At 54.1% G+C, this 115,343-nt stretch carries 91 protein-coding genes (1 of these 91 running past the window's edge); 27 read left to right on the top strand and 64 right to left on the bottom strand.

Annotated features, from left to right (window positions below):
- Positions 1-173: 173 nt before the first annotated feature.
- Positions 174-1,619, top strand: coding sequence for a pyruvate kinase (gene pyk / locus Pla22_RS09655; RefSeq protein ID WP_146514424.1), 1,446 nt, complete (start codon positions 174-176; stop codon positions 1,617-1,619).
- Positions 1,620-1,690: 71 nt separating this feature from the next.
- A complete protein-coding gene (locus Pla22_RS09660) occupies positions 1,691-2,476 on the top strand; it encodes a DUF1444 family protein (RefSeq protein WP_146514425.1) in 786 nt (261 codons plus the stop codon).
- A gap of 190 nt (positions 2,477-2,666) precedes the next feature.
- Here Pla22_RS09660 and mtnA read toward each other — a convergent pair whose 3' ends face one another.
- The 4 genes from mtnA to Pla22_RS09680 form a co-directional block, all read right to left on the bottom strand.
- Positions 2,667-3,728: an S-methyl-5-thioribose-1-phosphate isomerase gene (gene mtnA / locus Pla22_RS09665; RefSeq protein ID WP_146514426.1), complete on the bottom strand. Its 1,062-nt coding sequence runs from the start codon at positions 3,726-3,728 to the stop codon at positions 2,667-2,669.
- Between the two features lie 12 nt (positions 3,729-3,740).
- Positions 3,741-4,637 (bottom strand): dihydrodipicolinate synthase family protein, encoded by an 897-nt coding sequence (locus tag Pla22_RS09670; protein ID WP_146514427.1) that lies wholly within the window; start codon positions 4,635-4,637, stop codon positions 3,741-3,743.
- Between the two features lie 214 nt (positions 4,638-4,851).
- On the bottom strand, positions 4,852-5,871 hold the full coding sequence (locus Pla22_RS09675; RefSeq protein ID WP_146514428.1) for a glutamine synthetase beta-grasp domain-containing protein: 1,020 nt from the start codon (positions 5,869-5,871) through the stop codon (positions 4,852-4,854).
- A gap of 351 nt (positions 5,872-6,222) precedes the next feature.
- Positions 6,223-6,723: a DoxX family protein gene (locus Pla22_RS09680; protein ID WP_207310326.1), complete on the bottom strand. Its 501-nt coding sequence runs from the start codon at positions 6,721-6,723 to the stop codon at positions 6,223-6,225.
- 97 nt (positions 6,724-6,820) lie between these two features.
- On the opposite strand from Pla22_RS09680, the gene Pla22_RS09685 reads away from it, so the two are divergent.
- Positions 6,821-7,540, top strand: a complete 720-nt coding sequence (locus tag Pla22_RS09685; protein WP_146514429.1) for a family 16 glycoside hydrolase — start codon at positions 6,821-6,823, stop codon at positions 7,538-7,540.
- A 186-nt stretch (positions 7,541-7,726) separates the two neighbouring features.
- On the opposite strand, the gene Pla22_RS09690 is transcribed toward Pla22_RS09685, so the two are convergent.
- A complete protein-coding gene (locus tag Pla22_RS09690; protein WP_146514430.1) occupies positions 7,727-8,104 on the bottom strand; it encodes a hypothetical protein in 378 nt (125 codons plus the stop codon).
- Between the two features lie 114 nt (positions 8,105-8,218).
- Entirely contained in the window at positions 8,219-8,767 is a 549-nt protein-coding gene (locus tag Pla22_RS09695) for a hypothetical protein (RefSeq protein WP_242631904.1), read from the bottom strand.
- A 517-nt stretch (positions 8,768-9,284) separates the two neighbouring features.
- Here Pla22_RS09695 and Pla22_RS09700 point away from each other — a divergent pair.
- Positions 9,285-11,726 carry a DNA gyrase/topoisomerase IV subunit A gene (locus Pla22_RS09700; RefSeq protein ID WP_146514431.1) on the top strand — a complete coding sequence of 814 codons (2,442 nt, stop codon included), beginning with the start codon at positions 9,285-9,287 and terminating at the stop codon, positions 11,724-11,726.
- Positions 11,727-11,733: 7 nt separating this feature from the next.
- Here Pla22_RS09700 and Pla22_RS09705 read toward each other — a convergent pair whose 3' ends face one another.
- From Pla22_RS09705 to Pla22_RS09730, 6 genes are all read right to left on the bottom strand, one after another.
- On the bottom strand, positions 11,734-12,582 hold the full coding sequence (locus Pla22_RS09705) for a tetratricopeptide repeat protein (RefSeq protein WP_146514432.1): 849 nt from the start codon (positions 12,580-12,582) through the stop codon (positions 11,734-11,736).
- 52 nt (positions 12,583-12,634) lie between these two features.
- Entirely contained in the window at positions 12,635-13,993 is a 1,359-nt protein-coding gene (locus Pla22_RS09710; RefSeq protein ID WP_146514433.1) for a serine/threonine protein kinase, read from the bottom strand.
- Positions 13,990-14,604, bottom strand: a complete 615-nt coding sequence (locus Pla22_RS09715; RefSeq protein ID WP_207310327.1) for an RNA polymerase sigma factor — start codon at positions 14,602-14,604, stop codon at positions 13,990-13,992. Before Pla22_RS09715 ends, Pla22_RS09710 begins: the two co-directional genes overlap by 4 nt.
- Before the next feature lie 78 nt (positions 14,605-14,682).
- A complete protein-coding gene (locus Pla22_RS09720) occupies positions 14,683-16,812 on the bottom strand; it encodes a cytochrome c3 family protein (RefSeq protein WP_146514434.1) in 2,130 nt (709 codons plus the stop codon).
- Between the two features lie 5 nt (positions 16,813-16,817).
- Positions 16,818-17,639, bottom strand: a complete 822-nt coding sequence (locus tag Pla22_RS09725; protein ID WP_146514435.1) for a hypothetical protein — start codon at positions 17,637-17,639, stop codon at positions 16,818-16,820.
- Positions 17,636-19,447, bottom strand: coding sequence for a cyclic nucleotide-binding domain-containing protein (locus Pla22_RS09730; protein ID WP_242631905.1), 1,812 nt, complete (start codon positions 19,445-19,447; stop codon positions 17,636-17,638). Before Pla22_RS09730 ends, Pla22_RS09725 begins: the two co-directional genes overlap by 4 nt.
- 395 nt (positions 19,448-19,842) lie before the next feature.
- Here Pla22_RS09730 and Pla22_RS09735 point away from each other — a divergent pair, with 395 nt between their 5' ends.
- Positions 19,843-20,673 carry a hypothetical protein gene (locus tag Pla22_RS09735; RefSeq protein ID WP_146514437.1) on the top strand — a complete coding sequence of 277 codons (831 nt, stop codon included), beginning with the start codon at positions 19,843-19,845 and terminating at the stop codon, positions 20,671-20,673.
- Here the strand turns inward: Pla22_RS09735 and Pla22_RS09740 are convergent.
- Genes Pla22_RS09740 through Pla22_RS09750 form a run of 3 tightly spaced genes read right to left on the bottom strand, consistent with a single transcriptional unit; the run spans position 20,645 to position 23,411 of the window.
- The gene (locus Pla22_RS09740) at positions 20,645-20,866 is read right to left on the bottom strand and encodes a hypothetical protein (RefSeq protein WP_146514438.1); all 222 of its coding nucleotides are present in this window, start codon (positions 20,864-20,866) and stop codon (positions 20,645-20,647) included. The two genes, Pla22_RS09735 and Pla22_RS09740, sit on opposite strands and share 29 nt — an antisense overlap.
- Position 20,867: 1 nt before the next feature.
- A complete protein-coding gene (gene feoB, locus Pla22_RS09745) occupies positions 20,868-23,117 on the bottom strand; it encodes a ferrous iron transport protein B (RefSeq protein WP_146514439.1) in 2,250 nt (749 codons plus the stop codon).
- Between the two features lie 33 nt (positions 23,118-23,150).
- Positions 23,151-23,411: a FeoA family protein gene (locus tag Pla22_RS09750; RefSeq protein WP_146514440.1), complete on the bottom strand. Its 261-nt coding sequence runs from the start codon at positions 23,409-23,411 to the stop codon at positions 23,151-23,153.
- 555 nt (positions 23,412-23,966) lie between these two features.
- Between Pla22_RS09750 and Pla22_RS09755 the strand changes: the two genes are divergently transcribed.
- Positions 23,967-24,959 carry an NAD-dependent epimerase/dehydratase family protein gene (locus tag Pla22_RS09755; protein ID WP_146514441.1) on the top strand — a complete coding sequence of 331 codons (993 nt, stop codon included), beginning with the start codon at positions 23,967-23,969 and terminating at the stop codon, positions 24,957-24,959.
- 30 nt (positions 24,960-24,989) lie between these two features.
- Positions 24,990-25,571, top strand: coding sequence for an NUDIX hydrolase (locus tag Pla22_RS09760; RefSeq protein ID WP_146514442.1), 582 nt, complete (start codon positions 24,990-24,992; stop codon positions 25,569-25,571).
- 47 nt (positions 25,572-25,618) lie between these two features.
- Here Pla22_RS09760 and Pla22_RS09765 read toward each other — a convergent pair whose 3' ends face one another.
- On the bottom strand, positions 25,619-26,968 hold the full coding sequence (locus Pla22_RS09765) for a dihydroorotase (RefSeq protein WP_146514443.1): 1,350 nt from the start codon (positions 26,966-26,968) through the stop codon (positions 25,619-25,621).
- Positions 26,969-27,013: 45 nt separating this feature from the next.
- Complete coding sequence (locus tag Pla22_RS09770; RefSeq protein ID WP_146514444.1) at positions 27,014-30,805, bottom strand: hypothetical protein; 3,792 nt, start codon at positions 30,803-30,805, stop codon at positions 27,014-27,016.
- Positions 30,806-31,280: 475 nt separating this feature from the next.
- Here Pla22_RS09770 and Pla22_RS09775 point away from each other — a divergent pair, with 475 nt between their 5' ends.
- Positions 31,281-32,423 (top strand): helix-turn-helix domain-containing protein, encoded by a 1,143-nt coding sequence (locus tag Pla22_RS09775; RefSeq protein ID WP_146514445.1) that lies wholly within the window; start codon positions 31,281-31,283, stop codon positions 32,421-32,423.
- A 60-nt stretch (positions 32,424-32,483) separates the two neighbouring features.
- Here Pla22_RS09775 and Pla22_RS09780 read toward each other — a convergent pair whose 3' ends face one another.
- Positions 32,484-33,425 carry a hypothetical protein gene (locus tag Pla22_RS09780; protein WP_146514446.1) on the bottom strand — a complete coding sequence of 314 codons (942 nt, stop codon included), beginning with the start codon at positions 33,423-33,425 and terminating at the stop codon, positions 32,484-32,486.
- Positions 33,426-33,660: 235 nt separating this feature from the next.
- Here Pla22_RS09780 and Pla22_RS09785 point away from each other — a divergent pair, with 235 nt between their 5' ends.
- A complete protein-coding gene (locus Pla22_RS09785) occupies positions 33,661-37,389 on the top strand; it encodes a secretin N-terminal domain-containing protein (RefSeq protein ID WP_242631906.1) in 3,729 nt (1,242 codons plus the stop codon).
- 20 nt (positions 37,390-37,409) lie between these two features.
- Entirely contained in the window at positions 37,410-38,276 is an 867-nt protein-coding gene (locus Pla22_RS09790; protein WP_146514447.1) for a hypothetical protein, read from the top strand.
- 17 nt (positions 38,277-38,293) lie between these two features.
- Here the strand turns inward: Pla22_RS09790 and Pla22_RS09795 are convergent, their stop codons facing one another.
- Both Pla22_RS09795 and Pla22_RS09800 read right to left on the bottom strand, forming a co-directional pair.
- Positions 38,294-39,652: an outer membrane protein assembly factor BamB family protein gene (locus tag Pla22_RS09795; RefSeq protein ID WP_146514448.1), complete on the bottom strand. Its 1,359-nt coding sequence runs from the start codon at positions 39,650-39,652 to the stop codon at positions 38,294-38,296.
- Between the two features lie 2 nt (positions 39,653-39,654).
- Positions 39,655-41,001, bottom strand: coding sequence for a 3-keto-disaccharide hydrolase (locus tag Pla22_RS09800; protein ID WP_146514449.1), 1,347 nt, complete (start codon positions 40,999-41,001; stop codon positions 39,655-39,657).
- A 316-nt stretch (positions 41,002-41,317) separates the two neighbouring features.
- Here Pla22_RS09800 and Pla22_RS09805 point away from each other — a divergent pair, with 316 nt between their 5' ends.
- Positions 41,318-41,698: an RNA recognition motif domain-containing protein gene (locus Pla22_RS09805; RefSeq protein WP_242631907.1), complete on the top strand. Its 381-nt coding sequence runs from the start codon at positions 41,318-41,320 to the stop codon at positions 41,696-41,698.
- 364 nt (positions 41,699-42,062) lie between these two features.
- Here the strand turns inward: Pla22_RS09805 and Pla22_RS09810 are convergent, their stop codons facing one another.
- The gene (locus Pla22_RS09810; protein WP_242631908.1) at positions 42,063-43,412 is read right to left on the bottom strand and encodes a PQQ-binding-like beta-propeller repeat protein; all 1,350 of its coding nucleotides are present in this window, start codon (positions 43,410-43,412) and stop codon (positions 42,063-42,065) included.
- Positions 43,413-43,605: 193 nt separating this feature from the next.
- On the opposite strand from Pla22_RS09810, the gene Pla22_RS09815 reads away from it, so the two are divergent.
- Complete coding sequence (locus Pla22_RS09815) at positions 43,606-44,124, top strand: SixA phosphatase family protein (protein WP_146514451.1); 519 nt, start codon at positions 43,606-43,608, stop codon at positions 44,122-44,124.
- Positions 44,121-45,308, top strand: coding sequence for a metallophosphoesterase (locus tag Pla22_RS09820; RefSeq protein WP_146514452.1), 1,188 nt, complete (start codon positions 44,121-44,123; stop codon positions 45,306-45,308). The genes Pla22_RS09815 and Pla22_RS09820 overlap by 4 nt, the downstream gene beginning before the upstream one ends.
- A 48-nt stretch (positions 45,309-45,356) precedes the next feature.
- On the opposite strand, the gene Pla22_RS09825 is transcribed toward Pla22_RS09820, so the two are convergent.
- The 4 genes from Pla22_RS09825 to Pla22_RS09840 form a co-directional block, all read right to left on the bottom strand.
- Complete coding sequence (locus tag Pla22_RS09825; protein ID WP_146514453.1) at positions 45,357-46,991, bottom strand: serine/threonine-protein kinase; 1,635 nt, start codon at positions 46,989-46,991, stop codon at positions 45,357-45,359.
- The gene (locus tag Pla22_RS09830; protein ID WP_146514454.1) at positions 46,984-47,634 is read right to left on the bottom strand and encodes a sigma-70 family RNA polymerase sigma factor; all 651 of its coding nucleotides are present in this window, start codon (positions 47,632-47,634) and stop codon (positions 46,984-46,986) included. Before Pla22_RS09830 ends, Pla22_RS09825 begins: the two co-directional genes overlap by 8 nt.
- An 82-nt stretch (positions 47,635-47,716) precedes the next feature.
- Positions 47,717-48,454: a 3-keto-disaccharide hydrolase gene (locus Pla22_RS09835; protein ID WP_242631909.1), complete on the bottom strand. Its 738-nt coding sequence runs from the start codon at positions 48,452-48,454 to the stop codon at positions 47,717-47,719.
- Positions 48,454-50,466 (bottom strand): prolyl oligopeptidase family serine peptidase, encoded by a 2,013-nt coding sequence (locus tag Pla22_RS09840; RefSeq protein WP_165440585.1) that lies wholly within the window; start codon positions 50,464-50,466, stop codon positions 48,454-48,456. Before Pla22_RS09840 ends, Pla22_RS09835 begins: the two co-directional genes overlap by 1 nt.
- 245 nt (positions 50,467-50,711) lie before the next feature.
- On the opposite strand from Pla22_RS09840, the gene Pla22_RS09845 reads away from it, so the two are divergent.
- Positions 50,712-52,274, top strand: coding sequence for a cryptochrome/photolyase family protein (locus Pla22_RS09845; protein WP_146514456.1), 1,563 nt, complete (start codon positions 50,712-50,714; stop codon positions 52,272-52,274).
- On the opposite strand, the gene Pla22_RS09850 is transcribed toward Pla22_RS09845, so the two are convergent.
- The 4 genes from Pla22_RS09850 to Pla22_RS09865 all read right to left on the bottom strand — a co-directional run bounded on the left by Pla22_RS09850 (position 52,271) and on the right by Pla22_RS09865 (position 56,970).
- Positions 52,271-52,663, bottom strand: a complete 393-nt coding sequence (locus Pla22_RS09850; protein WP_146514457.1) for an SseB family protein — start codon at positions 52,661-52,663, stop codon at positions 52,271-52,273. The genes Pla22_RS09845 and Pla22_RS09850 overlap by 4 nt on opposite strands.
- Positions 52,664-52,847: 184 nt before the next feature.
- Complete coding sequence (locus tag Pla22_RS09855; protein ID WP_146514458.1) at positions 52,848-55,160, bottom strand: glutamine amidotransferase; 2,313 nt, start codon at positions 55,158-55,160, stop codon at positions 52,848-52,850.
- 139 nt (positions 55,161-55,299) lie between these two features.
- A complete protein-coding gene (locus Pla22_RS09860) occupies positions 55,300-56,094 on the bottom strand; it encodes an Fpg/Nei family DNA glycosylase (protein WP_146514459.1) in 795 nt (264 codons plus the stop codon).
- A gap of 102 nt (positions 56,095-56,196) precedes the next feature.
- Entirely contained in the window at positions 56,197-56,970 is a 774-nt protein-coding gene (locus Pla22_RS09865; protein ID WP_146514460.1) for a tetratricopeptide repeat protein, read from the bottom strand.
- A 131-nt stretch (positions 56,971-57,101) separates the two neighbouring features.
- Between Pla22_RS09865 and rnhA the strand changes: the two genes are divergently transcribed.
- Together rnhA and Pla22_RS09875 are read left to right on the top strand one after the other, a co-directional pair.
- Complete coding sequence (gene rnhA, locus Pla22_RS09870; RefSeq protein ID WP_146514461.1) at positions 57,102-57,560, top strand: ribonuclease HI; 459 nt, start codon at positions 57,102-57,104, stop codon at positions 57,558-57,560.
- Positions 57,561-57,697: 137 nt separating this feature from the next.
- Complete coding sequence (locus tag Pla22_RS09875; RefSeq protein WP_146514462.1) at positions 57,698-60,220, top strand: DNA gyrase subunit B; 2,523 nt, start codon at positions 57,698-57,700, stop codon at positions 60,218-60,220.
- Between the two features lie 124 nt (positions 60,221-60,344).
- Here the strand turns inward: Pla22_RS09875 and proB are convergent, their stop codons facing one another.
- On the bottom strand, positions 60,345-61,514 hold the full coding sequence (proB, locus tag Pla22_RS09880; RefSeq protein ID WP_146514463.1) for a glutamate 5-kinase: 1,170 nt from the start codon (positions 61,512-61,514) through the stop codon (positions 60,345-60,347).
- A 166-nt stretch (positions 61,515-61,680) separates the two neighbouring features.
- Here proB and Pla22_RS09885 point away from each other — a divergent pair, with 166 nt between their 5' ends.
- Both Pla22_RS09885 and Pla22_RS09890 read left to right on the top strand, forming a co-directional pair.
- A complete protein-coding gene (locus Pla22_RS09885) occupies positions 61,681-63,291 on the top strand; it encodes an amidophosphoribosyltransferase (RefSeq protein WP_146514464.1) in 1,611 nt (536 codons plus the stop codon).
- Between the two features lie 106 nt (positions 63,292-63,397).
- Complete coding sequence (locus Pla22_RS09890) at positions 63,398-65,398, top strand: DUF1573 domain-containing protein (RefSeq protein WP_146514465.1); 2,001 nt, start codon at positions 63,398-63,400, stop codon at positions 65,396-65,398.
- A 113-nt stretch (positions 65,399-65,511) separates the two neighbouring features.
- Here Pla22_RS09890 and Pla22_RS09895 read toward each other — a convergent pair whose 3' ends face one another.
- Positions 65,512-67,233 carry a DUF1598 domain-containing protein gene (locus tag Pla22_RS09895; protein WP_146514466.1) on the bottom strand — a complete coding sequence of 574 codons (1,722 nt, stop codon included), beginning with the start codon at positions 67,231-67,233 and terminating at the stop codon, positions 65,512-65,514.
- Between the two features lie 277 nt (positions 67,234-67,510).
- Positions 67,511-68,272, bottom strand: coding sequence for an arginyltransferase (locus Pla22_RS09900; protein WP_146514467.1), 762 nt, complete (start codon positions 68,270-68,272; stop codon positions 67,511-67,513).
- 321 nt (positions 68,273-68,593) lie between these two features.
- Between Pla22_RS09900 and Pla22_RS09905 the strand changes: the two genes are divergently transcribed.
- Complete coding sequence (locus Pla22_RS09905; protein WP_146514468.1) at positions 68,594-69,499, top strand: lipase family protein; 906 nt, start codon at positions 68,594-68,596, stop codon at positions 69,497-69,499.
- 463 nt (positions 69,500-69,962) lie between these two features.
- Entirely contained in the window at positions 69,963-72,128 is a 2,166-nt protein-coding gene (ftsH, locus tag Pla22_RS09910) for an ATP-dependent zinc metalloprotease FtsH (RefSeq protein WP_146514469.1), read from the top strand.
- A gap of 223 nt (positions 72,129-72,351) precedes the next feature.
- Here ftsH and Pla22_RS09915 read toward each other — a convergent pair whose 3' ends face one another.
- On the bottom strand, positions 72,352-73,461 hold the full coding sequence (locus Pla22_RS09915; protein ID WP_146514470.1) for a GTP-binding protein: 1,110 nt from the start codon (positions 73,459-73,461) through the stop codon (positions 72,352-72,354).
- A gap of 486 nt (positions 73,462-73,947) precedes the next feature.
- Between Pla22_RS09915 and rpoB the strand changes: the two genes are divergently transcribed.
- From rpoB to Pla22_RS09930, 3 genes are all read left to right on the top strand, one after another.
- Positions 73,948-77,673 carry a DNA-directed RNA polymerase subunit beta gene (gene rpoB, locus Pla22_RS09920; RefSeq protein ID WP_146514471.1) on the top strand — a complete coding sequence of 1,242 codons (3,726 nt, stop codon included), beginning with the start codon at positions 73,948-73,950 and terminating at the stop codon, positions 77,671-77,673.
- A gap of 160 nt (positions 77,674-77,833) precedes the next feature.
- Positions 77,834-82,237 carry a DNA-directed RNA polymerase subunit beta' gene (gene rpoC / locus Pla22_RS09925; protein ID WP_146514472.1) on the top strand — a complete coding sequence of 1,468 codons (4,404 nt, stop codon included), beginning with the start codon at positions 77,834-77,836 and terminating at the stop codon, positions 82,235-82,237.
- A gap of 210 nt (positions 82,238-82,447) precedes the next feature.
- Positions 82,448-83,287: a purine-nucleoside phosphorylase gene (locus Pla22_RS09930; RefSeq protein WP_146514473.1), complete on the top strand. Its 840-nt coding sequence runs from the start codon at positions 82,448-82,450 to the stop codon at positions 83,285-83,287.
- 69 nt (positions 83,288-83,356) lie between these two features.
- Here the strand turns inward: Pla22_RS09930 and Pla22_RS09935 are convergent, their stop codons facing one another.
- The 28 genes from Pla22_RS09935 to rpsJ form a co-directional block, all read right to left on the bottom strand.
- Positions 83,357-84,646, bottom strand: a complete 1,290-nt coding sequence (locus Pla22_RS09935) for a hemolysin family protein (protein WP_242631910.1) — start codon at positions 84,644-84,646, stop codon at positions 83,357-83,359.
- The gene (gene ybeY, locus Pla22_RS09940; RefSeq protein ID WP_242631911.1) at positions 84,643-85,188 is read right to left on the bottom strand and encodes an rRNA maturation RNase YbeY; all 546 of its coding nucleotides are present in this window, start codon (positions 85,186-85,188) and stop codon (positions 84,643-84,645) included. Before ybeY ends, Pla22_RS09935 begins: the two co-directional genes overlap by 4 nt.
- Before the next feature lie 29 nt (positions 85,189-85,217).
- Complete coding sequence (locus Pla22_RS09945) at positions 85,218-87,578, bottom strand: HD family phosphohydrolase (protein WP_146514474.1); 2,361 nt, start codon at positions 87,576-87,578, stop codon at positions 85,218-85,220.
- Between the two features lie 70 nt (positions 87,579-87,648).
- Positions 87,649-88,698 carry a PhoH family protein gene (locus tag Pla22_RS09950; protein WP_146514475.1) on the bottom strand — a complete coding sequence of 350 codons (1,050 nt, stop codon included), beginning with the start codon at positions 88,696-88,698 and terminating at the stop codon, positions 87,649-87,651.
- 199 nt (positions 88,699-88,897) lie between these two features.
- Positions 88,898-89,899 (bottom strand): phosphatidate cytidylyltransferase, encoded by a 1,002-nt coding sequence (locus tag Pla22_RS09955; RefSeq protein ID WP_261343136.1) that lies wholly within the window; start codon positions 89,897-89,899, stop codon positions 88,898-88,900.
- 112 nt (positions 89,900-90,011) lie between these two features.
- The gene (locus Pla22_RS09960; RefSeq protein ID WP_165440586.1) at positions 90,012-94,589 is read right to left on the bottom strand and encodes an outer membrane protein assembly factor BamB family protein; all 4,578 of its coding nucleotides are present in this window, start codon (positions 94,587-94,589) and stop codon (positions 90,012-90,014) included.
- Between the two features lie 141 nt (positions 94,590-94,730).
- A complete protein-coding gene (locus tag Pla22_RS09965; RefSeq protein ID WP_146514478.1) occupies positions 94,731-95,297 on the bottom strand; it encodes an adenylate kinase in 567 nt (188 codons plus the stop codon).
- Positions 95,298-95,525: 228 nt separating this feature from the next.
- Positions 95,526-96,920 (bottom strand): preprotein translocase subunit SecY, encoded by a 1,395-nt coding sequence (secY, locus tag Pla22_RS09970; protein ID WP_146514479.1) that lies wholly within the window; start codon positions 96,918-96,920, stop codon positions 95,526-95,528.
- A 236-nt stretch (positions 96,921-97,156) separates the two neighbouring features.
- Entirely contained in the window at positions 97,157-97,648 is a 492-nt protein-coding gene (gene rplO / locus Pla22_RS09975) for a 50S ribosomal protein L15 (protein ID WP_146514480.1), read from the bottom strand.
- A 146-nt stretch (positions 97,649-97,794) separates the two neighbouring features.
- Complete coding sequence (rpsE, locus tag Pla22_RS09980) at positions 97,795-98,286, bottom strand: 30S ribosomal protein S5 (RefSeq protein ID WP_146514481.1); 492 nt, start codon at positions 98,284-98,286, stop codon at positions 97,795-97,797.
- A gap of 111 nt (positions 98,287-98,397) precedes the next feature.
- Positions 98,398-98,766, bottom strand: a complete 369-nt coding sequence (gene rplR, locus Pla22_RS09985) for a 50S ribosomal protein L18 (protein WP_146514482.1) — start codon at positions 98,764-98,766, stop codon at positions 98,398-98,400.
- 81 nt (positions 98,767-98,847) lie between these two features.
- Positions 98,848-99,393 carry a 50S ribosomal protein L6 gene (gene rplF / locus Pla22_RS09990; RefSeq protein ID WP_146514483.1) on the bottom strand — a complete coding sequence of 182 codons (546 nt, stop codon included), beginning with the start codon at positions 99,391-99,393 and terminating at the stop codon, positions 98,848-98,850.
- An 85-nt stretch (positions 99,394-99,478) separates the two neighbouring features.
- Positions 99,479-99,877, bottom strand: a complete 399-nt coding sequence (gene rpsH / locus Pla22_RS09995; RefSeq protein ID WP_146514484.1) for a 30S ribosomal protein S8 — start codon at positions 99,875-99,877, stop codon at positions 99,479-99,481.
- 70 nt (positions 99,878-99,947) lie between these two features.
- Positions 99,948-100,133 carry a type Z 30S ribosomal protein S14 gene (locus tag Pla22_RS10000; RefSeq protein WP_146514485.1) on the bottom strand — a complete coding sequence of 62 codons (186 nt, stop codon included), beginning with the start codon at positions 100,131-100,133 and terminating at the stop codon, positions 99,948-99,950.
- A gap of 61 nt (positions 100,134-100,194) precedes the next feature.
- Entirely contained in the window at positions 100,195-100,767 is a 573-nt protein-coding gene (gene rplE, locus Pla22_RS10005; protein WP_146514486.1) for a 50S ribosomal protein L5, read from the bottom strand.
- A 98-nt stretch (positions 100,768-100,865) separates the two neighbouring features.
- Positions 100,866-101,213, bottom strand: a complete 348-nt coding sequence (rplX, locus tag Pla22_RS10010; RefSeq protein WP_146514487.1) for a 50S ribosomal protein L24 — start codon at positions 101,211-101,213, stop codon at positions 100,866-100,868.
- Positions 101,214-101,275: 62 nt separating this feature from the next.
- Positions 101,276-101,644 carry a 50S ribosomal protein L14 gene (gene rplN / locus Pla22_RS10015; protein ID WP_146514488.1) on the bottom strand — a complete coding sequence of 123 codons (369 nt, stop codon included), beginning with the start codon at positions 101,642-101,644 and terminating at the stop codon, positions 101,276-101,278.
- 93 nt (positions 101,645-101,737) lie between these two features.
- On the bottom strand, positions 101,738-102,076 hold the full coding sequence (gene rpsQ, locus Pla22_RS10020) for a 30S ribosomal protein S17 (protein WP_146514489.1): 339 nt from the start codon (positions 102,074-102,076) through the stop codon (positions 101,738-101,740).
- A gap of 79 nt (positions 102,077-102,155) precedes the next feature.
- Positions 102,156-102,359 (bottom strand): 50S ribosomal protein L29, encoded by a 204-nt coding sequence (rpmC, locus tag Pla22_RS10025; RefSeq protein ID WP_146514490.1) that lies wholly within the window; start codon positions 102,357-102,359, stop codon positions 102,156-102,158.
- A gap of 98 nt (positions 102,360-102,457) precedes the next feature.
- Positions 102,458-102,874 (bottom strand): 50S ribosomal protein L16, encoded by a 417-nt coding sequence (rplP, locus tag Pla22_RS10030; RefSeq protein WP_146514491.1) that lies wholly within the window; start codon positions 102,872-102,874, stop codon positions 102,458-102,460.
- Complete coding sequence (rpsC, locus tag Pla22_RS10035) at positions 102,813-103,523, bottom strand: 30S ribosomal protein S3 (protein ID WP_146514492.1); 711 nt, start codon at positions 103,521-103,523, stop codon at positions 102,813-102,815. Before rpsC ends, rplP begins: the two co-directional genes overlap by 62 nt.
- Positions 103,524-103,617: 94 nt before the next feature.
- Positions 103,618-103,977: a 50S ribosomal protein L22 gene (gene rplV, locus Pla22_RS10040; protein WP_146514493.1), complete on the bottom strand. Its 360-nt coding sequence runs from the start codon at positions 103,975-103,977 to the stop codon at positions 103,618-103,620.
- A 2-nt stretch (positions 103,978-103,979) separates the two neighbouring features.
- Positions 103,980-104,252: a 30S ribosomal protein S19 gene (gene rpsS / locus Pla22_RS10045; RefSeq protein ID WP_146514494.1), complete on the bottom strand. Its 273-nt coding sequence runs from the start codon at positions 104,250-104,252 to the stop codon at positions 103,980-103,982.
- A 116-nt stretch (positions 104,253-104,368) separates the two neighbouring features.
- Entirely contained in the window at positions 104,369-105,226 is an 858-nt protein-coding gene (gene rplB, locus Pla22_RS10050; RefSeq protein WP_146514495.1) for a 50S ribosomal protein L2, read from the bottom strand.
- A gap of 64 nt (positions 105,227-105,290) precedes the next feature.
- A complete protein-coding gene (gene rplW / locus Pla22_RS10055) occupies positions 105,291-105,614 on the bottom strand; it encodes a 50S ribosomal protein L23 (protein WP_146514496.1) in 324 nt (107 codons plus the stop codon).
- A 68-nt stretch (positions 105,615-105,682) separates the two neighbouring features.
- Positions 105,683-106,324 (bottom strand): 50S ribosomal protein L4, encoded by a 642-nt coding sequence (gene rplD / locus Pla22_RS10060; RefSeq protein ID WP_146514497.1) that lies wholly within the window; start codon positions 106,322-106,324, stop codon positions 105,683-105,685.
- A 4-nt stretch (positions 106,325-106,328) separates the two neighbouring features.
- Complete coding sequence (gene rplC / locus Pla22_RS10065) at positions 106,329-106,982, bottom strand: 50S ribosomal protein L3 (protein WP_242632040.1); 654 nt, start codon at positions 106,980-106,982, stop codon at positions 106,329-106,331.
- Positions 106,983-107,333: 351 nt separating this feature from the next.
- On the bottom strand, positions 107,334-107,660 hold the full coding sequence (gene rpsJ / locus Pla22_RS10070) for a 30S ribosomal protein S10 (RefSeq protein WP_146514499.1): 327 nt from the start codon (positions 107,658-107,660) through the stop codon (positions 107,334-107,336).
- 320 nt (positions 107,661-107,980) lie between these two features.
- On the opposite strand from rpsJ, the gene Pla22_RS10075 reads away from it, so the two are divergent.
- The 4 genes from Pla22_RS10075 to Pla22_RS10090 all read left to right on the top strand — a co-directional run bounded on the left by Pla22_RS10075 (position 107,981) and on the right by Pla22_RS10090 (position 110,773).
- Positions 107,981-108,565 carry a DUF2752 domain-containing protein gene (locus Pla22_RS10075; protein WP_146514500.1) on the top strand — a complete coding sequence of 195 codons (585 nt, stop codon included), beginning with the start codon at positions 107,981-107,983 and terminating at the stop codon, positions 108,563-108,565.
- 107 nt (positions 108,566-108,672) lie between these two features.
- Positions 108,673-109,350, top strand: a complete 678-nt coding sequence (locus tag Pla22_RS10080) for a hypothetical protein (protein ID WP_146514501.1) — start codon at positions 108,673-108,675, stop codon at positions 109,348-109,350.
- Positions 109,351-109,384: 34 nt separating this feature from the next.
- Complete coding sequence (locus Pla22_RS10085) at positions 109,385-109,681, top strand: hypothetical protein (RefSeq protein ID WP_146514502.1); 297 nt, start codon at positions 109,385-109,387, stop codon at positions 109,679-109,681.
- Between the two features lie 420 nt (positions 109,682-110,101).
- Positions 110,102-110,773: a DUF1583 domain-containing protein gene (locus Pla22_RS10090; RefSeq protein ID WP_146514503.1), complete on the top strand. Its 672-nt coding sequence runs from the start codon at positions 110,102-110,104 to the stop codon at positions 110,771-110,773.
- Positions 110,774-111,068: 295 nt separating this feature from the next.
- On the opposite strand, the gene Pla22_RS10095 is transcribed toward Pla22_RS10090, so the two are convergent.
- The 3 genes in view from Pla22_RS10095 to Pla22_RS10105 are tightly spaced (at most 27 nt apart) and all read right to left on the bottom strand, a layout consistent with a single transcriptional unit that may run on beyond the window.
- Positions 111,069-113,357 carry an outer membrane protein assembly factor BamB family protein gene (locus tag Pla22_RS10095; RefSeq protein ID WP_146514504.1) on the bottom strand — a complete coding sequence of 763 codons (2,289 nt, stop codon included), beginning with the start codon at positions 113,355-113,357 and terminating at the stop codon, positions 111,069-111,071.
- A 27-nt stretch (positions 113,358-113,384) separates the two neighbouring features.
- Positions 113,385-114,461 (bottom strand): ABC transporter ATP-binding protein, encoded by a 1,077-nt coding sequence (locus tag Pla22_RS10100; protein ID WP_242631913.1) that lies wholly within the window; start codon positions 114,459-114,461, stop codon positions 113,385-113,387.
- Positions 114,458-115,343 carry the end of a hypothetical protein gene (locus tag Pla22_RS10105; protein ID WP_165440587.1) on the bottom strand. Its footprint extends 1,394 nt past the window's final position, so only the last 886 of its 2,280 coding nucleotides appear in the window; its start codon lies beyond the right edge, outside the window — the gene reads right to left on this strand; it ends in the stop codon at positions 114,458-114,460. Before Pla22_RS10105 ends, Pla22_RS10100 begins: the two co-directional genes overlap by 4 nt.

The following is a 115,343-nucleotide window of genomic DNA, read 5'->3' on the forward strand; positions in this document are numbered from 1 at the left end:
GGCTTCTGAACGGGGATTTTCAACCTCGCAGCCATTGGATTTGATTTGCAGCAGTCGCGTGGCCCAATTGTCGCTACGCTATCGGCGTTTGAACAACAAAATGACGCTTTGGCGAGCGTGGTTGTTTGGGTCTTACTACGTCGAGTCACCTGTTAGTTTTGGTCTTTCCTTTCATGCCCAACTTATCTGCTCACTATCGACACACCAAAATCATCGCAACACTCGGACCGGCTACGTCCTCGGATGAAAAGCTCATCGAGCTTATTCAAGCGGGCGTGGACGTGGTGCGACTCAACATGGCTCACGGTTCACCCGAGTGGGTAATCGAAATCGTTGCAACGATTCGGCGCATCTCGAACCAAATTAATCGCCAAGTTGCGGTGATGATGGATGTGAAGGGGCCGGAAATTCGAACCGGACTCGTCGAGCACCCGATTGAACTTAAGAAGGGTGATCAGTTGATGTTGGTCACCAAGAATGCGCAGTCGATGGAAGGTAGCTCTATCCCCGTCGTTGACGTCAACTACGAAGGGTTTCCGGACGCCGTGGAAATTGGCGCCACGGTTCTTGTCGATAGCGGTTTGATGCGATGGAAAGTCGTGAGCAAAACAGACAGTTCTGTAACTTGCGAAGTCAGGACTAACGGAACGCTCTCGTCGCGTCGACACATCAACTTGCCCGGTGTTCATGTTGACTTGCCAGCACTGACCGAAAAGGATCAAGTCGATTTGCGAGCGGGAGTCGAAGCGGGCATCGACTTCGTGGCATTGTCATTCGTCCGTCGCGCCGAGGACATTCATCAACTTCGCCGATTTTTAGCTGCTGAAGATTCTGATGCAAGGATCATTGCGAAAATCGAAGAGCAAGCGGGCGTTCGCAATATGGCAGAAATCATCAAAGCGTCTGACGCAGTGATGGTCGCTCGCGGTGACTTGGGCATCGAGATTGACCTGCCCAAATTGCCGCTCGTTCAAACCCAGCTAGTGAAAGCGTGCCAGGCTGAAGGAAAGCCTGTGATCATCGCAACGCATTTGTTGGAGTCGATGATCGAGTCGCCGATTCCGACTCGCGCCGAAATTTCAGACGTCTGCAATGCCGTTCGCGAGCAAGCCGACGCAGTCATGTTATCGGGCGAAACAACGACGGGCGACTATCCCATCGAATCGGTCGACACACTGGTAAGCATCATTCAAGAGATTGAACCTAGTGTTAGTGCTGAGCTTAACGACGATATTGAGTTGCACGAACCCAAATCAAAAATGCTGCGTGCGGCGGCAATGTTGGCCCAAGACTTGGCATCGGAAGACGGAAAGCAATCTGGGATCGTTGTGTTTACACGTAGCGGATTTCTGGCCTATGTCCTCGGGGCGCTTCGTCCGCGTGGAGTCCCCATTTTTGCGTTCACCGATGTCGAATCCACGTTCCGTCAAACTCTCTTGCCATGGGGTGTGGAGCCATTCTTGATCAACTTTTCGGATGACCCCGAGAAAACGATCGCGGATGCGATGAACACGCTCAGGCAAAAAGGGTGGGTCAGTTCTGGCACGTGGCTGGTGGTGATTACCAACGCGTTAGCTCATCAAGAAGTAATCGACACGATGCAACTTCGTCGCGTTTGAGTTTCTTCCCTCGTTCATGCTTGATTCGGTACAATTGCAACATATTGCACGCCATTGCCGAAAGTATGAACATGGACATTGATGCCTTCACTCGCCGCGTCTTGGATTCGCTTAAGAAATCATTCCCGGACCGTCTCTTTACTCTCGGTGAAGAACTGGGGTTGATCCATAGTGGCGAGATGCAATTTGGGATGGCGAACTTGTACGCGCAGTACCAGCAGTCGCCGATCGCGGATGATGAATTTGATGGCATGATCAAGGCGAAGTTCGCGGCCATCTTTCAAATGGTCGAATCGAACTTGAATCCCATTCCTGATGCTTGGGGAGACGCTCGCGATCGCCTGAGATTGCAATTAGTCAGTACCCGCGTGTCGACTTTGGGGCATGCTGTCACGTTTCCCTTTGCCGATGATGTGACGTCAAGCGTTGTGATCGATTCGCCTGATGGGTACGCCTATGTGCGGCCTGAAGATGCAGAGCGTTGGCAACAGACAAGTGTTGACTTGATCGAGGTTGCGAAGGCCAATCTTGTGAAAGCGTCGGAGCAATTGGAAGTCTCTTTGGTTCCCGGTGGAGTCAAGTTGCTGGTCATCCAAACCGGCGACGGTTATGACGCAGCCAGGATTCTGTTGCCAGAAGTGCGGAAAATCTTGCTCGATGAACTCGATGATGAGGATGTAGGCACCGTTTACGCGGGTGTCCCCAATCGAGACTTTTTGATCGCTTGGTCAATGGACACTCCCGACGAAATTCACCAACAACTATGCAGCACTGTCGCAGCGGATGCCAATCGGCAATCGCACCCTTTGTCTAAGCACGTCTTTCGTTTGTCGGAAGAAGTGATCGTGCCAGTATGATTGATCGTGCAGTGTGATTGATCAACTCGCAGCACCCGGGTCACGGCGTTCGTTGTTCGTTGTTCGTTGTTCGTTGTTCGTTGTTCGCGAATTGATACCTCAATCACATGCGGTGTTTCTGAAGTCGGAACGCAGCTTTGTGAATTTGGCTCAGGAAAGATATTCGCGAGCGGTTGTGTCGTAAGCGACCTTAACCAACGTAACTTGTTGGCTGGGAAGGACCGCCAATCATCGCGTGAACGCTTGCCGAGTTGGGATTTTCGATGATGCCTTTTTCGGTGACGATTGCGGCAATCAGTTCTGCAGGAGTGACGTCAAACGCTGGGTTCAATACATCCGCTGCCTCGGGCACGATGGTGACGCCATGAGGACATGAGACTTCTTCGCGAGGTCGCTGTTCTATCGGAATCAAGTCACCGCTAGCGAGTTTCAAATCGAACGTGCTGGACGGTGCGACCACATAGAACGGCACATCGTGATATTTCGCCAACACGGCCAGCGGATAAGTGCCGATCTTGTTGGCCGCGTCTCCGTTTGCGGCCACTCGATCCGCTCCGACAATGACCGCGCCAATTTTGCCGGATCGCAGCAGGCTTCCTGCCATTGAATCGGTCAACACCGTGACGGGAACGCCCGCTTGGGCCAGTTCCCATGCAGTCAGACGAGCTCCTTGAAGCAGCGGCCGTGTTTCATCGGCGAAGACTTCTATTGAATGGCCCTGTTCATGTAGGTGGTAAATCGGCGCTAGTGCCGTACCCCACATCGAAGTCGCCAAGCCGCCCGCATTGCAATGCGTAAGCACAGCATGGCAATCGTTCAATAGCGTTGCCCCGTGCCGACCCATCGCCTTGCACATTTGTCGATCTTCATCATGAATCGCGATCGCTTCGTTGAGCAAAGCCGTTGGCAATTGCGTGTCGTCCTTGGTGGCTTCGATGACATCCTTCATCCGATCGAGCGCCCAAAAGAGATTAACGGCCGTGGGGCGGCTGGTGGCTAGGTGGTCAGCCGCTTGCAAGTAAGCTTGGCGTGACGGACTGCTATTCGCGTTTCGAGCTAAGCAGACGCCGTAGGCTGCCGCGATGCCGATGGCGGGAGCACCGCGTACGACGAGGCGGTAGATTGCATCGTGAGCCTGGTCCACCGTTTCGCAAACCAGCGTGGTGAGTTCACCCGGTAGCTTGGTTTGGTCGATCAGCGAAAGCTTTCCGTCTTGGAAGGCCAACGTTTCGGGCGTGTGGTTGGATTTCATGGCGGCAATGTCCTAGTTTTCGATGGATGCGATAATCGCAGCCACGATGGTCCGCTCTGGTTCGAGGAAATGATTGAAGGGTTCAGCGAGAACGTCGCTGCAAATTCCGCGAATCGACAGGGCACTCTTGGTGGCTTTGATATGTCGACTAGCGTACTTGCCCACGTCATAGATCAACTGCAAACGCTCGACTTGTAATTGCAATTCATCGCGACGTGCTTCATCGTTTTCAATCGCCGCTTGATACAACTTGGTGAACAGCGAAGGGAAGATATTCGCGCCACCATTGACGCCGCCATCGCCGCCCACGGCAATCGCCCGAGTGAGCAAGTGCTCGGGACCGATGAAGATCGACCAATCGGGGCGTTTGGTCTTGAGCGTAATCAGTTGCTCGAAGTAGTCGAAATCACCACTGCTGTCCTTGACGCCAATGATGCGGTCATTGTCCGCCAACTGGTTCAATGTTTCGAGTTCGAACCGGACTTTGGTAAGGCTGGGGATGTTGTAGACCATCATTGGCAGTGGCATCGACTCGCAAACATGATCGACGTATCGCCGCAGTTCGGTTTGCCCCGCGGGAAAATAATAGGGCGTGGTCAGTACTGTTGCGTCGGCCCCTGCGTCCGCGGCGGCGCGAGAGAGGTGCATCGTTTCGACGTAGGAAGGGTCTGTGACGCCAACCAATACACAAACGCGACCTCCGACTTGCCGACATACGAGCTCAATGAATTCTCGTCGTAGTCGATGGCTCAAGCTGGGGGCTTCACCGGTAGTCCCCAGAATGAAAATGCCATGGACACCGCCGGCAATCACATGTTCGATCAACCGCTCGGTGCCGGCAACATCAATGATGTCGTCTTCGAGCAATGGGGTGACCAGCGGTGGAATGATTCCGTGAAGTTTTTGCATGCGGCAAGCGTAACGGGTGGGATAGCAGGCACGCTAGTCGCCCGGCGTCGCACCGTGGTTCTGAGATTCGGCTTAGTTTAGGCTTGCCCAGTTTAGGCTTGGGCGGCTGACCCAACATGTCGGTGCCGACCTGCGGCCATAAAAAAACTTGGCTAATGCTCGTTAGAGCACCAGCCAAGTTTCAATAGTTTATCTAAATATCAGTCGACCAGCGTTAGGCAGGGACGGCTGCACTCTTGACGGTCTTGATGATCTCGGCGGCCACCTTGTAAGGGTCCGCGTTGGATGCAGGACGACGATCTTCGAGCCAACCCTTCCAGCCGTGCTCGACGGTGAAGATTGGAATACGAATCGAAGCACCGCGGTCGGAAACACCGTAGCTGAATTCGTCGATCGATTGGGTTTCGTGCTTACCGGTCAAGCGTTGCTCGTTGTCAGCACCATACACGTCGATGTGTTCCTTGATACGGGGTTGGAAGGCTTGGCAAATCGCGTCGTAAACTTCCTTCGATCCACAGGTTCGCAGAGTCGTGTTGGAGAAGTTGGCGTGCATGCCGCTGCCGTTCCAGTCGCCTTTAACGGGCTTACAGTGATAGTCGATCTTCAGACCGTACTTTTCACCAATTCGCTCGAGCAAGTACCGGGCGACCCAAATTTGGTCACCAGCTTCTTTAGCGCCCTTCGCAAAAATCTGGAATTCCCATTGGCCCATCATCACTTCGGCGTTGATGCCTTCGACATTCAGGCCACACTCAAGGCAAAGGTCGAAGTGTTCTTCGACCATGTCGCGGGCAACAGCATTGGCGGCGCCAACACTGCAGTAGTAGGGTCCCTGAGGTGCGGGATAACCGCTAATTGGGAAGCCAACTGGCTTTCCGGTTTCGATATCTTGAAGCACGTACTCTTGTTCAAAGCCGAACCAGAAATCGTTGTCATCGTCTTCGATCGTAGAACGACCGTTGCTCTCGTGAGGCGTTTTGTCGGCATTTAATACCTCGCACATCACCAGGAAACCGGTACCCAGACGAGCTGGGTCGGGGCAGCAGTAGACAGGCTTGAGCAACAGGTCGCTGCTTCCACCAGCGGCTTGTTCGGTGGATGAACCGTCGAAGCACCACATGTCAGCGTCTTCAACTTTGCCGCTGAAATCGTCAACAACTTTGGTCTTGCTACGTAGACTCTGAGTGGGCTTGTAGCCGTCGAGCCAGATGTATTCCAACTTGCATTTGGTCATGGAATTGATTCCCCCTTAAGAAATCAGAAAAAAGTGACCTGGCGCGCTTCGCAACCAACAGGGATGCAAGCGATCCGCCTCATAAAATTTCGCGCGTCCTACACAACACAATGGTTCTACCTACCACTCGGTTCTGAACTGAGAGGTTACAAACGCTGTTGAAACGCCCGCCACTTTCATCCCAGAAGACTTGACGTTACTTCCTGTTCCGCCAATACCCTTAAAATAGCCGAAAATCGAGCGGAAGGAAGTCGTAACCCCGGCACTTGGTCGTTCCTAACGGACAAACTAAGTTTGTGGCCTGGGAAATCCCAACCGATTCCTTTAGGGGAGTCGATGTCGGCACTAGTTTTATTCCAGTAGGCCGTGACCACGTTTCAAGGCAAACCGACCTGGTCCAAGCAGCGCGATTGCCACCGCTCCGAACAAGTACAACCCGGCTAATTCTACAGCCCAACCCCCGTGATCGCCCAGCGAAAACAGGTCACCGGCGTGAGCCAAATAGATCGCGACGACCATGTTGAAGGCGAATATCAAGGCCGAAATACGTGTGAACACTCCCAGGGCCATCAGGATCGGGACGACGATCTCGCCCACGTACACGCCGTAAGCTATGAATGTTGGAAGCCCTTTGCCTTCGAGCATTCCCTCGATTCCGCCAACGCCAGACTTCAGTTTCGCTAGGCCATGCAAAAGCATTAACCCGCCGATCGTCACGCGGAGCACTAATTTGCCCAGGTCATCCGTGACCGATGTGGGTTCGTGGCGATTCTCGTCTGATTTCTTGCTGCTAAACATGCCTGACATGGTGGCGATCTCGAATCGTAGGACGTTAAGGATGGAAGCGGACATTCGCGGCCGACGCAACATTCTACCGCTTGAGTGAGCGTACAATATGGCCATTCTCTTTCCGCATCCGCCAAACGAACTCTCCCTCAGAAAACCAATGATGAACCGCACTTCGATTTTCTTACTCTGCACCGCGATCCTTTGTCCTGCGTCTTCATTGGTGTGGGCGGATGCCCAGGGAACGGTTCTGCTGCAGGACGATTTCAACCGCGAAGAAAGCAATCCTGAGAAAGAAGACGTTGGCGGTGGTTGGACCACCAATAGCAAAGCCCGGGCGAAGGGGAACAAGCAAGTCGACTTGGTGGACGGTGCGGTCCACATCACCATGCACGAGGACGCCGATCATGGCGTTTCATTGGTGCACGACGTAGCGTTCCAAGATGCAACCATCACCTGTCGGTTCAAAATCGGAAAGAAGAACGACGTTGGTTTCAACATCGCCGATATGAAAGAAAAGTCCGTCCACGCAGGGCACATTTGCATGGCGCGAATCAAGCCAGGGATGTTGCAAATCAGCGACTTGAAAACGGGCAACATGAACCAAGAAATCTATGAAGCTCGCAAGGCCGGAACAATCACCGCCGAGCAAAAGCAAATGGCCAAGTCAAAAAACAAGAACTTCAAAATCAAGTTGGCGACGGATCAATGGCATGACTTGAGCATCGCGATCTTAGGCGACACGATGACGGTCAAAATTGATGGCGAAGAAGTTGGTGAGTTTTCCTCACCCGGCATCGCTCACCCCACAAAGAGCCGCTTAAGGATTGCCGTCAACAGCGATGCCTGGGTCGACGACCTCAAGATCGTCAGCGGCATTTAACCCCAGTAACGGGCACGTAGAATTAGTACGGGCACCTAGAAACAGTGCGCACTTAGAAACAGTGCGGGCACCTAGAAACGGCGTCGCCTAGAGAAAAGGTTTTCTCGCCGGTTGATCTCCGGTCCTATAACCAGCGGATCACACCGGCTAGTCAAGTTGCCAGGCCAGATTTCCTAGCCACGTTGACTACCAAGGGCCACGAACGTAGTTGTAACCGAATTGGTCGGTGTGGCTGGGCCAAGGCGGTGTTGGTCGATAGGCACCGGTGGGGCCAACGCCTGGCGAGTTTGCACTGCGTCCGAATTGGTGATGCACAGGGTACATCAGGTTCTGACTGACGCCCCAAGACAACGTTTGACGCATGTGAGCGGTTGGTGGAACCACGATCGCAAGCGGTTGTGCGTACTGTTGGTGGTAGTAGCCACTGTGCCAGGGTCGGTCCATCGAAAAGTTATGTGCCCACACCTGCGTCATGGCGTAAGGGTCGCCCGCATCGGTGCGTTCGTTTGCGATCAACGTCGAAGCTACGACGACACTAAACAGAATTAAGGTGCGGGCTAACATGGTTAAGGTCCAATATCAAAAGTTGAACAAGTGGCAACGGTTCGGCGTTTCGGTTAAGTCGGTAATCGAGTGGTTCGACCGCGACGACTAAGCTGACCACCAAGGAAGTTGGGACTATCGAGGAAGTCGCAAGTAGTTCCAGTACAGGTTACTTGCTGCTTGTCGAACTGGTGGGCTGTAATAAATGGCCCGGGTGCGGTTCATGCCACGTCCGTTGTCGTAGTAGCGATGGTAGCGGTTCTTGTGCCAGTACAGCATTTCTTCGGGGTTGAAAGGCTGGTAGGTCGAAAAAGTGTGTCCGACGTTTGGCGGTACCGGCAATGGCGAAACGTACATCTGGGCATTCGACGTGTTGACGTTGCCCTGGGTGTAGTAATTGTAGAACAGGTCGGGTTGGCCATAGGAGCGACCGATCATCGAACCTGTTCCGCCACAGTCGCCGCTAGCGCAGCCGGAGCTTCCGCTAATTTCTACGCCGGCGGACTCGGCAGACATGTCGCCCACGTAAGAGCTTCCGGTGTCGAGAACGGAATCACTGATGACCTGTTCGCCAACAATGAATCCTTGATCGAGGACATCTTGACCCTCGGCGGTCGCGGCTGCTGCAGCCATCAGTAGGCCGGCGGCGATGAAAAAGGGTCGATAGAAGCTGCGTTTTTTCATACTCCGGTTCCTCCGTGAACCCAGCCCCTAGGGGCTTACCGTCGGGAACCACTCGCGAAATTTGCGGGTGAGCCGAGGGTGGACGCGGCCGTCTCCGGCCATGGTTGTTCGAAATACGGCACTCGCGATCATTTCCTTCGATCGCGCCCGCACCGTGGTTGCTAGTTCCTTCGGTGTGATTGGATGCCCAGGATCAATTTTGAGCAATTCGCCGCAAGTACCTCCCCGATCAGAGGTTTCGCTTTTTCGGGTTCGACCGCTATAACCCGCCTTCGAGACTGTGATGCGAACAAATTTCGCAGCTCGCATAGTCTGCCCAAACGGAATAAACTTCCGCCCATTCAGACATGCAATATTGATCCAAGATCATTGAACATGCTTTAAGACGGCTCCGGCGGCGTGATCGGCGGGAATTGGCGACCTTCCCTGGCTCGACTGGGGACCTGCAAAGGTTCGTCACTTCGACAATTTTAAGACCTGTATTCAGCTTTCCAAATTCACAAAGGACAACCAGAGCGTGGCTAAGCGGCGTAAAAGCAACAAGAAAGATAGCTCCGGAAAAAGCAGCGACTCGGATTCACTGTTTTCAGGACTCGACCCAGCCCTGATCGGCATTCCGTTGCGCCAAGCCGCTCAAGAAAAGTATCTCAACTACTCGTTGTCGGTGATCACTAGCCGAGCCCTGCCGGACGTTCGTGACGGACTCAAACCGGTGCAGCGACGGATTCTGTACACGATGAACCAGCAGGGTTTGTCGGCAACCGCGAAGCATCGAAAATGTGCCAAGGTCGTCGGCGACGTGATGGGTAATTACCACCCGCACGGCGACTCGTCGATCTACGAAGCGCTCGTACGAATGTCGCAGAACTTTTCGTTGCGCATGCCTTTGGTTGACGGCAGCGGTAACTTCGGCAGCATTGACGGCGATAACGCCGCCGCCATGCGTTACACCGAATGTCGCATGTCGCCGGTGGCGGCTGAAATCTTGGCTGACCTCGCTACTCGTACCGTTGCGTTCAAAGCCAACTATGACGGTAGTCGCGAAGAGCCCGTTGTATTGCCATCACGCGTACCCAACCTGCTGGTCAATGGCGCGACCGGCATCGCCGTCGGAATGGCAACCAACATTCCGCCACACAACCTCAAGGAAGTTTGCCTAGCACTATTGAAGTTGTTGCGAGATCCCGAGGTCAAAGACTATCAGCTTGTTGCCAACGACGCCGTGCAGGGACCCGACTTTCCGACCGGCGGTCAAATTACGAACACCAAGGAAGAACTTCGCGAGATCTACGCCACGGGCACGGGAACCATCAAGCTTCGCGGCACGCACAAGATGGTCAAAGCACCCAACGGCAATCGCGTTTTGCAAATCGTTTCGATTCCATTCGGTGTTAATAAAGCCACGATGTGCGAGCGCATTGGCGAGCTAGTTTTCGGCGGCAAGTTGCCGTTGGTCACCGAAGTGCGAGATCTTTCGACTGACGAAATTCGAGTCGACCTGCTGCTGAAAAAGGATGCTGATGAGAACAAGGTTCTCGCGTTCCTGTACAAGAACACACAGCTTCAGAATAATTTTAACGTCAACTTGACGTGTCTAGTGCCGACCGAAAATCCAGAAGTCGGCGCGCCGAATCGTTTGAGCCTAAAGGAAATTCTGTGGCACTTTTTACACTTCCGACTCGACGTCCTGACTCGTCGATTGGAAAACGAATTAGCCAGCCTTGAACGTCGGATTCACATCCTCAACGGTTTCGCACTGATCTTCGATGCGCTTGACGAAATCATTCGCATCATTCGCCGCAGCGACGGTAAACCCGACGCGGCCAAAAAGATCATGGCAAAGTTTCCCGCCGACGCGAAGGGAAACGGTCTCGACGAGGAACAAACCGACGCGATCTTGGAATTGAAACTGTATCGGCTCGCACGACTCGAAATTAACTTGATTCTTGACGAACTCAAAGCCAAAGAAAAACGAGCTCGTGATATTCGCAAACTGCTTAACGAAGACACGAAGGACACCAACGCATCAGGCCGTTGGAAAATCATTCGTGAAGAGATCGAAACGCTCGTTAACGATTATGGCAAAGACGAAGCTGGCAAGCGGCGTTCGATTATTGATACCGTTGAAGAGCAAGAGTACACCGCCGAAGACTTTATCGTGGCCGAAGATTGCCACGTGATGGTGACAAGAGACGGTTGGATCAAGCGGCAAAAACAGATCGCGGATCCATCCAAGAGTCGCCTGCGTCAGGGAGATTCGGTGCTCGCCTGCGTTGCGGGCAGCACGCGAGAAACGATCGGATTATTTTCGTCCTTGGGTGTTTGCTACACCGTTCGGATGGCCGACATTCCGGCATCGACTGGTTTCGGCGAACCCATTCAAAAGCTTTTTAAGATGAAAGACGGCGAGAAGATCATCGCCGTGATGTCATTCGATCCACGTGTGATCGGTGACGTCAAGGAAGATCCTAAGAAGCCGGATCTTTGTCCCGAGGCTCATGGGTTGGCGGCAACTTCCAACGGGTTCGCATTGCGATTTGGCTTGGAATCTTTCGTCGAAGCCTCGACACGAAGCGGTCGTCGTTACGCACGCGTTAGCGGTGATGCTCGTGTGATTGATGTCGTTTCGATTCACGGTAGCGAAACGATCCTGGCGATCTCACGTGATTGTCGGGCGATGGTGTGTTCGGCCGAAGAGATCAACTACTTGTCTGGACCTGGCAAAGGCGTGACGCTTATTCGTTTGGCCAAGGGAGACGAGTTGTTGGGATTCAAAGCCAGCACGGGCGATCGCGATTTGTTGCTGGTGAAGACAAATCGTGGCGCCGAGAAAACGATTTCGACCGTCAAGTATCGCGTCACGTCGCGCGGCGGACGTGGGAACGAGATTCAAAAGAACGGTAAGATCGCTGAAATCGTTTTGCCACCGGTCGAAGCACCATCGGAATTGCCGAGCTAAATGGCGATTACTTATTGGCTTGGGCTTTTTCGAGGTAATCCTTCATCCGCTCGTTCTCGGGATCGTGCTTAAGGTAACGCTCGGTCCACTCGATCACGGCGTCATATTTCTTTTGCCGCATCAGGGTTTCGACAAGCCCGAACCAAGACGCGGTGATCTGCAGTTGGATCGCTTTCGCTTCACCATTCACTTTGATGGTGAATTCGGTAGCTTCCGTCAGCATGGCTTCCGCCTCATCAAATCGCCCGGTCAACATCAACGCTTGTCCGAGTCCGTTGGTCACGCCGCCATGGTTGGGGTCAAGTTTCATCGCTGACTTGAAGATTTCGATGGCTTTGTCGTATTCCTGAAGGTGAATGTGTGTCCAACCGAGCCCGTTGATTGCGTGGATATACTTAGGGTCCTTCTTTAGGGCGGCTTCAAACCTAGTCAGTGCTGTGCGGTAGTCACGCTGTCCCCATGCTTTCCAGCCCTCGGTCGATAGCAGGCTAGCGGGCATTGTATTATCGGATTCCGCTACCTTGGTAAGTTCGATGACTTTGCGTTCGACAATTTCATCCGACGAATTCAACCGCTCGGCATATTGTTGCTTGACGCGAGCCAAATCTAGCTCCGCTCGTTCAATACGCTCGGCCTGCAGTTTCATTTGCAGGTCGAAGGCCTGCTTCACGAGTTTGCGGACGGAATCGACGCCTTCGAAGTCATCGGTCGACATCGTCGATAGACTCTGATCTATACGTTCGAGTTCGGATTGAACGGTTGCTTCGTCGGCTTCATCAGCCGGCATGCTGGAAAGGCCTGTTGCTGTAAGCAAGGCAAAGAAAGCGAAAGTGCGAAGGGCGATGCGTTGGGGCATGACTATTTCTCGGTGGCATGGAATGAAAGAGGCTGGGTTACGATTTCGGTAGTCAATCGTCGAAATCCACTGCGGTTTCTCGAATCAGTGATTGCAGTTCAAGCTCGAGCTTCAACAGGTCGCTGTCATCGACTTCCCAAGCAAGCGACGGTTCCGACGAATCCGTTGATTCAATCGCAGTGCTTGGAATAGATGGGGGGCTCGGCATTAGGAAGTAGGAAATCGCACTCAATGCGATCAAGCCAGCAACAGCGAACAGCCAACTCGATCGCAATCGCTTTCGCTGCGTCTTCCTGGTTTGAATAGCCGGCAGGACGGTCGTGCCGGGTTGGCGAATATGAGCCAAGCACTCCTCTAAGTGATCAGCGAGATCACTTGCTGATGCGAAGCGATGATTGGGGTCTTTCTCAAGCAGTCGATCAACGATCTGTTCCAACCATAACGGCGTCTGGTTGTTGATTTTCGATAGCTGACGGTGCTGCTGCGTTCGGACTTTGTGCAGCGTTCCGTACGATGTTTCGGCGCGGAACGGCGAATGCCCGCATTGCATCGCAAACATCACGCTGCCGAGGCTGAACAAGTCGGTTCGTGCATCAACTGATTCGCCCGCCGATTGTTCGGGTGACATGTACTGGGGTGTTCCAGCGATCACGCCGCTGGAAGTGAGGCTGGCATCGTCGGCGGCTCGGGCAAGCCCAAAGTCGGTGATCAACACTCGCGACACGCTTGAGGGCATCAAGATGTTCGCGGGTTTGATGTCGCGGTGAACCAACCCCTGGTCGTGCGCCGCCGCGAGACCCCGAGCGATTTGCAGACTGACTTCGAGTGTGTTTTCGATCGACATGGGTGATGTGCGGTCGATACGCTGCTGCAGCGATTCGCCTTTGATGTAGGGCATGACTAGAAACGGAATACCGTTCCACTCCGAAACACCGTAGATCGCGATCACGTTATCGTGAACGACTGCGGCTGCGGCTTGAGCCTCGCGAGCAAACCTTACTCGGGCCGCAGAATTGCTGCTGTAGGTCGGATTGAGAAGCTTGATGGCAACGAATCGATCCAGCGAAACATCGTGCCCCTTCAACACAACTCCCATGCCACCGCGCCCGATCACGCCCGTGATCTCGTATCCTCCGAAGCGTCCCATCATGTTGGGATCGTCCGTCGGGTCGAGAACGCTAGAGACGTCTATGGTGCAACCTGCGGTTGCCCGTTCGAGTTCATTCGAGGTAAGGAACTTCTTGGCATCGTCCCAAAGATCTGGATTTGCTGTACGCACCAACAAGGATTGGTCGCACTTGGGGCATTCGTTCAAGTGTTCTTCGAGTTCGATAAGTAACTCCGGTGAGATGTCTCCGGAAAGAAACTCATCGATCAATTGTGGACGGCAGGCTGTGTTGGCACGGTTCATGAGTTCAGCCCCATGTCGAGTTCTTGAACTTTCTGTTTCAGCCGAAGCATGACACGGCTGCGAGCGGTGTAGACACTGCCTCGAGATCGACCGAGTTGCTTGGCTACTTGGTCGACGTCGATTCCCTCGACGGTGGTTTGCCAAAATGCATTCCAGGTATCGTCGTGGAAGTCATTGCGGATTTGGTCAGCCGCGACGCGGAAGATCTCGCGGCGGTACTCAAGATCCAAAGTTTCGGTCATCGCATCCGGTGCGGGTTGTTCGTGAAGCAGTCCTATCATTTCGCTACCGCCGGCCCCTCGATCTGGAACCCCTCGGGTCATCGCGTTGATGATCGCTCTTCTCGCGATGGTTCTTAGCCATGTGCGAAACTTGGCTCGGTCGTCGTCCGGTTCAAAACGCTCGATGGCGTTGGCGATTGCCAACAAGACTTGTTGGGCCAAGTCGTCAGCGTCTGCTGGTTGCATTCCTCGCAGTTGAGCCATTCGCTCGACCACGGGCCGATACATCGCCGAAAACTCTCGCCACGCAGTAGCATCCTGCGGGTCGCGAATTTTCAGCAATAGGCTGGCGCGGGTTTCCGGATCGGGCATTGGGACAATTGTCGACAAAGAGGACGAAATCTACGTTTCGTCAATCTACACACACGCCGCGAAGGAATCTGTCAGTACCGCGCCGATTTTTTGTCGTCAGGGCGAGATGTGGTAGCGATGGCAGTCCACGCACGAATCGCTAGCGGCATTCTTATGGTGACACGCTGCGCAATCTTGCTGTTCGATCGGAACAAATTCAGCGATGGACTCGCTCGAAATCGTGCTAACATCCAACCCCGATTGCACTTGATGGCAAGCCTTGCAATCTGACAATGACGCGATGTTCAAATGCGGAGTATGCGAGAACTTTGTGAACTGACTGCGGCTACCCACCAGTGGCTCGGATTTCCAAAGTCCTGCATAGGAGGCTGCTCCCGCGTGGCACTGTAGACATGCCTTGACCGCTTTGTGCTCTAACATCTGGACGTTGAACTTGTCCAAGCCGCCAAGTTGTGCCGCGGCTTCGATGACGGCGACGAGCGAGGGATCGGCATGACCACTACCACGATATCGGATCGCCAATCGAGTGTCGTCGCGATACCAACCGCCTGATTTCAACATTCGATCGGCATCAAACCGCTTCTTCGATTTGGGCTCGGAGGTATCCTGAACGGCTAATGGATCGCCACCCAGCAGATCGTCATCACCCAGCAGATCGTCACCCAGCAGATCGTCACCCAGCAGATCGTCACCGAGCAGGGCATCGCCACCGAGTGGATCATCACCACCGAGTAAGTCGTTACCGACCAGTAAGTCGTCACCTGCGAGCAAGTCATCTTGTTCCAGTAACTCGTCGTCGCCCGGTTTCTGGAACTGGACAGCTCGAAACACGCTGGCCTGCTGGCGTCGCTGGGCGAACGCGGATCGTTCGCCGAACCATCGTTCGATGGCACCGTCAACGAGTTGTGGTGAAAACGATTGAGCTAAGTGGTTGGCCGTTTCTTGTTTGATACCCGAAGCGACTAGTCGATCTACGATTGCGGTTTGTCCGTCGAACGAAATTCGTTCCATCAGTTCGCGAAGCGAACCAGCCACAGTCGCCGCGAACTCAATGTCGCCATCATTGTTGGGGTTCAATCGGGCAAACCCATCATCGGCAAGCCTGTTGATCGCCTTGGTTGTTGCCTTGTCGTCGGCGCCCCGCAGCAACAATCGCGTTAGCGGGGATACGTTTCCGTCGAAGAAACCCGTCGCCGCTTCGGGCCAATTTGCAATCGACTTTGCTGCCGATTCGGGGATCGTTGGCAACGCGAGTAGTTCCAAACCTTCGGATACTTCCAAACGCAGCCCGTCATCATGACAGGACGCGCAGGCTGCTTCATAGCTGACCGTGCGTGCCACCTGCCCGAGCGCATCCACCGTGTGACACTTGCTGCAGTCAAAGGTCATGCCCGATGATTCACCCGCACCAGACGATGCGGGGTAGTGCTTGGTCATGTGAGTTCGGTGGTCGAAGCCGATGTTTCCTCCTCGCCCGTACGGCCAGTCACCGAACGAAGGGTGCGAGGAAGCGAAATCGCCAAATCGGTCTTGATGACAGGTTTGGCACTGGGCATCAGAAAGTCGTCTCAGGTCGTGCTCTGCCCCGTGATGTTCACGATGACATGCACTGCACTGGATGTTCTCTTGATCGACGGCTGGTGAGGGCAGAGCGTCGTGCCACGAGGTACTTCGATCGGAGGTGCCGGAAGTCGCTGATGCTAAACGAAGCTGGTCTCGCTGGTTGATAGGTAAGTTGTGAGCCTTCATTGCGGTATCGCGATCGATCGTCACATGGTGACAATCCATGCACAACTGCGATTGAGACCTTGCGTTATCGCCCATGCCGATCACATGGGAAGCCACTTGGGTGAGCGAGAAGGTTCCCGGTTCATTCACATCAACATGACAGGACGCACATCGCTGTGTCTCTAAAGTTGATTCCAGGATTTGGGCGTGAGCGGACGACAAATCACCCGGTTTGATCACGCTGGCCGGTTCCGACAACCATGCCATTGCCACGACAATCGCGACCAACAACAACGAACTTAGAAACGCGACTTGCTTCTTTCGTCCTGCCCACGTGCGGCGGGGCCGACAGGCTTCGGCCAAGGGACAACGTCCACGCTGATTGGGACCAAAGCTGCATTTCGATGTGCTGCCTTCGCCAGAGTGTCCACACATCCAACGTTCGTTGGGTCGGTCCAGCCCCGAGGGACGAGCGATATCAAGTTCGTCGCGACGCATGACGGCTAGCCCAAATACCGGAGCGAAATGATGGTGTGGGCAATCGCTGCAACGACGAGCACGATCGACAGGAAACTGTGGACGACGACCCACAATCGCAAACGCAACTGCAAGGCAAATTGGTAGTCGAGATCATCACGTCGTCGAACTAACGCGGCTAACTTGCCGGATGTGGATCGACCTTCGGTTTCCATGTAGCGGTCTAATTCGCGAAGTCCACTAAGCAATCGCCTTCGTCTGACACCCGTTGGCACCAACACATAAGTGAGCGAAGGACGCGAATTGAAAAACGGGTGCAGGTACTTCGTGTAGAAATTACCGAGCACACGAATAGCAGAGGTTTCGCCTAATTCGTCAAGCAAACCACGGGCTGTTGTGGATATCTGATCGCGATGCCAACTGACGCGATCAAAGCGATGTTGTCCTTGAACGCTCGTCAGCCGCTTTGGCAAAGTTCGCGAAGCGTAGATTCCATAGAATCCGCTGAGGGTGACAATTAGAAAAAACAGAGACAACGCACATTCAAAGAACCCGTCGCCAATCAAGTTGGGAACGTGAAGCCAGTAGATCGCGCTGCTGAAAAAACCAGTGTAGAGATGCACCTGGGTCCAAGTGCTGACGTTGCCCAGCGGCAGAATCGGCAACCGGCGTCGGACGCCAATCAATACCAGACCCAGCAAGCACACCAGCAGTGTTGCCCCGGTAAAGATCGAAGCATGTCCCAATCGTGATCGTATCACCCAGGTGATGCCGGCAAAAAGCAGCACGGCTAGCAAAGTGGTTGCGACGGCGTAATTTCGACGTTGCCGAAAGGAGAGCTTCCTCATGCGGCACCTCGTTGATCGAGCCACTCTCGCAGTGGGCTAGATTCCGTCAGGTCGATTCGTACCATCGCATCATGCGGACACGCTGCTGCACACGCGGGGCCGCTTGGCGATTCCTGGCACATATCGCATTTGGTTGCTTTGCGAATAGGTCGTCCGGTGCTAACGTCTACAAACGGCCGGCCGGTTCGGTCTTGAACTTCGACCATGTTGATGTTTTCGTAGGGGCAAGCTGACGCGCACGTACCGCAGCCCACGCAGATCGATTCATGGATTCCCACGACTCCGGTTTCCAGATTGCGAGAAATCGCGCCGGTGGGGCAACCGATCATGCAAACCGGATCTTGGCACTGCATGCAGGCCTGAGTGAACTGCAAACGCTCGTGCGAAACTCCCTGGCGGATGAAACGCGGATTTCCGTCATGAGTTGCCGCGCACGCTTTGACGCAGTCATCGCACCGGGTACAGCGGTGCAGGTCAATCACCATCGCTTGTCGACCATTATTGAGACGGTTTTGAACGATGAACTCAAGCAGTCCCGTGGGTTGAAACTGTTGTCCCGATGAACTCGGTAAGTCTTGCCAATCAGCCGAGGCTTTGTCGTCGTCGCGCTCGCGTCGCCGACGGTCTCGCGTCACACGGCGACGTTCTTGGCTAGGTGGCTGCGAAGCTTGCGTCAACCAATCCGCGACTTGTTCCGGCAGTTCGCTTCGCCGTACGTGCGGCATCACTTCGGTGGCAAACGTTTCAACTGGAATTTGCAGCGTATCGAGAAATCCAATGGCGCGAAGCGAGTTCTTTAATGTTTGCGGCGGCGTGCCTTCTGGACGAGCGACGTTGTGCGCTAGTTCTTCCAGTCCAAATACGTGTCCTTTGCCTAAGTAAGCTGTCGTTCGCTCGGAAACACCGTAAGCTTGCGACAATCGGCCGAACCCACTTCGCACAATCACAAGGTCAGTTGGCATCGCACCTTCGGTTGCAACCAAAGGTTCGGACGCGATTTGCTCTTGAACGGGAAGTTCGCGAGTCTTTTTGTAATCTGAATTCCATTCCATCCGACCGAACGAACGCATCTGAGTAGCCTGGGCGACTCGTTGCAGATTTTCTTCGGGGACGTGGCGAAGCAGTGGAAGTTCGCGAAGGTGGACAGACAGCCAATGGCTTCGGTAATGATTGTCGAGCGAGTCGGCAAACTTTCGATCGCGACGAAGGATCTTGAGTCCTTGCCAACGGATCTCGAGTAACGCTGCTTCGGATTTCGCGACCACCGTCGCCGTTCGCGGTGACCGGTACATGGCCGCGACCTCACCGAATAATTCACCCGGTCCAAGCGTTACCGTGTTTCCGCCTTTTAACACCGCAGCAAAGTCCTGCAAGAAGATCGCCGGATGGTCATCGACCTCTCGGATCGTCGCTTGCTGATTCGAATCAGAATTGCTCTCAGTAACATTCGTCGTGATTTGTGACTCGGTGCGAGCTTCCGTCAGTCCCTTGCCGGTGAAGCTGCGACCCAGGTACTGACCCAACGCGTCTATCCACGACAGTGGTTTGTTGGTGTGGCGTCCCAGGCTTTCCGGGGGTAGCGAATCTACGACCACGCTGACTTCGCCCGCTAAGACTAGAAATGCACTGTTGCCGTAATCCCCTTCGCGAACAATGATCTCGCCGGGGTCACAACGATGCAGCTTTGTGTCACAACGTAGGATGCCGTCGATGGGGGTGCTGCGTGGAAAAGCCGACTCGTCCATCGATGCGAATGGTTCGCGAGTGCGCAGCCAAGAGATATCCGCAGTGGACATTAATTCGTCCATCGGTTGACTCCACCGCTCTGGGCGGCGCACGGCAATGGGCTGCTCCGCCTTCATGATGTCCTTAGAAGTAGGCGTTTCGCAGATACAAAGTCAAGAGAGACTTTGAGTTAAGGTCGTCGGCCTTGACGTGTTAGGTCCAGATCTTCTACCAACCACAAGGTTTAAGGAAATGACTGTACTGTTGCCATGGACCAGAGAACGGATATCACTTGAGTCAGCCGCCACCTACCGAACGATCCTTAGCTCAAGCGCAACGGTGGTGCGCTCGCAGAGTCGCTAGGATTCGTGAGCGTTGGTGGGAGTTTCTGAGCTGCCATCTGCCCAGGGTTGGCTGGTGCGTTGTACTGATCGCATCCTTGAGTGCCGGGTGTGCGACGTGGAATGAATCGTCGTCTTTGATCTCGAAAAATCTAGACGCCGATGGCCAAGCCGCTCGGCTATCAACCTCAGTTGTCCATGCTTCGTCGGGTCAGGCGATTTTGGAAGCTGAGTTCATCAAAACAGATCTCGAGTCTTTGACCAGCGATCAAATGAAAGTGCTATGGAGCTGGGTGGATGAAACTTCGCTCAACCCCGGCCAGCGTCAAGGATTCATTGCCAATGGCCTTAGAGCAGGCATCGTTGTCGATGAAGCGAGATTCCGACAACAACTGAAAACCTTGGCACCGGCCAGCGATGTGGTCGACGACTTCTTATCGTCCGCCTCGGTAGCTAGCCGGGTTAATGAGGGCGTGGAACGAATCCCCATGCGAATCGGTCGCCGCTATGAATTGCCGGTGGGCAAGCCGAACGAGGGTGAACACGTAACGCTCGTGCGAATCGATTCACAAACGATTGGAAGAACGGTTCAAGATCCGCAGTACCTTTTCGCACTTGAACCAGTGGAGCTAACGCCGCAACGTCAACTGCACTTAAGACTGCGTCCCGAAGTACAGTACGGCGAAATGAAGCAAGCTTGGGTGGGAAGTGATTCAGCGATGCGGATCGATCGGCGTCGCGAAGTTTGGACCCTCAGCGAACTGGACTTGGACGTGATCGCTCAAGAAAACGATTTGCTGGTGATCACAGCGGACCGCATGCAGAGCGAAGATGGCGGACGAGCGTCGATCCAAGAATCGTCGGCACTAGCGACCAAGATGATGACCGGCAGCAGTGCTCAGCAAACCAACGAACAATTGTTCGTGCTAATTCGGGTTATCAAGATTCCGGATCAGTCCGCGAACTAGGCGACTTCATCCCCAGGGATACGACGGGTTTGGTATCGGCAGCTTGGGGATTACGGCTACACGTACCGCAACTGCTCACATGCCCGGCTCCGTCTCGCGAACCGCTGCGAACGATTCGATAGATCCGTCGGCAAAGCCAAGCGGCAGCGACCAGGACGATCAGCGTTGCGATAATGGGTTGCCAGGACAACATTTCACAATAACCGCGAAAAGGTTTGATAGGTCACCAACGCTCCAACGTAAGCCAGAACGGTCATGTAAGTGAAGCTAAGAATAGGCCAAAACCATGAATTCGTCTCACGCCGGATCACCAACAAGGTGCTAACGCATTGTGCACACAAGGCAAAGAACACCATGATCGAGAGTGCCACCGGCAAGGTGTACACGGGTGACCCGTCGGGATGCTTGGCCGCGCGCATCGCACCGATTAGGCCTTCTTCGTCTTCTTCACCGCCAAGCGAATAGATGGTTCCCAGCGTGGCAATGATCACTTCCCGAGCCGGAAAGCTAGCCACCGCACCGACTCCGATTTTCCAGTCCCAACCCAGTGGTTTGACCAGGGGTTCGATCGCATGACCCGTCATGCCCAACGCACTATTCTCAATTAAGTGAGCGCTTTCGGCCTGCAATTGAGTCTCGATTTCGTCAGCGTTTCCGATGCCCGATTCCAGTTGACTCTGCAGTTCAAACTGGCGTGTATGATCGCCTGGCCAATAACCAGCAAACCAGATCAAGATCGAAGCAGCAAAGATCAGCGTGCCGGCGCGAACAACGAAAGCAACGCTCGCCTGCCAGACTCTCGCAAAAACGACTCGAAGTGACGGCCATTTGTATTCAGGCAACTCCAGGACGAACGGCGACGCTTCACCTCTTAGCAACGTCTTCTTCAGGATCCATGCCACCGGAATGGCCACGACGATGCCGACGCAGTACATCGCCATCAAAACCAATGCGGGTAACGACACCCAGCCACCAAGCCAAGCGGTGGCTGGAACGAAGGCTCCTATCAACAGCAAGTACACCGGTAGCCGAGCACTGCAGCTCATCAACGGAGCCACCATGATTGTCGCCAGGCGATCTCGCGGACTCTCAATCACTCGAGTTGCCATCACGCCGGGAACCGCACAAGCAAACGAACTCATCAGCGGTAGGAACGATTTACCGCTTAATCCAAAGGCCGACATGATTCGGTCGACGACAAAAGCGGCCCGTGCCATGTATCCGCAGTCTTCCAAGATCGCCAAGAACAAAAACAACAGTGCGATTTGTGGCAGGAAGATCAAGACGCCGCCCACGCCCGCGATCACACCGTCGACGATCAGGCTTCGCAACATTCCAGGCGGCATCACGCTGCTGATAAGGTCCGAGGCCCAGCCCGTGGCGCCGTCGATCAAGTCCATCGGGATCGAGGCAAACGAATAGATGGACTGAAAGACCGCCAGCATGATCAACAGGAAGCCGATCAATCCCAACCATCGGTGCGTTAGCATCGCATCAATACGATCGGTCCATGATGAACCTCGCGACGACTTCAGCTCTGTCACCCCATTCAACGTGCGTGCTGCCCAGTCATAGCGGGCTTCGCATTCTCGATCGATCAGGTCAATGCCGCCGCTCTCTTTGACGGACATCTTCAAGTCCTGGCGAATGCGACTGAGTCGTTGCCCGAATTCGCTGCCCAGGCGTTTGGTGATCGCTGATTCTGCTGCTCCGCCTTGGTCAATCAACGCTCGTTGAACTAAGAAGCGACTTGGTTGATCGTCGGAGTCCGAGATGTGAGTCGCTATCGCGGCCTGCAGTTCGTCTACAGCAGTGACAAACGACGCGGGCAATGCTTGCGAGCGTTGAAGACGCTCGCCGTCCATCGCGCGTTCGCAACTAGCGGCGATTTCTCTTTTCAGTTCCAAAATTCCCGTTCGCTTAGACGCTGAAGTCGCGATCACCGGGATGCCGAGCGTCAGAGACAATTGCTCGATGTCGATTGACAACCCGCGGGAGGTTGCCGCGTCGATCATGTTCAGTGCCAGAACAACAGGCTTGCCCAGTTCGAGGATTTGGCTAACCAGGAACAAATTGCGTCGCAGCATCGTCGCGTTGACCACGCAAACGATCAGGTCGACTTCGGGCTCACCCGGAACTTCGCCGGTCAAAACTTCCACTGCGACCAACTCGTCGGGTGATCGCGGAGCCAGCGAATAAGTGCCTGGCAAATCAATCAGGTCAATCAGCAGTGATCGCCCGTCCGTTGTGGGAACATGGCAGTGACCCACCTTCTTTTCAATTGTCACACCCGGATAGTTGCCCGTGCGAACATTGAGTCCCGCCAACGCGTTGAACAGCGTGCTTTTGCCAGTGTTGGGATTTCCCACCAGCGCAACGCGGTAATGAAAGTCGTCAGCGGTAGAGTGGGTCGGCGATGAAGATTCGTACGATGCCGACGACATGAGCGAGATAGATTCTCAGAAAGGTAAGATCGCTTAACCGACCACTTCGACTTCAACGCGTCTGGCTTCGCCGTCGCGAACAGCAATGCGGGCACCCGCGACGCCGCAGTTCACTGGGCCCTTGAACGGTGCCCGACGGATGTACTGGACCAATTCGCCAGCAATGAAACCCATCTCACGAAGGCGTGACGAAATACCGTCGACCCCTTCAATGCGGATGATTCGGGCTGATTGTCCCGGAGCCAATTGGTCCAAGGTCATCAACGAAGTGGCGGGGGTCAGGGTGGCCGACATGAACGTGATCTCTTGCGTAATGCTGCGAAAGGAGTCCGATCTCAAAACCTTCGCTATTGAGAATGCTTCTCAAAAGCATCTGTAGTTTCGTCTTTCATCGACCTGGTGTCAAGGATTGCTGCAGCCAACTGGGATGCAAAATCAGCAAAAGAGCTAAGCAAGCAAAGAAAAATTCGCAAAAAAATTTAGTCTCAGCAACGCGGTTTAGAAAGCCGTAACCACCGAATCTCGACAAGGTTTGTTATTGCTATGCCGCGCAAAAAAGGTGGTGCAGTGGCAGTCCGTTCATGATCGCGAAACGTCGAGTCGCGCGACCGAGCAAACCCCCACGCGTCAGCGAACTCGGTGAGTAAACGGGTTCAGTTCGGCTTGTTGAATGAACTGACCACACAGGTAATCGGTGTTATGAACAGTCGTAATGGGGCGTTCCTAACGATTGGATGACGTTCGGATTCCCGTTGAGCTGCGTGCTGCGACTTGGCGTTGCCGATGCGGAGACTACTTTGCGGGCATCGAACTTCATTCACTCACTCTCCTTTTGAATTTTTGAGAACCATGAAACGAACGATTCTTGTTGCCGGCGGCGGAGGGTTTATTGGTGGGCACCTCGCGAAAGAACTGCTCAAAGATCCAAACAACCACGTCCGCGTTGTTGATATCAAGCCTCAGGACCAATGGTACTTCGTTCATGAAGGCGCCGAAAATCGTGTGGGTGATTTAGCGAACATGGATGTCGCCCAAGCTTCATGCGAGGGAGTTCACGATGTCTATAACCTTGCCGCTGATATGGGCGGGATGGGGTTCATCGAGAACAACAAGGCATTGTGCATGTTGACGGTCTTGATCAATACGAACCTATTGGTCGCCGCACGAGACCACGGCATCGAAAAGTACTTTTACGCTAGTTCAGCTTGCGTCTACAACGCAGACAAACAACGTGATCCCAACGTGACGGCACTCAAGGAAGAAGATGCATATCCCGCAATGCCAGAAGATGGCTACGGTTGGGAAAAGTTGTTTTCCGAGCGGATGTGCCGACACTTTCGCGAAGACTTTGGTCTTCACACTCGTGTTGCCCGATTCCACAACGTTTATGGCCCCTATGGAACCTGGGAAGGTGGCCGCGAGAAAGCACCTGCTGCGGTTTGTCGAAAGGTCATCCAAGCAAAGACATCTGGCGATCACAAGATCGAGATCTGGGGCGACGGAAAGCAAACTCGCAGCTTCATGTACATCGACGATTGCGTTTATGGCATCCTCAAGATCATGAACAGCGACATCATCGAGCCGATTAACCTTGGCTCGGACGAACTTGTCACGATCAATGGTCTCGTCGACATCGTGGAGGACATCGCCGACATCAAGCTTCAACGCGACTACAACCTTTCGGCACCGAAGGGCGTCAACGGACGCAACAGCGACAATACGATGATTCAACGTGAACTCGGCTGGGCCCCAGGTATTCGGCTGCGTGATGGCATGCAACGCACGTATGACTGGATCTACGAAGAATACACGGCAAAGTACCCTACGGCCGTTAAGGCGTAACGCTGCATGTCAGTGTGACGTTTCAATGTGATGTCGAATAAGAAACCAGGGTCGATGCTTCCTCGCGAGTTCAAGACGCTCGCGAAAGAGTCTGTCTATCGCAGCGCGCGTGTTGAACTGCAGCATCACAAGGTAGAACTGCCCGATGGCAACATCGTCGACGATTGGGCATATGTGCTCGCTTCGGACGCGGTGCTTTTGGTTTGCCAGCGCAACGACGGAAAGTTTTTAGTTCTACGCCATCACAAGTACGCGATATCGGATTGCGTTCACGGGCCCGTTGGCGGTGCTGTTGATCGAGATGAAAGTCCGATTGATGCCGCCAAACGAGAATTGTTAGAGGAAACCGGAATGCAGGCCGCGTGGTGGCGATGTCTGGGGGAAAGTGTGCTGGACCCGAATCGCTACGTTGGCCGAGTTCATTGTTACCTCGTTCGCGAGCTTACTCGAGTTCACGATCAGCCTCTTGCACCGGATTGCGAAAACCCCGATCTGGTTTGGGTGACGGAGCAAGAGCTTCGTGAAATCGCCATCAAAGAGTCCTCGGTCGCGTCATGGAAGCTCGCCTTTTTGTTGGCAATCGAAAGTCTACGCGACACAGAATCGGTTTGATGCTAGTCCTGGCGTGAACCGGCATCGGATTCAATCGCCAATCACGGTTAGGTTCCAATCCCATCCGGTGTATTCCAATAGCCACCGCGCGAGTGGTCGAATCGAAGTTTTGCGCCGCGGTGAGATTCATTGAATCCCGATTGTTTGCTCCACACGACCGAGCCGCCGACCATTGTGGTGACAGGCCACCCGGTAAGGGTTTCTCCGTGCCAAGGACTCCATTTTGTTTTCGTATGTTGTTCTTCGTCGCGAACCGTGCGAGATTCGTCGAGGTCCACCAGCACCAAGTCGGCATCGTAGCCGGCTTCGATTCGGCCCTTGCCGATGATGCCCCAGACTCGTGCCGGTGCGTCACTCATCCAAGAGGCAACTTGCTGCAAAGAACACTTGCCCGCAACGACCTGATTGAGCATCAAGGCCAACGAGTTTTCGACAGCGGGCAAACCCGATGGGCTTTGCGGATAGGGCTGTGCTTTTTCTTCGAGCGTGTGCGGTGCGTGGTCAGTCGCGATGACCTGGATCGTGCCGTCGAGTAGGCCTTGCCATAAGCCTGCATTGTCGGCTGCTGTCTTGATTGACGGGTTCATCTGAATGCGACTTCCCAGCCGGGGGTAATCGTCAACATTAAAGAAAACGTGATGCAAACAAATTTCAGCAGTCAGGTAGGGAGCCGTGTCACGCAGCAGATCAAGTTCATCAGCGGTGGATACATGCAGCACATGAAATCGGTGCTTATGTCGCGTCGCCAAGTCGATGGCTCGCTTGGTAGCAATGACCGCTGCTTTGTGATCGCGAATCCGGGAGTGGTCTGCGATGTCAGTGGTTCCGCTAAGTCGTTCCGCGTTGGCTCGCACGGTGGCTTCGTCTTCGCAGTGCGCGCATAGGGGAAGCGTGGTTTCGGCAAAGATGCGTTCGAGTGCTTCTTGGGAATCGACCAGGAGATTGCCAGTGCTGCTGCCGATGAAAATCTTGATACCGGGGACATCCGTTGCTTTACGAAGTTCTTCGACGTTGTCAGGCGTGGCACCGATGTAGAAGCCGTAGTTAACAAGCGACTTGTCAGCGGCGAGTTGCTCTTTTGCCTTCACGCCTTCCATCGTGACAGCCGGTGGTTGGGTGTTGGGCATCTCCAAGAACGACGTTGTCCCACCAGCAGCGCAGGCGTGGGAGGCTGTTGAAAGATCTTCTTTATGAGTCAGACCGGGTTCGCGAAAATGAACTTGGTCATCGATCACTCCTGGCAACAAGTGCAGTCCGCTGCCGTCAATCAACTCGTCGGCCGACGCATGTGTGTCGGCCGCCACGTCGAGGATCTTGCCATTTTCCAGGAGGACATTGGAAAGGACCGTGGAGCCGGGCAAAACGGCTGAAACGTTGCGGATAAGGGTGCGTGACATGTCGAAGCTCGCGTAAGAATATCGAAGATTAGATCTTCTAATTCTCTACTGTGCGAGCGCTCGTCGGAAGGCGTCGAAAGCATCGCGATACGCGGCTGGCGGCGGACGACGGTTTCCGGAATCTCGCAAGCCCCGCAACGCGTCGCGGTTGTCCCGGTTCTGCGTATTGGAAGTCCTCGATGGTGGTTTAAGACCAAGACTTCGCAGCGCGTCTTCAAGATCGCGTTTCGCGTCTGCATTTTGCGTGGGCGATTTCTCCAATTCGCGAATGTTCTGCCAACGATCGCGAAACCGTTGCATATCGGCTTCCGTCCAATTTAATTTGTCCAACAATTCTTGGTTGGGTTGGTCACGAGTCTGGTCAAGATAGTCAAGCACCATGTCGGTCGCCTTCTTGGCGTAGTCTTGGTTGATTTTGTCGACGGGATCCTGAATTTGTTCTCCGGCAACGTTCCCTTCGGAGCCATCGGTCGATCCGGGCGTGCCCTCCATCGAAGGGCTCATGTTCTCTGGATTCTGTTTGCCCGGTGTTGGCTCACCGTTGGGCTCAGAACCCGATTGGGATGAGCCCGCATCGCTCGACGGCGATTGCGATCCGGAGTTCGCTTCGGGCGACTCTTTGCCAGATTCGTTGCCAGATTCATTGCCAGTTCCTTCGTCATCCGAATCACCATTGGGGTCTTCGCCGGTAGCGTTTTCTTTAGCAGTGTTTTCGTCGGTAGGACTTTCGCCACCAGTGCCTTGGTTGTCACTGTCACCTGACCTTGATGCATCATCTGACATTGAGTCTGCGGCACTCTCTGCGTTCGGATCGGACCCCGTTTGAGGGCTTTGAGGGTTTTGTCCGCCGCTGCTTTGGTTATCGTCGCTTTGGTTACCGCTGCTTTGGTTACCGTCGCCTCGTTGGCCATCGCTACCAGGTTGGCTGGGGCTATCGCCTTGCCCGCCGCCTTCGGGTTTGCCATCGTCTCCATCGCGTGAAGGATTTGCCGAGTCATTTGGTTTCGGCTTTCCACCACTTGATGCGTCGGAGCTGTCCCGATCGCCGCTTTCCTGAGCACTGTTGGATTCAGAGTCGCTGGTTTCGGAGTCGCTGGTTTCGGAGTCGCTGGTTTCGGAGTCGCTGGTTTCGGAGTCGCTGGTTTCGGAGTCATGGGACTGTGGGTTAGCAGCCTCGGGGTCTCGGTTCTCGTCTGAACTTTGTTCCTGGGGCTTACCGGACTGGTCGCCCTGTCCTTTCTTTTGGTTTTCAAGAAAGTCACGGATGCGTTCAAACGCTTCGCCATCGTGTTGCGGAGGCCCTTCTTGTTCATCCGTTTGGGTATCGGTGGGGTTTCCCTCACCTTGCGGATTCGTGCCATCTTGAGATCGGTTTTGAGGATTGCCGTTTTGTTGGTTGCCAGCACCATCTGTTTGAGGGCTACCGGAGGAATCAGGGTCGCGATTTGGCGAATCGCTGGAAGGTTCGTTCGAAGATGGTTGTTCTGCGGATGATTGGCTTCCGGGATCTTCACTTCCGCTGCTTGTTCCACTCTTGGACTCCGTACCGGGTTCCATCGCTCCCTGGTCCGAGCTTTGTCGTTGATCACCATCTTGGGATCCATCAGGTTGGCGTGGTTGGGGTTCGTCGCCTTGACCAGATTGATCGTCGTTAGCTTCTTGCGCACCCTGATCTCGGCCATCGGAACCCTGTGCACCGGAACCAGGGTCTCCCGGATTTTGTGTCCCAGAGTTCTGGTTTTGCGTCCCTGAGTTCTGTGAAGTTGAATCCTGTGTCCCCGAGTTTTGGTCCTGATTCATTCCTTCGGATTCGCTGGCTTCCGATTCGCCGCCTTCTCCTGACTTTCCGCCGCCACCGGCGTCGCCTTCTCCTTCTTTTTCGCTGGTGCCGTCCCCGCCCGTTCCGCCAGATTGTTGTTGGTCGGCTGAGTCACCACTTCCACCGGACTGGCCTTGAGCACCCTGTTGATCTCCCTCTTCAGCTTTACCATTGCCGTCGGAGTTGCCGTCGGAATTGCCGTCGGGGGAGCCGCCGTCAGACGCTTCTTCGTCGGGCGCGTTGTCCCCTGCGGGATCAGCGGCCGGTTGTTGGTCCGGTTCCGACAGCCCATCTTCATTCGGTTGGCCAGGCGGTGGAACTTCAGCATCCGCGACGATGCGAAGTTCGATCGGATCGGTGGTCGCCGTATTGGCATCGCCGTTGGCGATTCGTCGATTGTCCGTTGCGATGGCGGCAATGCGTACCACATCACCCACCATTAATCCCATTTCTGCGGGTCGGAAACGGTATTCAGCGACCTGATTTCCAACCTTTCCCTTTTCGTGAGCCCAAAGCACAGGCTCGTCGATGACTTGAATACCACTTCGCATCTGCAAGCGGATTTCAGTCAAACCAAAGTCTGCATCGGAGGCATGAACCTCGATCATTTGCTGCGCACCCAAAGGAACATCTTGCGAAGAGCGAGTGGGCAACATGATCGCAATTTCGGGTGCCAAATCCGCGATGATATCGATCGGGTAGATGATCGGTTCAGGGTTGCTTGAATCGGCTGCATCCCAAACTTTAATGCGGTAACTGTCGCGCCGAACTTCGCGCGATCTTCCCAATGCAATCTTGAGCGGGAATTGAACATTCACTTGCATGCCATCCTGGCTCACTTTCAAGTCAATCGCACCGTCGGTTGCCTGGATGTTGTTTCCGATGCGTTTGGGGTTGAATTGAATCGCCCCGCGTGTGACCGGGCGATTGCATCGAGCGACGATCGTGATTTGGGTACCATCAATGGCAGAGATCGCGCCTGTGGTGCGTGAGTAGGGAGTGATGCCGGTATAGGCGGGCGGTTCGTAGCGAATCGATTCGAGCGATACCACAGGTACGTCTTCGACGCGAAGCACGAATGGTCCCGCCGTGGCATCGCCAGCGAACAGCGAGTAGGGCACGTTTCCCGCAGCGGATGTCGGCAGCGAAATCTCGGATTGGTAGTTGGAAGAGCTTGGGTCGTCACTCTTCACTAGAGGATAGGTCTTTGTGCCGCTAGCTAATTCAACACGTACCTGCATGTCGTCGCTGGCTGAGTTGCCCTGGACTTTGGCACGTACCTCGATCGTACGTCCAGCGATAGCATCGGTGTCACCGGGGGTTACATCAGAAATAGAGACACGCGTCGCTGGCGCTATCTCGGCGATCGGAGCAAGCAAACGTGTTGCCGATTGCAGCGAATCTTTTGGCGATAACGCGGCGTACAGAAGCAATCCGGCCAGCATGATTGCAGTGGCAATCCACCACCGCATCGTGCCAGTCGCTTCCAGCGGAAGTTCGTCGCGTTTTTGCAAGTAACCAGCGGTGGACGATCCGAGGGATCGAACAACGCGACCAGACAACCCGCCATCCTCCCGATGGGGACGGAGCGTCACGTAGCTGGTTAGTGCATGACGTAGCTCGGGATAGTTTCTTTCGAGCGAACGGGCGGCGTACTCCGGTTGAACCGAAGTGCCTCGCAGCGACCAAAGATAACGATACAAATAGACAGCAACGGCCAAAGAGCCAAAAGCAAACCCTAAGGTTCGAATAAGCGGGCTTGGTGAATAGATCCACTGATCGATGACGATCCACGCAAAGAGCGCAACAAGTATCCCTTGAACCAAACGCAAGCAGCGGCGAACACATTCGGCCCACCACAGGGCTCGGCACGCCTCGTCGATGCGGGTTTCGATTAATTCATCGCTAGCTGACTTGGATCGTGCATTTGGGTTCGACTCAGGACCATTTTTCTCGGCTATCGGTGCTCCCGAGCCAACGCCTTGGTTGGTCAAATGAGGAGGAGCGGTTGCCGACATAATTACGTATAGCCCATTAGAGTGACGAGACGTCGCAACCAATTAGCGAAAAACAATTCGCATCGTGAAAGCGGCGCTGCTGCAAGCACTAGTATAGCTTTGCAAAGCCCGTCGCTACGCCACGAGCTGACCCATAATTCATCGTGACAATCGATTATGCGGGCTGGGAAGCCAACGAAATCTCAAATTTTGCCCCCTATGCTCGTCTGCCAGCTAGGATAATTCTTGACAACCGTTCATCTTAGGACTGCGGTACTTTGCGGCGAATCAGGCGAGTTTCTTGGACGTTGCCGTCCTATACTGACACGCCGCCGCAAAGTGGTTATGGAAATTTTGGCGGACTTTCATGCCTGTAACCGCGTTGAATTGAGGCCTTGCTTCGATGTCCCCCGTCCCCGTGTATGGATCGAGTGGGCAAACTGTTAAATTGGCGTCGTACTGACACTCGCTTCCCACTTTTTTAGCCTGACTATCTATGAGATACGCCTTCCGACTCGCGGAATTGCTTGGCCACACCCCGGACCGCCGAAAGCGACCGGGGACGATTAAATCGATTGTCGAACACACCGGTTTGGATCGTCACCAAGTGGCTTCTTTGCTTAAGAACGAAGCGAAGTACATCCCCTTGGATGCGCTTTCGCGAATTTGTGACTATTTGATTGATCATGGGTACGCGACCGCTGACCAATTGCCCGGCGCCTTGTTTGCGGTCAACGCCGAAAACTTTTGGGAGCTTTTAGCTCGTCGTGGCGAAATCGAAATCGTTCTAGGCGTCCGCGAGAATCCGGATGCCGTTTCGCCGGACAGCGCCACCGTGGTCGCCAGTGACGCGGTGCTCTTTGGTGAATTGCTTAACGGTGTATCAACACTTGGTGGTGCTGCTAAACACAAGGGCCCGGTTGAGGGTGAAGACGGTCCCACGGCCGTTCCAATGCCCGATCGTTTGCAGCAAACCTTAGTGTGGAGCCCCGGCCAAGTATCGCTTGAAGATGCTCGTGCTCGAGCGGGCGAAGTCTTTGAAGGTTTCGTTGACGCGCAAGGTGACCGTGGACTCGTTTGCATCGGAAGTGTGAAGAGCAACCCAGTCGCTGAGTTAGTCTTCGCTGATGCGTTTGGATGCACTCCATTTGTGACCGAAGATGATGTCGACGATGTATCAGCACGATCGTGTCCGTTCTTTCTTCGATACCGGGACAGCGATCCGCAACCAGGCGGGGCGTCCGCTGGTACTCGGCTCAGCAAGAACGAAGACGCACCGGAGCCAGGTTTCTACTACGAGAAGGACGACGGCACCTGGGCTTACGCCGGTGGTAAGAAATCCGACTCGGCATTGGTGTTCTATCTCTTCCGCGAAGCACTCGGTCGACTCGACATGGTGTTGAGCGGTTTCTCGGGTCGGGCCACTCGTTTGCTCGCTAAGACGCTGGCGATTCGCGGCGAAGAATTCTGGCCGCCGGTCTACGAAGAAGATGGTCTGCAAATTGGTGCGTACTTGGTTCAGTACGAAAACACCGAAAACAAACCTAGCCGTGATGATCTGCTGTTCAATTCCGGTGGTGCCGCAGAGATCATGCCTCTTTCGCGAGAAGCGATCGCTAAACGTATCGCCCGTCGATAGTGAAGCTAGCGGCATGCGAGCGGCGAAGGCGAATTCACTTTTCGTCTCAACCGCCGCTGCTTAGTACTGCGTTCCCGGTCGACGCCAATCTAGGTTTTGACCGGTCGTGGTTGGTGCTGCGGGCGTTTGTGCCTGCTCGGCCATGCTTGCTCCGCGTGAATCAAACGAGCTGACGTTGGCTTGCGAATCAAATGGTCGTGGTCGCGATTCAAATTGCGGTGTTGTGGAAGGCATCGGAGTGAATCCCGTTTGAGCAAATTGCATCGGGGCGGATTGTCCAGCGTAGTTGTTCGCCGGTGAAGGCATCATGCTCGGACTAGCGATCGGCGACGGCGAGTATTGAACGCTACTGCCTGCGTATGAGTTGACTCCGGTGTATCCAGGCGGGTTCGGAGCGCCCGTCAAGTCGATCACCTGCATCCCGCCAGCGCGTGCATCGCGTTGGTTGGTGAATTGAGACCGGTCAGCCGGCGTTTCTTGCTGAGGGAAAGTCGTTGCGGGGCCGAAGGCCGCATTCGTTTCTGTCCAGGAAGCCGTTTGAACGCCGGACCCGATCGGTGTTGAATCGAAAGTGGGCGCACCTATTGGCGAACGATCGAACGAATCATTCGATGGCGGGGGCAGTTCGGATGGAGCCGTTGCTAAACCGTCGTACTGTGAGAATCCGTTTGGTGCGGAACCAATGTAGGGTGAACTTGTGGGCGACGAACCTAGGTAGTTGTTGGGCACGACAGCGGTTGCCGAGCCGTTGAAGGATCCGGTCGGTGGCGGCGAAACTCTTGTGCTGCCTCCGAACGGCCCAAGTACTGGTGTTTGTCCGGGGGCAACCGGCGACAAAGAACCTAGCGGCGATAATTGTCCACTGGCCGTTGGACCGGTCGTTTGGCGGCAACCGCCAACCAGGGTCAATCCCATTGCAAGGGAAAGCAGCGTGAAACAGGTGTATCGCATTTCCGATTCCATGTCATCGGTGAGAGAACGTTCGGCGGTTCCAGAGGACATCTCCAGCGCCGGTTCCACGAGCTTTAACAAAAGTCGGAATTTCGTCGAAACCCCGAATTCATACCCCCACGGCGAATTCTCTCTGAAGCGACTGTGCCGGTTTTGACGACGAAGACGGTAATCCGAGTTGGCTCACCACTTTTGCGCGCCAATTTTATGCAAACCACCAAGCTGCTACGCCTCGCTCTCTCAAACGAGTTCGAACGCTAGCTTCCAGGCAACGCCAGGTTCACTCATGGTCCATCAACGACACGTCGTATTAGGCATCCTCGTAATTAGCGTGTGGATGATTCCTGACTTGGCATCGGCTCAATCGCCCGCCAGCGCGGCGCAAATTCAAAAGATCCAAGTGCCCCCTCAGGAAGCATCGGAGATCGCTACGCGAATGGGATTGCTCTACCGAGATGTCTCAGGGGTTCAGATCTCGTCTGATTCGCGGAATGGCCAGCTCATCGTGATGGCTCCGCCGTCGCTGCACGCGAAGATCGCCGACGATGTTCGAACCTGGATGCAATCGGATGCTCGCAAGAGAGCGGCTAGCAATCAATCAGACGACTACGTGCACTTGCTTCGCAATATCACAGCGGCGCAGTTCGAAACACAATTTAAGCAAATCACCTCGGCGCCACCGGCGGTCACGCGTTCGCGGTCGGGTGAGCAAGCCGTCTTTCGATTGTCCAGCGGTATGTTGATCGGTTCCACGGTGCAGGTTGACCGACAAGTTGGAACGGTGACCGTGATTGCATCGGTCAGCAAGATGGAAGGCTGGAAAAAGCTGATTGCCATGATGGACGCCAGCGTAAGCAAACCCAATGAAACGACAAGTCTCTTGCGTTTGCACAACGCCGAACCGGCTCCGATTCAACGGGCGATTCGTTTGATCACGGAAATGAACCAGCGTAACCGACGAGCCGAATCGAACGTAAAACGTTCGCCCTTTCAAAACGCGGTGTTTCAACAGGACGCAGCCGGTGGCCAAGCCGAACCGGATAATGGCAATCGAGATGCGGGTCAGCCAGCCGACGGCGAAACACCCGAGGGTGGTGCCGGGCTAATCGGCGACACTCAAATCGAATTTGTGCCTGAATTGGGAACGATCATCATCAAAGGTGCCGAACGTGACGTGCAACGCGTCATGGAAGTCATCAAGCAGATCGAAGCACAAAGCGAGGTTACCAAGCCGGATGTCGAGGTGGTGCAGTTGCAGCACGCTGATTCCAATGCGGTCGCAACATTGCTGAGCCAACTCTATGAAGACGTTTTGGCAGCACGTCAAGGAAGTGTCAGTATCACGTCGCTTGACGAGCCGAATGCACTGCTATTGATCGGACGGACCGAAGCGATCAAGAGTTTGTTGGAACTGATCCAAAAGATTGACCAACCCATTGCTGATGAAAACCGGTTGCGAGTGTTTCGTTTGCAGCACGCATCGGCGCTTGATGCCGAGCAAACCATTCGTGACTTCTTCACCGATCGACCCGGCGAAGGAGACGATATACGACCAGGGTTGGGCACACGCGTTCGAATCTTGGCGGATTACCGCACCAATTCACTGATCATCAGTGCGAGCCCACGCGACTTGTCCGAAGTCGAGAAGCTGATCAACAACTTGGATGTTCAAGAGATTGCATCGCAAAGTCAGATCAAAGTCTTCCAACTCAACAACGCGCTTGCCGAAGACTTGGCACCCGTCATTCAAGACGCGATCAACGGTGAAGGCGAAGGCGATGATACGAATCAAACCGCACCTTCGACCACTTTGTCAATCGTTACTCTTGATCCTAATGGGTCCAATATTCTCGACTCAGGCATCCTGTCTGGGGCTGTTGTGACGGCCGATACAGGGGCGAACGCGATTGTAGTTCGAGCTCCGACGGCAAGCATGGCGTTGATTGGCGAATTGATTCGTCAACTCGACCGGGCACCGGGAATTGATTCCCTCGTCAAGGTGTTCACGATTGAAAATGGTGACGCCTTGCAATTGACCACTGCGTTACAGGATTTGTTCGGCCAGGATGCTTCTACCGCCGGAACCAGCGTTGGTGCTGGGAATCTTGCCGGGTTGCCGTCCTCGACCGCCGGAGCGGATTCATCCTTAGTCCCGCTTCGCTTTAGCACCGATCAGCGAACGAACAGCATTGTTGCGAGCGGTAGTGCCGAGGACCTTGAAGTGGTCGAAAGTATTTTGCTGCGTTTGGATAGCCAAGGGTTTGCTGAGCGAATCACAGAGGTGATTTGGCTTCGGCACCAAGCTGCCGCTGATGTTGCCGCGGCATTGCAAGCCTATGTGCAACAGCGGACTCAGACCGTCAATACGATCCAGCAGTTTCAGCAAGGGCTCGGCCCATTCGATTTGCCAGATCGCGATTTGATCGTGGTTGCCGAACCGGTAACCAACAGCGTACTGCTAAGTGTTGCACCGCGTTTGTACGAAGATGTTCGACGTTTGATCGACCGTCTCGACCGTCGTCCACCGATGGTGATGATCAAGGTCGTGCTCGCGGAAGTCGCCCTAGGTGACACGTTCGAAGTGGGTGGCGAAGTCGGCCTGCAAGATGCATTGGTTTATGACCGCGGCATTGCTGCAGATAGCTTTGGACCCGCACCCAGTGTTCCAGGATTCAATTACAACGGTTCCAGCCCTAGCTTCACAACGACCAACCCTGGCAATGGATACCGCAGCGGTAACGTGGCAGGCCGCGGTGTGAGTAACTTCGGCGTGGGAACAACCAACTCGGCTCTCGGGTACGGTGGTTTGGTGCTTAGTGCCGCTAGCGACTCGGTAAGTTTGCTGTTGCGTACGCTTCAAGAAGCCAATCGCTTGCAGGTGCTAAGCCGTCCGCATGTGATGACAGTCGACAACACCGAGGCCGCCGTGCAAGTCGGTCGCCAAGTCGCACGGATTCGCGATGTGACGCAAAATGTGCAGGGTTCACTCGTTTCGACCGAAGACATCCAAGTCGGTTTGATCCTACGGATTCGACCTCGCGTCGGTGCCGATGGACTTATCGTTATGGATGTTGATGCCGAGCGATCACAGCGAGACCAGAACAACGGAACGCCCATCCCGGCGGGCGACGGAACGGTCGTGATCGTCGATGACATTGTCACGACCAACGCGCAATCCACCGTCGCTGCATTTAGCGGCCAAACGGTTGTCTTCGGTGGACTGATTCAAAAGACGCGGTCCAACTTCAGTCGTCGCGTTCCGATCATCGCTGACATTCCCATCATCGGGAATCTGTTCAAGTACGACCAAGAAACGGAAGACCGAAGCGAATTGTTGATCTTCTTGACACCAATGCTTGTTACCGGTGAAGAAGACCTTGAATACGTCAAGCAGGTCGAATCGAGCCGTATGAGTTGGTGTTTGGCCGACGTCGTTGAAATGCACGGGGACGTTGGACTCAGCGGTGGCTACGGTCTTTGGGGACCAGCGACCGGTGGCACCATCTATCCTGACATGCAACCAACGGTCGACGACATCATCATCCACGATGACTACTCGGTTGACTCTTACTCGGTCGATCCACAAACGATGCAAAGTTACCCGCAGGGCACCTACCCCCAAGGAACATACCCTCAGGGTTCGTATCCCCAGGGAATGCCAAGCATCCCAGGCGGTTCGTACTATCCGGAAGTGGCACCTTCGATCCAGTCGCCTCCTTATCAGGCACCCACGATGGATCTGCCAGCACCTAACGCTCCCGTGGTTCCGGCATTACCGATCGAGCCTTCGGAAGTACGTGTTCCGAGTCAACAATTTTCGCCCCAGGCGAGTAACTCCGTTCAGCAGCCTTCGGCTGTGCTTGATTCGATCAAGTTGTCCGAGCCCAATCTGCAAGTCAGTTGGCAGGACATGATCGGCGCCTCGTCGGACGCGACTTCACTACCCTCGTACGCTCTTCCCGCAACATCGACAGCGACGAAGCCTAGTCGTATGCCAACCAGCACATCCAAGTAATCCTTCGAACGAGTTCAATCATGAAGATTTTCACTCTCCGAATCGCTTGTCTGACCGTGTGCGCGTTCGCCGTCACTCTGGCTGGATGCGCGACATGGTCAAAGAACGACAAGTCGAAGAAGGAAGACTCCGGTAGCTTCTTCAGCAAGATTCCATTCGTAGGGAAAGGCAAAGAAGAGCCTGAGGAATATCCCAAGCCCGTCAAACTAGTTGCGACGTGGACAGCGGACACCTTGATGCAAACCGGACGCACTCCCACGCGAGGCTTCGGCGGACGCGTGTTCTTCTACGACGAAAAGTCGCGTCCAGTGCCCGTCGATGGCACACTGGTAATTCACGGTTTCGATGACACCGCTGATACAGAGCAGCGACGGCTCAAGCGTTTTGAATTCACGCCTGAACAATTCACACGGCACTTCAGCCAAACCGACCTCGGTGCCTCGTACAGTGTATGGGTTCCTTGGGATGCTATTGGTGGCGATCAACGACGTATTTCTTTGGTTGCTTCGTTCAAAACCAAACAAGGCGAGATGGTGCAAGGCATCCCTGCGACCGTTCTATTGCCTGGTAAGAAGCAGTCGGTCGAGCAGGTCGAAATCGCAAATCACTCTCCTCAATACAAACAGTATCGCGAAGCGACCCTCAACGCCGCACCAAGAAGCGGTTTGATGACAACGACCATAGCGAGACGCGAATCGACCCTTAACCGCCAAGATTCACCCGGATTGAACATTCCGACGATGCAGTCTTCGAACAGTCAAATCGCGTCGGGCAATACGAGCGGTAAGACACCGTCGATGGATCTAGAAATTTCTCCGAGACAGAGAATTCCTGGTGCGGCGAGCCCGCAGATTCTTCCCGCCAGTGCCGTCTTGCCTAGCAAGTGATTCGCAGATCGTCCGCGTCACCAAGTCAAGCAAACGACCTTCGTATCGCCCCGCACCAACATCCGGTTGTTATCAACGATCGGTGCTGCCCAGCAGGGATACCCAATCGAAGGACGGTTGCCGGCGGGTTTCGACAGGTCCCACTGAGCGATTTCGGTGAGCTGATCGGGATTCGGATCGATCAGTTGCAGTAGGCCTCGTTCTTCCAGCAGAACGAGCTTGTCACCAACGCGCGTGACGGACGAGCGAATTCGTCGTTCGTCGGCCCATTTCACTTTGCCAGTCGACCACTCGATGCAGCGGAAATCGCTGTCCGGAGCATTTCGTCCACTGCAACCATACGCAAAGCCGTTGATCAAAATCGGAGTCGCCCAGTGGCACCGCATCGCTTGGCGTCGACGATCACGGGGCGGGTCTTGCCAGAGGACCCGTGGGGAATCAACCGTCGCGCGAAGTAGCGTGCTGCCGACTTGGTAACATTCGCTTATTAAGACTTCGTCTCCGCGAACTACCGGCATCATCGCGTTGACGCTTTCCAGCATGTCGGCACGAAATTCGAACCGCCATTGCTGAGTCCCCGAGCGAGGATCGATCAGCAACAGTCCGTTTCTCGCAAAGAGCAACACATAAGTCTGGCCGTTGATCAAGATTGGCCGCGGGTTGCTATAGCTTGCCAGGTCGTCGCCACAACGCCACGCTTCTTTCCCGGTCGCTTTGTCAAACGCTACCAATGCTGATCCCGCAGGTGAAACTCGGTCGAGCTGCATCGGCGGAATGTCGGCGTCTTCAACCGGGCTGCCGCCGACCATTACCATCACGGCATCATCAAGGATCAATGGTGATGTACCGACGCCGAAAAAGTTCTGAACCACTTTGTAATCAGACGCGGTGTCGACGGACCAAATCAGCGTGCCATCGTCAAGATTGCGACACGCCAGGATCCCGGTGACTCCCATCGTATAGACGCGTTTGGCCTCGGTATCGACACTCGGTGTGCTGCGGGGGCCCGCTTCGTAACCGAACATGTCACGGTAAACCGTCGGCATCGTTTGCGACCAGATTTCTTTCCCGTCAACGATGTCAACCATGCGCAGGCGTTCGAGGATTTGACCTGATCGCGCCGAAGTTGATTTAGGATCTTCAACGGAATCAAAGTGAAGGTACTTTCCGTCGACGATCGAGCCGAGTCCGTAACCGTCCCCGACGTCAAGTGACCAAGCAAACTCAGGTTCAGAGTCCTCGGACATCTCAGAGTTCTTCGACGCCTGTCCATCAAACGTCGAGTTCAAAAACCGAGGCCAATCGGCCCAAGCGGTCGCTGGATAGGCGACCGCAAAAAGCAGAATCGTGAAGGCGGTCCCCGTGATGCGGTTCATGCTTAGGGAAGCTCTTTGATCGAGATGTTTCGATACTCGACGGCGTCGTTGTGTCCGGCAAATCCAAAGAATCCACTGGTGCGGTTCTTGCCCGGATGTTCCTTGTTATCAAGATACTCGGTGACCTCAGCCAAATCGGCATCCAAGATCGTGTTGCCATTAAGCTCGACGCTGACTCGTGACCCGTTCACCGTCACCTCTTGGAAATTCCAGACCCCTGGTTCGCGAAGGTAACCTTGTCGAGCAGCGACCATTCCGTAGGCGCTACCATGGGCCTGTCTTGGGTCGAGACCTTCGTAGTTGGGATGCGAAGTGTCCAGTGTTTGAATTTCGCACATGGCTTGGTAAGCCGCGTCGCCACCGAGCGGCGAACGAATGGCAAGACCATTGTTGCCAGCTTCAGGAAGCCGGAATTCAACTCGGGCAACAAAATTCGCATACTCTTTTTGAGTCAGCAGGTTTCCGCCCTCGCCCTTCTTGCAACGGATAGCACCGTCTTTAACTTCATAGCTATCGGTTTCACCTTGCCAGCCGTCTAAGTCTTCACCGTTGAAGATGGAGGTGAACGAATCTTTTTCACGAGCGTCAAGAAATGTGTTGGCTTCCTCCGGTGTAAGTTCATGGACGGCCAAGTTGCTCCAGCGAATTTCGCCACCATGAGTTTGCAGGATGATTGGGCCGGTGGGAGGGAGTGGTGATTCACGATCCCAGTAATTTTCCATGATCGCGTTATCGACCACCAGTTTGCCGTTCAGATACACGGTTGTTCGTGATCCGATCTGGCGAATGAAGAAGCGGTTCTTTTCGCCAAATGGTTTGTCAGCGAGCACGAAGGGGTCTTTGCCGGGGGCACCAGCGGAATTGTTCCAGAGTCCGCCACTGCCAAGATTGCTACCAATTTCGAACTTGGCTGGGTCGGTGTAATCCCAAATTTGAACTTGAGGACATCCTTTCAAGTAGATGCCGCTGTCGGCTCGGGACACCGTTTGGTAGTCCACAATCAATTCATAGTCACCGTAGTTGGCCTCGCTCACCAAGTAGGGACCGGCACCGTCGTTGACCAGTTCATCGTCTTGCACGACCCAGTGCGTCATCGCGTCGGTCATCCACTCACTTTCCTGGTCCGCCCGCGCTTGTTCGTCCATCGCTGCAAGTTCGCTGGGGTCCATGTGTGGCCGAGCGATCCACCCGGATAGCGTTTGTCCATCAAAAATAGGCGTGAACCATTCTGGAACGGGTTCGCCGGTGACAAGGAACGTCGGGGACGGTGACTCGGCGCCGGCTGGCGCGTTGACCCAAGAAGTTACAAAGACCAGAGTCAGGGCTGCGAGACAACAAATTCGATTCATCAAGGACGTCCATAGGCGGGAAGAAGTAAGGCAGGCCAGAGGCTTCCAAATTGTAGTCAATATGAAGGAGATTGACGCTTAGAGAGACTTCATTTGAGGAAGAAACCCGGCTTGTCACGAATCTGAAAGTCGCCTGAAAAGATGTCCCGCTCGCATTCGCGGCATTGACTCCCCCACCTGACTCTGTCACGCTCATTTAAGTATTAGGGCCGTCTCGTCGCGCGCGATCACAGAGGATTGGACCGTTTTCTTTCCCTGTTCCGTGCGAAGTAAGAGACGAGTTGTCTCAAAGATGGTCGATTGTAGGGTTAGAGTTGTGACGAATATTTATGTAGGGAACCTTGCGTTCACCGCCACTGACGATGACATCCGGTCTGCGTTCGAGCAGTTCGGTCAAGTAACGTCAGTTAACATCATCATGGATCGCGAAACCGGGCGCAGCCGCGGATTCGCATTTGTCGAAATGGCAGATGGTGCAGAGGATGCGATCGAGAAGCTGAATGGCACAGACATCTCAGGTCGCAATATTACCGTTAACGAAGCACGTCCACGAGCGCCTCGCGGTGGTGGTGGCGGCGGCGGTGGTGGCCGAGGTGGCTACGGCGGTGGTGGCGGTTACGGCGGCGGCGGTGGTGGCCGCGGCGGTGATCGTGGTGACCGAGGTGGTTACGGTGGTGGTGGCGGCGGACGCTACTAAACCTGACCCTGCGAGTGAGTTTGGCCTCTAGGCTGTTCTCAATCACCTATCGTTCATCAAGGCAAGCAACGCTTCACGTTGCTTGCCTTTTTTGATGCGCTAACCACTACCGAGCACCCGCGAACGATTTACGTGAGTTGTTAATTGCGACCTCGGGTATTCCAAGCGTGGTTGAGTGCGACTGGATCAGTTGCGACGTGGTTAGCTGCGACGTGGTTAGCTGCGGCATGGTTAGCTGCGGCATGGTTAGCTAAGACGGGGTTAGCTGCGGTTGGGCTAACGGCGACTGATTCAACTCATGCAACGGACCATGTCATTGCCCGTCGCATTTTGATTTACTTCGCGTTTTGCTCTGCTTCGCGTCTTACTTCGCGATGCTGACCGCAACGATCTCTTCGTCATTTCGCATGAACGCGGTCTTGTTGGCGTAGGCCGGGTGGCACCAGACAACTTTACGACCAAAGCATTCACCGGTCGGTTCGATCGCGTGAAAACGTCCCAGGTCTTCAAAGCCTTCTTTAGTGAGCTTGGCCATAATCAGGTCACCCATCTCGCTCATTAGTAAATACCGATCGGTGTTGCCCAGGCGAGTCAAAAACGCGGTGCCATGGCGAATGAATCGTTTCTCGCCTGGTTTGGTTGCTTCGAACGTGCTCCACAATATCGTTCCGTCGGTACCGTCCACCGCGACAAGGTTTCCGTTGTTGCAATCCGTTCCATAAATCACACCATCAACAAATATAGGCGTCGAGTTCGCACTATGAACCGCATCCTTGCTTTCACCACGCCATAGTTCTTTGGCGGATTCAGAATCATCCGCAACCTCGATCATGAGCGATTCGGTTCGGATCCCACTGGCATACACTCGATTACCTTCGACCATAGGACGCGCGATCGACATCTCGTACTCGGGCGTGATCGGTACTGACCAATGCACGCTCCCGTCACTAGGTTTAAGGCTATGAACGCCTTCGGGATTGAAGACGATCAACTGGCGTTTCCCGCCGAGTTCTACCAAGGATGGTGGGCAATAGCCTGCCTTTCCATCAAGGGCCTTCCACCGCACTTCGCCGCTTTGCTTATCGAATGCAACGATCGATTGCCCTTCGCCACCGACCATGATGTAAACCAAATCACCTTCAACGAGCGGGTGCGAAGCGAAGCCCCAGATTGGAACTTCGGCTGAAAAGTCAGTCTTCAGATTTCGCTTCCAAATGAGATTTCCATCCGCCACATTCAGGCACCGGAAGTCACCTTCGCTGCCAAGTGTGTAAACTCGATCGCCATCAACCGTTGGCGTGCAGCGAGGACCCGCAGGATACGAAATGTTGTAGGGGCAGTCATATTCGTGCTTCCACAATTCCTTGCCGGTCTTCTCGTCCAACGTAATGAGTCGTTCCTTGCCATAGACGTTGGCGCGCTCGCCTGGGTTGTTGAACGATTCGCCTTTCTCTTTCAAGTAATCAAAAACGAAGACGCGACCATCGGCGACTGCCGGACCGGCGTACCCGCCCGCGATCGGAGTCCGCCATTTCACTTCCAGTCCGGATTCCGGGATCTCGGTTAACAATCCTTCGTCGCTAATCACACCGTCACGCGACGCTCCCATCCAACCCGGCCAGTCATCGGCGCTGACATCAGCTACGTCGATCATCAAACAGGCGATCATCAAATAGGCGATCATCGAATGGACGATCCATGCAAGGGAGAGCATTTTGGTGTTTGAGGCAACGCGTGATCGCCGAAAAGAAAGAATCGGAAACATTGAATACTCGGAAAAGTTGAGAAGCGAGGGGTGTCTGACCCGTTGCCAGACCTGGAAGGCTCGACCTGGCAGTATAGAATCTGTTAAGCACTTTGAGTGCCCCTTACATGTTCGTCGATATCCTCTGTCCGCCGCTTGAGCCATGTCCACACGTCAAATATTGCTGATGAGGCATGCGAAGAGCGATTGGGGCGACCGTTCGCTTTCGGACCACGAGCGGCCTTTGAACTTGCGAGGGTTGCACGACGCCCCGCGAATGGCGCACTGGCTTGCCACGAACGATTTGATTCCCGACTTGATTTTGTGTTCCACGGCCGTTCGTGCCCGCGAAACGGTGGACTTAATGATGAAGTGTTGGTCGGGCTCTACGAAGTTGGTGCATTTAAGCGATTTGTATCTGGCTGTTCCTGAAACGATCATTGAAATCATTGCCCAGAACGGTGATGGGGCGTGCCGGGTCATGGTGATGGCTCACAATCCGGGGATTTCGGCTGCCGTCGGCGCGATGACTCAGCATTTTCATCAAATGCCCACTGCTGCCGTTGCGGTGATCGACGTGCAATGCGAAGCCTGGCGTGATTTGAAGGCCGATGGAAAATCGGTGCTAATGCTCGAGATGCGACCGAAAGCTCTTCCCGCTGACGACGACGAGTCCCGATGAGCGAAAACGCATGGAGGATATTTTGGGTAGGGACATTGATCGGGCATTTTGGATTGATGCTGTCAGCCTACAACCGGATCAACGGGTTCGGGATCGCTCGACGTACGATTAAACGGATCGTCAAAGTGATGTTCCTATTTACGATTGCCCTGCCCCCTTGGGTCCTTTGGCGTTATGGCGGTGCATGCCAAGAACTTTGGTTCTCAGGAACGACGATGACTAGCCTGACCGAAGGGCTCGCTAAGTTTCCGGTTCTGTTGCAGGTCTATTTCTCTTTCTGTTTGCTGGCCTGGCCATTGCTGGGCATTCCTTGGTTGGTCTATCGACCGATCTTTGGACTCGAGTGGATCAAGGCTGATCGCGAAGTAGAAATCGTTAAAGTTCAGGAAGTCGTGACATCCAAATTGGCCCTGACTCGTCGTTGCCAGTTGGAATCAAAGCTTCCGCTGAATCAGTTGTTTGAACTTTCGATTGAGATTGTTGAGTTGCCTGTCGTCAACTTGCCAGCCGGATTGGACGGCTACAAAGTAGCGCACCTCTCGGATATTCATCTCACCGGTGACATTCACCCCGACTTTGCTCGGTACGCCGTAACTCGTGCGAGTCAGTTTGCGCCGGACTTGATGGCGATCTCGGGTGACATCATCGACAAACAGCCCTGCATCGATTGGTTGGTCGATATTTTTGGGGACGCCAAGGCTCCCGATGGTTGCTTTTATGTGTTGGGCAATCATGACACGCGGATCGTCGATTCTTGGCAGACGCGTGATGCGATGGATCGTGCCGGATGGACGGACTTAGGCAGTCGTGGGTTACGGACTCGACTGCGTGATGTCGACACGTTGATGATCGGGAACGAACATCCGTGGTTCGAACGTCCAACGATCGACCAAGACGGCGATGAGGAGTTTCGGTTCTTGATTAGCCACAGCCCCGATCAATTGTTTTGGGCTCGCAAGCACAACGTCAATTTGATGTTGGCCGGACATACTCACGGAGGCCAGGGGCGATTGCCTTTGGCGGGACCGCTGCTGAGCCCCAGTTGGTACGGCAGTCGGTTTGCGTCAGGTGACTTTTACAAAGCACCAACAACACTGCACGTGACGCGAGGGCTCGCGGGCACGCACTTGCTGCGAATTAATTGCCGACCAGAGTTATCGCTGCTCGTATTAAGGCAAGCGTAAAGCGAGTTGCTTGAGCTATCGACAGTGGTACCGGTCGCGTCTGTTTTCCTAGCGGGCTCGTTTGGATTGGCGAGCGTATTTGTAGCCAGGTTGAAAAAAGCAAATCGCTGCCACCATTCCGAAAATCAAGTGAGCGAATTGAGGCCAGATCGCCATCGCAAACGATGCAGCAAGCAGAGCGGTGGCTTGAATGTAAAAGGCACCGGTTAACATTCCAGCTTTCACGATGAACACCGTCGCGCTGATCACACCCAGCATGGGCGAAAGGCTAAGCACCTTCATGCCCAGCCACCACTCGAGAGGAAACAGCAACGCGATCGCGATCAGGCTGGCCCCCCAAACGTGCGCAATTTGCCGCTCGATGAATGTGACCGGACCCATTCGCTGCCGCAGTTTCCAAAACACCGCAGCCCATGCTCCCAACCCCAGTGTCCAAACGGCTGCGTAGATCCAACGCTGAGTCACACCGGAATATTCCATTTGCCACGTCAGTAGCGAGGCTACCAAAACCACTAACGAATGCCACATCCAAAGCAGTCCCCAGTTTTCCAGAACCGAGGCGTGGTGGGTTTCGCGAAACAAACGCGCGATCACTTGGTTGAATTGGCCGCTTCGTGCCGAAACTTTTTCATCGGCCAAGTACGCTTCTAAGTCTTTCGCTAAGGCTTCGGCGGAATCGTAACGCAAGTCCATCGGCTTTTGCAAACAACGAATCACGATCATTTCTAAGTCGCGATCGAGGCTTGGGCGAAGGGCGCGAGGCGGAGTAGGATCTTGCTCGATCACAAGCATCACCACTTCCATAGGTGAATCAGCAACGAACGGTGATCGTCCGGTAAGAGCGAAGTAAAGGACGCAACCGAGCGAGTACACATCCGATAGCGGGCCCACCAGCGCACGACGGCCACCAGCTTGTTCCGGCGACATGTAAGCCGGTGTCCCCAGCAACATCCCGCTGCGAGTAAGGTTGTCTTCGCTGCTAGCTTGTTTGGCCAGACCAAAGTCCGTAATCAAAGGAGTCCCGTCGGACGAGATCATGATGTTGCTTGGTTTTAAATCGCGATGAAGAATCCCTTCGCGATGAGCGAACGCCATTGCACGAGCGATGGCGGCAACAATTTCCGCTGCTCGGCGAGGTGGCAGGGGGCCCATGGAAACTGCGTTGGAAAGCGTTTGTCCTTCAACCAGTTGCATGCTGAAAAACGGGCGGCCATCGACATCGCCAACATCGTAGACCGGCACGATGTTGGGATGCTTCAACTTAGCGGTTGCGGATGCCTCAGCTAAGAAACGCTCGAGATCGGTTTCGCTTGCCAAGCGGCCACGCAAGATCATCTTCACTGCGACTTCGCGATTAAGGCTGATCTGGCGCGCTCGAAACACGACGCCCATCCCACCGCGACCCAGTTCCTGCGTCAATTCATAGTCACCAACCGTGGTTGGCAATTTTAGACTTCGCCATCGAGGAGAGAGGTGCGATGGATCCGCCAGCCCTTCATCCGCAGCCGCACCGGCCGTATCGGTCACCAGGACGGCGCCAAGCAATCGCCTAAGTTCGTCAGCAATGTCGGGGTTTTCGCGACACAGCAACTCGATGTCAATCAATTCGCCGCGACAAATCGCATCGGTGGCGTCCGACAGGACACTTGCAAGTCGTTGTTCGGTCAACGACTCATCAGTCATCGGAAGATTCGACTTCCTGCTCTTCAAGCAATTCTCGAAGCCGGCGAACCGCACGCAAATATCGCATGCTTGCTGCGGGCGGATTCAAGTCAAGAACCTGCGCGATTTCGATGTTCGTTAAGTGTTCGTAGTGTCGCATCAAGATGATCTCACGATCTTGGTCAGGCAGCATCTCAATGACGGCTTCGACCTTGCTTGCGATTTCCCGCTGCGTGGCGGCCGCAGCGGGCGTCAACGCAGGATCGCAAAGCTGAACGGCAAGTTCCATGGTGGATTGATCGTTGCCGGTGGGGACTGACATCGGTTGTTCGCGGTCCATGCTTCGTTTGGCACTCACACGATGTCTTCGATACGTATCGATGATTCGGTCCCAAGCGATTTGACGCAACCAAAGATGAAACGCCATCGCCGGATCGTCGAGATACTTCGTAAGCCGGTTGTTGGCCTCAAGCATGACATCCTGAACGACGTCCGAGACGTCAACGCGGCGTTGAACCTTGCGGTCAAGCCGCATTTCAACCAATCGTCGGATTGGTCCACGGTGGCGTTCAAGCAGCTTATTAACCGCGTCCTCGTCCCCCGACCGCGCAGCCGCCAGCAGCGTTTCCGTTTTATCGTCACTGGGCCATATCGACTTTGCCATGGGTTGCTCCTGTGAGCATTCTAGTGCAGCGTAAAGCCAGTGGACTTTACCGACCGTTGGACTTCACTGGATTGCGAATTCGCTACTGAATTGGCCGCAGCGAAATATCTTTGAATCGTACAGTCATTGCTGGACCACGATGGAGTTGCAACGCGATTACACCGCTTTTGGCGGCAGTATCCGTCTGTCCGTCGATTACCTCGGCGGTCAACGTTTCGTTGATGTAGTGTTGCAGGTGATTCGCCTTGGCGACAATTCGAAAGTCATTCCATTGCCCCGGGTGGATGCCGTTTCCGAGAGCCTGAGCGTCCCCCATTCGTTTGGTCAGCTTTTCGCCGTCGTCGTCAATCGTCACTCTTTCGCCCCGCTTGGCTAGGATTCCGCGGCGCCCTTCCTCGTACAAAATTCCGGCGAATGTGTTTGCGAAGTCTATATCCGCCTGATAACCCTGAACCACAAATTTGTCTTCATCGACCAGAGTGCTTCGGTACTGAACGCCCGAATTGCCCGATTCGATTTTGAATCGTAGCGTCAATTCGAAGTTTCCGAATTCCTTGCCGCTGTAAACCAAAAACGTGTTCTTCTCAATTGGATCGCTGTCATTGGTGCGTCCCACGATCTGGCCGTCCTCGACGGTCCATAGTTTTTCGTTGCCAACCCATCCATCAAGCGAATCGCCGTCAAACAGAACAACCGTTTCACCAACGCTATCGATGTCATCGGCCAAGGTGGGGACAGCGGGCAACCAAGCAAGCGAAACCATCGCGAGTAGTCGTAGGTTCATAAGCAAGCGTGTTCGATGGTTTAGTAAGTGAATCATTAGTTTTCCTCAGATGAAATGTTCCAGGTTTCGTCAAAAAGTCCTTCGGCCAGAATGTCGCCCGCAAAAATTCCGTTCTCGGTGCTGTCGGCGTCGAAAATGGCCCAATCGCCAAGCATTGCGATTTGTCTTGAATTACTAACGTTCGAAAAATCGCGAAACGTCATGCCGGAGTTCGCAACCACGTAGCGCTCAGGGTTTTCTGGATTGGGGTAACAGAATGCTGCCACACTCGTGGTCGGATCAAAACTTTGATTGCCAACGGAAAGCTTGTCTTTGGTCCAATGGATCGGCAGCTCAGATGCAACTTTCGCAAGGTATTGATTGCTGGTGAAATCACCAAAGCAAATGAGATTACAGCTTCGAATCTGTTCCTGCGTGACGTCCGTATCTTTGACCCAATGAATGTCACCTCGCATCAAAGTTTTCCAACGTTGCCCAGCGTACTTCATTTCGCGGTCTATGAAGCGTTGAGCGGTTCCGTGCGAGGCCGGTCGGCTGGGGATCACGAATAGGAAACGGCTGCAGAAGGCGTCGTCGATGGGCCCTTGCATCCCAGGTCGTTTGCGAAGCGGACCCGTGGCTAGTGGTCCCGCTTTCCATTGGCCGTCGTCAGCCAATGACAGATCGAGCGACTGCTTATCCGAGATCAGCCAAGGATCGAGGGTTTGCCCATCGATGGTCACATTCAGATTGTCGGACTGGGAAATTTTCATCGGGGCGACCAGCAGTTGTATCGCTGTCACGCCGTCGGTTTGAAGACGAACGTCACCTCTTGCGTTGACGGAACCGATGACGGTCCCCGGTTCATAGTGCTGTTTTAATCCTTCAACCGATACCCAACCCGCGTCGTTGTATCGCAAGTGATGGGTGACGAAATGAATGTCTCGCGCCGGTTCAGCCTCGTTTGCGTAGGTTTGAAGAAGGTCATTGATCTTCTTCTTCGACGGCTCGTCAATCTTGTGGGCCATCCCTTCGCCAATAATGTGTTCGAACTTGATGGACTGTTGGGACAACGATTGCGTCACTCGTTCTGCGGCTTGTCGCTGCTTATCGACTTCACCACTGTAAGCAACCACGTGGGTGTTTTGCAGATTCGATGCCCAAGGCAGCACGTCGTAGATTCGCAGAAGCTTCTTGCCAACTTCCGAAATCGGATAAGGAGTCTTTTGACCCCAGTTTTGATAGACGATCGTGTCAACGAAACCAGCACCAGGGTTCACCGCAAACCAACGCGTCGGGTCATGAGCTGCGATATGCCAAACTCCGGCGCCTCCCATGGAAAAGCCACGAAGCGCAACTCGATCATCGTCTACCGAGGCGAGCTGACGCAGGGCATCCAGCGATTCGTAAACATCGGTTTCACCGGCAAACTTAAATGCATTGCAGTGGCGACCGAAGGGATGCAACACGATGGTGTCTTCAGGTGCGTACTCGCCGATCTTGTTGCTGCGTTCATCTAGAAAAGCGATCTCTGTTTTATTGTCGCCTCGTCCATGCAGCCACACGTCGACTCGGTACGTTTTTGCCAAATCGAAATTGGCGGGGATCACAAGTCCGAAGGGCTGAACCGAATGGTCGATCTGCGACCGAAAGCCGCCAACGACTAACTGAGGCTTATCGAGCGGTTTCGATTCAAGTCCCAACCAAGTGAGCTTGTTTTTGGCGCGGGATATTGTCTTGATCCGACGTTCGGCTTCATCAAGCAATGAATTCGCCCGGGCGACATCTTTTTCATGGAAAAAGCCATTCTGTTTGATTGCTAAATCCACGGCGCGGACGAGTGCGTCCACGTGAGGTTGCCATTGATTGACGTCCACGTCGGTCTTGCGACCTGCTCGTTGATAGGAGTTGCGGATGGCAGTAATGCGAGCCTCGAGATCTCGTTTGTCGCTGGCATCAATCTCGATACCTGCCGGTGGCAGCGATTTGTAGGTCTCTGCATCCACCGGGAAGGCAGTAGCAACGATCAGGCAAAATGAAAGGAACAGTCGTGTTCGAAGTGGGGGCACCTTGGCAATCTCCTAGGGTGTTTGGGGTGGGCTGACGTCGCTAACCAGTCGCAATCACTAAGTCGCAATGGTCCGAGCCGCGATTGATCGGGCATGACGGGTAAGGTAGGAGTGGTCACTGCAGAAGCGGGCCGTGTTGATCGGTAATCAGTGATCAGTAATCAGTGATCGGGGCTGCGTCTCGGTGACTTGGTAGGTCAGTCACAAAACAGCATAACTTGGCGAGGCAGGTGGAAGGATAGTCGATGACGAGAATACGCAATTTGATCGTTGTTTTGGGGGACCAGCTCAATCACGATTCGTCGGCATTCGATGATTTCGATGCATCGTGCGACCGAGTTTGGATGGCGGAGAATCAAGAAGAGGCAACTCACGTTTGGTGCCACAAGTTTCGGTTGGTGGCTTTCTTCGCTCCGATGCGTCACTTCCGAGACGAACTGAAAGAGTCTGGCAAGGAAGTCATTTACCACGAGCTTCCCAAAGATGGCCGCAAAGCAAGGACCAGCAGTTTTGCCAGTTTGCTACGGGAAACGCTTGAATCACACCCGATCGAACGCGTCGTAATGGTCCAGCCGGGTGATTACCGCGTCGAAGAATCTATTCGGTCAGTTGTCGACGAGCAGAAGGTGAAATTCGACAAACGCGATGATCGTTCGTTCTTTTGTTCCATTGAGCAGTTTGCGGATTGGGCCGACGGGCGAAAGTCGATGGTGTTGGAGCAGTTCTATCGCACGATGCGTAAGGAACATGATGTGCTCGTCGACGCCGATGGCAAACCCGAGGGTGGTGATTGGAATTACGATTCGGAAAATCGTGGCAAGTTTGGCAAAGGTGGTCCGAAAGATGTTCCATCGTTGCCTTCATTTCGACGAGACAAGATTACCGAAGAGGTGATCGAAATGGTGAACTCGCGATTCGCCGATCACCCAGGCAAGTGTGATGGCTTTGATTTACCGGTCAACCGCGATCAGGCATTGGCCTATCTCGACGATTTCGTCTCGCATCGTTTGTCGGAGTTTGGGACGTACCAAGACGCGATGTGGTCCGAGCAGAAGTTCCTCTACCATTCGCGTCTGTCCAATGCGATCAACCTTCACTTGCTGAGTCCTCGCGAAGTCGTTGATGCGGCAATCGTCGCGTACAAAGAAGATCAGGCACCCTTGAATTCGGTCGAAGGTTTCATCCGGCAGATTCTGGGCTGGCGAGAGTACGTACGAGGAATGTATTGGACTCGCATGCCTGAATACGGCGAGAAGAACGCCTTGCAGTGCGATGAATCACAGGACGTGCCATCATTCTTCTGGGATGGTGAAACCAAAATGGCTTGCGTTGCCGATTCGATGCGGTTGTTAATTGAGACCGCTTACGCGCACCATATCCAACGTTTGATGGTGTTGGGATTGTTCGCGCAACTCTACGGCGTGCATCCGAGCAAGTTCAACGATTGGCACATGGCCATGTATGCCGACGCCATTGACTGGGTTTCGCTGCCCAACGCGCTGGGAATGAGCCAGCATGGTGACGGTGGGGTGATGGCGACGAAACCGTATTGCGCGTCGGGGAACTACATCAATCGAATGAGCAATTACTGCAAGTCGTGCCCGTATAAACCGGGGGAAGCGACGGGCGAGGACGCTTGCCCGTTCACGACTTTGTACTGGGACTTTCTCGATCGACACTACGATCGTTTTAAGAAGAACAATCGCATGGCAATGCAGCTCAAGCATGTTGAGCGGAAAGATAAAAAAGAGCTTCACCAAATTCGCGTTCGTGCAAAACAGATTCGCGAAGGTGCAATCGAGATCTAACCCTGGGCTGCAACGATCAAGGCGGCCAGTTCCGGTTCGATCATCTCTGATGATTCAAATTCTGGGTCGATCAGCATGCCGAACCCTTCCGGCAAGTATTCCAGCAGAGCTTCGCCTTCAACGACAAGCCCTTCGACTTCTTCGGTGTCTTCGAACAGGTCTTCTTGCTCGTTGACAAACTGACCAGCAAGTTCTTCGCTGGTGAAGATCACGAGTGCCTCGTGGCCGTCGATTTCGGCGGTCAGTGCTCCGCCGCCATCATCATCTTCGTCCTCATTTCCGTCGGACATGCTGATCAGAACGAATTCAGCCTTCGCCATCAGTTCACGGATCTTGGCGGGGTCTTTCTCGGCAATCGCATTTAGGAACGCGTTGGTATCGTCGGACATCAGTTCGGGTCTCTGTGGAAGTTTCAAAGAGTTGGTGAGTTTCAGCAGCGACGAACAAAAATCCGGCACTTGAGGTCTTGAATTCCCGAATCATAGCGAAAGTGGGTGCCACGCAAGAGGGAGTTGGGGAATCTCGGCTAATTCTCAGCAGCTTCCAGCGGTCTTTCCAGCCACTTCGTCGCTGCTAGGCCAAGTTCCATCGTCGTCGCAGAAACCACTCCGTGGAAAGCGCAGCGGCAAAAATGATGAACAAAGGCCACCCAGTGCGAGGGCCATCGCCGAGCCGAGCTTTGTTCACCATTGGCGTTTCGGCCTTTTTTCGGCGAGCCTGGATCGTTTCGAGCAATTCGTCGATTTCACTTGGCGAAAAGGATCGCCCACCTTGGTCGACGGTTTGATTGGCAAGTTGATTCAGAAACACCGGGTCCGCCATGGGACGCGTCAGTTCGAGACTTTGGTCGATCACCTGGAACGCCAACTCGGCCGCCTCGATGTCGTTTCTCGCTGATCGGGTCCGAACTCTCAGTTTGTAGATGCCCGGTGGCAATTCAGGAACTTCACCTGAAATCGCCATCCCTGACGATTCACCTCGAGCGATTCGTGTTGATGCGATCGGTTGAGGTTCCTGGTCCGCTTCGCTCGCGATCACTTCAGCCACGAGTTCGATGTCTTGCTGGTCGGCACCCAGCGACTCAATTGACGCATTGAATTGCGGCGCCGCATCGCCAGTGAATCGCCGCGAATCAAGCTGCAGTAAGATTTTGTCGCCACCGGATTCATCTCGCGAAAGTAACCACAACATCACTTGTCGCCAGAATCGACGATGAGCTTCTGACCGCCCGGCTCGCCACCAACGCCATGTCGAATCGAAAGCGATCGAGGCAACGCGGCCGCGGCCATACCCGCCGACAACCATCAATGGTTCTTCATTGGAAGTCTGCAGCAGCGTATCGACTCCAGCGGCAACCTTGGCGCCGATCCATCGGTTGGCACCCAGTTGCGGCGGCAGCGTTTGCCAAGTTTCCGCCGGAGTGGAGCCACCGAGATCGGTGATAGGGTGTGAACGGGCGAGCCGTATCTGGACGGCGCCTTCGATTTGCGTCTCGGGGTCAACGTCGGCCGAGAACGCTCGACGCCGTGCAGCATCCATCTCGATCGGAAGCACTGCGGCGAGCGGTGAATCGGCGTAACCGCCCACGTCGTACGTATGAAAACCACCTAGCGTTACTAAGCCCGCACCCGCTTCTACCGATTTCGCCAGCTCCGTCCATTGCTGGGTGCTGATCGCGGACGCGTCAAGGTCGCCAATGATGTAGACATCAAATCGGCCAGGTTTGAAAAAATCTTGCAGGTCTACGGGCCAAGCGGATCGAGTGTCTTCAGGAATCCAACGAGCGGTCAGGTCGAGGTCGGGAAATCGTCGCAGCGATCGTCTCAAGAAAGCATATTCCTGGCGAAGCGAACCCTCAATGTAAAGAACGCGACCACCACCTTCGCGAACATCGACGAAGGCAATTTGGCGATTGTTGGTGGTTACGTTCTCTCCGTCTTGCGGATCCGCTTGCACGATCAAGCGATAGGTCCCAGGCTCAGGGGCCATGACGGGAATGCTCATCGAAAGCAAGTCAGTGGCGCGGTCGGATCTTGCTTGTCGAGTGGCAACCTCGTCCAAGTTGCCTTGTTCATCCATCCAAGACACTCGTATCGGGACATCGATGCCCGCCAAGCCTCGTGTGCGAACTTGGAAGTCAATCTGGATTTGGTTGCCGGCGAACATCTGAAAGCTATCGTTGAGCGCGTCGATTGCCACGTCTCGCGAAGCATTCTCGCTTGCGGCTGGTCCGATCGGGATTGTCCAAAGTGGAACTCCAAGCGAATCAAGCGTTTTTGCGCCGCGTGCGGCTCCGCTACCTGAAACGGGAGCCGTTTGCGTTCCGTCGCCCATCATCACGACACCCGCGATGGGTTGGCCTTGGGCGGCCGCGATCGCGGCGACGATGGCTTGGTCCAAATCAGTTGACGAGCCATCGGCGACGAGTGATTGAAGCAACTCGGAATCGCTTCCTGCTGATGCGAACTTTGATTCGCCGCTCTCTGAACCACCGACCAATTTGGATTCACCAGCGTATGTCAGCAATCGAAGCGACAGCGATTCGTCAAGCTTTTTGATTCCAGAGGTTAATTGTTCAGCCGCCTTCGATTGAGTCTTAAAGCGAACACCGCCTTCCCCATCGGGAAGTGTCATGCTTTGAGAGACATCTAGGGCGACGATCAACGCCGCGTCGGCAGGTCGATTGTCCGTCGTAACCAAGGCCGGTCGAAAGCAGGCGACAATGAGAACTCCCGCAGCGACCAACCGCAGGGTCATCAGTGTCCGACGACGGTTTTTATCCGGCGTGGGCGGCGTGACGAGCAAGACCACGGCGACGGTCACGACCACCAATGCAATCGCAAGAGCCAAAGACCCGTAGATCGGTTCGAGGGCAAACCGCGTCAACGTGGCAACCTCGCGTGAGGATAAACAATCGCCGCTTCAATCGGTTGCATCATGCGTAGGGCCGGCGTGAGAAAGGACTCCGTAAAGACAAAGCGTATCCGAGAAAAGCTGCCTGAAACAAGCCGAGCGACATCGTTGCCTAGGATTTCTTGCGTTGGCAGCTTTGGCAAACGTACAGCTTCCTTGCGGCAACCTCGACGGTTTGGATCGCCGAGTTACATCGAGGGCATGACTTCTTGCCGTAGACTCGAAAGCGATCTTTGCCGTCGATCTTTGCTAAAGGCATGCCGGCTTCTTTGGCGGTGACGCTAATGATTTTTCCGTACTTCAAACCCGTCTTCATCATTTTTGTGAGTGATCGCCACAGCTCATCAAACGATGATTGAGAAAGATCACGGCCAACGATTTCAGGGTCGAGCCTCGTTTCAAATAACACTTCGGCGCGAAAGATGTTTCCGACGCCGGCCACTACGGATTGGTCGAGCAGCAATCCACCAATCGGTTTGTTGCTTTTGTGAAACGCTGCCCAGACATCGGACTTTTTTCCACCGGCCAGCGGATCCGGGCCGAGCTTGGCAACAATTTCGTCGCGCATGTCACCGTCGATCACCCGGCACGTGGTGGGGCCGGTCAAATCAAACGTCGTGGAATCGCCTTTGAGTCGCATTCGCACTTGGCCCACGGGCGAAGGCGGGGGTGAGGGTAATTCACGGAACTTGCCATAACGACCCAGGTGGACTTGCACGATCGCCTTGTTGTCGAAGTGGTAGAACATGTGCTTGCCCACCGCCTCGACTCGATCAAGAACTTTGCCCGATACCTTTCTAGCGTCGGCAGCAAATCGTCCCTGGGGGCTGGTGACTTGAAGCTTCTGGTCGGCAAGCATGCCCGTATGTTGCCGAGCGATGAAGTGAGTTTTATGTCCTTCGGGCATGAAGCGTCTTTGTTGCTGGGTGCCCGCAGGCAAAGTGTCATGGGTCGGTAGCGGAATGTGTGCTGCTGCGCGGACTCAGAAGTGGGGTTTCTGTTTGGCGTCTTATTGCTCGGGGACTGGTTCAGGTTCAGGTTCTGGTACAGGTTCTGGTACAGGGGCAAGCGCGGGCTGAGGCTTGTTAGCGACTGAGGATTGGCGTTTCTGGATACGTTCCTCGCGAATCAAGTTCTTCAGCGTTTCGACGCGTTGTTCGAGCTGGAATCGCAGCGATCCACCACTGGCAGCAATCGCTCGGTTGTAGTTTGCGATCGCCACTCGATAGTCACCATCGCTATCGGCACTGATGGCACGATTGAGATGGGATTGCAGTCGTCGGTCCGCAAGGCTCGCTTGGGATTGTCGCAAGTCGGCAAGCTGTTGTCGCCCAATCGCGGCAAACGCGTCCGCACGTTGTTGAAGTTGCGAAACGATCGGCGTCACGCTGGTGACGAACGGTCGGACCGTTCCGGACTGGATGCTGCCGGGGTAACCATCCATCGTGGTCACACCCGCTGATGTCGAACCGAAACTGCGAGTTGAACCTTGAGCGAAGTTAAAGTTCAGTCCACCCGAGACACCACCACCGGCAAAGCCAACTCCGCCGGATAAGCCACCGCCGCCACCCAGTGCTTCGCCAGCGAATGGAGGCAGCATCGGCCCGCCACCGGGGAAGTTGAAGAAGAAGTTGTCGCCTCTTAAGAAACCTCCTACCGAAGAGGATTCAGCGAAAGCGTCACCCGTACTTTGTTGCTGGGACTCTTGGAAGATTAATTGTGCACTAGCTGGCGAAAGAAAAGCAGCACTGAACGACAGCGTTAACAGAGTCAGGCGTAGCATGGTTGGATTCCCCCTTGGATGCTTTACATTTTAGGGGGCGTGCCTAGGTTCACGCGACTGCTAATCTCACTCACCTGCTAAACCCACTCTCCTAGCCGACGCCCCGACGGGACGTCTATTTGAAAGCGCCCATGAAAAAAGTCAGTCTGTATACCGATGGCGCTTGCAGTGGAAATCCGGGGCCGGGGGGATGGGCGTTCATCTTACGATGCGACAAAACCGGAAAAGAACTTGAGCGAAGCGACGGGGAACCCGAGTCGACAAACAACAAAATGGAGTTGATGGCGGTCATTCAGGGGCTCGAAGCGCTCAGTGAGCCCTGCAGCGTCACGCTGTATGCAGATAGTACTTACGTACTTCAGGGCATGAAGACTTGGATGGCAGGTTGGAAATCACGTGGCTGGAAACGCAAAGACGGATCCAAGCTCGTACCGGTCAAGAATGTCGAATTGTGGAAGCGATTGGACGCTTTGATGAGTCAGCACGAGATCCATTTCGAGCATGTCAAGGGTCACGATGGGCACGTTGAAAATGAACGCTGTGACGTGCTTGCGGTGGCTGCCTACCAGCGGTATCTGAAAAAGTCCTAAATCGCTGTTTTTTGCTTTGTTTTTGAGGCTGCCCCTCGTCATAGCCCAATCGCGTTAGGAAGCAAAAAACGGTACAATGGGAACCTACACGCATCGAAGCGTGAAGTTCCGTTTTCCTGGTCTTTTTGCGAATCCTAATGAGCGACGCTCCTCCTGCACCGGCTGCTGACGAAAACACCCCCACGCAAACAGGCCCCACCGCCAATTCGGAGTACACCGACAAGGATTTGCAGCGTCTGTCGGACCTCGAACACGTCCGTGCACGACCGAGTATGTACATCGGCGATACATCCTCGGGCGGCCTGCACCACCTTGTTTACGAAGTCGTCGACAACTCGATCGACGAAGCGATGGCTGACTTCGCCAAGAGCGTTTCGGTCGTCGTTCACACCGACGGTTCAGTGACCGTTGAGGACGATGGGCGGGGCATCCCCGTCACGCCTCACGAGCAACTGACCGAGGAACTTGGTCGCGAAGTCACCACCCTTGAAGGTGTGATGACGATGCTGAAGTTTGGTGGCAAGTTCAAGAAAGGTGCTTATCAAACGTCCGGCGGTCTACACGGTGTGGGTGTGACGGTCGTGAACTTCCTAAGCCAATGGGCGGAAGTGGAAGTGTCTCGGGATGGCTTCACCTGGACTCAGGAATACGAACGCGGTGTTCCTACGGGGCCTGTTCAAAAGGGCCGAGCGACGAAGAAGAAAGGTACCAAGACCACGTTCAAGGCCGATGGTCAGATCTTCGACACGCTTAAGTACAGCTACGACACGCTTTACAAACGGTTGCAGGAGCTCGCCTTCCTGAACTCTGGCGTTCACATCAAGTTCCTCGACGAGCGGAACGGTGAATCGGGCGATTTCAAATACGAACGCGGGCTTGTCGAATTCGTCGAGCACCTCAATCGCGCCTCGGATGTGCTCCACGCAGACGTCATTCAAATTGTTGGCGAAAAAGACGGCGTGCAGTACGACATCGCGATGCAGTACAGCACCGAATACACCGAGAACGTTCAGTCCTACGTGAACAACATTCACACAACCGAAGGCGGCACGCACGTGTCGGGTTTCCGTTCGGCGTTAACGCGAACGCTGAACAACTATGGCAAGAAAGAAAACCTGTTCAAGAACACGGTTCCCTCGGGAGACGATTTCCGCGAAGGCATCACCGCCGTGATTAGCGCTCGAGTGCCAGAGCCGAAGTTTGAAGGGCAAACCAAGACTAAACTTGGCAACAACGATGTCGAAGGCATCATCAACAGCGGCGTCGGTGAAACTCTTGCCAAGTTCATGGAAGAGAACCCCAAGGTCGCTCAATCTATCGTTCGCAAAGGCATGTTAGCGGCCGAGGCTCGTGAAGCAGCACGCAAAGCCAAAGACCTCATGCGGCAGCGAAAAAGCGCACTTTCGGGTGGCGGTTTGCCAGGTAAATTGCGAGATTGCATCAGCAAGAATCGCGATGAATGTGAGCTGTACTTAGTGGAAGGTGACTCGGCCGGTGGATCGGCCGAAGGTGGGCGAATGCGTGATTTCCAGGCGATTTTGCCGCTGCGTGGTAAGATCATCAACGCCTACAAATCGCGTGAAGCGAAGGTGCTTGAGAACACCGAAGTTCAATCCATGATCCAGGCCATCGGCACAGGGATCGGTATGGATCAGGATCTTAACAAGCGTCGTTACAACAAAATCGTCATCATGACTGACGCCGACGTTGACGGTTCGCACATTCGCACGTTGCTGCTTTGTTTCTTTTATCGACAAATGTACGAGCTTGTTGCACGCGGGCACGTCTACGTTGCCCAGCCACCGTTGTTTCGGGTTCAGCACGGAAAGAATCGCTATTACATCCAAAGCGATGCCGAGATGAAGTCTCAATTGCTCGATCGAGGTTTGCAGGACACTGTCTTTGAAGCCGAAGACGGGCGTCGTGTTGAAGGCGAAAAGATGCGTCAACTTTGTACGACGCTTGCGACGATGGAAGACGCCATCAACGCACTTGAGCAACGCGGCATCAGTCTACGGATTCACGCCCAGCGGTTTGATCCCGTGGCCGAGAAATTGCCGTCGCTGTTGCTGACCCATGGCAATATTGAGGAATGGTTCAACAACCAAGAAGACGTCGAAAAGTTCCTTAACGAAAAAGGCTTGGTGCTAGAGTACGACACCGAGGAAGTGGAAGAAGACGAAAGCGGTGAAATGGTTGCCAAGGCACCGGTCGAGCCGCCTGCAAACTTGGCGCACCTGACCGAATTGCATGAAGTCAAGACGATCAACAGCGGCTTGAAAGAGATGCAGACGCTTGGATTCACGATTGACGATTTGATTCCTGTCGAACGAACAGGATCCACCACGGCAAGATTCGAGTTGCTGCGGGGCGAAGACGTTCGTCGACCGCTCGAAGACCTGCGAGCTCTGTTGCCTGAAGTTCGAGCAGCGGGTGAAAAAGGTTTGCAAGTGACGCGTTTCAAAGGTCTTGGTGAAATGAACGCGGAAGAGCTTCGTGAAACGACACTCGATCCTGCTAATCGGACCTTGCTGCGGGTGAACTTGACCGATGCCGGTGCCGCGGACGAAATGTTCCGTTTGCTGATGGGCGACAAGGTCGAGCCGCGACGCGAATTCATCGAAACTCACGCACTCGATGTGCGAAACCTGGATATCTAATTCGCAGCAGTTGCCCAGTGTGACTGCCGATGCTGATTGCTCGCACGCGGGCCGTTGGCCGCGTCTTGCTTAGCACGGATTGGCTAGACGCGGCTGAGCTTCGTGTTCTAGGTCGTCACTGATTCTAGGTTGTCACTAGGTTGTCACGATGAATGACGCACTCGTACGAGCGGTGACCGAGGATCTCGCTGATCTGGTCACTGGGACGACCAAGGATCTTCTCAACTTCGCTGGAGGGATAATTGCAAAGTCCCTTAGCAATTTCCTTGCCGTGGGGGTCATGGATTGCGACCACACCGCCTCGGCTGAACGATCCACTAACGCTCGTGATACCGATCGCCAGCAGGCTGCTGCCTTTATGGAGCAGCGCCTTGACGGCTCCGGCGTCCAGGGTCAGCGTGCCGGTAGCATGGGCCGAGGAACCGATCCAACGTTTGCGGCCGCGGATTGAGTGTTCTTTTTCCGGCAAAAACAGGGTTCCGATGGGGTCGCCGGCTAGGATTTTTTGCAGCACTTGTGGGTCATTGCCCGGTGCAATGATCGCGGGGTGCCCATGGGAAACGGCCATCGATGCAGCTTGCAACTTGCTGGCCATGCCGCCTTTGCTGGTGGAACTGTTGTGAGATTGAGCCATCGCGAGAATTTTCTCGTCGATTACTTCGACTACATCCAGTTTTTTGCTTCCGGGGTCACTGGGGTGGCCATCAAACAAACCGTCGATGTCTGACAAGATGATCAGCATGGTGTCGGACAATAGACCCGCAACCTGAGCCGCCAGCCGATCGTTGTCACCGAAGGTCGTCATCAGTTCGCTAACCGCAACGCAATCATTCTCGTTGACGATGGCGATTGAGTTGAAAGCGTGGATTTGTGTCAGGGCGTTTCGTACGTGCAGATAACCACTGCGGCGTCGCAAATCTGCTGCGGTAAGCAGGACCTGAGCCGCGTGTCGCCCTCGTTGAAACAGTGATTTCTCGTAGGCCTGAATCAACTCGGTTTGGCCGACCGCGGCGACGGCCTGCAACTGAGCGATTCCCTGCGGGCGTTGATCGAGTCCCAATTTCCCCATTCCAGCGCCAACCGCACCACTAGAAACCATGATGGTTTGACGATCGGAATCGGCGATTTCACAAAGTCCGGCGGAAAGCTCGTCAATTCGCTGGCGATTGAGCTTGCCTTCAGGCGTGGTTAGAACCCGAGTGCCGACCTTGACGACGATGCATCGCGTATCGGCTAGGCATTGGGCGCGGAGTGTAGCGGGAAGATTAGGGTCAGGGGACGACGAATGGCTCATGAATGTCAGTGAACAGAAAGTGGACGGTTTCAATTCGCCGCAAGTCGCGTATTCTAGTGACCGTCGGCAGTGACATTGTCGGTAGGATTCGAGGTGCGGGGAAGCCCGCTGACTCTCGGTCAAATTTGTTTTCGGTTAATCTCCGTCCCCAGGAAAAACCTTCGCTATGAGCGAATTGCATCACGAATGTGGTGTCGCGGCTATCTACCATCTGTCCGGCCGTGGCCGTTCGCCGATGTGTACCGACGATGGCCCCCGGCAAATTTCAAGGCTATTGCCTCGAATGCTCTTAGATATACAAAACCGCGGCCAGCTCGCTGCCGGGATGACGACCTACGATCCGGATTTACCGCAACTATTGCGCACTCGCAAAGATGTGGGCTCGGTCACCGAAGTTTTTCGTCTCAACCACAAAGCCAAGGCCGAATCGCTGATGAAGTCCTTGGCCGGTCGTGCCGCGATAGGGCATGTGCGGTATGCGACCTGTGGTGCAGATGATCGCAATTATGCGCAGCCGTTCGAACGCCGGCACATTCACAAACGCAAATGGTTCAGCTTTTGTTTCAACGGACAACTGACCAACTACGAAATCTTGAAAGAGCGGTTGCTCGCCGACGGTGACCATCACCTGACGTTGGGAACGGACACCGAGATCATTCTGCATGAATTCGGTCGTCGGCTTAGCCAATCCAAAACGCGGATGGATTGGATTGATGTGCTACGTCAAAGCGCCGCCGAGTTCGATGGAGCGTATTCGATGGCGGTTCTGACCGCGGAAGGCGAAATGATCGTCGCTCGAGATCCGCTTGGCATCAAACCGATGTGCTATGTCAACGACGGTCCCTTGTTCGCGGCAGCCAGCGAAAGTGTGGCGCTGTTGAATCTTGGATTTTCTGATGACCAAATCAAATCGTTGCCTCCCGGGCATGCGATCATCATCAATCCTGAAACTGGGTTTCGGATGGAACGGTTTGCGGAAGAGCAAACGCCGAAGCATTGTTTCTTTGAGTGGATCTATTTCGCCAATGTGGCCAGCACGCTCGACGATCAAAGCGTTTACCTCAGCCGCACGCGGTTGGGTGAAGAGCTAGCTCGCGCGGAACGCGAGATGAATAAGTTTCCGCTCGATCCCAACGATACGATCATTGTGCCGGTACCCGATACTAGTAAAGCGGCCGCAGACTCGATGGCGTTCCAGCTTGCGATTCCCTGTCGTGAAGGCTTGATCCGAAACCGCTATGCCGGACGGACCTTTATCGAAGGTGGATCCAATCGTAAGGCTAAGGCCGCGACCAAGTACACGCCGCTTCGAGAAGTGCTCGAGGGCAAACGTGTGATCTTGGTGGAAGATTCGATCGTTCGCAGCACCACCATGAACGTGTTGTTGGATCGGATTCGTGAAGTCGGTGGAGCGCGAGAAATTCACGTGCGTGTGGCTTGCCCGCCGATCATCGCGCCATGTTTTTATGGCATCGACATGAGTTCGATTGATCAGTTAATAGGGCCGAAGTACTTTTCCAACCACGGCACGCTGACCGACGAATCTCAGCAGCGATTGGCTGATGATTTGGGCGCGGATTCGCTTCGATACTTGCCTGTTGAAGCAATATCTCGAGCCATTGGTTTGTCCGCAGATCACCTGTGTCAGGCCTGCGTCACAGGAAAGTATCCCACCAAGTGTGGTCAGCATCTTTATCAGATTGCGCTTGATAATCGAGGCAGCAAGATGGATAGCCGAAAGACCTACGAACAGCTCGCCGCCGCCATGGCGGAATAGCAATCAAGCTGCTGATAGTTCTTCAAGAATTTTCTAGGCGTTTGAATCGCTGACCCTTAAACTTAACGCGTGCTTACTTCGTCACGCTCAGGCTGGGGAGATTTCGATGGTATCTGCGAACCGCGTGTTTTGGTTTGAATTGTCTGTATTCGCCTGTTGGCTTCCGGCCGTGTTGGCGGACGAGCCACTTGAGAAAAAGCTCATAGCGGTTGACCCGGAAAGCGTTGGATTGTCTCAGCGCGTGACGAGTTATTGGGTCGCGAAGGTCAATCTTGGAAAGGTCAGCGCGGGTGATTTGCTGTCCTGCACGTTCAAGCTTCAAAATAAGTCTTCGCTAGATGTCGTTGTTGCCGGAACGGATCTGCAAAGTGGATGCAAGAAACTGAGCATCGCTCAAGCTGATTGGTTTTCGGGTGATGATCTCGAAGTGACCGCTCAGATCCAAGTTCCCGAGAGGAATCAGCACACTCTCTTTGTGACCTCCGCCTCCGTCGTATGCGCATCTGAGAACAAGAGTTGGCCCAAGGTCTCCACACAAGTGCAATTTGTGATGGAGATTGCAAACCTATTGAAGTTCAAGCCACCCGTGGCACTGCATTCGGCATCGCAGTCGAGTCCCGTAGAGATCGAGATGCCGCTGCTGTGTACACTCGAAAACCCTGACTTTATCGTTAAGTCAACTGAACCAGCCATCGAGTCAGCAGCAAAGGTCGCCTTCATTGACGATACATGGACGGTCGTAATCAAGCTGCCACCCGCCAAAGAAGGTGTCGAGGGCGACATCGTGGTGATCGACCAGGCTTCGAAGTTATCGGCAGAGGCCAGGGTCAGTGTCCAACGAGACGTCCGCGCAACGATCTCGCCGACGTTCATGCAGGCTTCGGAAGACGCGGATGGCAATTTCTTGATCAACGGAATCTGCCGAGTCCGAGGCGCGGGGGCTGATGCCGAAGCGAGTGCAGATGCTGGCATCGCAGTTGAAGTCCCTGTTGCGGTCCAGTTGACTTACCAAGGCAAAAGTGTTCCCACGAAAGTGACCAATTTGGGCAACGGTGTGGCGAGGGTTTCTGCACGACTGGGCCAAGGTCTAATCGTATCCACCGAGGGCGAACTGACATCGGAAAGGTTGCAAGCGAGTTGGCGAATTTTGGCTGGCAAAGAATCGTGGAACCTTACTTCTTGGTTCGTTTGTCAGCCCCGTTCGCCAAATGCAAATGGCGAGATCAGCGTTCGCGATGCAAGCAGTTTCTTTGAAGGCTGGGGAGCGAACGTTGCCGCGATCAAGAATTATGAACTAGTAGCCCGTTATACGAAACATGCGTCTTACCCCGATGGACGTGATGTCGATGTTGAGCGAACGGTCGTGTTCCGAGCCGACCTGTCATCCAAGCAGTCCGTAAGAGTCAACAAGTATTCCGAGATTGAGGTAACGGCAGATGGAAACGAGTTGCGCAAAGGGCATCTGTCCGTCGACGGAATCAACGACAGGGATTATTGGTCATACTCGCCCAACGACCATTCGGTGAATCGAATGGTCCCTAAGGCGTACATTGACAATCTTCAAAGTAGTGGCATCGAAAATCCACTGGTAGTTGGTCTCAGTAAGGTCGCGGGTTCGTACCTTAGTGCCTCGCCACGCCCGGAAGATCGCATTTCATCTTTTCTTATGCATCATCCCAAGTCGAAATTGCACTTGTCTGAAGATCATGATTTATCGGTGACGCGTTCATACAACGCTGGTGAAGTTGCTTACACGACCAAATGGATGATCGATGGTAAGCGACTTTTGCCGACCCGCTGCGTGTCCCTGTTCGAAGATCGAGGGGTGTCGGGCAAGCTGTCCGACGAGTTCTATACCTGGACTCAAACGAAAGGAATCGATGTTGTTCGATCAGCGTATGGAGATGTGTTGGGGACAATGCAGGTGGGCGACACGTACAAGAATTTCTCGGGTGTCTATGACTGGAAATTTGGTTGGCGAAAGCTCAACGTTCCCGTGGAAGAGTTGAACTTCGCGGTCGAAAACTACGACAGCCAGAAAGAGATCGAGGCGTTGATCATAGACGCGGATGCCTACCTCAAAACGATAGATGACGACGGTGAGTGACGCTGTTGCAAGCGATCGTCTTTTAATCTATCGCTGGTAACTGACTTCCAGTTGTCTCCGTTTGCGGTCTCGCGGTCTCATGGTCTCACAGTCTCTGGCATCTTAGTTCTTGGCTATCGTACGTCCCACCACCAACGGTGAATCAGTTTGGGGCGATCTTCATCGGCGCGAGTCATGCTCGATAACGACGGGTAGGCGTGGAAGGTGCGAGCGAGCGTCAATCGAGGGTTCACCGCAACGCCGCCGCTTGCCATCACGATGTGGTGTCGTTGGCTTCGATGCCGGATGTTGTGTAGCACGGCGATCGTTTCCACTTGCTGAGGAACTCGCGTGTATCGGCTCGATGAGGATGCCATGGATGCCAGAGAATCCAGCAACGCTTGTTGGTGTGGCGACTTGGCAAACTGATGGGCTAGCGCTGCGGCACTTGATGCTTGGAAGACGGATTCAAGTCCCGCATAGATCGGGTAAGTCGCGCGAATGTCGCTCCAGTTTTGGTTGAAGCGTTTGACGAACGCTTCGCTGCGAAAGTCGGTCGTCAGATTGCCTCGGGCTCCGTCCGCCACCGCCCGTTCGTTTTGTCCCGACAGCTTCACTGGCACTCCCGTCATTTCAAACACGATGCGATCGTTGTCGGTGCGGACACTGCGAGCACTGGCCGTAAACCACAGTCGCAACAGAAGGTCGTTGGGCACGCCCTGGGCGATGTACTCGTCAACAATCTCAAGATAGTTGGACGTTTCGCCCGGCATCGGATGAACTCCGAGGGCAAGTTGTTTCATGTGCCGATCGGCTTCGACCATCATCAGGGCCAACGGCGAATCCGCAGGGGTGCCAAAGACTTCGATATTTTGCATCCCGATCGCATCGATCATTGCGTCGGCGGCTTTGCCAATGGGCAGTTCTCTTGATGCAACCTTCGCCGCCGTCGCGGCAGCGGCTTTTAAGCCTTCCGTCGTGGGATCAATCGTGCAGCCAAACGGCGTTTGCTGGCGAGCAGCCAAGATCGTTGTTGCCAGGATGTCCAGTCGGATCGCGGCCAAACCCGTGTCGTGATCGCGGAACCAGCCTTGGTGGAGTTCCGTCCCTGCGGTCTTGCCCAACAACAAGATGTCGTTCTCTTGCACGACCACATATTGAATTGTTGAAAGGCCGGCCAAGTGAGAGAGTGCTTCGCCGGGAACACCGCCGTGCATGATCGCATCGGCCCAGGCATCGCGCAGTCGCCGCAATGAAACACAGCGCAGGTTCGATGCGCTCTTCCAGTCACGCGGTTCGCTTGAGATGTCCAGAGCAGATTGAAGCTGAGCTGAGCGAGGTCGTGCGAGCAGTGTCGCCAAATTGTTGATCGAGTCCGTCGCGGCTAATGTCTCGCAGGTTTGCAGCGTCCCGTTGGGGTCGACGTAAACGCCTTGCGGGTACTCTTGCATTGTTCCCTGGCCGCCCAGTGCATCCCAAGATTCGGGGTCGACTGTATTTTGGATTAAGTCAATCAGCGATTGGAAGTCAGCAAACGAGCTTCCACCGGCTGCGCCTGTTCCACGATTGGTTGCCGAGCTGCTGCTGATTGCGGGAACGCTGCGGGTAGCTTGCGAACGGGCTTCCGAAGATTCGATCTCACGTAGCGTACTGCTTGCCGAACCGGGATTAGCGAAACCGCGTTGGGCCAAGACGATGTCCGCAAGCGCCGCATCTCGGGCATCAGTGGGTAACTGCATCGCTCGATCGAAGGCGGCGCCAAACTCACCGCGTTGCAAATGCTCGGTGACCGGTTCATCAGCGATCGCCACCAGCCCGGTGCCAATGAGCAATAGCGTCGTGAGAATTCGCAGCATGTGAGCACCTAAAGAAAAGTAGAAAAGTTCGGACTGGCGTTTCTGTTGGAACGTTTGACTGGTCAATCACAAAGTCAAACGTCTTTATCGGTTATGTCGACGCGATCGGTTGCCCACTATTGGACACCACACTGCAGCACCGCAACCTACAAGACCGCACGTTGACCTCACCGCAACTACCGAGCCATCAAGCAGATCGCCATTCTAACGGAGCCAAACAGCCACAAAGCAGCGGACTGTTGCAAATTGCGGAAGGCAATCGTTCGATTTCGCCTCGCTATTCTTGTTCACGCTCGCAGCGGTCAAAGGCAATCCATTCACCATCGACAAGCCGCTCTTGCGGCATAAAGCGAGCCTTATAGTTGAGGTGTGCGTTGTTAGCGACGTACATGCCAAGGTAGACGAAGTTCTTTTGGTTGCGACGAGCCCACTCAATTTGTTTCAAGATAGCGTAGGTGCCCAAACTGTACCGGTGATAGTCAGGATTGAAATGCGTATAAACCGCCGAGATGCTCGATGCGCCGATGTCCACGATCGATACAGAAATCAGTTCGTCGGAAAGCCATAACGATAGTTCCTGCGTTTCGCAAAAACTGTCGACCAGAAACGAGCGGTATGATTCCGGCGAGACAACTTCGTCTGGGCTACCCAGTTTTCGTTCGCGACGATGTAGATTGAACAGGTCGGCTCGTTTGAAATCTACCTCAGGCATCTGCCACGTGCACTTCAGCTCGCGATCACCTCGGTTGAGCACTCGTTTCATTGAACGCGTTAAGTCGAACTTCGCCACGTTGACTCGCGTGGGATGGCACTGGGTACAGGTGGGGCATTCGGTGCGATAGGCAAAGTCACCACTGCGACGAAAGCCAAGCGATAGCATTTCATCGATCGCACCCGGTGTCACATTTCCCACTGGTAATCGCAGTGGCATTCGCGCGGTGACATCATCGAGGTACGGGCAGGGTTGGGTCTGGTCTTGGACGACCACAAGCCGGCATTGCTGATGCCGGACCACGTCGTGACTTTTCGGATGGCTCATTGATTTGCCTCCACGCACTTATGCCGCCGAGAGGTTCAGTAAGGGGCGAGTCAGACGGGCGAGTTGGTAGCAGGCGAGTGAGATTGAAAACTCACGTCTGCCAGTTCAACTCATGTCCTAGCCACCCCAGGTTTTCTTTTGCCCGGTTCAACTCGTCTAACGCTTGGCCCGCGTATCGTACCGCCCACGCGATAGCCCCACCCTTGCGATGAGCTTTGTCTTCCAGTGTATAACTAATGATAAAGAAATAACCCCGGAAATGTGGCATGCGGCCGATGATTTTCGCGGGATCCAAGGGAACCATTAGACCAACAATTGCCTGTGATTTTGCGATTTCGTGACCAGCATTCTCGCGAAGATGCCCGCTATTTAGCGACGGCCTGCGACTTGGTTTACCTCGACCCCGATGCTGCGAAAGTTGCATTTGCGGAGCAGCTCGGTTTGACGGGCGAATTGGTGAGCGTTGACAATACGCAGGCATTCGTGGGTGAAAATGACGAATCGATTGTGATCGCGTTTCGCGGGTCGCAAACACCGTCAACTTTGGATGGAGTCAAGGACTGGCTGCTGACCAACGCTCGAAACTTCCTGGTGATTCCCGAGGGGCGAATCGGAACCGATTTCGCTGCAGCGGGTGTGGGAGCTCGCTTTCACCGAGGGTTCATGCAAGCGCTCGATGAGTTGTGGATTCCGCTTTACTCACGTGTCGATGAAGCGTTCGGTCGTAAGGAGCGGCCAGTGTGGGTGACTGGTCACTCACTCGGCGGCGCCCTGGCATTGCTTTGCGCTTGGCGAATGCATCAACAGTTCATTCCGATTCATCAGGTGGTCACCTTTGGTGCCCCGATGATTGGCAATGCAGCCGCGGCGGAGGCTTTCGCGCGAGAGTTTCCTGACCGAATTTTCCGATATGTCGACGCGGGTGATTTGGTTCCTAAATTGCCAATGATGAGTCTGTTTAGCAACGACTACGGTCATGTGCAGCGTGAGGTCGTTGTGGGCAGTTCGGCTTTGGTGACTGCGGCCGGGGTGATAGCAAGCGTTGCGACCAAGGCAGCAGCAGGGTCATCGTCGTCGGCTGCCTCGTCGGTGGTCGGTTCGGGAATTGTTGCCTCCGCACAAGGGGCGATGAGTGGCGAGGTGGTTGACCAAATATGGGCAGAGCTAAGCAAGGGGTTGCCGTCTCACCTGATGCACAACTATCTGAATCGGCTCACCGGCGAGTGAACCCGGCGAGTGAACTTGTTGCTTAGACCCGGTAAGTGCAACAGGCCTGGGCAATTAGTACGGGCAATTAGTACGGGCAATTAGTACGGGCAATTAGTACGGGCAATTAGTACGGGCAATTAGTACGGCTAATTAGTACGAGGAGCCGGCGTGGGCAACCGAATCGCCAAGCGGGATAATCACCATTGCCGCTACATTCCGTTCCGACGAACTGTTCAGGCGGGTATCCGTTGCCCCCAGGGCTGGTCTCGCTAGGATTGGCAACGACACTAAGTGTCCGCTCGTTTTTTGGCTCACTCGGCCAAATGCCAGATCTCAATCGGAGACACTTTTCCTTCGGATGTGCTTTTCCGCGGAGTCTTTTCCTTGACGAGGTCAGAAAATTAGCCACAACAAGAGCGTGGCCCTAAACTGAATATCGTCCTGTTCTCCGGTCCCAGTTTCCTCAAGACCTTGATAGCGAATGTCTGACAATCCTCAGCGAAATTCCAACGATCCCCGACCTGGCGGAAACGTTTGGTTGGTTCTTGCACTGATCGTCTCGGCGGTCATCTTTAGTGCGTATCTGTACGGCAACAACACGCGGCGACTGCGCTATCCCGATTTGATGGCGCTGCTGGAAAAAGAAGCGGCAAGCAACAAGGTGGCAACCAGTGACGCCGCCGCCGCCGGCGCCGCTGCTGATGCTGAAGCCAGGTCCACGTCGAGTGATTCCCCCGACGCTTCGCAAGTGACGACTTCGGAAGCTAGTGATTCGCAAGCCAGCGATTCAGAGCCGATGATTTTGGTTCCGTCGACGAAGAATCCGAGCGTGATGATCGAGTACAGCCAACTGAGCGACATTGAAGTCTCTGACGAGTCGATCACGGGGAACATCGTTTTTCGTGCTCTGGGGAACGAAAATGGCGTCGCGGATAGCGAGCCGAAGGAAGTGCGATTTGAAACCATTCGTGACATCAATAACGATGCTGAACATGCCAAGCTGGTCGAACGGCTGACCGCCTCGGGCGTGACGTGGGACAATGCTCGTCCGAGTCGAATCTGGGAACAATGGCCCCAGCTTCTGATGATCGGCATTCTGGTGTTCTTGGGCATCATGATGCTGCGGCGAATCGGCGGCATGGGGTCACCGATGTCGTTCTCGCGTAGTCGCGGCAAGCTATACAGTCAGGACGAGCTGGCGATTTCGTTTGAAGACGCAGCCGGGATTGATGAGGCCGTCGAGGAGGTTCACGAGATTGTTGACTTCCTAAAGAACAGTGAAAAATACCAATCGCTTGGCGGGCGTATCCCCAAGGGAGTTCTGTTGGTCGGTCCTCCGGGAACTGGCAAAACCCTGCTCGCAAGAGCAATCGCGGGCGAAGCTGGCGTTCCGTTCTTTAGTCTTTCCGGTAGTGACTTTGTCGAAATGTACGTCGGCGTGGGTGCCGCTCGTGTTCGCGATATGTTCCAGCAAGCTGTGAGCCGCGCGCCCTGTATCATCTTCATCGATGAATTGGATGCACTAGGAAAGAGTCGTAGCGCATCGTCGATGGGTGGGCACGATGAACGCGAGCAAACACTGAACGCGTTGTTAGTCGAGATGGATGGTTTCGATTCTAACAGCGGCGTGATTGTGGTGGCGGCGACCAACCGGCCCGAAACGCTTGATCCGGCATTGCTTCGTCCGGGACGTTTTGACCGCCACGTATTGGTTGATCGACCCGATATCAGCGGCCGCGAAGACATATTGAAGGTTCACGTCAAGAACGTGAAGCTCGATGAAAACGTCAATTTGAAAGAGATCGCTTCGATCACTCCTGGGTTTGTGGGTGCGGACCTTGCCAACCTTGTCAACGAAGCCGCGCTGCTGGCGGCCAGAGCGGAAAAGAAGGCGGTTGGGATCGACGAGTTTAATGAAGCGGTCGAACGAGTGACGGCGGGGCTCGAAAAGAAGAGCCGCGTGATGAACGAAGAAGAAAAAATTCGCGTCGCCTATCACGAAGCAGGTCACGCATTGGTGGCTGCGGCACTTCCCAATACGGATCCCGTTCACAAGGTCAGCATCATTCCGCGAGGTTTGGCGGCGCTTGGATACACGATGCAGCGTCCCGAGTCCGAGCGATTCTTGATGACCAAGAGCGAGTTGGAAAGCAATATGAAAGTATTGTTAGCCGGAACGCTGACCGAAGAGATGACATTCCAAGACATCAGTACGGGTGCTCAGAATGACTTGGAGCGATGTACCGAGATTGCTCGTAGCATGGTGATGGATTATGGAATGAGTCGTTTGGGGCGTATCAACTTCCGACGCAGTAACCGCTCCGCCTTTTTGGCTGGCGGTGGCGGTGAAGGCTACCAGATGATGCACAGCGAAGAGATGGCGAAGCTGATCGACAAAGAGGTAGCTCGCATCGTTGAAGACGCGCTGGTGCAGACCCGTGAAATCTTAGAGCAACGTCGAAACGTTCTTGAAGCGGTGACCCAGCGATTGCTGGAGGTTGAAGTGATCGACAATGATGAACTGATGCGATTGATTCAAGTGACTTCTACCGGCCCCTGGTTGGTGCCCGGGACGGTCAATGAAACGCCGAAAGCCAAGATACGGCAGGCTGAAGACTCCGGCGATGCAAAAACAGTGTCGTCGTAGGAAGCTGTGTTTTCTTGCGTCGATCGTTACTCGAGCGTGGGTTTTGTTAGATCCAAGATTCATGTTTTCGCTGGATCTTGGATCCTGTTTTCGCTGGGTCTTGGATCCTGTTTTCGCTGGGTCTTGGATCCTGTTTTCGCTGGGTCTTGGATCCTGATTTCGCAGAATCTTGGCTCTTTGGGATCCTGGCTTTCTTGAGCCTAGATGCGGCAAGGGTGTGTCTTTAAGAGGTCGTCACACGGTGTGTTGGTGTGGGGCGGCCCGGGCGAAGTGAATGAGCGCTTAGGCTAATCGCTTGAGCGTTGTGTTTGCTGGCTATTGCCTTCAGGCTCGATGTGCAGATTGTTTCGAGTTGATCCGGATCCATTGCTACTCGCGCGTTGATAATCACTCTTACTGGGGTGGTGATGGTTCGGCCGGACGCCAGGCCGATGTCGACCGGTGAATCGTTGCTGACCACGTTGGCGACGGCTTGGGTGTCATCAGCGATGATGGATGCTTTGAGGTGTGCGATCTGGCCATCACATGATTCGCTGATCGACCGAGCGACATCGCCGACCAATTCGCCAACGAACGCATCGAGATCCAATTCGCCGGCGGGGGTCACATCGGCGGTCAGGTTTACCCACCCCAGTTCGGCTTCGCCGATCGCGTAAGTGTCGTAATCGATGTCGAGCAGTCGGCGTCCGGCGATCATGGGAGATTCGATATATCCGAGTACTTCGTCGACTCCGGTGCCAGTTTTGGGGCTGACCAGGACGACCGGCACGTCCGGAGCGACTTGCCCCAGCCGATCTCGCAGTGCGTCAGCGGCTTCGCCGGAAAGTTGATCGGCGCGACCAATCATTAAGTAGTCCGCTTCTTCGAGTTGCTTTTGGAAGATGTACTCCGCTTGGGGTGAAAACCCGCTACGGCTGCCTTCTTGCGGCGCTAGGATTTTTTGCCCGTGTGAGGGTTTCAGCAGAACACCAAAGGGAGCCAGCTCGAACTGTTCCCCCAGAAGCTGCTGCAGCGGCAGGATCACGGTAGCGACGAGATCGGTGCAGCTACCGACGGGCTCTGCAATCAGGATTTCGGGCATTTGACCGTCGCCGAGCTTGCCGCATGTTTCCACCAAATTATCGAAGCTGCAGCAAAAGCACGCTCCGGCCACTTCGCCGACCTCGAAGCCGAGTGATCGCAAATTGTGCGTGTCGACTAAGTCCGCCGCTTGGTCATTGGTGACGATTCCAACGGATTTACCCTCATCGGTGTAGCGTTTGGCAAGCTGCCCCACCAAGGTTGTTTTGCCGGCGCCGAGGAAGCCGCCAATCAGGATGAACTTCGTTTTCATGGTGAATTAGTGGGGTATTAACGTGCAGCGGTGGGGCGGGAGTCGCGATGGGACACGGATTATAGCCATGCCTGCTGGGTAAAAAGCACTGAGTTTTGTCAAGTCTTTACGGGGACAGTTGCGCGCCCAGCACAATTCGGGCCAAAAAGTGTCGGGTTGGGCTTTGCAGAAATCAGGTAGTTTGTTATTTTTCGAGGGTGATCATCGGCCAAGTGTTGCGTTCCGCGTCGTCTCCCCTGCTTAACCTACCCGCCAAGCAATCGCGTTGCTGCTGTGGGATTGGGGCTTCTGTGCAAATTTCCAGCGGTTTTTCCGCTGGCTCAAGTTCGACTTTTATCGTGCTTGCGAAACCGCGCTCAACGTCTAGCCATTGGTCGCATCCACGCGCGAACGATTGAACCAAAGTCGTGATCACACTCGACCATTCGCGATCAAAACGCATCCAGATACGCCGTTAACGGCAATCCCCAGGAGATTTCATCCACGATGGCAACCACCAGCAAGCGTCGACTGGAACCCACCGATGTTCGTCACTTTGGCACCGGATTGGGAGGCAATTTCGAGCTTCCCGACCTGACTGCCCTGCAGACCGCTTCGTATGCCGAGTTTATGCAAGAGGATGCGGATCCTCGTAAACGCAAAGACCATGGCCTGGAATCGGTGCTTCGAGAGATTTTCCCAATCAGTTCTTACGATGGGAATACGACTCTGGAATATCTTTACTACGAGCTTGGTAAACCTCGCTACACCAGTCAGGAATGTCGCCAGCTTCGTTTGACCTATGGTCGTCCCCTGCGGATCTGGTTGCGCCTCAATCGTGAAGAGCCGCTTGAGGAAGAGGTGTACCTTGGTGACCTTCCGATCATGCTGGGTGGTGGTGAATTTATCATCAACGGTGCGGAACGCGTCGTTGTTTCGCAGTTGCACCGAAGTCCCGGTGTCGACTTCGTGCTCGAGCAAGATACGACGACCGATCGTAAGTTGCCTTCGTGCCGCGTGATCCCTGAGCGAGGTTCGTGGATCGAAGTCAACGTGACGAAGAAGGATGCGCTTACCGTTCGGATTGACCAAAGTGGTAAGTTCGCGGCCACGACGCTGCTTCGTGCAATGGATCCGAAGTACTCCACCGACGCGGATATTCTCAACGCGTTCTACGAAACCAAAACGGTCAAGATTGCTGGCGCTAAGACGGCGACCAAGATCGAAGGCATGATTGCCGTCGATGACGTGATCTATCCGAAGGAATCCGAGCGTGCCGGCGAAATTATCGTCGAGGCCGGATATAAGATCACGAAGGAAGTTTCCGAGACGATCTGCACCGCTGGCGTTACCAGTATCGATGCGATGGACTCACCCAAGGTTCCTTTGATCTTCAATACGCTTGCCGATGACAATACGGCCAGCCACGAAGAGGCGCTGCTGCGAATCTACCAACGTCTGCGTCCCGGTAACCCGCCGCAGTTGGAAAAGGCTCGCGTCTTGTTCCAAGAGAAGTTCTATGATGACAATCGTTACCGCTTGGGTCGCGTTGGTCGTTTCCGTTTGAACCGAAAGCTTGACCTTGGTGTCGCTGAATCGGAAATGTGCCTTCGTCCCGACGACATGATCGCGGCGATTGATTACCTGATGAAGCTGTTTGATCCCGACAGTGATGCCGAGATCGACGACATTGACCACTTGGGTAATCGTCGGTTGCGCACGATTGACGAATTGGCCAGCGAAGAGCTCCGCAAGGGCTTCTTGAAGCTGCGTCGAACCGTCCAGGAACGCATGTCGATCAAGGATGCGACGGATATGTCGCCTCGTTCATTGATTAATCCCAAGAGTGTTTCAGCGGCGATTGATTACTTCTTCGGTCGCGGCGAACTTTCGCAAGTGGTTGACCAGACGAATCCATTGTCTCAGCTCACTCACGAACGCCGCCTTTCGGCTCTCGGTCCAGGTGGTTTGAACCGTAAGCGAGCGGGCTTTGAAGTTCGCGACGTTCACATTTCTCACTACGGCCGTATTTGTCCGATCGAAACGCCTGAAGGTACAAACATCGGTCTGATTTCGTCGCTGGCTATTTTTGCTGGCGTCGATGACTACGGATTCTTGATCACGCCTTACCGCAAAATCAAGGAAGGCAAAGTCACCGAAGAAACGGTTTGGTTGCGTGCGGACGAAGAAGGTGATGCCTACGTTGCACCGGCGGATACCGAAGTCGTCAACGGAGCGTTGGTCGCTGGGCCGAACATGATTGCTCGGTTCCATAGTGACTTCCAGATCGTTCAACCCGAAGAAGTGACCTACATGGACGTCGCTCCTGCTCAGATGGTGGGTGTGTCGGCCGGGTTGATTCCGTTCCTCGAGCACGATGACGCTAACCGTGCTTTGATGGGATCCAACATGCAGCGGCAAGCTGTTCCGTTGTTGGTTGCTGAACCACCGATCGTCGGTACGGGCATGGAACGAGAAGTCGCGCGTAACAGTGCGATGGTGGTGCGTGCTCGACGGGCCGGAAAGGTTACCTATTGCGATTCGACTCGAATCGAGGTCGGCAGCGATCATTACGACCTGAAGAAGTACCAGGGCCTCAACGAACGGACCTGTCAAAACCAGCGTCCTATCATCAATGTCGGCGACAAGGTCGAAAAGAACCAAATCATCGCCGATGGTGCCGCCACCCAGAACGGTGAGTTGGCATTGGGACGCAATGTCTTGGTCGGCTTCATGTCGTTCGATGGTTTCAACTACGAAGATGCGATCATCATCAGTGAAGAACTCGTTCGGAACGACACCTACACGTCGATTCACATCGAAGACTTCGACGTTGAAATTCGCGAAACCAAGCTCGGTCGTGAAGAGTTCACTCGGGATATTCCCAACGTTTCTGAAAAGGCCCTTCGCAATCTGGATGATGGCGGTGTGGTTCAGGTTGGTACCTATGTCAAGCCAGGCGATATTTTGGTTGGCAAGGTGTCACCTAAGAGCAAGACTGAGCTGACGCCTGAAGAAAAACTGTTGCACGCCATTTTCGGTCGTGCCGGTGAAGACGTGAAGAACGATTCGCTGGAAGTTCCTTCGGGCATCGAAGGTATCGTGATCGACACTCAAAAGTTCTCTCGCCGTATGAGTCTTTCCGAAGACGAGCGGAAGGAATTCGAGCGTGAACTGAAGGAATCCGAATCGAAGGGCAACGACGAAATTGCTCATACGTTCGGAGACCTTGTTCGCGAACTTGAAGAGGCTGCGGGCATGAAGCTGAAGGATGCGACCGGCACGCCTTTGGCGGACGGACAAGATCCAAAGTTTGTCGCTGAGCGTGCGACTTCATTCCGTATCGATCACATTCTCGACCAAGTCAAGAATGATGATAAGAAGAAAGAAGTCGAGCGAGTTTACAAGACTCAGTGGCCAAACGTGGAAGCCGCGATCGACAATCGTGACCGCAAGCTCAACTCAATGAAGCGTGGTGACGAACTTCGCAGCGGTGTGTTGCAGATGTGCAAGATCTACGTCGCAACTAAGCGAGTGATCAGCGTTGGTGACAAGATGGCTGGACGGCACGGAAACAAGGGTGTGATCGCCAAGATCTTGCCTGTCGAAGACATGCCGTTCCTTCCCGATGGAACACCGATCCAAATCATGCTGAACCCACTGGGCGTTCCTTCGCGAATGAACGTGGGGCAGATTTTGGAAACCCACCTCGGTTGGGCTGGTGCGAAGTTGGGCTTCCAAGCGATCACGCCTGTGTTCGATGGTGCTACCGAATCCGACATCAACAAGTGTCTGGCGGAAGCTGGTTTGCCTGCTCACGGTAAGATTCGTTTGACCGATGGTCGGACGGGTGAGCCTATGGAGCAGGAAACAACCGTTGGCTACATCTACATGTTGAAGCTGCACCACTTGGTTGACGACAAGGTTCATGCTCGTTCGACGGGACCATACTCGTTGATCACTCAACAACCTCTCGGTGGCAAGGCTCGCTTCGGCGGACAACGTTTCGGCGAGATGGAAGTTTGGGCACTCGAGGCTTATGGTGCCGCTTACATCCTGCAGGAATTGCTGACGGTCAAGTCCGACGATGTCGAAGGCCGAACCAAGATCTACGAATCGATGGTCAAGGGCGAGAACACGCTCGAAGCCGGTACGCCAGCTTCGTTCGATGTGCTTACCAACGAAATTCGTGGTCTGGCTCTGAACATGCAACTCGAGAAGAGACCTATTTAGGTGTTAGGGATGCAGCGATCGGCGTTTGGTTCAAACGCCCATTCGCTGCTTGGCCCCTAGCATGACTTTGTTCCCGTCTTAGACGGGACGTTTCGGTTCACTCGTACCTGTTTGAACCGTTTACCTGACTCCTAAAACCTAATACCTAAAGCCTAAATCTATGAGTACTGGCGAAACCAGCAACTACGATCGCATCAACGATTACGCTTCGGTCCGTATCTCGCTTGCCCGTCCCCAAGACATCAAGGGTTGGTCGTTTGGTGAGGTCAAAAAGCCTGAAACGATCAACTACCGAACGTATCGTCCCGAAAAGGACGGCCTCTTTTGCGAACGAATCTTCGGGCCTGAAAAGGACTGGGAATGTGCGTGTGGTAAATACCGCGGCATGAAGTACAAGGGCATGATTTGCGACCGCTGTGGAGTGAAAGTCACTCACAGTCGTGTGCGTCGTAAACGCATGGGCCACATCGAACTGGCCGCGCCCGTTGTGCACATTTGGTTCTTCAAGGCGATGCCTTCGCGTTTGGGCAACTTGCTCGACATGAAGACCAGCTCGCTCGAGAAAGTAATCTACTTCCAAGATTACGTTGTTACCGATCCCGGTACGACGGAACTCGAAACGCGTCAGCTTTTGACCGAGGAAGAGTATCGCGCCGCTCGTACTCAATACGGCCCCGGAACGTTCCAAGCTGACATGGGTGCCGAAGCAGTTCGTAACCTGCTCAACCAACTCGACTTGGTCACCTTGTCCGAGCAACTTCGGAAAGAGCTTGAGGAAACCGGATCCAAGCAAAAGAAGAAGGACTTGATCAATCGCCTGAAGATTGTCGAGTCGATTCGCGACAGTGATAACCGTCCCGAATGGATGGTTCTTGACGTGATTCCCGTTATTCCACCCGACCTGCGTCCATTGGTCTTGTTGGATAGTGGCAACTTCGCGACTTCGGATTTGAATGACCTGTATCGTCGGATCATCAACCGAAACAACCGTCTTCGAAAGCTCGTTGACCTTAACGCACCCGAAGTCATCATTCGCAACGAAAAGCGAATGTTGCAACAATCCGTTGACGCGTTGTTTGATAACAACCGTTGTAAGCGACCTGTGCTCGGTTCGTCGAACCGTCCGCTGAAGTCGTTGACCGACATGATTAAGGGTAAGCAAGGTCGTTTCCGTGAAAACCTTCTCGGCAAGCGAGTCGATTACTCTGCTCGTTCGGTCATCGTGGTCGGGCCTCGTTTGAAGCTGCACCAATGCGGTTTGCCAAAGAAGATCGCTCTAGAACTTTACCAACCTTTCATCATTCGACGGCTGAAGGAGCTCGGGCACGCTGACACGATTAAGTCGGCGAAGAAGATGCTTGAACGCAAGGATGAAGAGGTTTGGGATATTCTCGAACAGGTCATCACGAATCACCCCGTGCTGCTTAACCGTGCTCCCACTCTTCACCGCATGGGTATTCAAGCGTTCGAACCGGTTCTCGTCGAAGGTAACGCGATTCACTTGCATCCATTGGTTTGCAAAGGTTTCAACGCCGACTTCGATGGTGACCAAATGGCCGTCCACCTGCCGCTTTCGATCGAAGCTCAGGTAGAAGCTCACACTTTGATGATGTCGACCAATAACGTGTTCGCTCCGTCCAATGGTAAGCCGATCATGAGTCCGTCGCAGGACATCGTCATGGGTTGCTACTACTTGACCATCGCTTTGCCCGATCAAAAGGGCGAAGGAATGATCTTCAGTGGCTACGACGAAGTCGACTCGGCGTACTCGCAGGGCGTCTTGCACATTCACAGCAAGATCAAGATGCGATTGCCACGTCACCAAAAGCTCAAGACTTCGGACAACTCCGGTGTCTACGGTGACATCATCGACACCACGCCGGGTCGGATTCGGTTTAACGAAATGCTGCCAGTGGGCATGGATTTCTATAACTATCCGATGAAGAGCGGTGACTTGGCCAAGGTCATCAGTGACTGCTATCAACGCCTCGGTCGAAAAGCAACGATTCACTTGCTTGACGACATGATGCAACTTGGGTTCCGCGAATCGACTCGTTCAGGTCTTTCATTCGCGACCGATGACTTGGTGACTCCGGACACCAAGCAAGAGTTCATCAAGAACGCCGAAAAAGAGGTGATGAAGCTCAAGAAGAACTACGAACGCGGTTTGATGTCCGGCGGCGAACGTTACAACCACGTTCTCGACGAATGGACCGCAGCTCGCGAATTGATCACCGCTGACATGATGGAAGCGATGAAGAATGACATTCGCGAAGGTGGTTGGTACGTGAACCCGGTTTACTTGATGAGTCACTCTGGTGCTCGGGGTGGTATCGAGCAAATTCGCCAGTTGGCCGGTATGCGTGGTTTGATGGCCAAGCCTACGGGTGAAATCATTGAAACACCTATTAAGGCTAACTTCCGCGAAGGCCTTTCGGTGCTCGAGTATTTCTCGTCGACTCACGGGGCCCGTAAGGGTCTGGCCGACACGGCTCTTAAGACCGCTGACTCGGGTTACCTAACTCGTAAGCTTGCTGACGTCGCCCAGAACGTTGTGATCACGATGAACGATTGTGGTACCACGCAAGGGATCACCAAGGGGGTTGTCTATCGTGGTGAAAAGGTCGAAGTGTCCTTGATCGATTCGATCAATGGTCGCGTGAGCCGCCAGTCGATTGTGAATCCAGTGACAGACGAAGTGATTGTTCGCGAAAACGAAATGATCACTCCGGACATCGCTCAGAAGATCGAAGAGATGGGCTTGGAAAAGATTCAAGTTCGTACTCCGATGACCTGCGACGCGCCTCTGGGTGTATGTCGTTGCTGCTACGGAATGGACATGTCGACCGGATCCATGGTCGAAGAAGGCATGGCTGTTGGTATCATCGCTGCTCAGTCGATCGGCGAACCTGGTACTCAGTTGACGATGCGTACGTTCCACATTGGTGGTTCAGTGTCGAAGCAGTCGGTGGAATCGGACTTCAAGAGCAAGAAATCAGGTGAAGTTCGTCTGACTCGAATTCGTTCGGTTAGCAACAAGAGCGGAGAACAAGTTGTTCTGAACCGTAACGGTGAAATCGCTCTGGTTGACGATCGAGGTCGCGAAATCGAATCTTACCCCGTACCAACGGGTGCGACGCTGAAGGTCAAGGAAGGCGACCAAGTTATCGAAGGCGGACTGCTTTGCGAGTGGAACCCCTACTCGATTCCAATTCTGTCTGAAGTCACCGGTATCGTGCGATTCGAAGACATCGTCGAAGGCGAAACCGTTCGATCCGAACGTGAAAATTCGGGTAACGTCCGAATGATGGTCGTGGATCACAAGGGTGACCTTCACCCGCAGATCGTGATTCAAGACGAAACGGGTAAGAACCTCGATGTGCAGTACCTGCCTGAGCGAGCTTTGGTCATGGCTAAAGAAGGTGCCACGATCATCCCTGGTGACGTGATCGCTGAAATGCCTCGTGAAGCGGGCGGTGTTTCGGACATCACCGGTGGTTTGCCTCGAGTTACCGAAATCTTCGAAGCTCGTAAACCAAAGGATCCTGCGGTTATCGCCGAAGTCGACGGTGAAGTTGAAATCTTGGCCGAACGCAAACGCGGTAAGCGAACGATCATTGTTCGCAGTGAATCCGGAATCGAACGTGAACACTTAGTGCCGCACGGCAAGCACTTCCAGGTTCACAGCGGTGACTTCGTGAAAGCCGGGCAAGCTCTCGTCGACGGACCATTGGTCCCTCACGACATCTTGAGAGTTTCAGGTGAAGAAGCGGTTCAGCAGTACTTGTTGCACGAAATTCAACAGGTCTATCAATCGCAAAAGGTTGAAATCAACGATAAGCACTGCGAAATCATCATCGCTCGAATGCTTCGGAAGGTCAAAGTTGAATCATCAGGTGATACCAACTTGCTTCCTGGTAGCGTGATGGACCGATTCCACTTCCGCCGTGCGAACGAAGAATTGACCAAGTGTTTGAAGATCGCCAACCCTGGCGATAGCGATTTCACGGAAGGCCAGATTGTTCCGAAGGAAACGCTCGAGCAAACTAACGCCGAAATCGAAGCGATGGGCGGAACGCCGGCCAAGGGCAAGCGTCCCAAGAGTGCAACGGCTTCAACGCAGTTGTTGGGGATCACCAAGGCTGCCGTTCAATCGAACAGTTTCATCTCGGCTGCGTCGTTCCAGGAAACCACCAAGGTGCTTACCGAAGCGGCTCTGGCCGGCAAGGTCGATAAGTTGGTTGGTTTGAAAGAGAACGTCATCTTGGGTCACCTGATTCCTGCGGGTACAGGGTTCCGAATCTTCCAAGAATCGGAAGTCAATTACCGTCGCGAAGCTTTGGAAGAACTCGCAGGTCAGCCAGTGCAGTCTCTCGAAGAGAGCTTCCCATTGCTCAATGCCGATGACGAAGCAGCGATCGAGGCGTCGGCAGATGCTTCGGCGGCACCGCCAACGATTGAACCAGTGGTGCAACCGCCGTCGGTTCAGCCACCATCGGCGGCAGCGGAACCTTCCGATGATCCAGCTCCTACGCTTGATCAACTGATGGGCGGCCAGGACTGATGCAGCCGACTGCATGACTGATCATTAACGAACCGCTCGAGCCTTTGCTCGAGCGGTTTTTTTGTTGAGATAAGATCATTGTCCTGATCATTAAGTGGGAGGTTGGCCCCGTGATCTCGGCGGGCCGTTCGTGCGGTTGCACGAGCCTAGTTTTCGTTGGATGATTGATAGCCTCGAAATGACCGAATCACTCTTGCCCCAGCAACCTTCATGCTCGACTTGTACGACAAAATAGCGGAAGCATCCGCCGCGATTCGCAAAGTGTTTCCTACGACTCCCAAAGTGGGGATCATCTTGGGGACTGGCTTAGGTGGAATCGTTGACGAGATCGAGATTTCGGCCACGATTGATTACGCCGATATTCCTCACTTTCCTACATCGACGGCGACGAGTCATCGAGGACGGCTTGTCTGCGGAACACTTGATGGAGTGCCCGTCATTGTGATGGAAGGTCGTTTCCACATGTACGAGGGCTATCCGCTTAAGCAAATCACCCTTCCCGTTCGTGTCTTTAAAGAACTCGGCGCGGAATTGATGGTCGTCAGCAATGCGTGTGGTGGATTGAATCCTTACTACACCGGTGGTGACATCATGGTGATTGAAGATCAAATCAACTTGCTTGGTGATAACCCACTGATCGGCATCAATGATGACCGTCTAGGCCCTCGCTTTCCTGACATGTGCGAGCCTTATGACCAGCAATGGGTTGACCGTGTGATTGCCATCGGACGCAAGGAAGAGATCACGGTTCACAAAGGCGTGTTCGTAGCCGTCGCTGGACCCAATTTGGAAACCCGAGCTGAGTATCGGTTCCTGCGCATGATCGGTGCGGACGTAGTCGGGATGAGTACCGTTCCCGAAACGATCGTCGCAGTTCACTGCGGTCTAAAGACAGTCGGCCTGAGCGTGATCACAGACATGTGTTTGCCCGATTCTTTGAAGCCGTCAAATGTCGAAGAAATCATTCGCACTGCTAACGAAGCCGCTCCAAAATTAGTTTCACTTGTTCGCGGCATTGTCTCGGAAGCGAATTCCGTACGCGTAGCGTAGTGAGCGGTAGCAAACCGAAAGGCTGAGGGGCGTCTGTGTCGGCCAGCCGTTGCTGGTTCGACGCGTTCTTTAGCCAGCCTTTTGATTCTGATCGTCGACACGTTGGATTCGCATGGATTCGATCTTTCGCGTCGTCGCTCTGAGGATCTTGATCTGCGAAGTACCAATCGCCAGTTCAGTGCCTTCGTCCGGAATCGATCCCGTGTGGTAGAGCACGTAACCGGCAACCGTTTCGTAGTCTTCGCTCTCGGGAAGGTCCCAATCGAGCAGTTCGTTCAGGTCGTCGATCATCACGCGACCATCAACCTCGACGGTTTCTTCGTCCACGATCTTCACACCGAACTCTTCATCCTCGTCCGATTCGTCAACGATCTCGCCGACGATTTCTTCGAGTGCATCTTCGATGGTAACAACACCCGCGGTCTGGCTGAACTCGTCGAGTACGATCGCCATGTGAGAGCGGCTGTGCAGGAACTCTCGCAACAATGACTCAACGCTGCGAGTATCGGACACCGTCCATGGCTTCCGCATCACTTCGGTCAAGGGATGCGACTCTAAACCACCATTTGCCAGGAACGGCATCAAGTCTTTGACGTAAAGGATACCGACAACGTTATCGAGATTGTCCTGGAACACGGGAAAGCGAGTTCGCCCCGCCTCGACGATGGTCGCCAAGATTTGGGTCCATTCCCAGCGGATGTCGATTGCATCAACCTCACCACGATTGGTCATGATGTGGCTAACGGTGTTCTCGTGCAGCGTCACCACACCTTGAATCATTTCGCGAACGCCCGGTCCGAAGTAGCCTTCACGTGTGCCCGCAGTAACGATCGTCCGAATTTCGTCTTCGAGTTGTTCCTCTTCTTCGTCAGCATTCTCAGCGGTTCCCGTCAAACGTCGTGTCACCAAATCGACGAGCTCGCCCGGTGCTGCAAGTGGACTCATCACGATCGAAAGAGTTCGCCAGAACGGCCAGGTGTGATAAAGAACCGGAGTCGACGCAAATCGAGTCACCGCGACGGGTAACCATACGTGAACCATCATCATCATGCCGACCGCGCAGACACCCCAGCCGAGCAACCGGATGGGCGAGGGTGAAGGTTCGTCGACGAAGATCGTACCGGTACCAGCGATCAGGAAGATCACCGTCCCGATCATACGTAGGTAACCCGAGCCATCAATGGCAGCGTCTTGGTGATCAAGGACAGCGCCGAATCGGTCGCGGTTCTTCTTGAGGCGGCAATAGGCTTCGAGGGCCTTGCCGGCAAAACTGTCCAGTAGTTCGCGACCGAGTCCGCCAATGCTGCTGATTAAAAAGCCAAAGGCCGATACAACCAGCCAACCGTACAAGTGACTCACGCCGAGGGCTCCCGTGAGAGCGATTCAACGTCGGCACCGAAACGTTCGATCTCAACGATCCCTAGTTCCTTCATGATTTCCGATTCGGCGGCTCGCATGGCGGCACGCTCGATCGGGTCATGGTCATCCATGCCAATGATGTGCAACGAGCCATGAGCAACGTACAAGCACAGTTCGTTGTCGATCGACCAACCTAACTCTTGTGCTCGCACCCGAGCGGTGTCGACGCTGACGACCATTTCACCTTCGATGGTCGGCGGTTCAGCAGAATAACCAAAGCTAATCACATCGGTGGGATAGTCGTGATCGAGATGGCGAGCGTTAAGTTCTTGAATGGTGGGATCGTTCGTGATCCGCAACCCAATCTCACCGCAATGAAATCCGCCTCGCTTGACTGCTGCCGTGATGACTCGGCGGAGTTGGCCTTGATTGATCGGCGCAGATACTTGCGGATCAATCGTGATTTCGATGGCAAGTGGGGTAGCTGAGCTTGGGTCAGACTCATCCGGTAAAGGAGGGTCTTCGGGGCTGAGATCAGTCACAAGAAAAAGGGCTCACCTGTAATGCTAAATTAAGCGGATTGTTGACCGGGATACTTAACGCGAGCGTGATAGATCGCAGTCAAGGATTTGACTAAGCTTCGTCGAATTCGATCGAGTTGCAAGAACGTAAGACCACATTCATCGAATTGTCCGTCACTCATTTTCTTCTGTGCGATGGCATCGACCAAGTTTTGGATACGTGATGGCGTTGGATCCACCAGTGTCCGAGACGCACTTTCGACGGTATCGGCGAGCATCATCACCGCGGCTTCGAGCGTTTGCGGTTTAGGACCAGGATAGCGGAAATCCTTGTCGCTGACCGATTCGCCGTTGGGGTCTTCTTCACTGCGGCGAGCTGCTTCGCGGTAGAAATACTCAACCAGCGTCGTTCCATGGTGCTGAAGAATGAAGTCGATGATCGGCTCGGGCAGGTGGTGACTTCGGGCGAGGTCGGCACCATCTTTCACATGAGCGATGATGACGAGTGTGCTCATGGCCGGTTGAAGCGAATCGTGTTGGTTCACGCCCGCGGATTGGTTCTCGATGAAGTACTCCGGTTTAAACATCTTTCCGATGTCATGAAAGTACGCTCCCACTCGAACCAAGAGCCCGTTTGCGCCAATCGAATCGGCGGCTGCTTCGGCGATTGAGGCAACATTGATGGAGTGGTTGTACGTTCCGGGAGCTCGCTGAGCGAGTCTTCGCAGCAGCGGGTGGCTGGCGTCGCCCAGTTCCAACAAACTTAGATCCGTCTGAACGCCGAACCCTTTTTCCACTAACGGCAGCAGCGGTGTCATAGCAGCGGCGGAAATCAGAATGAAGCCGCCGGCACGGAACGCTTCTCGGACAAGTCCCCACACAACCATATCGAAGATAGGGCCTCGATAGACCGGTTCAATGTCCGGCCCCGGGGCACCGGCGGAAAGCGTTTGCCCGGTAACGATCCCGACGCCAATTACGGTGAATAAGGTGATAACCGCTGAAACACCGCCAACGTACAGCAAGTGAGTCCGCGTTCGAATTCGCCCCAGCAGCAAGATGCAACTGGTGCAAGCGGCCGCCATCATGACCAACTCGGCAAGATCCAAACCAAGAAACAACGTCAAGGACAAGCAAGCAGCCGCCATCAGCAGCAACGCCAATTCGCGACCATACACCACCGACATCAATATGGATGCCATCACAAGCGGGATCAACTCAGCTCGCCAACGATCTCCCGATACCCAATATCCGAGGCTGATCGCAGAGACAACGACGATCAGCAATTTGGCGAGCTTCCAACGGCTCAGCAACAGCGAACGGTCGTCGACAAAGAAGATATAGCTTGCACACAACAAATACAGAGCAGCAATCATTCCGCCGTAGGCCGCCATGCGGGAAAGCTTATCCGTCCATCGCATCTGCCCGATCAGTTCCGACCATTCCCGCTTCAGCAAGCCGATCTCGACGTTCGTCAGCGGTACTCCTGCTTCGGCCAATTGCGATTCACCATGACGATAGGCTGTCATGACCGGATCAACAGCATCGGCAGCGGCTTGCCGAGCCTTTTCGCTTTTTTCGTCGTCGTACTGCAGTGTGGGATACTCGGGCAATCGCTGCACGATCCACGAGCTGATCATCTCAGCAACCTTCTGGCCGCCCTCTTCGGGGTACCTTGTACGGAATTGTTCTCGCAGTCGCTTCACGAACTCAATGCTCGCTTGAGCAATACGAACGTCACTGGTCTCGACGGGAAGCGATTCATCAGGCGTGTGCGCTTCGTACACACGGATCATGTCCTGACGACCTTGTTCTTGCTGATGCTGCAGCGCTTGTAGCAAACCCTTGCGTTCGTTCTCTTCCATTGCCACGCGAAGTGCGTCTTGCAATTTCTTGAGCTCGGGATCTTCGGCGAGGACGGACTTCAGAACAGAAAACCGTTTGGCAGGGGAATCCGCGTCGTCTGCTTCGTCACCCTCGTAGAACTGCGCAAACGCAAGGCGTTCTTCCTCGGTCATCTGGTCAAACGAAGGTGCGCCGAGGACCTTGAAAAGTTGATCCTTTAATGCAGCTTTGATTTGTTTGATTGGCTCGCTGCGGTTGCGATAGAAAGCCAACACCTCACGGCGTTTTGTATTCTGCAGCGCTTTGGTTTCCTCGAGATTGGGAACGTCGAAGGTAACTCGGCTGACCAGATCACGCGCCGGGATAGCGCCTAGTCGATACGCGAACTGGGGTGCCCATGTTTGACAAAGCACCAGCAATGCGATGGCTGCAGTAACAGCAATGCCAATGCGGCTAAGCACGTCCGCTTTATCGGCGTCCTGCCACCACTGGACCAGTCGCGGTTTTTGAATGCCGAGCGAGTCAATTCGCTCTTGCTTATTTCGAGGTTTGGTTGTGCCACTCATCACAATGAGCCCGCGGTCGTCAGGTGAGCATGGCCACTAGCCAGCGTACGTGACGCGATCACAGCGTGCCTTAGTGGTCCTCGTCGCGAGATTGCTTGGAAGGGGAAACGAAATCTTCACTATGGGAACGAAACGCCGGGGACCGGCTTTCTCGAGAATCTTCGCCATCGTAGGCCGCAACAATCAGTTGCACCAACTTGTGACGCACGATGTCCGAGGCGTGTAGCCGGACCATGCCGATCGAATCGATTTTATTCAAGCGGTTGACCGCATCATGCAGGCCGCTGGTGACGCCACGTGGCAAGTCTAACTGAGTCGCATCGCCGCTGACGACCATCTTGCTGCGTTCGCCCATTCGAGTCAAAAACATCTTCATTTGCGCGACGGTGGTATTTTGAGCTTCATCCAAAATGATGAACGCGTCATTAAGCGTTCGACCTCGCATGTAGGCCAACGGAATGACCTCAATGACATCCTGTTCCATGAACCCACGAGCCTGGTCGTAGTCGACCATTTCGGCAAGGGCGTCCATCAATGGCCGCAGGTAAGGATTAAGTTTCGCACGCAGGTCACCCGGTAAGAAGCCCAGACTTTCGCCTGCTTCCACAGCCGGTCGAACGAGAACGATCTTTCGAACATCACCCGCCCGCAACGCTTCCACAGCCATCGCGACGGCAAGGTAAGTCTTGCCCGTACCGGCGGGACCAAGTGCGAAAGTCAGGTCATAGGCGCGAATGGCGTCGACGTATTTTGCTTGACCAGGCGTTCGCGGTTTGATGCGCCGACCTGCATGCTGAATGTTGATTTCTTCGGCCTTGCCATTGCTAACCGTCACTGACGCCACTTTGGACTCAGCAGCAATGCCGCCTTCTTCGGAAGCGGCTTGTTCAACATCACCAGCGCTAAGTTCGCCCTGCTTACGCGAGAGATGACGAAGCTTCTCTAGCGTTCGCGTTGCCCGCTGGACAGGTTCGTCGTCACCCGAGATCCGGATATGGCCGTCACGCTGAGTGATACGAACGTCAAATAGCCGCCGTAGTTTTCGCAGGTGTTGATCGCGTGGCCCAAAGAGCGCCAATATTTCGCTGGGATCGTTGATCGAAAGCGTGGTTTCGGTCATGTATGTTCCGTGGGAGTCGGTGGTTCCAGTGGTCGAATTGTACTGATTTATTCACGGTAGTGCTAAAGCAACCTGCACCGCAAAGTTGCAAATTGCAGCACCTGCCACCCTGGCAGCAAAAACGAAAAGGGCACTTTCTGGACCATTCCAAGGCATTCCCCGCAGCATAATTTGCCGATGGCAAAGGCAAACTATCCAGTTAGCCCAGTCCCACCCCCGCCGCGAAGCACAAATAGGCAGGTAAAACCGCTGCAATAAGAGAATCCGTCACGTCCCAAACGCCGCCCAGACCGGGCAACCAGGTACCGCTATCTTTTGCGCCGCTGTCACGTTTGATCATGGATTCTGCTAAATCACCGACCAAACCAGCAATCGCTAGCAACGGTCCCAACAAGAGAGCCCCCAACCAAGGTTGGTTCACGCCGGGGATCGATGTTTCCAAAACAGGGCCTGCTGCGGAATTCGCGATGGCTGGAAAAAGCCAAAGCAAACAACCGAATGCGACGACCGTAGCGGTAATGATGCCGCCGATGAGGCCCTCCCAGGTTTTACCAGGACTCAAGTTGGGAATTAGCTTTCGCTTCCCAAAGGACTTGCCTGCAAAGTAGGCTCCCGCGTCGGCCGACTTCGTGACCGCGATCATGGTTAGCAACGCCGCCAAACCCCAGTTCCCATCACCAAGCGAACGCAACGAAACCATCAAGGCAAACGGCAATCCGACGTAACCGACCACGAAGGACGACAACAATACCCGCTGCAACGCACCTCGACCGGCCGCTTCGTAGCATCGCATCTCTGCCATCAGCCCCAAGAAGATTGCCATGATCCCCGCAACCACAATCCAACCTAATTCACCGACCGGACAGTTCTGAGGATACGCAGCGTCGAAAAGCGGCCACAGCAAGGGAACGGTAGCGGAGAGCGTCACTAGGCACGTAAGAAACAGTACTCGGGTGCGAGGTGGTGTTGAGGGATAAGCCGAATCGTTGGCACCCGCACTGTTGCGAATCATTGAAACGATGTCCCATGCGCTGCCTAAGGAAAAGAACAACAGCAACGGAAGCAACCAAAGACCTTCAGCACCCACGATCGAATAGTTTCCATCGAGATACAACAGCGCAGCGACGAGGCTGATCAAGACGGCAGAAGTTCGAAGTCGGTCACGCAGCAAAACAAGCGTCCTTAGAAATGTCGGGGGCAAAAAGGCAGGTAGGAAGTCGGTGAAGCCGGAAATTAGCTTCTTGGATCAAGCACGAATCGTGCACTCATCAGCCACGGAAAAACGCTGTCAGGAAACACTAGGATCCGGCGAATCACTCGAACAGGTCTTCGACCATGTCGTCATCTTCACTGAGTTCGTCTTCACTGAGTTCACCTTCCTCGCCCGTAGTTTCGCCAGGAGGAAGCGGGCCGAAGCGGAAGTGCACCACCTCGTCCGTACCGATGTTCGCGATCATCCGGTTCAACGCACCTTGGACTACGATTCTTGTTTCTAACGCGTTGTTGCCCACATGAATCGGTTTCTCAAAACGACTCACCGCATCCTTGCCATCTTGGACATCAATTGCGAGCAGGTCTAACCACTTCTTGCGGACTCTTGTTGAAATGGACGAAGAAACCGGACTGCGCGTCAGCAACATCAAGGGAGTGTCAGCGGGTTGCGTCAGCGTGCATCCCCAAGGTTCGTCAAATTCGCGAGTCCAACGCACGCTGCCGTCTTGAAGATCGACCGCGATCGCCGCATGCATCGTTTGATGTTGAGCACCGCCATTAGTAACCGTTTCCGTCTTTCCAGGTGTCGGCGTGCGGTCAAATTTACGACGAGGCAACAACAACAACTGGCCGTCTAATCGCAGCGTCTTTATCCCCTGCAAGTCTTCAATGACTGGAGTCTCGGGACGCGATATCTCTTTGCCGGTGACTAAGTCCCAAATCAACGCTTGGCCGTCACTTTGCATCCAACCAAGGTAGCGACCATCGCTGACATCGCCATAAGCCGAGGGAGCGACGGTGCTGCGACGATTCACGCTCAGTGATTCTTGTTCGAGAACGACGGCATCGTTAAACGGATCGACCAAGCGGATGTTGTGTGTCTTGCGACTTGGATCGGTTGCGGAGTACGCCAACACGTATGGTCCGGCCGATTCCCATATGAAGCCTTGTGTCCAGGGTTTCTTTTCTATCAAACGGCCATCGCGAAGATCGAAGATGGCAATTTCCCTAGAAGACTCGGATACGACCGCGATTTGGTTCCCTTTGCAAACGACATTGCCACCCTTGGGTGCCGTCGAATTACGCCAGATTGTCTCGCTGGTCATCAAGTCAATCACATACAGATCGCCGCCCTGCAAAACAGCAATTCGATCCCCAAGAATTGGCCCCACGGTAAACTCCGAGATAACCTTCGAAGGGGTCGATGCGTTGATGTTGTAGCGAACCACTTCATCCCCGAACGGCGTTGTGCTTCGCCGCGACTGGGCAAGTGGACTTCCGTCGCCGGTCAGGCCCTTAGTCCACATGATCCCTTCGCCATCGTTCTTTTCAACATGAGCCAAATCGATGCACATCAATTGGCTGGCCATCGTGATCATCATCAAGCCACCACTGATGTTTGCCTCTTTGTAATCGCTGTCATTTTGCATGGCCCCGTTGATGGCAAGCGGATGCGATCCTCCGCTTGAATCACGAATGGCTAGTTGGGCATTCGGTTCGGTGACCAAACGCCATCCGTCAAAGGTCAGGCCGGATAAGGTAGCGGTCTTATGGGTAGACGTAGACATGAACCGAGCCGCGGCGGGCGATCGAGTGCTCGGCCATTTCAGCGTTACCGGCGCCGGCCACTCGTATTCGCCGTTCACTGCATTGGTCAGTTTTGTGATTTCATCCAAACGCTCTATTTGGTTTGGCTCAAGACCTTCAATCTGACTGAGTTGTTCCAGAATCGCAGCAGCATCTTGGTACATCATCGCGTCTGCATAGTTGCTGCACAGTTCGACAAGTTCGTCAGGCGTGAAACTTTCCGCGTCAAGAATTGGTGACACTCGCGAGCCAATCAATAGTCTTTCGATGGCTAAGTATTCTTCGTTCTCACGATGGCGTCGAATCAATTCGCGTTTAACCGGTCCGATGCCATGCCAACCTTCAAATTGGTGTGATAGCTGTCGGAGCTGCGAAACCGAACTGTCCAGCTTCGCCGAGCAAGCGGCGTCGATACGATCTCGAATTCGCTGTTTCTGCTGTCTGTCCGCCAATTCATGCACTTCACTCATTCGAGCGGCTACCCAGGCGTCGAGAGAGCAAAAACGAGTCGGGTCACTGATAACATCTTGTGCGATGGTGTGAGAGGATTTTTCGTCAAGCAGCAAGAAAGACAATTCGATCAGACGCTCTGACGCAACTTCCGGGTCCCCTTGCTTCATCGCTGCTTGAGCTCGAAGCGACAATAGTTCAATCGCCTGGGCCGGTTGGTCAATTAGCTGAGTCAGCTCATCCACAAACTTCTCGCCTTCCGACGGGTCGTCACGCAGTACGCCCAGCATTGCAGAGACGCTTAGCATCAATACTTCATCGTTAGCCGGTTGCATCACCCTGGCTCGTTGCAAGTAATCCATGGCTTCAATTCGCTGGCCGCGTTGGATCAAGAGTTCCGACTTTCGAACAAGCGCCTCAAAGTTATCGGGGTCTTCACTTAACATTCGATTAACGACTGGCTCGAGCGATGCTTCGCCAAACGCAACCGATAGGCTGTCGGGGCCTTGAACAATCACTTCGCCGTCAACCGCGATCATGTTACCGAGCGGGTACTTTGTGCTTCGACGTTGCAGGACGCTACCATCAGCCAAGGACAAACGGATCAACTGATTCGTCGTCGTAGGAAGTAAGTAGTCATCGTTGCCAAACAAACCTCGCCCGTTGATCTGTTGCCCTGCCGATAGCATGTCTCGTTCACTCGTCCATGCGGGAGCGCCTGAGTCCAAGTCGTATGCACGAACTCGATCGGCGCCGACGACATAGAACTTGTTGTCGCGGATGCCAGCCAAGTACCGCATGTTGATGCGATCTTTCGGTGGGAACTTTAAGCTGCCATCCATCAAATCAAACGCGAACAGGTGCTCTGATTCCGGCGGAGTAACCAACACCGTTGTGTCTTTCGTGACGGCAACTCCATTGTCCCAACGCTGCATCAACGAAGCCGAACTGAACCCGCGTCCTCGCGTGTGCACCCGTGTGGCCTCGGAACTGCGTTCAAAGGAGGCACCCCAACGCAGCATGCGGTCAGCTAGATCGATCGCCACAACAGTACCCGCGCCGGTCGGACAGATCAAAACACCCGAGTGATAGGTTGGCATAGCGCCGCTGACACGGCGAATCGGATCCAGGTCGATGCCGCCCGATTCGACCGCCACCAAATGTTGTCGCCACACCTCGCTACCTGTGGTTGGTTCAAGACAACATAGGTTGATGTCGCCCGCAATCTCGACCAAAACGTACAATAAGCCTTCCAGTGGCAACGGCGGTCCCAAAAAGAACGCGTCAGCATAGGGCGAGGCTTGATCCCCTTGTTGCCCGAGTCGCCACAGAAGCTTTCCTTCGGTTGCCATTTCTAAGGCGACCAATGTATTGGTGCGAGTATCGGCAGGACGCGTGCCACGCATGTTCATTAAGGGACTCAGCGACATCGGGCTGACTTCCGCGAGGTCAGTCAACATAAAGGCGCGCTCTCCGTCACTGGTGACTTGACCGTATGGTACGTCGTTCCAAATGCGTTGTCGCAGTTCCTCAGCGCGATTGTCCTCGCCAGCTAATTGATCCAAAGATGTTTCGTCGTCGTCGAGCGTTTCGAAACTAGCTTGCCAGGGATAAGTCCAAACTCGTTTGCCAGTGCGATAGTCCACACCGACCAAACGTTCCGTCGTTTTCATCAACAATTGATTGCCGACCTTCAATGGTGTCCAACTCGGCGGTGGTAGCTTGCTCGTTGAAGCAAGTTCATCCGAAAGTGCGTTGACCATCTGGTCTTGAAGCGGCGTAGCGGTGGTTGGCAAACGCCAACGCAAATTCGTGAGAGGCATTTGGCCAGCATCTGTGCCGTTGCGATCCGGCGATCCGCCAAACATCGCATGGTCGCCCGGGATGGAAGGATCGTAGTCGATCGCAATAGAACAGTGTTCATTGAGCCAATTGGTGAACTGATCGTCTGACTCTATCGTGATCGTCAGATCTTCCTTGCCAGGAATCGAAATCGATTGACCGACTACCGGCCCGGTCGATGGCAGCGGGCGACCCGAGCGTAAGCAGGCAATCGCATGCAACGTAAACGCGTGATTGCCGAGGTGCCTGATCGCACGCGGTTGCGTAGCGACTTCATCCAGCAATAACGAGGCAGCCAAGGGCCGCCCCAAATAAAACTCACGTTGGGCTAACAACCAGGATGCTTCATATCCTGGGTGGGTATGAAAGTACCGTCGTCGCACCTCTGATACTTTTTGCCAGTCTCGTTGAGCAGCCGCTTCGGTGAGCATCTTACGAGCGATCGCGCCATATCGCAGTTCGTAAATTTCCATCGCATCAACGGAAAGTTCACCGATCATCTTTCTTGCTTGACGCAGCAAACTGTTCGACACAGCCGTCCCATCGGTAATCTCGTCAATCGCGAGAAAGAAATCCTGGCCAGCCAGATCACCGTCATCGTTGTTCGTATTTGCACGAGCAAGTAGGTCGCCAAGCTGAACAACGCCATCACCCCAACGTCCCTGATCAAGCGAGTCTTTAGCGTCGCTTAGCTTCTGTTCAATTCCGCGAGGTGCTTCGATGAACCGGCCCGATTGAGTGCCCATCAATGGACTGAATGGCCCCTGAGCACCACACCTCATCGTGAAAGGCACTGTCACTAAGGAAACAGTGATAGCCAGGAAGATCGTTCGGATTGCAATCACGTTCTAAGACCGATGATGAAGTGTAAGAAGCCTAGCGAGCTGATACTGCATTGTACGCTTTCTTAGGCAATTTGGGCCGGGGCTTTGCCGACGCCTTTACTCATTAGTCTCGATCATTGCCAGCAAGTTTGCGAACACCGTTTCCGCCGATTGCATCGCATCAATTGGGCGGATGAGTCCTCGGTCGGCGTAGTAATCAATCACCGGCCGTGTTCGGGCCTGGTACACGCTCAAGCGATTGGCGATCGTTTCAGGCGTGTCATCAACTCGGCCTTCGAGTTCCGATCGCCGTATCATCCGGCGGATCAGTTCATCGTCACTGGCAACCAACTGGAAAACATGGTCAAGCTGGCCATTCCGCTGATCTAAATGGGTGTCAAACAGTTCAGCCTGCACAACGGTTCGTGGAAAACCATCGAGCAAGTATCCTGATCTGCAGTCCGATTCACTGATTCGACACGAAACCATACTCATGACGAATTGATCGGGTGCAAGATTGCCGCCGTCGATGAAACCCGCGACCATCGGGCCGTCATGGGTATTGTCTCGTTTCCACCTCAGCATCTCGCCGGTCGATAGGTGCGGGACACCTAGATGTTTTGACAATCGACGACACTGGGTGCCTTTGCCTGAACCTGGTGGCCCGATGAAAACGATACGCATCGCTGGCTTCCAACTGATGGCTAGTGATCACACCGCAGTCTTGGCCTGCCACGGCCAAACTGCCATGCCGGGAAACCAAACTACGTTTACTCGAAAAAGCGAAGTCCGAACATAAACGTAGTCAATCACGGGGCGACTTCGGCATCGCGACTTTGGCAGCCATATGCCATGCCGAAAAGCTGAACACTATTCGCGAGGACAGGCCTCCGACGGCGCTCAAACGAGGTGTTAAACCACCGGTGAAACGCCGCCACCGGCACCTTCAAGCAGACCGCGGTAGTTTCGCATTACCAAGTGCGAGTCGATCTTTTGGACCAAGTCGAACGCTACGCTAACCGCAATCAACAATCCCGTACCACCGTAGAACCCAGCGATCGAGTAAGGAACCCCAAGGGAACCGTAAACGATAGTGGGGACAATCGCGACGATCGAAAGGAACGCCGCACCGACGTAGGTGATTCGGACCATCACTTTTTCGAGGTAATCAGTCGTTCGTTTACCTGGTCGGTGTCCCGGGATGAATGTTCCGCTGTCGCGAAGGTTGTCGGACATCTCCTTGGGATTGAACGTGATCGCCGTCCAGAAGTAGCAAAAGAAGAAAATCAGAACGACGTAAAGCATGTTGAATACAAACGAACCCTGGTCGTTGAGCGTCAGCCCGGCAAAGTTAAATGGTTTGAACAACACACTTTCGCTGCCGACAAAGCTGGCCAATCCACCAAACATCAATCCAGGGATGATCAACAAGCTGCTAGCGAAGATGATTGGCATCACGCCCGCTTGATTAATTCGCAAAGGCAAGTGTTGACGCGTACCACCGTAAACACGGCGCCCGCGGGTGAACTTGGCCGATTGAGTTGGGATTTTTCGTTGACCGAGCGTGATGAACACCACGCCAAATACCACGCCGACGAAAAGGACAATCAGCAAGACCAGGGTCTCGATGCCAATTTGACCTCGGCTAAGACCGGTCAGTTCGGTTTTCATATTACGGATCAACTCGTACATCGCCTTTGGCATCTGCGCGAGGATACCGGCCATGATCAAAAGACTGATCCCATTGCCAATTCCGTGTTCGTCAATTTGTTCGCCGAGCCACATTAGGAAGACCGTTCCGCAGGTCATGACCAAGACAGCAACCATCTGCCAGCCCCAGAACAGTGTTCCATCAGCCGAGGTAAAGTTAGGGTTGATGTTCCCGTTTCCACCCGGGCCGCCCGACATCAACATGAACTTCAAGTACATGTAGCTTTGCACCACGCAGATCAGCACGGTCAGATATCGCGTGTATTCATTGAGCTTCTTACGTCCAGCTTCGCCTTCTTTTTTTAGTTCTTCGAGCGGTTTGTAGACGCTTCCGAGGAGCTGGAAGATAATCGACGCTGAAATATACGGCATGATTCCCAGGCCGAAGATGGTCGCTTGACGAAGATCGCTTGCAGCAAACACAGTGATCTTTTCAAAGAACTCCGATGCCGTTCCGCCCGCGTCCGACAAGTTTGTCGCGATCATGGGAAGAGGGATATGAAATCCAATGCGATAGATGGCAAGCAGACCAATGGTCAGCATGATCTTTTTGCGAAGTTCGGGGATCGAAAAAATGATTCGCAGCTTTTCGAACATGCGGATAATCCGTCAAGAAAGTCTCGCGGAACGTGCGAGAGCGGGGAATGTTGGAGGTGTTTCGCGGAAGTGTAGCGACTTGCCGGGAAACGATCGAGAGGGATGTGAGCTCGGGATCGCTTTGCCGAACAACGCTCCCAATTCATGCGGAAAGCCGTATGTCGCAAAGCTCCATACGGCCTACGTTGATCGGCAAGTCTTAGGTTGTAATCGAGTGCCCGAAGGCGACTCGTGGCCTACGACTTTTTGAGTGCTTCGACGCGCTCGTCAGGTGTTCGCTTGGAAACGATCTTATTGATCGAACCACCAGCCGCGGTGATCTTTTCTTCAGCCGACTTGCTAAAGCGGTGAACGGATACCTTCAGCTTCTTGGTGATTTCGCCTTCACCGAGAACTTTGACTTCGTCAAAGGTTCCTTTGGCGATGTTCTTCTTCGACAACGCTTCGATGGTGACTTCATCACCGTCGTTGAAGCAATCGTTCAGACGGCCAACGTTGATGGCGAACACTTCCGTAGCCCAGCGGTTATTGAAACCACGCTTGGGAATACGGCGGAACATAGGCATCGTGCCGCCCTGGAAGTTTGGCTTTCGGCTGTAACCGCTGCGGCTCTTGTGACCGTTGTGACCACGACCTGAAGTTTTACCATGACCACTACCGGAGCCACGACCGATGCGTTTGCGAGGGCGGTTCTTCTGAATACCGCGATGGACGTCGTTAAGTTGCATGATTCGGTGCTAAGGGCTGACGACGCGGGGCAAATGAACTACCGAGCGTCTGATTTCTTGACTGTTGTTGGTTGTTCGCTTGAGAAGCCTCAATCTTGAGGCTTAGCAAGTGAGTTTTATTCCAGGCGAACTGCCTGGCGAATGTTTTAGTGATGTTTGACCGCAAGATCCGCTGGGTCCAATCCTCGAAGTGCCGCAACTTGCTCGACGGTGCGAAGCTTCGACAATGCGTCGACGGTTGCTTTGACCAGGGTGACCGGGTTATTGGTTCCGAAAGACTTGGTCAAAATGTCGTGAATACCCGTTGCTTCGCAAACGGCACGAACGGCTTGACCAGCGATGATACCAGTACCAGCACCGGCGGGAAGCAGGATAACCTTCGCGGCACCGTAGTGACCGATCACTTGGTGAGGAATCGAGCCATCGACAAGTGGCACATCGATCATCATCAAGCTGGCTTGCTTTTGAGCCTTCTGAACGCTTGGTGGAACTTCGTTGGCTTTACCGTAACCCCAGCCGACTTTGCCGTTGGCATCGCCCACAACGACCATGGCTGCGAAACTGAAACGTCGACCACCTTTAACTACGGCAGCACAACGCTTGATCTTTACGACGCGATCAATCAGGCCTTCGGCCAGTTGAGGTTGGTCGTCTTGTTTGCGGGGCTTTCGACCACCACTACCGCGATTTTGTTGTGCGTTACTAATGACTTTGTCCTCGTAGAGAGGGATTAAATGTTGTTGGGTGTGTTAGAGATTCAAACCGGCTTCACGAGCGGCGTCGGCAAATGCCTTGACGCGGCCATGATAGCGATTGTGACCACGATCGAGCTTCACTTGCGTGATGCCGGCCGCCGTAGCCTTTTCTGCGAGCAGCTTACCAATTTCTGCCGCCGCATCACAGTTGCCACCGTTCTTGACCTTCGGGCTAACGCCCTTGTCGCGAGTGCTGGCACTGACAAGCGTCTTACCAGCCAAATCGTCTACGAGTTGGCAACTGAAGTGCTTAAGCGATCGGTGAATGCACAAACGCGGATGATCAGCCGAGCCACGAAGCTTGTTGCGAACGTGGTTACGACGTCGGAGTCGACGCTTGTTGAGGATTTTGTTCTTGTCCATCGTATTTCCGATCGGTTGTGGATCGGCTTCAAGGTGTATTGGACGGTTGGGTAATAAATAGGGGTGAGGTCAGAGTCGCGACTACTTAGCTGCCGACTTACCTGGCTTAATCTTGACTTGTTCGCCTTGGTAGCGAACGCCCTTGCCCTTGTAAGGTTCAGGCTTGCGTAGGGCTCGGACTTCAGCGGCAAACTGGCCAACACGCTGCTTGTCACAACCGGTGACAACCACGTGAGTTTGGTCAGGGCACGTTACTTGAAGGTCCGCTGGGATTTTCTTGTGCAGTTCGTTGGCAAAGCCGACTCGCAATTGAAGCGTGTCGCCGGAGATTGCCGCAAGGTAACCGACACCGATGATTTCGAGCTTCTTTTCGTAGCCCTTGGTGACGCCCTCGATCATGTTGGCGATCACGGCGCGGGTTAGCCCGTGAAAGGCTCGAGACTCTCGCTCGTCGCTATCGCGTGTCACAACCGCCTCGGTGCCGTCATCATTGATGGTGACACTGACTTCTGGACGGTGGGTGAACGTCAACTTGCCCTTGGGGCCTTCGGCGTTGATCGTATTGCCATCGAGCGACAGCTTGGCGCCTCCCGAAATGGCAACCGGTTTTTTTCCGATACGGCTCATGATAAATGCTTCTAAGAACGGTTAAGTGGTTTGTAGGTGGGGGTGGCTGGCGAGTGTCGGTTCAAATGACTTCGCCAGCTCATGACTAAGCGACTTCGCAGAGAACTTCGCCGCCAATGTTGTCGCGGCGTGCTTCGCGATCGCTGAGCACACCCTTGCTGGTGCTAATGATTCGGATACCAAGTCCGCCAAGAATCGGCTTCAGACCCTTGCTGTGCGAGTACAATCGCCGACCAGGCTTGCTGACTCGCTTGATCGTTTGGATCACGCGTTCGCCATTGGGGCCGTACTTGAGTTCCAATCGCAGCGTTGCGGATGGGTTCTCTTCGTCGACTTCTTTCCAATCCCAAATGAAACCTTCTCGTTTGAGAACATCAGCGATGCCACGCTTGAAGCGGCTCGTAGGAATGTCGACAAACGGTTTCTCTACGCTCACCGCGTTGCGGATGCGAGTGAGCATGTCGGCGATAGGATCAGTCATCATGGTGGTGGGTGCTCCCTGTGCTTTCCGTTTTCAGGAAAGACTTATGGGCAAATTCAGGTTTGTGTGTGGGTTACCAGCTCGCCTTACGAACGCCAGGAATCTTCCCAGCGTTGGCGTTTTCACGGAAGCAAATACGGCACAAGCCGAACTTGCGATAAACGCTACGGGGACGTCCGCAGAAGTTACAGCGATTCTCTTTACGGGAGCTGAACTTCGGGGGACGCTTTGCCTTGGCGACTTTGGATTTGCTAGCCACAGTGAACTCTAAATTAGGGCTTAAATGTAATGGGGTCGAGGTTTCGTTATCGAGTCGCTAATTAAGCGGCTTCGGTTTTCTTGTTGGCATCTTTGAACGGCATGCCGAAGAGCAACAGCAATTCGCGTGCTTCCTCGTTCGTCTTGGCACTGGTCACGAACGTGATGTTCATGCCCTGTGGCCGCGTGAACTTGTCAGGGTTCAGTTCGGGGAAAACCAATTGCTCGGTCAAACCCAATGTGTAGTTCCCACGACCATCAAAGGCCTTGGGGCTGATTCCTCGAAAGTCACGAACCCGTGGCAAAACGATGGAGATCAAACGATCCATGAATTCGTACATGCGTTGGCGACGCATCGTTACCATGCAACCGATCGGCATTCCCTCGCGGAGACGGAAGTTCGCGATCGACTGACGGGCAAGCGTGATCACTGGCTTTTGGCCAGCCATTTGAGTCATGGCATCGAATGCCAAGTCAAGGATCTTCTTGTCGCCAATGGCCTGTCCGACACCCATGTTCAACGCAATCTTTTCGACTCGAGGAACTTGATGAGGATTGGTGTAGCCGAACTTCTCCACCATCGCTTGGCGAATGGTGTCCTCGTATCGGACTTGCATGCGGGGTTTATCGGACATGGGATTCAGTTTTTAGCGTTTGGCTGTAGCTGGTGTTTGATTGGGGGTACCGAGGAGACTCTGGGAGGCTTCGCGGTATAGCTTCTTCTGGCGACTGTTTACTTGGCTGCGTGTTGGGCACGAGCTGGGGCAATCTTGTCGATCGTTTTGCCGCTCTTCTTTGCGAAACGTTCTTTACTTCCGTCGGCAAGGAACCGAACACCGATCTTGGTCGGTTCGCCAGTGCTTGGGTCAAGCAACATCACGTTGGAAGCACTGATGGGCATCTCTTTGTTAAGACGTCCACCTTGCGGGTTCTTTTGACTGCGTCGGACGTGCTTCCATACTCGGCCAGCACCTTCGACGATGACCTTGTTGGCCTTACGGTCGACCACGATGATCTTACCTTTGTGGCCCTTGTCGGCCCCGGTAATCACAGTGACTTCATCATTAACGCGAAATTTCATGGTTCTTCTAAACGGTTAGCGGTTCGCTACTTGTCTTGTTGGTTCAGTGGTCGGCGGAGAGCTTATACCACTTCGTTGGCCAGCGATACGATCTTCATGAAGCTTCGCTCGCGAAGTTCGCGGGCTACTGCACCGAAGATACGAGTGCCACGAGGGCCTTTGTCTTTGTCAATCAAAACCACGGCATTGGAATCAAACTTGATGTAGCTGCCGTCGCTTCGTCGGACCGGTTGCTTGGTGCGAACGATCACAGCACGAACGATTGCCTTTTTCTTGACTTCGCTGCCGGGAATCACACTCTTCACACTACAAACAATGACGTCACCGAGACCGGCGGTTCGCTTGCGGCTACCACCGAGCACTTTGATGCACATCACTTGGCGAGCGCCAGTGTTATCCGCAACGTCGAGTCGGGTTTCTTGTTGGATCATGGTTCGTAAAGGTCGTCAAATGGTTGTTTGGTTGGGCCGATCAAAATGGTGATGATCGGGGCGCGATCTTGCTGGTTATGCAATACTTTCGCGTTACGCCTTGGTGGCATCGTCGCCCGCGTGGGACGCTTCGATCGCTTCGGATTCAGCTTCCTTGCGAGCGGCACGTAGGGCAGCAACATCAACTTCGGTGCTCTTCTCGACCACGCGAACTAGCGTCCATCGCTTGAGCTTCGAAAGCGGACGTGATTCCATGATCTCGACGCGGTCACCGGTCCCCGATTCGTCGTTCTCATCGTGTGCGTAACACACGGTGCGGGTGCGAATGTATTTCTTGTATTTGGGGTGCTTCACCAAACGTGCGATCTCTACACGACGAGTCTTGCTCATCTTGTCGCTGGTGACGATTCCGGAAACGATGCGTTTCGGCATGGAAGGGGTCCGAGTTTCTTGCTACTAACTAGGTGTGAAAGTTCGTGTGGCTACTTTTGCCACTTGCCTCACGTGGCTACTAAGCCAGTGCTGCTTTTTGTCGTTCAGTTTGGATCGTTTTGATCCGTGCGATCAATTGCTTGTTCTTTCGCAATTCGCTTGGCGTGTTCAAACGCTCCGATTGCGATTGAAAACGAAGTCGGAACAGGGTCGTCGCCGCTTCTTTAGCGGTCGCGTCGAGCTGTTCGTCGCTCATTTCACGCAGTTCAGTCAGGTTGTTCATGGGAAATAGGTTACAGGTGTCAGGTTACAGGCATCAGGGAATCATTAGGCATCAGCCAGGCAACAAACCGTTGCCTGATTGCTGAATCCTGTTCGCTATTAAGCAGGTCGTCGTTCCACGAAACGTACCTTCACCGGCAGCTTGCTTGCCAATCGGGCAAAACAAACCTTGGCTTGTTGTTCGGTCACACCGCCAAGCTCATAAAGGATCGTGCCAGGCTTTACGGTCGCGGCCCAGAAGTCAGGCTCACCCTTACCCTTACCCATTCGAGTTTCCAGCGGAGTGCTGGTCACTGATTTATTGGGGAAGATTCGAATGTATAGCTTGCCTTCGCCTCGAACGTATTGCTGAGCCGCGATACGACCGGCTTCGATGGTGGTGGCTTTGATCCAACCAGCATCCAGAGACTGGATGCCATAATCACCGAAGACGACCTTGTTACCGCGAGTCGCACTACCTTTTATGCGCCCTCTTTGGCTTTTTCGATGCTTGACCCGCTTGGGCATCAGCGCCATCGTTATCGTCTCCGTAAGTACCTTGGTTAATCCACACTTGAATCCCGATGTGCCCCTGTGGCGTCATCGCTTCGGTGAATCCGTAATCAATCTTGGCTTGTAATGTGCTCAAAGGAATCGAGCCAGCACTTTGCTTTTCGCGGCGTGCCATTTCAGCACCCCCGAGTCGGCCAGCCATCTGGATCTTGATACCCTTCGCACCCGCGTCCATGGTCGTGTCAATCGTTCGCTTCATTGTGCGACGGAAACTCGACCGTTTGGACAGTTGTTGTGCAATTTCAAGGGCGACCAATTGAGCTTGCAACTCAGGTCGTCCCACTTCTTCGATTTTGAGGTTAATTCGGCGTCCGATCAGGTTCTGCAGTTCTGCCTGCAGGATCTCGATCTCTTGGCCTTTCTTACCGATGATCAAGCCTGGACGAGCAACGTACAGCATCACGCGAACTTCATCGCGAGTGCGTTCGATCTCGATCCGGTCGATACCAGCGCTCTTGTATTGTGTCTTTTTGGGGTGGTTGGTGATGAAGTTCCGCAACTTGCGGTCTTCCAGCAACAGACCAGCGAAATCCTGCTTCGACGCGTACCATCGACTCGCCCACCCGCGGGTGACGCCGACTCGGAAAGCGATTGGATTGACTTTTTGACCCATGAGGAAATCTATTGAGTTCTGAGTGCTTGTTGTTTGTTTGGTGACAGCTCACTTGCCTGAGGCAAGCTGGCTGTTGGACTTGTGTCTTGTCAGCTTATATTTCGTCGATGGGAGTCAACCCAACGGTGATATGGCTGCTTCGCTTTTTGATGGCGAATGCGGTTCCCCGTGCACGAGGTCGAATTCGCTTGAACATCGGTCCGCCATCAATGCGAACGTCTGTCAAAACCAACTCTTCGACGCGGTGAGGACGTCCGTTGTTTTGGTCAGGGTCGGTTGCGTTACCGATCGCACTCTTGATGACCTTTTCCAACATGCGGGCACCGCGTTGAGGTTGGAACTTCAAGGTGTCGAGTGCTTCGTCGGCGTACATGCCACGGACCAGGTCCGCGACCAGTCGAACCTTTTGGGCGCTCATGCGAGCGTTACGATGAATTGCTTTGAATGTAGCCATGTTTACTTCTTGCCACCCTTTCCGCTGTGTCCCTTGAAGGTTCGCGTTGGAGCGAATTCGCCGAGCTTGTGTCCGACCATATCTTCGGTAACGAGCACCTTCACGTGCTTACGTCCATCGTGGACCATGAAGGTCTTGTTGATGAATTCGGGCACAATCGTACAGGCGCGAGCCCAAGTCTTAATCGGCTCGGCACCACCGTTTTCGATCTGACGTTGAACCTTGAAGAACAACTTCGGATCGACGAAGGGGCCTTTTTTGCTACTGCGAGACATAGGAAGGTGACAGGTATCGTGTGAAATTGATGTTTTGAAAAATCAAAGCTCGGGAACCGATCAAGAAGTGACCTGGGTTCCCCAGCGAACTTGTATTGGCCTGCGGCCGACGGGGATCAATGTAACTTGAGTTGACCGTAACGGCGACTCTTGCGACGACGCACGATCGAGCTGTTGCTCGCCTTGCGTTTCTGGCGTGTACCGCCACCCTTAGCACTGACGCCCGAAGGACTGACAGGGTGACGTCCACCCTTAGTCCGGCCTTCACCACCACCGTGCGGGTGGTCGATTGGGTTCATTGCGGTACCACGAACGTGAGGACGACGACCGAGCCAACGGGATCGGCCAGCTTTGCCCAAACGAATCTTCATGTGTTCGGTATTGCCAACGCCGCCCACGGTTGCACGGCAACCACTAGGCACGCGGCGAACTTCACCACTGGGCAACAGCAACTGAGCCCAATCGGCTTCGCGAGCTTGAAGGGTAGCACTCGTGCCGGCTGAGCGACACAAAACTGCACCGCGACCCGCACGAAGCTCAATGCACGAAACGCTCATGCCCAACGGAATGTTCTTCAATGGCAAGCAATTGCCGAGCGTTGGAGGTGCGTCAGGACCATTAAGGATCTTGTCGCCAGCCTTCAAACCAGCCGGAGCTACCACGTATGACTTTTCGCCATCCGCATACTTCAGCAAGGCAATCCGAGCCGAACGATTAGGATCGTATTGAACCGAATCCACCGTCGCAGGAACACCGTCTTTGGCACGTCGGAAATCGATCACGCGGTACATCTGCTTATGGCCGCCACCGCGGTGGCGTGCAGTGATCTTACCTTGGTTGTTACGGCCACCGGTCTTACGCTTTGGACGCAGAAGCGACTTTTCAGGCTTCGCACCCTTCGTCAGATCGGCCCAGTCACTTACCGACGCATTGCGTCGACCGGCGCTGGTCGGCTTGTAAATTCGAATGCCCATGGCGGAATTGGTTTTAAGTTACGGGTTTTGGTATCAGGTAAATGGCAACGGATGCCTGTGGCTACTAGAAGAAGTCGATTCGATGTTCTTCATGAAGCTGGACGATGGCCTTCTTCCAGTCGCTGGTGCGACCGTAACGAAAACGGTATCGGCGAAGCTTGCCCTTGCGATTCTGTGTGCGAACTTTCTTGACCTTGACGTCAAACAATTCTTCCACGGCCGCCTTCACATCGAGCTTGGTAGCATCGCGGTGAATCTGGAACGCGTATTGGTTGTTCCGCGAAGCGCGGTGAACGCCCTTTTCGGTAACCAACGGACGAAGCAGAACCTGGTGGGCTTCTAGCTTAATGCCGTCAGTTTTCGGTGGAGGTGGTAGGATGTGTGCCATGGGATTCGGCCTTGGTCGTTATCTTGTATGTCTGTTGGTTGCGGCTGAGTGTGTCAGGTTCGCTTCTTTTAGTTGGCAGCCGTCGTGAAGGTGCCGTCTTTGATCTTGTCCAGCGCGTCTTTAGTAACGAGCATGCGACGAGGCTTCAGCACCGACAATGCGTTGAGTTGGCGAACTGGCTCGACCGAAACGCCCGCAATGTTACGGCCGCTCTTGTAAACCACGGCGTCTAAATCCGCAGTCGCGACAAGCGTTGTGGTGCCTTCAAGGCCAAGGGCCTTTAGCACGCCTGCCATTTGCTTGGTCTTAGGAGCGTCGAACGACAACTTGTCGACCACCACCATTTCGCCGTCATCAATCTTGGATCGAATTGCCATTCGGGTCGCAAGTTGCAACGCCTTCTTGTTCAGGCGATAGCTGTAGTCGCGAGGCTTAATTGTGCGAGCAACACCACCGCCGCGACGCACTGGCGAACGCTTGCCACCGGCTCGAGCGTTACCGGTACCTTTTTGACGGTACATCTTCTTCTTTGATCCAGCCACTTGGCCGCGGGTGCGGGTGTTGTGGGAACCTTGACGAAGATTGGCTTGGTACATGACCACTGCATCGTGAAGCAATTGCTTGCTGATGCGGTCCGCCAGTTGTTCGGTGTCAATCTCGTACTTGCCGACTTCAGCGCCAGCTTCGCTATAAACTGTTAATGATGCCATAAGATTAGCCCACCTTGTTCGTTTCGCGGATCGTGACAAAACCGCCATTGGGGCCAGGAACAGCACCACGAATGAGCAACAAATTGTTTTCGGTATCGACGCGAACCAATTCGAGGTTACGTGTCGTTGTTTTGGTGTTACCGTACTGGCCAGCCATCTTCTTGCCCTTGAAGACGCGACTTGGCGATGCACTGCAACCGGTGCCCCCGGCGTGACGGTGCACTTTCTTTACACCGTGCGAGGCACGTTGGCCGGCAAAGTTGTGACGCTTCATCACCCCGGCGTAACCGCGACCCTTGCTGGTTCCGCATACGTCAACTTTCTTGACTTCAGCGAACGCGTCAACGGTGATGGTCGAACCTACCGTAAGGTCGCTTTCGCCACGGAACTCACGCACGAAACGCTGCGGTTCGCAGTCGGCCTTCTCGAGCAACTCGATTCCAGCGGCGGTGCGGTTTTTGACTCGCTTGCTGTCGAGCTTCGCGACATGACCGCGTTCAGCACGACTGGCCAAGCGACGCGGCTTGTCTTCAAAGCCGATTTGAATGGCTGAGTAGCCATCGCGATCTTCGCTCCGGACCTGCAACACGTGGCACGGGCCAGCTTGAACCACGGTCACGGGCACAGCCGTTCCGTCTTCCAAGTAAACCTGAGTCATCCCGACTTTACGGCCGAGGATTGATGGTGACATAACTTTTCCGAAACCGCATTACTGCGGGCTCCGCTCATCGTTTCGTGTTGGATCCCAAGCTACCGGGTTCGAATCAACTACGCCGATGTGCGAAACTTGCGTGCTGAAGCAAATTGCTGGCATGTAGCCAAACAACTCAGTTCATCCAGACAATTTCGCGGCACAGAGGTTATCGAACCGGCTTCCATGCATGGAAAGACCGCTCGTGTAAAAAACTGTAACTATGTGACTGCGAACATTTACCCAAAATCGAATCGTCGATAGCGGGCAATGTGATGCATTAATGCCAAACCCAATTGCTCCAGCGGAGCAGAGGCACTAGCGGGCGGACGCCTTGATTTTGATGTCCACGCCAGCGGGTAGGCTTAACTTATTCAGGGCTTCGATCGTCTTGGCGGTTGCCTGGACAATATCAATCAAGCGTTTGTGAGTACGGATCTCGTACTGCTGACGCGACTTCTTGTTTACAAATGGCCCGGACAAAACCGTGTACCGCTCGATTCGAGTCGGCAATGGAATTGGTCCATGCACTTCGCTGTGGGTCCGTTTGACGGTGTCCACGATTTCCTGGGCGCTCAGATCAAGAACTGAGTGATCGTATGCTTCCATACGAATTCGAATGATTTCGCTAGCTCCAGCAGACACAGAACGACAACCAGGGGTGAAGGATTAAAACGGGGCCAGAAAGGGAAGCTTGCGAGGTGAATTACCGGCAAGCTCACGACGGAAGCTGATGGTTTCCTCAAGATCAAAGGGTCTCGAAGTTCACTTTTCGTCGTCCTGAACAGCGATTTCCGCTGAGTGGGACGCAGAATGTACGGTCGGGTGAAAAACACGTCAACGGCTGTTATGAATTTGCAGAGAAAACTTTCCGATACTTTTCCCGGGAAGGGGGATGTTTTGGCAGTTTGGGTAATTTGCTGGTTGCCTTTGCCAGGGTTTTGGCTTTTCGGCATAATGACGGCATGTCGATCCCCGCATCTGATACCGCGTCACCCGATCCCGTTGCGTCTGATTTGGTTTCAGCTCGTGCGTTGCCCTCGGAGGGTTCGGAGCCTTCGCAGATTCGGTCCTCGGATTGTGTTTCGCTGGATCTGGGCAATCGTCAACCGCTCGATCCAGGCGTTTTCTTGCCTCGTAATGATTGGCTTGCCGTATTTCGGCCGTTGGCTTTGATTGTTGCCGTGATCCCGCTTGTTTTGTTGGGTGTTTCGAGGACTTTGGTTCCCGACAGCGATGGGTTGGGGACTCACCAGCAGCTTGGTTTGCCGCCATGTTCGATGCGTGTGGTGATGGGCGTTCGTTGTCCGGCGTGCGGAATGACGACTTCCTGGGCCTATTTCACGCGTGGTGAATGGCGGGCAAGCATCGAGTCAAACGCTGGCGGGTTTATGCTGGCCATTCTCGCCCTTTTGGTATGTCCGGTCGTGTTGCGTTGCATCTGGCGATCGGTCTATCCAAGTCAAGCTCAGCAAAATTGGCTGCTTTTTGCTTTGTTGGCGGTTCTGGCGGTCACGATCGTGGATTGGTCGGTCCGGGTGTTTGGCTAACGCAAACTCCTGTAGCGTTCCATGCCGGTTTCTTAGTAAGACGCAGGCTCAACCTGGTTCCGCAGGCTCAATCTTGTGCCATATGTCCAACGGAAGGATCCGTTTCGATGCCTTTTTCAAATTCCCCTACATCGCGCCGCCGCTGGATTCAGCTCGGAATGCTCGCGGCCGCATCCGGTATCGCTGTCACGCAGGTCGGCTGTCTGAGTATGGCCGCCCAAGTCATGCACGCTGCCGGAATGGACTTGGTTCCCGCGCAGTATGAGGGCTTGGAGAAGTCTACCGTGGCAATCGTGACGGTGACGGACAACAGCCAATACACCAACGATCCCGCCGCCCGCACGCTCAGTCGCCGAGTTGGAGAAGAGCTGACGGTGAACGTGAAGGACATCAAGTTGGTGCGAGAAGACTTGATCGAGCAGTACCGAGACGTCCACGGATACGATTCGGTGGACTATCGCGAAGTCGGCAAGGAGGTCGGTGCCGACAAGGTGCTTGTGATCGAGCTTACCGATTTAACGCTGCGTGATGGAATGACGCTTTATCGTGGACGCGCCGACGTGTTTTTACAGGTCGTTGACGTTGCGACGGGGAATACCGTTTTCAAAAATTCGATCGACCAGTACACGTTCCCCAAGTCGACCGGTCAGCACAGCAGCGAAACGACCGAAGATCGTTTCAGGAAGCTTTACTTGCGAGTTCTCGCTGGAGAAATCGTGCGAATGTTCTATGCGTACGATTCAACGGAGTTGATCGCGATGGATAGCATGATCGCTAGCCAATAATGTCCCGGAAGAATCACAGACAAGAATTCACACCATGATGCGTTTTATCTACGGCATGATCACCGGCGCGGTGCTGCTTTACGTTGCTATGCACTACCACGTCGTGCGAGGAAACGAGGGTGTCTTTCTCGTATCAAAAATCAGCAATAACTTGTCGGACGTCTATGTCGATACCCGCGAATTCAAGTTGGCGGACTGGCAGAACCACAAACCGCTCGCGGCTGCCATCATGCAAAGTGGCAAGTCCGAGATGCTAAGCGATGCATCGATGAAGGGCTTTCGAGATTCGGTTTCCGATTTAGTCAGCGGCCTATGGGGCCGGGAAGGCTAGCGCGATCAGCCTCGATTCAAGCATCTGCGTCTACTGATTCGCCCGGATCTGAGTTGCCATGATCCCGTCTCAAGACGGGAATAACGGAAGTCGTGATCTCTAGCGAGCTTAGCGGGCGACTTCACCTAGAGGGCGAATCGCTTCGAAGTACTTGCGGAAGAGGCTTTGCGTCGTTCCCTATTGAGTCAATTAATCCAAATAAGCAAAACGTGCAAATGATCATGATGGATAATGATCATGATGGATGGAGTGTCAGCCGCCGCGTCATGCAACGGCGAAGACTATGTGACGATCACATCTTAAGGCTTATTCCCGTTCTTAACGGTTTCACATCACGATTCTCGTACGACAAAGCTGAATAAAATTCGGGTAGAGGGCGACGTTGTTATCCCGAGGGAGGTGAATTTAATCAGTCCAACGATGCGCGGTTGGTCTACTGTGTCGGCAGGACTGGGGTTAGTCGATTCGATGCTTCCGGAAGGAGAAGGTAAAAACCAGTATTTCAAGCAAGCCCGGAAATCGCAACAAAAGCAACTCCGGTCGGGGCCCTTGGAATCGCTGTGGTGTGCGTATGAAGGTGAAATCGTCTTTCAACGCGTCGCCACCAATCCCGGCGTTTCAAGCGAGACTAGCATCCAATACCTACGCCCGCTGTTCGATGGTGATTCAGTGACGCTGACGTTCTGGTGGGAATCTGGCGAGACGGAACTGTTTCCCATCGTTGGCAGGACGGCACTGCAACTGACCCCGCAAGGCACCCAACCGCGATGGATGCCGTTGAAAGATGAACTCACCGCATCTTTGTGGAAGGAAGAAGTCTTTGCCGCGACCGAACCGATAGCCACAGAGAATGTTCCTATTGAGACTGCATGGAACACCATAGCGATGAAACGCAGTGGCAATACGATTGCCGTAACGCTTAATGGCGAACTGCTCTTGGAATTGCCTGCCGATAACATGACGCGATACGGTTTGCTGTGCCCGGAAGGTCGCAATTTGAAGGTCAAGGCTGCGGTTTTAACTGGCGATTGGCCCGAAATTCCACCAACCGATTTGACGATCCCGATCCACGCATCGCCAAAATCACCGTAAGTCGCGCTGTCCCCAATGTCCCCAATGTCGCCAGTGATGGCAGCAGGCGGTGGATAATTGCGAAATGCAGAATGTCCAAAATTCGCGGATCCTATTGGACGTGGAATCTAGTTCGAGTTCTCGAACCGCTCCGGCACCCTGTTGAACGGCATTGGTAGGCGATGCTAGTTCTTGCGTTCGGCCAATATTGTGCAGCACGCATTGCGACGATCAACTTCGGCTGCGCAAATCACGCTCGCGTGGAAGGTCCATCGGCTATGAAGCTTTGGAAGCGATTCGCGGCGAGGGAGCTTTGTCATTGACTGCTTTGCACTTCTAGGCCCGTTGGAGTGATTCGAGAGAGGCCGAGGCCGTCGCGAAATCCGGGATCGACGATTGTGTCGGGAACATTGATGCGTTCGAAAAATCGAATGTCGGCAGGCCGGTCTGCATGTAAGAACTTTAATGCCTGCTCATCGCTCTTGAATCTCAACATGGGAGGAGTAGAAACTATACCCCAGCCCCAAACGGGAATTTGTTCGGGTCCATAGAGAAAAGTGATTGCTGACACGGTAGGACGCACGGAGGTCGTCTTGGTTATCACATTGCCAATCATCGAGCCGACTACCGAGTCGGGAATGTCGAAGTCCGTTGATGGACCAACACTGCTGGATGGAAAGTTGTTGGGGCGAATGTTCCAGCCAGCGACTGGATCGTGTGCGCGCGGTGGACGTAGCTGATCTCTCAATCGGTTCTCTACATTCTCACGCTCTCGCAATCGTTCTTGCTCGTTCATAGGGACTTGATACCGAACCGGCGTTGGTTCACCTAGTTCAATGACTGCTGAGAGCGCATGAGTCGCGTCGTCAGAAATGGTCCATCCGTTGGCCTGCGCTTGGCGAATCAGGTTGGCCCGAATAACGCTCTCGTCAATGTTGGGTGTTCCAGATTCAGCCTTGATCTCGATCCGGACGGGTTCGGTCCCGTCGAAGATCACGAGTTCGTCGCGTTTGAGGTATTTAACGAATCCGGACGCTTTAGGGCCGGGTAGTTTAACGGCACCCACGCCAAAGCCTCGGGCAGTCGAATGACCAGGTTTTCGTTCTCTTACTGAGGCTGCAAAAAGCAGGTGGCTGTCGACGACTCGGCGAACTCGATCATCACTAAGGCTTCCCGAAACGGCTGACGAATCGAATTGGTATCGCCACAACGGAATGCCTCGATCAATCGAGAACAACAGCATTTCGTCGGCGGTTGTTGACAGACAAACTACGTCGCCATCTAGCCATTTCACGGTGACCGAGGCGCCTGGTTTAAGGAATCCCAAGTCGACCTCGCGAATCGAGTCAGGTTGCGTGATGTCAATTGCAACCATCTTGTTGGACATAACCACAAGCAGGTCTTTGCCATTGTCAGCGATTGCGAGCGCAAGAGCGCTGTTGTTCAGCGAGTAGTGTGTGAGTTCGTTTCCGCTCTCGGGATCGAGTACCCGAACTCGGTCGGCGTCGGGGACGAATAGGTAACGTCGCTGAGGTGAAAGTAGCGGCGTGGATGAATTGCCTCTAGCTTGGTCCGTCACCCAGAGGACTTTGCGATCCTTCAGGTCGTACGCCGTGATTCGCATGTCGGATTGGCGAGCGATGACTTGTTTTCGACTGCTAAACCTAGCCCAGTTACCGGCATCTCGCGTCCGCCGGGTTCCATTAGATAGATTCCAACTGATGATAGGGGTTGGCCTTGAGTCACTCGGCAGGCTCTTCCAAACACTCAACATTGTCTGGCTGCCACCAGGCTCAAGCATGAGCGCCATCTTCGAGCCCTCGTGATAGTCCTTGAGTTGGCTTTGGGCAGGCAACAGATGCATTCTTGACATTCGTTTCTTGCGAATGGAAACCCACATCAATCTGGTAGGGAGCGGATTGTCGTGCTTAGAACTTTCGAGCGACGCGAGAAGCCATTGATCGGTGCCGCCAAGCGGAATGATCGCGCCGATCCGGTCCCATATATTTGCTGATTCAAAGGCGGTTCCTCCTTCGGCTAGTTCGAGTGCTTCACGGATGGGGTCAGCTTCCAAAGGCACGTTGGCACTTGAATCGCTCGCAACAACCACCGTACCGTCGTTGCTGAACGGAACGGCGCGAGTTTCTTTTTCCTGAACTTCAATCAATCCTTGGCTTTGTTGGTTTAATCGCTTTAAGAAGTTCTGGTCTTTGGTTGACAACTTTTCGATCTTGACGGTTACCTCTTTCATCGCTTCGGTGCGTAGCGTGACGTCATCCTTAGATACCTTCAGTAATGCCGCCACAGTTGAATGGTCACCTTCAGCCATCCTCCAGACGCGGCCTCCGTAGATCGCATCGGCTTCATAGGGACGACGGACTCGGTCGAATCGGTAGGAGCCGTTCATGCCGTCCATGAGGTCAGAAAACCTTACTTGGACACCGTAGGATCGGTCGATCTTTATGACGGTAGCCGACACCCAGTCACGACCTCGTTTGACTTCGACCTTTTCTCCCGGGCGAAATGGCATCTGGGCAATGACGGAAGACGCCAAGGCAGCTACCCAAAACGCGCCGATGAAAAGATGTTCAAGACGAAATGGCATGGTCGGGTTCTTCTTAAGGTTGACGGTCTATTGAACCAGTCCCTCGGTGACTTGTAAAAACACGTCTTCAAGACTTTTCTTATGCGACACTATCTCGGCAATCACAAAGCCTTCGCCGATCATCGACGCGACTAGTGAGGCTTGATCGCGAACATCACCCGAAAAGGCAAATCGCAATCGCTCGCCATCGACAATCAATGCGTCGACATCCTCTCTCGTTTTCAACCACGCTGCGGCGGTCTCGGATTGGTCAAGCACACGGATGACGAGTTCTCGCGTGTTGGCTTGCTGTTGCTCAATTTCGTCGACGCTCCCGGTCGCCAACAGCTTGCCTTGTTCGATAATGCCGACGCTATCACATACCTCCGCAAGTTCGGTAAGGATGTGGCTGCTAATCAACACGGTTTTGCCGCGATCGGCGAGTTCGCGAATCATTTGCCGAAGTTGAATTCGGGCGCGAGGGTCTAGTCCGGCCGCGGGTTCGTCAAGAATCAACACTGCTGGGTCATGAATCAAGGCTCGGCCTAGGCAGAGCCGTTGTTTCATGCCTTTACTGAGTCCTCGGATTGGCTTTTCCGCCATGCCGTTGGTGCCGGTAAAGTCGAGCACCCACCGCAGACGTTCGGTTCGCTCGCGACCGACCAGGCCGTAGGCACGAGCAAAGAAGTCGAGGTATTCCTTACAGTTCACGTCACGGTAGGTGCCAAAGGAATCAGGCATGAATCCAAGCCGCGCACGCACGTATTCAGGGTCATTAACGACCGAGAATCCGTCTACAAACGCGTCGCCATAACTTGGCAAGTCAAGAGTCGCCAGAATGCGCATCGAGGTTGTTTTGCCAGCACCATTGGGGCCGATGTAGCCAAAAACATGGCCTCGACGAACCGTAAACGTGATGTCTTGAACGGCTTTGGTGTCACCAAAGAAGCGGTGAAGTCGACGCAATTCGATGCAGTCATCAGAAGTAACATGCACCGAACGCGACAACGGTTCGAGCGGTAGCAAACTGGTGGCCGAGCCATTCGCGTGGCCGGATTTTGTAGATTCGTTTGCCGGAAGATCAGTCTCGTTTCGAGCAGGCTTTCCAATGTCGTCCATTTTCATTGGCCTGCTCCGAGAATCGAGTCAGCAAATTCAAACGTGCCCATCACGTACCGTACGCTGCGAATGATTTCCGCATTATCAACGGCTAAAGCGTCGTCGCTGGGTTCGGCTATGGCGATGAAGTGACCTGGTGATAAGGTTCCACGATTTTGCAGTAGCGATTGTAGTTCAAGTTCTAACGACCCCGACGTGATCGAGCTGTTTCCTGTTTGACTCGCAAGGTCACTGACGACGTTGTAAGTTTCACCTGTGTTCGTCGTGCTGCTGGACTGTTCGCCGGTCAACATGATAGGACGGTTCTCGTTGTACAGATCCCCTAAGACTCTCGAGATGAACTTGGTTTCGATAAGAGCACCGTCCTTGGTTTCACCAGCGGCGATCTCGTCGATCAACCAATGTTGACCTTGCGAATCACAAACAACGAGCTGATCGAGCAAAAACGAAAAGCCATTGGCGACGGAAAGTGAGGTGCGATCGGGTGATTGGATCGTCAACTTGCCGAAGTTCGGGCGCGGTTGGTGAACGACAAACTGAGTTTGTTGGCGAGAAGGTAGAAAAGACGCGTCAAAACGTTGCCCGGTTTCGGTCACCTCTACTCGGCCGATAATGGCGGGCGGAAAGCGATTCTGTTCTTCCCACGATTGGCCAATACTTTCGGGATATCCCATTACTTCGGCATCGGCTGCGAAACGTATGCCGTCACTTGGACGTACTCCGGCGAAGTAAGTTGTACGAGTTCGCTCGACGGCAAACTCGCTTTTGGCGTCGGTAATTGCAATCTGCCGGACCCTGGCCTTGGTTCCGAACCCATCAGCAATGATTCCGTAGCCAAACATCAGCAGCGTCGTCACCACCGCTAGTGCGGGTGCGATCGCAAACATC

This window comes from Rubripirellula amarantea (genome assembly GCF_007859865.1).
In the GTDB taxonomy this organism is placed as follows: Bacteria; Planctomycetota; Planctomycetia; order Pirellulales; family Pirellulaceae; genus Rubripirellula; species Rubripirellula amarantea.

Coding starts and splice junctions, on each gene's coding strand:
- Pla22_RS09785 (WP_242631906.1), top strand. CDS start 33,661: ATGGTCCATCAACGACACGTCGTATTAGGCATCCTCGTAATTAGCGTG.
- Pla22_RS09875 (WP_146514462.1), top strand. CDS start 57,698: ATGAGCGACGCTCCTCCTGCACCGGCTGCTGACGAAAACACCCCCACG.
- Pla22_RS09680 (WP_207310326.1), bottom strand. CDS start 6,723: ATGTCCGCTTCCATCCTTAACGTCCTACGATTCGAGATCGCCACCATG.
- rplP (WP_146514491.1), bottom strand. CDS start 102,874: ATGGCGCTGATGCCCAAGCGGGTCAAGCATCGAAAAAGCCAAAGAGGG.
- mtnA (WP_146514426.1), bottom strand. CDS start 3,728: ATGAAATCCAACCACACGCCCGAAACGTTGGCCTTCCAAGACGGAAAG.
- Pla22_RS09890 (WP_146514465.1), top strand. CDS start 63,398: ATGGTATCTGCGAACCGCGTGTTTTGGTTTGAATTGTCTGTATTCGCC.
- rplE (WP_146514486.1), bottom strand. CDS start 100,767: ATGTCCGATAAACCCCGCATGCAAGTCCGATACGAGGACACCATTCGC.
- Pla22_RS09765 (WP_146514443.1), bottom strand. CDS start 26,968: ATGTCACGCACCCTTATCCGCAACGTTTCAGCCGTTTTGCCCGGCTCC.
- rpsQ (WP_146514489.1), bottom strand. CDS start 102,076: ATGCCGAAACGCATCGTTTCCGGAATCGTCACCAGCGACAAGATGAGC.
- Pla22_RS09860 (WP_146514459.1), bottom strand. CDS start 56,094: ATGCCCGAAGGACATAAAACTCACTTCATCGCTCGGCAACATACGGGC.
- Pla22_RS09895 (WP_146514466.1), bottom strand. CDS start 67,233: ATGCTGCGAATTCTCACGACGCTATTGCTCATTGGCACCGGGCTGGTG.
- Pla22_RS10095 (WP_146514504.1), bottom strand. CDS start 113,357: ATGCCATTTCGTCTTGAACATCTTTTCATCGGCGCGTTTTGGGTAGCT.
- Pla22_RS09710 (WP_146514433.1), bottom strand. CDS start 13,993: ATGAACCGTGCCAACACAGCCTGCCGTCCACAATTGATCGATGAGTTT.
- Pla22_RS09930 (WP_146514473.1), top strand. CDS start 82,448: ATGCTCGACTTGTACGACAAAATAGCGGAAGCATCCGCCGCGATTCGC.
- rpoC (WP_146514472.1), top strand. CDS start 77,834: ATGAGTACTGGCGAAACCAGCAACTACGATCGCATCAACGATTACGCT.
- Pla22_RS09705 (WP_146514432.1), bottom strand. CDS start 12,582: ATGCCCCAACGCATCGCCCTTCGCACTTTCGCTTTCTTTGCCTTGCTT.
- Pla22_RS09825 (WP_146514453.1), bottom strand. CDS start 46,991: ATGACTGATGAGTCGTTGACCGAACAACGACTTGCAAGTGTCCTGTCG.
- rpmC (WP_146514490.1), bottom strand. CDS start 102,359: ATGAACAACCTGACTGAACTGCGTGAAATGAGCGACGAACAGCTCGAC.
- Pla22_RS09690 (WP_146514430.1), bottom strand. CDS start 8,104: ATGTTAGCCCGCACCTTAATTCTGTTTAGTGTCGTCGTAGCTTCGACG.
- rpsC (WP_146514492.1), bottom strand. CDS start 103,523: ATGGGTCAAAAAGTCAATCCAATCGCTTTCCGAGTCGGCGTCACCCGC.
- rplF (WP_146514483.1), bottom strand. CDS start 99,393: ATGAGCCGTATCGGAAAAAAACCGGTTGCCATTTCGGGAGGCGCCAAG.
- rplN (WP_146514488.1), bottom strand. CDS start 101,644: ATGATCCAACAAGAAACCCGACTCGACGTTGCGGATAACACTGGCGCT.
- Pla22_RS09725 (WP_146514435.1), bottom strand. CDS start 17,639: ATGAGGAAGCTCTCCTTTCGGCAACGTCGAAATTACGCCGTCGCAACC.
- Pla22_RS10085 (WP_146514502.1), top strand. CDS start 109,385: ATGATGCGTTTTATCTACGGCATGATCACCGGCGCGGTGCTGCTTTAC.
- secY (WP_146514479.1), bottom strand. CDS start 96,920: ATGTTCGAAAAGCTGCGAATCATTTTTTCGATCCCCGAACTTCGCAAA.
- Pla22_RS09815 (WP_146514451.1), top strand. CDS start 43,606: ATGTCCACACGTCAAATATTGCTGATGAGGCATGCGAAGAGCGATTGG.
- Pla22_RS09695 (WP_242631904.1), bottom strand. CDS start 8,767: ATGAAAAAACGCAGCTTCTATCGACCCTTTTTCATCGCCGCCGGCCTA.
- rnhA (WP_146514461.1), top strand. CDS start 57,102: ATGAAAAAAGTCAGTCTGTATACCGATGGCGCTTGCAGTGGAAATCCG.
- rpsH (WP_146514484.1), bottom strand. CDS start 99,877: ATGATGACTGATCCTATCGCCGACATGCTCACTCGCATCCGCAACGCG.
- rplD (WP_146514497.1), bottom strand. CDS start 106,324: ATGGCATCATTAACAGTTTATAGCGAAGCTGGCGCTGAAGTCGGCAAG.
- rplC (WP_242632040.1), bottom strand. CDS start 106,982: ATGACTCAGGTTTACTTGGAAGACGGAACGGCTGTGCCCGTGACCGTG.
- Pla22_RS09740 (WP_146514438.1), bottom strand. CDS start 20,866: ATGTTGTCCTGGCAACCCATTATCGCAACGCTGATCGTCCTGGTCGCT.
- Pla22_RS09660 (WP_146514425.1), top strand. CDS start 1,691: ATGGACATTGATGCCTTCACTCGCCGCGTCTTGGATTCGCTTAAGAAA.
- rplX (WP_146514487.1), bottom strand. CDS start 101,213: ATGAAATTTCGCGTTAATGATGAAGTCACTGTGATTACCGGGGCCGAC.
- Pla22_RS09685 (WP_146514429.1), top strand. CDS start 6,821: ATGAACCGCACTTCGATTTTCTTACTCTGCACCGCGATCCTTTGTCCT.
- Pla22_RS09820 (WP_146514452.1), top strand. CDS start 44,121: ATGAGCGAAAACGCATGGAGGATATTTTGGGTAGGGACATTGATCGGG.
- rpsS (WP_146514494.1), bottom strand. CDS start 104,252: ATGTCTCGCAGTAGCAAAAAAGGCCCCTTCGTCGATCCGAAGTTGTTC.
- Pla22_RS09780 (WP_146514446.1), bottom strand. CDS start 33,425: ATGTCCTCTGGAACCGCCGAACGTTCTCTCACCGATGACATGGAATCG.
- rplV (WP_146514493.1), bottom strand. CDS start 103,977: ATGGCTACATTCAAAGCAATTCATCGTAACGCTCGCATGAGCGCCCAA.
- Pla22_RS10080 (WP_146514501.1), top strand. CDS start 108,673: ATGCCTTTTTCAAATTCCCCTACATCGCGCCGCCGCTGGATTCAGCTC.
- feoB (WP_146514439.1), bottom strand. CDS start 23,117: ATGTCGTCGGCATCGTACGAATCTTCATCGCCGACCCACTCTACCGCT.
- proB (WP_146514463.1), bottom strand. CDS start 61,514: ATGAGCCATTCGTCGTCCCCTGACCCTAATCTTCCCGCTACACTCCGC.
- rplB (WP_146514495.1), bottom strand. CDS start 105,226: ATGGGCATTCGAATTTACAAGCCGACCAGCGCCGGTCGACGCAATGCG.
- Pla22_RS09790 (WP_146514447.1), top strand. CDS start 37,410: ATGAAGATTTTCACTCTCCGAATCGCTTGTCTGACCGTGTGCGCGTTC.
- Pla22_RS09800 (WP_146514449.1), bottom strand. CDS start 41,001: ATGAATCGAATTTGTTGTCTCGCAGCCCTGACTCTGGTCTTTGTAACT.
- Pla22_RS09965 (WP_146514478.1), bottom strand. CDS start 95,297: ATGCGTATCGTTTTCATCGGGCCACCAGGTTCAGGCAAAGGCACCCAG.
- ftsH (WP_146514469.1), top strand. CDS start 69,963: ATGTCTGACAATCCTCAGCGAAATTCCAACGATCCCCGACCTGGCGGA.
- Pla22_RS09775 (WP_146514445.1), top strand. CDS start 31,281: ATGAGATACGCCTTCCGACTCGCGGAATTGCTTGGCCACACCCCGGAC.
- Pla22_RS10100 (WP_242631913.1), bottom strand. CDS start 114,461: ATGAAAATGGACGACATTGGAAAGCCTGCTCGAAACGAGACTGATCTT.
- Pla22_RS09845 (WP_146514456.1), top strand. CDS start 50,712: ATGACGAGAATACGCAATTTGATCGTTGTTTTGGGGGACCAGCTCAAT.
- rpoB (WP_146514471.1), top strand. CDS start 73,948: ATGGCAACCACCAGCAAGCGTCGACTGGAACCCACCGATGTTCGTCAC.
- Pla22_RS09670 (WP_146514427.1), bottom strand. CDS start 4,637: ATGCAAAAACTTCACGGAATCATTCCACCGCTGGTCACCCCATTGCTC.
- Pla22_RS09885 (WP_146514464.1), top strand. CDS start 61,681: ATGAGCGAATTGCATCACGAATGTGGTGTCGCGGCTATCTACCATCTG.
- rplR (WP_146514482.1), bottom strand. CDS start 98,766: ATGGACAAGAACAAAATCCTCAACAAGCGTCGACTCCGACGTCGTAAC.
- Pla22_RS10090 (WP_146514503.1), top strand. CDS start 110,102: ATGCGCGGTTGGTCTACTGTGTCGGCAGGACTGGGGTTAGTCGATTCG.
- Pla22_RS10075 (WP_146514500.1), top strand. CDS start 107,981: ATGTCGATCCCCGCATCTGATACCGCGTCACCCGATCCCGTTGCGTCT.
- Pla22_RS09675 (WP_146514428.1), bottom strand. CDS start 5,871: ATGACCAAATGCAAGTTGGAATACATCTGGCTCGACGGCTACAAGCCC.
- Pla22_RS09770 (WP_146514444.1), bottom strand. CDS start 30,805: ATGTCGGCAACCGCTCCTCCTCATTTGACCAACCAAGGCGTTGGCTCG.
- Pla22_RS09865 (WP_146514460.1), bottom strand. CDS start 56,970: ATGCTACGCCTGACTCTGTTAACGCTGTCGTTCAGTGCTGCTTTTCTT.
- Pla22_RS09915 (WP_146514470.1), bottom strand. CDS start 73,461: ATGAAAACGAAGTTCATCCTGATTGGCGGCTTCCTCGGCGCCGGCAAA.
- Pla22_RS09900 (WP_146514467.1), bottom strand. CDS start 68,272: ATGAGCCATCCGAAAAGTCACGACGTGGTCCGGCATCAGCAATGCCGG.
- Pla22_RS09945 (WP_146514474.1), bottom strand. CDS start 87,578: ATGAGTGGCACAACCAAACCTCGAAATAAGCAAGAGCGAATTGACTCG.
- Pla22_RS09750 (WP_146514440.1), bottom strand. CDS start 23,411: ATGTCGGCCACCCTGACCCCCGCCACTTCGTTGATGACCTTGGACCAA.
- Pla22_RS09830 (WP_146514454.1), bottom strand. CDS start 47,634: ATGGCAAAGTCGATATGGCCCAGTGACGATAAAACGGAAACGCTGCTG.
- Pla22_RS09810 (WP_242631908.1), bottom strand. CDS start 43,412: ATGCTCTCCCTTGCATGGATCGTCCATTCGATGATCGCCTATTTGATG.
- Pla22_RS09720 (WP_146514434.1), bottom strand. CDS start 16,812: ATGCGTCGCGACGAACTTGATATCGCTCGTCCCTCGGGGCTGGACCGA.
- Pla22_RS09950 (WP_146514475.1), bottom strand. CDS start 88,698: ATGACCGAAACCACGCTTTCGATCAACGATCCCAGCGAAATATTGGCG.
- Pla22_RS09760 (WP_146514442.1), top strand. CDS start 24,990: ATGTCGAATAAGAAACCAGGGTCGATGCTTCCTCGCGAGTTCAAGACG.
- Pla22_RS09795 (WP_146514448.1), bottom strand. CDS start 39,652: ATGAACCGCATCACGGGGACCGCCTTCACGATTCTGCTTTTTGCGGTC.
- rplW (WP_146514496.1), bottom strand. CDS start 105,614: ATGGCACACATCCTACCACCTCCACCGAAAACTGACGGCATTAAGCTA.
- Pla22_RS09835 (WP_242631909.1), bottom strand. CDS start 48,454: ATGATTCACTTACTAAACCATCGAACACGCTTGCTTATGAACCTACGA.
- Pla22_RS09755 (WP_146514441.1), top strand. CDS start 23,967: ATGAAACGAACGATTCTTGTTGCCGGCGGCGGAGGGTTTATTGGTGGG.
- pyk (WP_146514424.1), top strand. CDS start 174: ATGCCCAACTTATCTGCTCACTATCGACACACCAAAATCATCGCAACA.
- Pla22_RS09850 (WP_146514457.1), bottom strand. CDS start 52,663: ATGTCCGACGATACCAACGCGTTCCTAAATGCGATTGCCGAGAAAGAC.
- rplO (WP_146514480.1), bottom strand. CDS start 97,648: ATGCAACTTAACGACGTCCATCGCGGTATTCAGAAGAACCGCCCTCGC.
- Pla22_RS09730 (WP_242631905.1), bottom strand. CDS start 19,447: ATGGACGAATTAATGTCCACTGCGGATATCTCTTGGCTGCGCACTCGC.